The sequence below is a fragment of the Aquirufa sp. TARAVU-A1A genome, from assembly GCF_054558675.1.
This window is the reverse complement of sequence record NZ_JBPXKP010000001.1, coordinates 375,857-488,612: the sequence shown is the minus strand read 5'-3', so window position 1 is coordinate 488,612 and position 112,756 is coordinate 375,857. Positions and strand designations below refer to the sequence as shown.

The 112,756-nt window shown below is 43.5% G+C and carries 120 protein-coding genes (2 of these 120 cut by a window edge); 48 read left to right on the top strand and 72 right to left on the bottom strand.

Annotation, left to right across the window (positions count from 1 at the left end; translation table 11 throughout):
* Together V7S75_RS02335 and V7S75_RS02330 are read right to left on the bottom strand one after the other, a co-directional pair.
* Window positions 1-1,351, bottom strand: the 5' portion of a protein-coding gene (locus V7S75_RS02335; protein ID WP_459511081.1) for a carboxylesterase/lipase family protein. 278 nt of this gene lie to the left of the window's left edge; 1,351 of the gene's 1,629 nt are visible here — the first part of the coding sequence; its start codon is at window positions 1,349-1,351; its stop codon lies beyond the left edge, outside the window.
* Between the two features lie 45 nt (window positions 1,352-1,396).
* On the bottom strand, window positions 1,397-1,696 hold the full coding sequence (locus tag V7S75_RS02330; protein ID WP_459511080.1) for a helix-hairpin-helix domain-containing protein: 300 nt from the start codon (window positions 1,694-1,696) through the stop codon (window positions 1,397-1,399).
* On the opposite strand from V7S75_RS02330, the gene V7S75_RS02325 reads away from it, so the two are divergent.
* Window positions 1,695-2,822: a glycosyltransferase family 4 protein gene (locus tag V7S75_RS02325; RefSeq protein WP_459511079.1), complete on the top strand. Its 1,128-nt coding sequence runs from the start codon at window positions 1,695-1,697 to the stop codon at window positions 2,820-2,822. The genes V7S75_RS02330 and V7S75_RS02325 overlap by 2 nt on opposite strands.
* Window positions 2,823-2,827: 5 nt before the next feature.
* Here the strand turns inward: V7S75_RS02325 and V7S75_RS02320 are convergent, their stop codons facing one another.
* The gene (locus V7S75_RS02320; RefSeq protein WP_459511078.1) at window positions 2,828-4,006 is read right to left on the bottom strand and encodes a cytochrome-c peroxidase; all 1,179 of its coding nucleotides are present in this window, start codon (window positions 4,004-4,006) and stop codon (window positions 2,828-2,830) included.
* Between the two features lie 153 nt (window positions 4,007-4,159).
* On the opposite strand from V7S75_RS02320, the gene V7S75_RS02315 reads away from it, so the two are divergent.
* Complete coding sequence (locus V7S75_RS02315) at window positions 4,160-4,888, top strand: hypothetical protein (protein WP_459511077.1); 729 nt, start codon at window positions 4,160-4,162, stop codon at window positions 4,886-4,888.
* A 37-nt stretch (window positions 4,889-4,925) separates the two neighbouring features.
* Here V7S75_RS02315 and V7S75_RS02310 read toward each other — a convergent pair whose 3' ends face one another.
* Both V7S75_RS02310 and V7S75_RS02305 read right to left on the bottom strand, forming a co-directional pair.
* Window positions 4,926-5,201, bottom strand: coding sequence for a hypothetical protein (locus V7S75_RS02310; protein WP_459511076.1), 276 nt, complete (start codon window positions 5,199-5,201; stop codon window positions 4,926-4,928).
* 143 nt (window positions 5,202-5,344) lie between these two features.
* Complete coding sequence (locus tag V7S75_RS02305; RefSeq protein WP_459511075.1) at window positions 5,345-5,665, bottom strand: DUF6370 family protein; 321 nt, start codon at window positions 5,663-5,665, stop codon at window positions 5,345-5,347.
* 57 nt (window positions 5,666-5,722) lie between these two features.
* Between V7S75_RS02305 and mscL the strand changes: the two genes are divergently transcribed.
* Complete coding sequence (gene mscL, locus V7S75_RS02300; RefSeq protein WP_459511074.1) at window positions 5,723-6,094, top strand: large conductance mechanosensitive channel protein MscL; 372 nt, start codon at window positions 5,723-5,725, stop codon at window positions 6,092-6,094.
* Window positions 6,095-6,096: 2 nt separating this feature from the next.
* Here the strand turns inward: mscL and V7S75_RS02295 are convergent, their stop codons facing one another.
* Together V7S75_RS02295 and V7S75_RS02290 are read right to left on the bottom strand one after the other, a co-directional pair.
* A complete protein-coding gene (locus V7S75_RS02295; protein ID WP_459511073.1) occupies window positions 6,097-7,605 on the bottom strand; it encodes a carboxylesterase/lipase family protein in 1,509 nt (502 codons plus the stop codon).
* Window positions 7,602-8,336, bottom strand: a complete 735-nt coding sequence (locus V7S75_RS02290; protein WP_459511072.1) for an LOG family protein — start codon at window positions 8,334-8,336, stop codon at window positions 7,602-7,604. The genes V7S75_RS02295 and V7S75_RS02290 overlap by 4 nt, the downstream gene beginning before the upstream one ends.
* A 99-nt stretch (window positions 8,337-8,435) precedes the next feature.
* On the opposite strand from V7S75_RS02290, the gene V7S75_RS02285 reads away from it, so the two are divergent.
* The gene (locus V7S75_RS02285; protein WP_459511071.1) at window positions 8,436-9,155 is read left to right on the top strand and encodes a pirin family protein; all 720 of its coding nucleotides are present in this window, start codon (window positions 8,436-8,438) and stop codon (window positions 9,153-9,155) included.
* Window positions 9,156-9,160: 5 nt separating this feature from the next.
* Window positions 9,161-9,427, top strand: coding sequence for a hypothetical protein (locus tag V7S75_RS02280; protein ID WP_459511070.1), 267 nt, complete (start codon window positions 9,161-9,163; stop codon window positions 9,425-9,427).
* Here the strand turns inward: V7S75_RS02280 and V7S75_RS02275 are convergent.
* The 3 genes from V7S75_RS02275 to V7S75_RS02265 form a co-directional block, all read right to left on the bottom strand.
* Complete coding sequence (locus V7S75_RS02275) at window positions 9,424-10,278, bottom strand: ThuA domain-containing protein (RefSeq protein WP_459511069.1); 855 nt, start codon at window positions 10,276-10,278, stop codon at window positions 9,424-9,426. The genes V7S75_RS02280 and V7S75_RS02275 overlap by 4 nt on opposite strands.
* 89 nt (window positions 10,279-10,367) lie before the next feature.
* Window positions 10,368-10,811, bottom strand: a complete 444-nt coding sequence (locus V7S75_RS02270; protein ID WP_459511068.1) for a DinB family protein — start codon at window positions 10,809-10,811, stop codon at window positions 10,368-10,370.
* Window positions 10,812-10,901: 90 nt separating this feature from the next.
* The gene (locus V7S75_RS02265; protein WP_459511067.1) at window positions 10,902-12,155 is read right to left on the bottom strand and encodes a DUF2264 domain-containing protein; all 1,254 of its coding nucleotides are present in this window, start codon (window positions 12,153-12,155) and stop codon (window positions 10,902-10,904) included.
* Window positions 12,156-12,253: 98 nt separating this feature from the next.
* Here V7S75_RS02265 and V7S75_RS02260 point away from each other — a divergent pair, with 98 nt between their 5' ends.
* From V7S75_RS02260 to glf, 5 genes are read left to right on the top strand one after another with little or no spacing between them, the layout of a single operon-like run.
* Window positions 12,254-12,805, top strand: coding sequence for a methyltransferase family protein (locus V7S75_RS02260; RefSeq protein ID WP_459511066.1), 552 nt, complete (start codon window positions 12,254-12,256; stop codon window positions 12,803-12,805).
* A complete protein-coding gene (locus tag V7S75_RS02255) occupies window positions 12,795-13,256 on the top strand; it encodes a GNAT family N-acetyltransferase (protein WP_459511065.1) in 462 nt (153 codons plus the stop codon). The genes V7S75_RS02260 and V7S75_RS02255 overlap by 11 nt, the downstream gene beginning before the upstream one ends.
* Window positions 13,246-13,734, top strand: coding sequence for a DUF4442 domain-containing protein (locus V7S75_RS02250; RefSeq protein ID WP_459511064.1), 489 nt, complete (start codon window positions 13,246-13,248; stop codon window positions 13,732-13,734). Before V7S75_RS02255 ends, V7S75_RS02250 begins: the two co-directional genes overlap by 11 nt.
* Entirely contained in the window at window positions 13,731-14,573 is an 843-nt protein-coding gene (locus tag V7S75_RS02245) for a VOC family protein (protein ID WP_459511063.1), read from the top strand. Before V7S75_RS02250 ends, V7S75_RS02245 begins: the two co-directional genes overlap by 4 nt.
* Window positions 14,574-14,604: 31 nt before the next feature.
* Entirely contained in the window at window positions 14,605-15,711 is a 1,107-nt protein-coding gene (gene glf / locus V7S75_RS02240; protein ID WP_459511062.1) for a UDP-galactopyranose mutase, read from the top strand.
* 65 nt (window positions 15,712-15,776) lie between these two features.
* Here the strand turns inward: glf and V7S75_RS02235 are convergent, their stop codons facing one another.
* The 3 genes from V7S75_RS02235 to V7S75_RS02225 are packed head-to-tail and all read right to left on the bottom strand — an operon-like array spanning window position 15,777 to window position 20,268.
* A complete protein-coding gene (locus V7S75_RS02235) occupies window positions 15,777-16,577 on the bottom strand; it encodes an SDR family NAD(P)-dependent oxidoreductase (protein WP_459511061.1) in 801 nt (266 codons plus the stop codon).
* A gap of 2 nt (window positions 16,578-16,579) precedes the next feature.
* Window positions 16,580-19,876 (bottom strand): glycosyl hydrolase, encoded by a 3,297-nt coding sequence (locus tag V7S75_RS02230; RefSeq protein ID WP_459511060.1) that lies wholly within the window; start codon window positions 19,874-19,876, stop codon window positions 16,580-16,582.
* A gap of 11 nt (window positions 19,877-19,887) precedes the next feature.
* Complete coding sequence (locus V7S75_RS02225; RefSeq protein WP_459511059.1) at window positions 19,888-20,268, bottom strand: hypothetical protein; 381 nt, start codon at window positions 20,266-20,268, stop codon at window positions 19,888-19,890.
* 85 nt (window positions 20,269-20,353) lie between these two features.
* Between V7S75_RS02225 and V7S75_RS02220 the strand changes: the two genes are divergently transcribed.
* The 4 genes from V7S75_RS02220 (at window position 20,354) to V7S75_RS02205 (ending at window position 27,638) form a co-directional block, all read left to right on the top strand.
* On the top strand, window positions 20,354-21,118 hold the full coding sequence (locus tag V7S75_RS02220) for an NUDIX hydrolase (RefSeq protein WP_459511058.1): 765 nt from the start codon (window positions 20,354-20,356) through the stop codon (window positions 21,116-21,118).
* A complete protein-coding gene (locus V7S75_RS02215) occupies window positions 21,115-21,972 on the top strand; it encodes an alpha/beta hydrolase (protein ID WP_459511057.1) in 858 nt (285 codons plus the stop codon). Before V7S75_RS02220 ends, V7S75_RS02215 begins: the two co-directional genes overlap by 4 nt.
* A 191-nt stretch (window positions 21,973-22,163) precedes the next feature.
* Window positions 22,164-25,658, top strand: coding sequence for a family 78 glycoside hydrolase catalytic domain (locus V7S75_RS02210; protein ID WP_459511056.1), 3,495 nt, complete (start codon window positions 22,164-22,166; stop codon window positions 25,656-25,658).
* A gap of 123 nt (window positions 25,659-25,781) precedes the next feature.
* Complete coding sequence (locus V7S75_RS02205; RefSeq protein ID WP_459511055.1) at window positions 25,782-27,638, top strand: sialate O-acetylesterase; 1,857 nt, start codon at window positions 25,782-25,784, stop codon at window positions 27,636-27,638.
* Here the strand turns inward: V7S75_RS02205 and V7S75_RS02200 are convergent.
* Window positions 27,635-30,022, bottom strand: a complete 2,388-nt coding sequence (locus V7S75_RS02200; RefSeq protein ID WP_459511054.1) for a TonB-dependent receptor — start codon at window positions 30,020-30,022, stop codon at window positions 27,635-27,637. The two genes, V7S75_RS02205 and V7S75_RS02200, sit on opposite strands and share 4 nt — an antisense overlap.
* A gap of 129 nt (window positions 30,023-30,151) precedes the next feature.
* Window positions 30,152-31,009, bottom strand: coding sequence for an AraC family transcriptional regulator (locus V7S75_RS02195; protein ID WP_459511053.1), 858 nt, complete (start codon window positions 31,007-31,009; stop codon window positions 30,152-30,154).
* A 126-nt stretch (window positions 31,010-31,135) separates the two neighbouring features.
* On the opposite strand from V7S75_RS02195, the gene V7S75_RS02190 reads away from it, so the two are divergent.
* The 7 genes from V7S75_RS02190 (at window position 31,136) to V7S75_RS02160 (ending at window position 40,006) form a co-directional block, all read left to right on the top strand.
* Window positions 31,136-32,092, top strand: coding sequence for a phytanoyl-CoA dioxygenase family protein (locus V7S75_RS02190; RefSeq protein WP_459511052.1), 957 nt, complete (start codon window positions 31,136-31,138; stop codon window positions 32,090-32,092).
* 122 nt (window positions 32,093-32,214) lie between these two features.
* A complete protein-coding gene (locus V7S75_RS02185) occupies window positions 32,215-33,144 on the top strand; it encodes a helix-turn-helix domain-containing protein (RefSeq protein WP_459511051.1) in 930 nt (309 codons plus the stop codon).
* Window positions 33,119-34,117 carry an aldo/keto reductase gene (locus V7S75_RS02180; protein WP_459511050.1) on the top strand — a complete coding sequence of 333 codons (999 nt, stop codon included), beginning with the start codon at window positions 33,119-33,121 and terminating at the stop codon, window positions 34,115-34,117. Before V7S75_RS02185 ends, V7S75_RS02180 begins: the two co-directional genes overlap by 26 nt.
* 61 nt (window positions 34,118-34,178) lie before the next feature.
* A complete protein-coding gene (locus V7S75_RS02175; protein WP_459511049.1) occupies window positions 34,179-34,940 on the top strand; it encodes a hypothetical protein in 762 nt (253 codons plus the stop codon).
* A gap of 4 nt (window positions 34,941-34,944) precedes the next feature.
* A complete protein-coding gene (locus V7S75_RS02170; RefSeq protein WP_459511048.1) occupies window positions 34,945-36,150 on the top strand; it encodes a multidrug effflux MFS transporter in 1,206 nt (401 codons plus the stop codon).
* A gap of 200 nt (window positions 36,151-36,350) precedes the next feature.
* Entirely contained in the window at window positions 36,351-38,957 is a 2,607-nt protein-coding gene (locus tag V7S75_RS02165; protein ID WP_459511047.1) for a TonB-dependent receptor, read from the top strand.
* A gap of 119 nt (window positions 38,958-39,076) precedes the next feature.
* Window positions 39,077-40,006 carry an AraC family transcriptional regulator gene (locus V7S75_RS02160; RefSeq protein WP_459511046.1) on the top strand — a complete coding sequence of 310 codons (930 nt, stop codon included), beginning with the start codon at window positions 39,077-39,079 and terminating at the stop codon, window positions 40,004-40,006.
* Here V7S75_RS02160 and V7S75_RS02155 read toward each other — a convergent pair.
* The 3 genes from V7S75_RS02155 to V7S75_RS02145 all read right to left on the bottom strand — a co-directional run bounded on the left by V7S75_RS02155 (window position 39,994) and on the right by V7S75_RS02145 (window position 42,773).
* Complete coding sequence (locus V7S75_RS02155) at window positions 39,994-40,368, bottom strand: DUF779 domain-containing protein (RefSeq protein ID WP_459511045.1); 375 nt, start codon at window positions 40,366-40,368, stop codon at window positions 39,994-39,996. The two genes, V7S75_RS02160 and V7S75_RS02155, sit on opposite strands and share 13 nt — an antisense overlap.
* 54 nt (window positions 40,369-40,422) lie before the next feature.
* Window positions 40,423-41,922: an aldehyde dehydrogenase family protein gene (locus V7S75_RS02150; RefSeq protein WP_459511044.1), complete on the bottom strand. Its 1,500-nt coding sequence runs from the start codon at window positions 41,920-41,922 to the stop codon at window positions 40,423-40,425.
* A 176-nt stretch (window positions 41,923-42,098) separates the two neighbouring features.
* The gene (locus V7S75_RS02145; RefSeq protein ID WP_459511043.1) at window positions 42,099-42,773 is read right to left on the bottom strand and encodes a TetR/AcrR family transcriptional regulator; all 675 of its coding nucleotides are present in this window, start codon (window positions 42,771-42,773) and stop codon (window positions 42,099-42,101) included.
* A gap of 131 nt (window positions 42,774-42,904) precedes the next feature.
* On the opposite strand from V7S75_RS02145, the gene V7S75_RS02140 reads away from it, so the two are divergent.
* Genes V7S75_RS02140 through V7S75_RS02130 form a run of 3 tightly spaced genes read left to right on the top strand, consistent with a single transcriptional unit; the run spans window position 42,905 to window position 47,226 of the window.
* The gene (locus tag V7S75_RS02140; RefSeq protein WP_459511042.1) at window positions 42,905-44,548 is read left to right on the top strand and encodes a peptidase domain-containing ABC transporter; all 1,644 of its coding nucleotides are present in this window, start codon (window positions 42,905-42,907) and stop codon (window positions 44,546-44,548) included.
* Window positions 44,535-45,848, top strand: coding sequence for an HlyD family secretion protein (locus tag V7S75_RS02135; RefSeq protein ID WP_459511041.1), 1,314 nt, complete (start codon window positions 44,535-44,537; stop codon window positions 45,846-45,848). Before V7S75_RS02140 ends, V7S75_RS02135 begins: the two co-directional genes overlap by 14 nt.
* Entirely contained in the window at window positions 45,838-47,226 is a 1,389-nt protein-coding gene (locus tag V7S75_RS02130; protein ID WP_459511040.1) for a TolC family protein, read from the top strand. The genes V7S75_RS02135 and V7S75_RS02130 overlap by 11 nt, the downstream gene beginning before the upstream one ends.
* On the opposite strand, the gene V7S75_RS02125 is transcribed toward V7S75_RS02130, so the two are convergent.
* Both V7S75_RS02125 and V7S75_RS02120 read right to left on the bottom strand, forming a co-directional pair.
* The gene (locus V7S75_RS02125) at window positions 47,223-47,990 is read right to left on the bottom strand and encodes a sterol desaturase family protein (protein ID WP_459511039.1); all 768 of its coding nucleotides are present in this window, start codon (window positions 47,988-47,990) and stop codon (window positions 47,223-47,225) included. The genes V7S75_RS02130 and V7S75_RS02125 overlap by 4 nt on opposite strands.
* Before the next feature lie 25 nt (window positions 47,991-48,015).
* A complete protein-coding gene (locus tag V7S75_RS02120) occupies window positions 48,016-49,083 on the bottom strand; it encodes a bile acid:sodium symporter family protein (RefSeq protein ID WP_459511038.1) in 1,068 nt (355 codons plus the stop codon).
* A gap of 87 nt (window positions 49,084-49,170) precedes the next feature.
* Here V7S75_RS02120 and V7S75_RS02115 point away from each other — a divergent pair, with 87 nt between their 5' ends.
* Complete coding sequence (locus tag V7S75_RS02115) at window positions 49,171-49,941, top strand: SDR family NAD(P)-dependent oxidoreductase (RefSeq protein WP_459511037.1); 771 nt, start codon at window positions 49,171-49,173, stop codon at window positions 49,939-49,941.
* Complete coding sequence (locus tag V7S75_RS02110; protein ID WP_459511036.1) at window positions 49,938-51,008, top strand: carboxypeptidase-like regulatory domain-containing protein; 1,071 nt, start codon at window positions 49,938-49,940, stop codon at window positions 51,006-51,008. Before V7S75_RS02115 ends, V7S75_RS02110 begins: the two co-directional genes overlap by 4 nt.
* 45 nt (window positions 51,009-51,053) lie before the next feature.
* Here V7S75_RS02110 and V7S75_RS02105 read toward each other — a convergent pair whose 3' ends face one another.
* From V7S75_RS02105 to V7S75_RS02070, 8 genes are all read right to left on the bottom strand, one after another.
* Window positions 51,054-52,316, bottom strand: coding sequence for a fibrobacter succinogenes major paralogous domain-containing protein (locus tag V7S75_RS02105; RefSeq protein WP_459511035.1), 1,263 nt, complete (start codon window positions 52,314-52,316; stop codon window positions 51,054-51,056).
* 111 nt (window positions 52,317-52,427) lie between these two features.
* Window positions 52,428-53,540, bottom strand: coding sequence for a helix-turn-helix domain-containing protein (locus tag V7S75_RS02100; protein WP_459511034.1), 1,113 nt, complete (start codon window positions 53,538-53,540; stop codon window positions 52,428-52,430).
* A gap of 42 nt (window positions 53,541-53,582) precedes the next feature.
* Window positions 53,583-54,983 carry a Gfo/Idh/MocA family protein gene (locus tag V7S75_RS02095; protein WP_377974153.1) on the bottom strand — a complete coding sequence of 467 codons (1,401 nt, stop codon included), beginning with the start codon at window positions 54,981-54,983 and terminating at the stop codon, window positions 53,583-53,585.
* A 26-nt stretch (window positions 54,984-55,009) separates the two neighbouring features.
* Entirely contained in the window at window positions 55,010-55,924 is a 915-nt protein-coding gene (locus tag V7S75_RS02090) for a TolB family protein (protein WP_459511033.1), read from the bottom strand.
* A 183-nt stretch (window positions 55,925-56,107) separates the two neighbouring features.
* A complete protein-coding gene (locus V7S75_RS02085; protein ID WP_459511032.1) occupies window positions 56,108-57,352 on the bottom strand; it encodes a hypothetical protein in 1,245 nt (414 codons plus the stop codon).
* Between the two features lies 1 nt (window position 57,353).
* On the bottom strand, window positions 57,354-57,656 hold the full coding sequence (locus tag V7S75_RS02080; protein ID WP_459511031.1) for a winged helix-turn-helix domain-containing protein: 303 nt from the start codon (window positions 57,654-57,656) through the stop codon (window positions 57,354-57,356).
* A complete protein-coding gene (locus V7S75_RS02075; RefSeq protein WP_459511030.1) occupies window positions 57,649-58,272 on the bottom strand; it encodes a hypothetical protein in 624 nt (207 codons plus the stop codon). Before V7S75_RS02075 ends, V7S75_RS02080 begins: the two co-directional genes overlap by 8 nt.
* Before the next feature lie 55 nt (window positions 58,273-58,327).
* Window positions 58,328-59,224: a LysR substrate-binding domain-containing protein gene (locus V7S75_RS02070; protein WP_459511029.1), complete on the bottom strand. Its 897-nt coding sequence runs from the start codon at window positions 59,222-59,224 to the stop codon at window positions 58,328-58,330.
* Between the two features lie 261 nt (window positions 59,225-59,485).
* On the opposite strand from V7S75_RS02070, the gene katG reads away from it, so the two are divergent.
* Window positions 59,486-61,633, top strand: a complete 2,148-nt coding sequence (katG, locus tag V7S75_RS02065) for a catalase/peroxidase HPI (protein ID WP_459511148.1) — start codon at window positions 59,486-59,488, stop codon at window positions 61,631-61,633.
* A gap of 53 nt (window positions 61,634-61,686) precedes the next feature.
* Here the strand turns inward: katG and V7S75_RS02060 are convergent, their stop codons facing one another.
* From V7S75_RS02060 to V7S75_RS02050, 3 genes are read right to left on the bottom strand one after another with little or no spacing between them, the layout of a single operon-like run.
* On the bottom strand, window positions 61,687-63,336 hold the full coding sequence (locus V7S75_RS02060) for a sulfatase family protein (protein WP_459511028.1): 1,650 nt from the start codon (window positions 63,334-63,336) through the stop codon (window positions 61,687-61,689).
* A gap of 56 nt (window positions 63,337-63,392) precedes the next feature.
* Window positions 63,393-63,881 (bottom strand): 2TM domain-containing protein, encoded by a 489-nt coding sequence (locus V7S75_RS02055; protein WP_459511027.1) that lies wholly within the window; start codon window positions 63,879-63,881, stop codon window positions 63,393-63,395.
* 59 nt (window positions 63,882-63,940) lie between these two features.
* Window positions 63,941-64,588: a DUF1801 domain-containing protein gene (locus tag V7S75_RS02050; protein ID WP_459511026.1), complete on the bottom strand. Its 648-nt coding sequence runs from the start codon at window positions 64,586-64,588 to the stop codon at window positions 63,941-63,943.
* 54 nt (window positions 64,589-64,642) lie between these two features.
* Here V7S75_RS02050 and V7S75_RS02045 point away from each other — a divergent pair, with 54 nt between their 5' ends.
* On the top strand, window positions 64,643-66,646 hold the full coding sequence (locus V7S75_RS02045; protein WP_459511025.1) for a glycoside hydrolase family 3 protein: 2,004 nt from the start codon (window positions 64,643-64,645) through the stop codon (window positions 66,644-66,646).
* A 24-nt stretch (window positions 66,647-66,670) separates the two neighbouring features.
* On the opposite strand, the gene V7S75_RS02040 is transcribed toward V7S75_RS02045, so the two are convergent.
* Both V7S75_RS02040 and V7S75_RS02035 read right to left on the bottom strand, forming a co-directional pair.
* Window positions 66,671-67,030: a Dabb family protein gene (locus V7S75_RS02040; protein WP_459511024.1), complete on the bottom strand. Its 360-nt coding sequence runs from the start codon at window positions 67,028-67,030 to the stop codon at window positions 66,671-66,673.
* Between the two features lie 18 nt (window positions 67,031-67,048).
* On the bottom strand, window positions 67,049-67,678 hold the full coding sequence (locus V7S75_RS02035; protein ID WP_459511023.1) for a hypothetical protein: 630 nt from the start codon (window positions 67,676-67,678) through the stop codon (window positions 67,049-67,051).
* Window positions 67,679-67,763: 85 nt separating this feature from the next.
* Here V7S75_RS02035 and V7S75_RS02030 point away from each other — a divergent pair, with 85 nt between their 5' ends.
* On the top strand, window positions 67,764-69,227 hold the full coding sequence (locus V7S75_RS02030; RefSeq protein WP_459511022.1) for a cryptochrome/deoxyribodipyrimidine photo-lyase family protein: 1,464 nt from the start codon (window positions 67,764-67,766) through the stop codon (window positions 69,225-69,227).
* A complete protein-coding gene (locus V7S75_RS02025; RefSeq protein WP_459511021.1) occupies window positions 69,224-70,663 on the top strand; it encodes a cryptochrome/photolyase family protein in 1,440 nt (479 codons plus the stop codon). The genes V7S75_RS02030 and V7S75_RS02025 overlap by 4 nt, the downstream gene beginning before the upstream one ends.
* Here V7S75_RS02025 and V7S75_RS02020 read toward each other — a convergent pair.
* From V7S75_RS02020 to V7S75_RS01985, 8 genes are all read right to left on the bottom strand, one after another.
* On the bottom strand, window positions 70,643-71,719 hold the full coding sequence (locus V7S75_RS02020; RefSeq protein ID WP_459511020.1) for an FAD-binding domain-containing protein: 1,077 nt from the start codon (window positions 71,717-71,719) through the stop codon (window positions 70,643-70,645). The genes V7S75_RS02025 and V7S75_RS02020 overlap by 21 nt on opposite strands.
* The gene (locus tag V7S75_RS02015; RefSeq protein ID WP_459511019.1) at window positions 71,719-72,012 is read right to left on the bottom strand and encodes a TIGR03643 family protein; all 294 of its coding nucleotides are present in this window, start codon (window positions 72,010-72,012) and stop codon (window positions 71,719-71,721) included. Before V7S75_RS02015 ends, V7S75_RS02020 begins: the two co-directional genes overlap by 1 nt.
* Window positions 71,987-72,124: a DUF2256 domain-containing protein gene (locus V7S75_RS02010; protein WP_459511018.1), complete on the bottom strand. Its 138-nt coding sequence runs from the start codon at window positions 72,122-72,124 to the stop codon at window positions 71,987-71,989. The genes V7S75_RS02015 and V7S75_RS02010 overlap by 26 nt, the downstream gene beginning before the upstream one ends.
* A gap of 54 nt (window positions 72,125-72,178) precedes the next feature.
* Window positions 72,179-72,694 carry a DinB family protein gene (locus V7S75_RS02005; RefSeq protein ID WP_459511017.1) on the bottom strand — a complete coding sequence of 172 codons (516 nt, stop codon included), beginning with the start codon at window positions 72,692-72,694 and terminating at the stop codon, window positions 72,179-72,181.
* 212 nt (window positions 72,695-72,906) lie between these two features.
* Window positions 72,907-73,509, bottom strand: a complete 603-nt coding sequence (locus tag V7S75_RS02000; RefSeq protein WP_459511016.1) for a zeta toxin family protein — start codon at window positions 73,507-73,509, stop codon at window positions 72,907-72,909.
* Complete coding sequence (locus tag V7S75_RS01995; protein ID WP_459511015.1) at window positions 73,502-73,666, bottom strand: hypothetical protein; 165 nt, start codon at window positions 73,664-73,666, stop codon at window positions 73,502-73,504. Before V7S75_RS01995 ends, V7S75_RS02000 begins: the two co-directional genes overlap by 8 nt.
* Before the next feature lie 75 nt (window positions 73,667-73,741).
* Window positions 73,742-74,527: a PhzF family phenazine biosynthesis protein gene (locus V7S75_RS01990; RefSeq protein WP_459511014.1), complete on the bottom strand. Its 786-nt coding sequence runs from the start codon at window positions 74,525-74,527 to the stop codon at window positions 73,742-73,744.
* Complete coding sequence (locus tag V7S75_RS01985; RefSeq protein WP_459511013.1) at window positions 74,524-75,183, bottom strand: DUF4386 domain-containing protein; 660 nt, start codon at window positions 75,181-75,183, stop codon at window positions 74,524-74,526. The genes V7S75_RS01990 and V7S75_RS01985 overlap by 4 nt, the downstream gene beginning before the upstream one ends.
* A 76-nt stretch (window positions 75,184-75,259) precedes the next feature.
* Between V7S75_RS01985 and V7S75_RS01980 the strand changes: the two genes are divergently transcribed.
* From V7S75_RS01980 to V7S75_RS01965, 4 genes are all read left to right on the top strand, one after another.
* Window positions 75,260-75,787 (top strand): GNAT family N-acetyltransferase, encoded by a 528-nt coding sequence (locus V7S75_RS01980; protein ID WP_459511012.1) that lies wholly within the window; start codon window positions 75,260-75,262, stop codon window positions 75,785-75,787.
* 52 nt (window positions 75,788-75,839) lie between these two features.
* Complete coding sequence (locus V7S75_RS01975; protein ID WP_459511011.1) at window positions 75,840-76,412, top strand: zeta toxin family protein; 573 nt, start codon at window positions 75,840-75,842, stop codon at window positions 76,410-76,412.
* Window positions 76,413-76,441: 29 nt separating this feature from the next.
* A complete protein-coding gene (locus tag V7S75_RS01970) occupies window positions 76,442-76,564 on the top strand; it encodes a hypothetical protein (RefSeq protein ID WP_377974207.1) in 123 nt (40 codons plus the stop codon).
* Window positions 76,565-76,678: 114 nt separating this feature from the next.
* Window positions 76,679-78,904 (top strand): xanthine dehydrogenase family protein molybdopterin-binding subunit, encoded by a 2,226-nt coding sequence (locus tag V7S75_RS01965; protein ID WP_459511010.1) that lies wholly within the window; start codon window positions 76,679-76,681, stop codon window positions 78,902-78,904.
* Here V7S75_RS01965 and V7S75_RS01960 read toward each other — a convergent pair.
* The 4 genes from V7S75_RS01960 to V7S75_RS01945 form a co-directional block, all read right to left on the bottom strand.
* A complete protein-coding gene (locus V7S75_RS01960) occupies window positions 78,899-79,744 on the bottom strand; it encodes an aldo/keto reductase (protein WP_459511009.1) in 846 nt (281 codons plus the stop codon). The two genes, V7S75_RS01965 and V7S75_RS01960, sit on opposite strands and share 6 nt — an antisense overlap.
* Window positions 79,745-81,985, bottom strand: a complete 2,241-nt coding sequence (locus tag V7S75_RS01955; RefSeq protein ID WP_459511008.1) for a xanthine dehydrogenase family protein molybdopterin-binding subunit — start codon at window positions 81,983-81,985, stop codon at window positions 79,745-79,747.
* Window positions 81,982-82,440, bottom strand: coding sequence for a (2Fe-2S)-binding protein (locus V7S75_RS01950; protein WP_459511147.1), 459 nt, complete (start codon window positions 82,438-82,440; stop codon window positions 81,982-81,984). The genes V7S75_RS01955 and V7S75_RS01950 overlap by 4 nt, the downstream gene beginning before the upstream one ends.
* A gap of 78 nt (window positions 82,441-82,518) precedes the next feature.
* Window positions 82,519-82,968, bottom strand: a complete 450-nt coding sequence (locus V7S75_RS01945) for a nuclear transport factor 2 family protein (RefSeq protein WP_459511007.1) — start codon at window positions 82,966-82,968, stop codon at window positions 82,519-82,521.
* A gap of 150 nt (window positions 82,969-83,118) precedes the next feature.
* Here V7S75_RS01945 and V7S75_RS01940 point away from each other — a divergent pair, with 150 nt between their 5' ends.
* Complete coding sequence (locus V7S75_RS01940) at window positions 83,119-84,030, top strand: helix-turn-helix domain-containing protein (protein WP_459511006.1); 912 nt, start codon at window positions 83,119-83,121, stop codon at window positions 84,028-84,030.
* Here the strand turns inward: V7S75_RS01940 and V7S75_RS01935 are convergent.
* The 7 genes from V7S75_RS01935 to V7S75_RS01905 form a co-directional block, all read right to left on the bottom strand.
* Window positions 84,022-84,573, bottom strand: coding sequence for a sugar O-acetyltransferase (locus V7S75_RS01935; RefSeq protein ID WP_459511005.1), 552 nt, complete (start codon window positions 84,571-84,573; stop codon window positions 84,022-84,024). The two genes, V7S75_RS01940 and V7S75_RS01935, sit on opposite strands and share 9 nt — an antisense overlap.
* 3 nt (window positions 84,574-84,576) lie before the next feature.
* Window positions 84,577-84,993: a cyclophilin-like fold protein gene (locus V7S75_RS01930; RefSeq protein WP_459511004.1), complete on the bottom strand. Its 417-nt coding sequence runs from the start codon at window positions 84,991-84,993 to the stop codon at window positions 84,577-84,579.
* Window positions 84,994-85,046: 53 nt separating this feature from the next.
* On the bottom strand, window positions 85,047-86,249 hold the full coding sequence (fabV, locus tag V7S75_RS01925) for an enoyl-ACP reductase FabV (RefSeq protein ID WP_459511003.1): 1,203 nt from the start codon (window positions 86,247-86,249) through the stop codon (window positions 85,047-85,049).
* 64 nt (window positions 86,250-86,313) lie between these two features.
* Complete coding sequence (locus V7S75_RS01920; protein ID WP_459511002.1) at window positions 86,314-87,282, bottom strand: outer membrane beta-barrel protein; 969 nt, start codon at window positions 87,280-87,282, stop codon at window positions 86,314-86,316.
* Complete coding sequence (locus V7S75_RS01915; RefSeq protein WP_459511001.1) at window positions 87,279-89,228, bottom strand: KUP/HAK/KT family potassium transporter; 1,950 nt, start codon at window positions 89,226-89,228, stop codon at window positions 87,279-87,281. Before V7S75_RS01915 ends, V7S75_RS01920 begins: the two co-directional genes overlap by 4 nt.
* An 88-nt stretch (window positions 89,229-89,316) precedes the next feature.
* Window positions 89,317-89,997, bottom strand: coding sequence for a response regulator (locus V7S75_RS01910; protein ID WP_459511000.1), 681 nt, complete (start codon window positions 89,995-89,997; stop codon window positions 89,317-89,319).
* Window positions 89,990-91,054 (bottom strand): sensor histidine kinase, encoded by a 1,065-nt coding sequence (locus V7S75_RS01905; RefSeq protein ID WP_459510999.1) that lies wholly within the window; start codon window positions 91,052-91,054, stop codon window positions 89,990-89,992. Before V7S75_RS01905 ends, V7S75_RS01910 begins: the two co-directional genes overlap by 8 nt.
* A gap of 81 nt (window positions 91,055-91,135) precedes the next feature.
* Here V7S75_RS01905 and V7S75_RS01900 point away from each other — a divergent pair, with 81 nt between their 5' ends.
* Genes V7S75_RS01900 through V7S75_RS01885 form a run of 4 tightly spaced genes read left to right on the top strand, consistent with a single transcriptional unit; the run spans window position 91,136 to window position 94,428 of the window.
* A complete protein-coding gene (locus V7S75_RS01900; protein ID WP_459510998.1) occupies window positions 91,136-92,476 on the top strand; it encodes an alpha-L-fucosidase in 1,341 nt (446 codons plus the stop codon).
* Window positions 92,477-92,478: 2 nt separating this feature from the next.
* Window positions 92,479-93,606, top strand: a complete 1,128-nt coding sequence (locus V7S75_RS01895) for a glycoside hydrolase family 88/105 protein (RefSeq protein WP_459510997.1) — start codon at window positions 92,479-92,481, stop codon at window positions 93,604-93,606.
* Between the two features lie 2 nt (window positions 93,607-93,608).
* Complete coding sequence (locus tag V7S75_RS01890; protein WP_459510996.1) at window positions 93,609-94,019, top strand: SRPBCC domain-containing protein; 411 nt, start codon at window positions 93,609-93,611, stop codon at window positions 94,017-94,019.
* 1 nt (window position 94,020) lies between these two features.
* Window positions 94,021-94,428 (top strand): VOC family protein, encoded by a 408-nt coding sequence (locus tag V7S75_RS01885; RefSeq protein WP_459510995.1) that lies wholly within the window; start codon window positions 94,021-94,023, stop codon window positions 94,426-94,428.
* Here V7S75_RS01885 and V7S75_RS01880 read toward each other — a convergent pair.
* The 4 genes from V7S75_RS01880 to V7S75_RS01865 are packed head-to-tail and all read right to left on the bottom strand — an operon-like array spanning window position 94,425 to window position 97,482.
* Window positions 94,425-94,754 (bottom strand): hypothetical protein, encoded by a 330-nt coding sequence (locus tag V7S75_RS01880; protein ID WP_459510994.1) that lies wholly within the window; start codon window positions 94,752-94,754, stop codon window positions 94,425-94,427. The two genes, V7S75_RS01885 and V7S75_RS01880, sit on opposite strands and share 4 nt — an antisense overlap.
* On the bottom strand, window positions 94,754-95,029 hold the full coding sequence (locus V7S75_RS01875) for a hypothetical protein (protein ID WP_459510993.1): 276 nt from the start codon (window positions 95,027-95,029) through the stop codon (window positions 94,754-94,756). The genes V7S75_RS01880 and V7S75_RS01875 overlap by 1 nt, the downstream gene beginning before the upstream one ends.
* Before the next feature lie 2 nt (window positions 95,030-95,031).
* Window positions 95,032-95,859 carry an inositol oxygenase family protein gene (locus tag V7S75_RS01870; protein WP_459510992.1) on the bottom strand — a complete coding sequence of 276 codons (828 nt, stop codon included), beginning with the start codon at window positions 95,857-95,859 and terminating at the stop codon, window positions 95,032-95,034.
* Window positions 95,860-95,862: 3 nt separating this feature from the next.
* Window positions 95,863-97,482 carry a sodium:solute symporter family transporter gene (locus tag V7S75_RS01865; protein ID WP_459510991.1) on the bottom strand — a complete coding sequence of 540 codons (1,620 nt, stop codon included), beginning with the start codon at window positions 97,480-97,482 and terminating at the stop codon, window positions 95,863-95,865.
* 102 nt (window positions 97,483-97,584) lie between these two features.
* Here V7S75_RS01865 and V7S75_RS01860 point away from each other — a divergent pair, with 102 nt between their 5' ends.
* Window positions 97,585-98,118: a VanZ family protein gene (locus V7S75_RS01860; RefSeq protein ID WP_459510990.1), complete on the top strand. Its 534-nt coding sequence runs from the start codon at window positions 97,585-97,587 to the stop codon at window positions 98,116-98,118.
* The gene (locus V7S75_RS01855) at window positions 98,115-98,660 is read left to right on the top strand and encodes a dihydrofolate reductase family protein (protein WP_459510989.1); all 546 of its coding nucleotides are present in this window, start codon (window positions 98,115-98,117) and stop codon (window positions 98,658-98,660) included. The genes V7S75_RS01860 and V7S75_RS01855 overlap by 4 nt, the downstream gene beginning before the upstream one ends.
* Here V7S75_RS01855 and bioD read toward each other — a convergent pair.
* From bioD to V7S75_RS01830, 5 genes are read right to left on the bottom strand one after another with little or no spacing between them, the layout of a single operon-like run.
* A complete protein-coding gene (bioD, locus tag V7S75_RS01850) occupies window positions 98,657-99,271 on the bottom strand; it encodes a dethiobiotin synthase (RefSeq protein ID WP_459510988.1) in 615 nt (204 codons plus the stop codon). The genes V7S75_RS01855 and bioD overlap by 4 nt on opposite strands.
* 3 nt (window positions 99,272-99,274) lie before the next feature.
* Window positions 99,275-100,615 (bottom strand): dihydroorotase, encoded by a 1,341-nt coding sequence (locus V7S75_RS01845; RefSeq protein WP_459510987.1) that lies wholly within the window; start codon window positions 100,613-100,615, stop codon window positions 99,275-99,277.
* Entirely contained in the window at window positions 100,612-101,562 is a 951-nt protein-coding gene (locus V7S75_RS01840; RefSeq protein ID WP_459510986.1) for an L-threonylcarbamoyladenylate synthase, read from the bottom strand. Before V7S75_RS01840 ends, V7S75_RS01845 begins: the two co-directional genes overlap by 4 nt.
* A 3-nt stretch (window positions 101,563-101,565) precedes the next feature.
* Window positions 101,566-102,417 carry a DUF6671 family protein gene (locus tag V7S75_RS01835; protein ID WP_459510985.1) on the bottom strand — a complete coding sequence of 284 codons (852 nt, stop codon included), beginning with the start codon at window positions 102,415-102,417 and terminating at the stop codon, window positions 101,566-101,568.
* Window positions 102,410-103,381, bottom strand: coding sequence for a sodium-dependent bicarbonate transport family permease (locus V7S75_RS01830; RefSeq protein WP_459510984.1), 972 nt, complete (start codon window positions 103,379-103,381; stop codon window positions 102,410-102,412). The genes V7S75_RS01835 and V7S75_RS01830 overlap by 8 nt, the downstream gene beginning before the upstream one ends.
* 259 nt (window positions 103,382-103,640) lie before the next feature.
* Between V7S75_RS01830 and V7S75_RS01825 the strand changes: the two genes are divergently transcribed.
* Entirely contained in the window at window positions 103,641-104,552 is a 912-nt protein-coding gene (locus tag V7S75_RS01825) for a LysR family transcriptional regulator (protein ID WP_459510983.1), read from the top strand.
* A 151-nt stretch (window positions 104,553-104,703) separates the two neighbouring features.
* Here the strand turns inward: V7S75_RS01825 and V7S75_RS01820 are convergent, their stop codons facing one another.
* The gene (locus V7S75_RS01820) at window positions 104,704-105,186 is read right to left on the bottom strand and encodes a hypothetical protein (RefSeq protein ID WP_459510982.1); all 483 of its coding nucleotides are present in this window, start codon (window positions 105,184-105,186) and stop codon (window positions 104,704-104,706) included.
* Window positions 105,187-105,244: 58 nt separating this feature from the next.
* Between V7S75_RS01820 and V7S75_RS01815 the strand changes: the two genes are divergently transcribed.
* From V7S75_RS01815 to V7S75_RS01805, 3 genes are read left to right on the top strand one after another with little or no spacing between them, the layout of a single operon-like run.
* Complete coding sequence (locus tag V7S75_RS01815; protein ID WP_459510981.1) at window positions 105,245-105,457, top strand: DUF4287 domain-containing protein; 213 nt, start codon at window positions 105,245-105,247, stop codon at window positions 105,455-105,457.
* Window positions 105,458-105,472: 15 nt separating this feature from the next.
* Complete coding sequence (locus V7S75_RS01810; protein WP_459510980.1) at window positions 105,473-105,718, top strand: 4a-hydroxytetrahydrobiopterin dehydratase; 246 nt, start codon at window positions 105,473-105,475, stop codon at window positions 105,716-105,718.
* Window position 105,719: 1 nt separating this feature from the next.
* Window positions 105,720-106,082: a hypothetical protein gene (locus V7S75_RS01805; RefSeq protein WP_459510979.1), complete on the top strand. Its 363-nt coding sequence runs from the start codon at window positions 105,720-105,722 to the stop codon at window positions 106,080-106,082.
* Here the strand turns inward: V7S75_RS01805 and bla are convergent.
* Window positions 106,079-106,801, bottom strand: a complete 723-nt coding sequence (gene bla, locus V7S75_RS01800; RefSeq protein WP_459511146.1) for a subclass B1 metallo-beta-lactamase — start codon at window positions 106,799-106,801, stop codon at window positions 106,079-106,081. The genes V7S75_RS01805 and bla overlap by 4 nt on opposite strands.
* Before the next feature lie 91 nt (window positions 106,802-106,892).
* Between bla and V7S75_RS01795 the strand changes: the two genes are divergently transcribed.
* Window positions 106,893-107,828: an alpha/beta fold hydrolase gene (locus V7S75_RS01795; protein WP_459510978.1), complete on the top strand. Its 936-nt coding sequence runs from the start codon at window positions 106,893-106,895 to the stop codon at window positions 107,826-107,828.
* 60 nt (window positions 107,829-107,888) lie between these two features.
* On the opposite strand, the gene V7S75_RS01790 is transcribed toward V7S75_RS01795, so the two are convergent.
* The 4 genes from V7S75_RS01790 to V7S75_RS01775 all read right to left on the bottom strand — a co-directional run bounded on the left by V7S75_RS01790 (window position 107,889) and on the right by V7S75_RS01775 (window position 109,384).
* Window positions 107,889-108,128, bottom strand: a complete 240-nt coding sequence (locus tag V7S75_RS01790) for a helix-turn-helix transcriptional regulator (RefSeq protein WP_459510977.1) — start codon at window positions 108,126-108,128, stop codon at window positions 107,889-107,891.
* A 215-nt stretch (window positions 108,129-108,343) separates the two neighbouring features.
* Window positions 108,344-108,634 (bottom strand): hypothetical protein, encoded by a 291-nt coding sequence (locus tag V7S75_RS01785; RefSeq protein ID WP_459510976.1) that lies wholly within the window; start codon window positions 108,632-108,634, stop codon window positions 108,344-108,346.
* Entirely contained in the window at window positions 108,631-108,999 is a 369-nt protein-coding gene (locus V7S75_RS01780; protein WP_459510975.1) for a DUF2200 domain-containing protein, read from the bottom strand. The genes V7S75_RS01785 and V7S75_RS01780 overlap by 4 nt, the downstream gene beginning before the upstream one ends.
* Before the next feature lie 118 nt (window positions 109,000-109,117).
* Window positions 109,118-109,384, bottom strand: a complete 267-nt coding sequence (locus tag V7S75_RS01775; RefSeq protein ID WP_459510974.1) for a hypothetical protein — start codon at window positions 109,382-109,384, stop codon at window positions 109,118-109,120.
* 123 nt (window positions 109,385-109,507) lie between these two features.
* Here V7S75_RS01775 and V7S75_RS01770 point away from each other — a divergent pair, with 123 nt between their 5' ends.
* A complete protein-coding gene (locus V7S75_RS01770; RefSeq protein ID WP_459510973.1) occupies window positions 109,508-109,828 on the top strand; it encodes a winged helix-turn-helix transcriptional regulator in 321 nt (106 codons plus the stop codon).
* Window positions 109,829-109,831: 3 nt separating this feature from the next.
* Here the strand turns inward: V7S75_RS01770 and V7S75_RS01765 are convergent, their stop codons facing one another.
* Window positions 109,832-111,028, bottom strand: coding sequence for an FAD-dependent monooxygenase (locus tag V7S75_RS01765; RefSeq protein WP_459510972.1), 1,197 nt, complete (start codon window positions 111,026-111,028; stop codon window positions 109,832-109,834).
* A gap of 79 nt (window positions 111,029-111,107) precedes the next feature.
* Here V7S75_RS01765 and V7S75_RS01760 point away from each other — a divergent pair, with 79 nt between their 5' ends.
* A complete protein-coding gene (locus tag V7S75_RS01760; RefSeq protein ID WP_459510971.1) occupies window positions 111,108-111,533 on the top strand; it encodes a VOC family protein in 426 nt (141 codons plus the stop codon).
* Here V7S75_RS01760 and V7S75_RS01755 read toward each other — a convergent pair.
* The 4 genes in view from V7S75_RS01755 to V7S75_RS01740 are tightly spaced (at most 11 nt apart) and all read right to left on the bottom strand, a layout consistent with a single transcriptional unit that may run on beyond the window.
* Entirely contained in the window at window positions 111,530-111,880 is a 351-nt protein-coding gene (locus tag V7S75_RS01755; protein ID WP_459510970.1) for a hypothetical protein, read from the bottom strand. The two genes, V7S75_RS01760 and V7S75_RS01755, sit on opposite strands and share 4 nt — an antisense overlap.
* 11 nt (window positions 111,881-111,891) lie before the next feature.
* Entirely contained in the window at window positions 111,892-112,242 is a 351-nt protein-coding gene (locus V7S75_RS01750) for a bleomycin resistance protein (RefSeq protein WP_459510969.1), read from the bottom strand.
* A 9-nt stretch (window positions 112,243-112,251) separates the two neighbouring features.
* On the bottom strand, window positions 112,252-112,725 hold the full coding sequence (locus V7S75_RS01745) for a nuclear transport factor 2 family protein (RefSeq protein WP_459510968.1): 474 nt from the start codon (window positions 112,723-112,725) through the stop codon (window positions 112,252-112,254).
* Window positions 112,726-112,731: 6 nt separating this feature from the next.
* Window positions 112,732-112,756, bottom strand: the 3' portion of a protein-coding gene (locus V7S75_RS01740; protein WP_459510967.1) for a VOC family protein. 368 nt of this gene lie beyond the right edge of the window; 25 of the gene's 393 nt are visible here — the last part of the coding sequence; the start codon falls outside the window, past its right edge; its stop codon occupies window positions 112,732-112,734.

Sequence of the window (112,756 nt, the reverse complement as noted above, 5' to 3'; positions counted from 1 at the left end):
GCGCGCCTACCGCTGGCGGAGGCGTTTGTGCAGGCTCTTCACGTCTAACCGTACCCCCTGCTAATGCAGAAACGGTATTTTGGTCAACCAAAGGAGGACGCAATTTGCTATACAAGTAACGATAAACCGGTTGGCTACTGTTATTCCGGTGCAGATCAAACCATTTCCATGTTGAATAGGAAATGAAACGGTCTGCGGCTAAGGCAGTCGCCGACAACTCTACTTCTTTTTCCGAATGGGCAGGGTAAAGACTTAAGACTTTATCCACATCATTTGGGTATTCCTTCTTCACACGTTCGATGTAGTTTTCAACTGTGTAAGGTTTGCCTTGCATGAAAGCGCCACCTGGGATTTCAGCGGAGTTCCAGCCCAACAATAATGGAATTTGATGTTGCTCTTTTGCTGCAAAAATTTCAGGCAATTTCTTTGGCAAGAAGTTCCCGTCAACAACCACAGGGAAACCAAAACGCTTTGAATCTTGGTAAAGATCATAGATGTCTTTTGTCGACATAGAACGCAATTCCTTGATGGATTTCACGCCGGCTTTTTGCAAGAACTCTGCCCCATTTTTCTCGGCATCAGCTAACGAAACTGGCGCCATAGTAGGGTTAATTCCGCCACCACTTTCGCCAATCGCCGCATGAATTAAACCTTTCGAGAGCGGAGAAGACATTTGATAACTCACGGCAATCGAACCAGCTGATTCCCCTGCAATGGTTACGTGATTAGGATCCCCACCAAAAGCCGCAATGTTCTTTTGAACCCATTGCAAAGCCGCTAATTGGTCATAATATCCATAGTTTCCAGATCCTTTGTATGACGTTTCAGCACTCAATTCCGAATGCGCCAAGTTGCCAAAAATATTCAAGCGGTAGTTGCAAGTCACAACCACGACACCTTTTTTAGACATGCTTTCTCCGTCGTAACGTGGCTCAGAACCATCTCCTGCGACATTACCCCCACCGTAGAAATAAACTAATACAGGGAGATTTTTAGTATTTCGCTTTGCCGGCGTCCACACATTCAGGTACAAACAATCTTCGCTCAAACCTTCTGAACGCGACATCATATCACCGAAAACGATGCCCTGCATCGGACGAGGACCGAATTTCTTCGTTTCCTTCACACCTTTCCAAGGAGCTAAAAGCTGAGGAGCTTTCCAGCGCAATTCACCCACCGGTGGTTTCGCAAAAGGTATCCCAAAATACTTTTGAACACCTGTTTTCGTATCATAATTCCCTTCGATCACGCCATGTTGGATCGTCGTTTGAACCGGAAATAAATTGATTGATTGAGCAGAAGCCCAGGAACACAATAGGCCAAAGCCCACTGATAATAACATTTTTTTCATGTGTAATAGGTTTATATTGTCACAGTTTGATACAATAATACAAGATTAGCGGAGTGTTTCCAATTTTTTCATCGCATTTGGGCCTATGCCGTGGCCATTTCGCAAGGTTTGTTCGTCGACAACTTTCAAATCATTTAGCGAATAGATTGATAAATTGACCAACGCGCGAAGAGCCGGCTGGCTTAAGCCCAGCGCCAAGATCATAGGATCTAAACGAGCGATTTGTTCCTGATACCAGGTTTGCGATTGAACATCTGCATGCAAAGGACATGTCGCCATGATTTTTTGATTTTGTACGAATTTAGCCAAAAAGCCCGTAGCTTTGCAAACGACTCTTGCCAGCATGCGGATATTAATCTTACATAATTTATTGTGGTCACAATACAAGTCGGTGGTTTTCGAAAAAATCGCTCAGACCTGTTCTCCAGACGACGAAGTGTTGGTCGTTCAAACCGCCATTACCGAAAGGGGTCGGGAGGATCTAGTGGATTTCGATGTCGCAAGTTATGCCTATCAGTTTCCCGTTAAACTGCTGAACCGAATTCCATTACAGCAAGTATCTCCCTGGAAAACGATGTGGGATTGGATTCGCATCATCCGCGAATTTAAACCTGATGTCATCAATTTAACAGGTTACAGCGAACCCGGAACCTTGCCCATTTTACTCCTCGCCAAAATCCTCGGTATCCGAACAATCATGACTGTCGAGTCCATTGAAAATTTGTCGGCGCGCGGAAATTCACTACTCCATGCACTAAAAACCCGCTATAAGAGTATCTTAATTAACCTGTGCGATGGCTTTTTTTCCTATGGTCTCAACACGAATAAATTCCTTTTTCAAGCCGGTGTCAGCAAGCGAAAAATCCTAAGCTTTTTAAATGCATTCGATAAAACGGCATTTCTGAACACCTTATCGGAGGATTCGGTAAAACCACATCCAACACCTTATTTGCTTTTTGTGGGCCGACTATCCCCCGAAAAAAATCTACCTGCTTTATTGCAGCTCATGAAGCATGTACCTATCGACTTGCTTGTTGCAGGGAATGGACCACAATACCCCGATTTAGTCAATCAAAAAGAAGTTGAGGCACTAGATAATGTCCATTTATTGGGGACGGTAGCTTGGGGGAATTTGGCAAATCTATATCAGCATGCTACGGCATTGATGCTTGTTTCAACCGCTGAAACCTGGGGGATGGTTGCCAATGAAGCGCAGGAATTGCACAAGCCGGTGATTTGTACCGAGGCATGTGGTTGCGCCAATGATTTGGTGATTGATGGCAAAAATGGCTTAGTTCTTTCGGATATTACGAGCCTTGCGAACATCGCGAAGGTTCAACAATTTTTGCTTGATTTGCCCGCACAACAAAGCGCCATTGAAACATTCTCAGCACGAAATGCCCAAATTTTCAATGTAGAAAAATTAGCCTCTGAAATGCTAAGCGGGTTCCGTTTGCTAAGCAAAAGCTAAGCCCCTTATTTCACAAAAGGGTCTGACCACTTTTTATCTACATATACATTCTTTCCCGAAAGTGTTCGTAAAAATTGAACCACAGCTGTCATTTCCTCAGCCGTCATCAAAAGCTTTTGACCGATGTTATTCGGTCTTAATCGGGGATCCAAATTCGTATTCCGAGGCGGCGTGTTGATGGCATTATAATGGTTGAGCATATTGTTTAACCCCTTTACCCCGCCCGTGTGCATCAAAGGCGAATTCAAGATACCTTGGGCATTCGTCAGGTCTCGTAAAGAAGGGGCACGCGTCACATCTACATCAAAATCTGTACTTCCAATGACTGCGATAATTCCGTTGTTCCGACTATTCGGATCGATGTCAAACTCGGGTGATTGATGACATCCTTGGCAGCCAAAGCCCCCTGACACACGTTCGCTATTCGCATTAAAAACAGGCGGAGTTAGAAACAAGGCTTTCCCTTGGTTTTCCACGGCGGTAAAATTGGGAAAAGGAGCCTGGTCATTTCCCGTGATGGCTCTCCCCACATCGTATTTGGAATCAAAGGACTGAATGCTTCTAACGAATTGCGCCAATGCACTTTGCATGCGTGTTTCTGTGACGCGATTGTCACCGTAGGCCCAGGTAAACAATTCAGGATAATACGGAATGGCTTGTAATTTCGCTAACAAAGTCGTCAGATTCCCCCGACCCGATTGTCCGCTAAAACCCATTTCCAAATGGTCTTGGATCGGCATCGTCGTTTGAGCTTCTAGACTATTCGCCCGTTCATTCCAGAAAAATTTACTTTCATTGGCGAATCGAGCATTAATCAAGCGCATCGAATGCCGAATTGTTTTTCCATTCGAAACGCCTGCACTTTGAACGGCAGTATCTCCAAAAGCAAAAGTTTGTTTGTGACAGGAAGCACAAGAAATGCTGTTATCAATACTTAAATTTTTATCATAAAATAGGATTCGCCCTAGTGTAGCTTGTTTATCGATGATGCCGTTTCCCCCAATATTATCCTTCGTTATATAATTGGGTTTCGATTGATTCGCATAATTATCAGGCGAATTGAAATCAATGGAGGTACCAAAGATGGATTTAGCAGTAGGAAGTTGATCCAAAGCTTGTTCTGTTGCCGTTTGGTCTGTACAACTAAAAAGAAATAGGGAAAGAATAAAAAGGTATTTATGCATCGTTGTTGATTAAGGAAGGGAAGATAGAGATAATTGTTGATGCAAATCAAATGTGTCGACCCATGCCTAAACTAGAACGATTATTTAGAAAATAGTGAGGAGATAAAAAAAGCTTTGTAGATTTGCTATGAAACAAAACCGCTAAAAAATCACATGTACCATTCAATCAAATGGATCGGAGCATTCATGCTCATTTCATTGACAGCCATAGGCCAACAAAATTTCTTCAACGTTCCAAGCTCAGATATCACACCGCGTAAGAAAGTATTTTTCCAACAGCAACTAAACTTTATTCCCAATGGAGTCCAATCGGGAAGCACCTTTTGTTATGGTTTAGGTCATAACACCGAAATCGGTTTTAATGTATTGGGGGTTAATTATGACTACCAACAAAAATTTGTCGCCAATCATACCGAGCAGCCCTATAATCCTTTTTTTACCCTGAATGCACAGAAAAGTTTCCAATTACATGAAGACTTCAAAATTGGACTCGGAGCTCAAGCAGGCTTTACGCAAGTTGGCCAAGGTGGCACCTATCTTTACGGAAATGGGGTATATGTCAATGAACATACGCATACCAAATGGGTGAGTGGGCTTTACTATACGACCGATAATTATTTTGGCCCTGAGTCAAGAAATTTTACCGATGAGGGCGCCCTGAAATCGCTTGGAATCCAACTGGGTGTAGAGCAAAATATTTGGGAAGAGCGCCTGTTGTTTCAGGCTGACTTTATCAGCGGAAAACACAGCTTGGGCGAAGTAGTCATTGGAGGAGCCTACTATGTCAGTAAACACTGGGTGCTATCCGCGGGGATTCAGATTCCCACATTCAATAGCCAATCTCAGCCAGCTTCTGTATTTGAGTTAACCTTCGTGCCTTAAATATAAGCCTTGCTGGTCTCCCAACAAGGCTATAAAATTACTTTTTCTTTTGAACTGCCGCAGGAGTTGATGGTGCTACCGTACTATCCAAACGTGCATTTTTCGCCATGTCTTTTTGAAGGCTATCGATCGACGCAATGATGAATTTTACTTGTGCATGTGGCAAATTACTTTGATCAGCAATGGCCTTGATGTTATTCAAATTATTCCAGTGGTAGTTCACGGTAGGTTCTGGAATACGCATCGTGATGAATTTTTCAGCGGCGAAAGAAAACAATGCTACGGATGTAGCTACTAATAAAACCTTTTTCATAAAATGATATTAACTAGGATGAACTTTCAAATGTACTAAAATACTTGAGTAAAATAATGCTTTTTAAGCCTTTAAAACATGTTATTTAGTTTGTTGATGAAGTGTAATACTGAAACGCCACCCGATATTCGCGTGGTGTTTTTTTATTTCAATAATTCGAAATACGTAGCAACAAAAATGCCATTTTCCACCTTGCCCTGAACACGAGCTTTTCGGACTGCCATGCAAAAACCATCCTCAGCATGAGCATCTCCATGATCATCTAATCCAGTCCCCTTCACCTCATAGGCAATACCATCTTTTTTTACCGCCAAAAAACATCCCTTTTTCGCCATCTTGAAATTACAAGAACCGCAAGAAGCCGCTAAGGTATCAACAGGTAAACTCGGATTAATTTTTCCAAAAGGCTTTTGAGCCATGCTCGCAAACGAGAGTAGTAAAAATGCGACTAAATAGTTTTTCATGATGTGTATTTTTGTGCAAAATAAGCGATTATCTTTGAGCGATAAATGATTTCTCGCATGAATTGGATAAAAGAGTTTAGGGCCTTCGCCATCAAAGGTAATGTCATCGAATTGTCAGTTGCCGTAGTAATCGGAGCTGCATTCTCCAGCATCATTAATTCCCTCGTTTCCGACATCATTACGCCGTTAATCTTAACGCCAGCGATTGAAGCAGCGGGCGTTGCCGACATCGACAAACTGTCTTGGGGTGCCGTAAAATATGGCAAATCACTCGCAGCCATCATTCAATTTGTCTTAATTTCCTTTGTTCTTTTCGCCATCATCAAGGCCATCAACAAAGTCAATTTAGTTGATGTGCCCAAAGAGGAAAAGAAAAAGGACCCTCAAGTAGAATTACTCAAAGAGATTCGCGATTTGCTGAAAAAGTAAATCTATTGTGCAATTAATTCAAGTGCCTTGGCATTTTTCAACGTAGTAGCCTTTGTTTCCACATCCAATAGCATCATGGTATTCTCTGCTTGAAAACGTGGCCAAACCGGTAAACCTTGCCCATTCGGATTTCCTGTTTTAGCAAAATTGACCCAATAGTTTGACATGTAGCTAGCAAGTTGTCGATCAATCGCCTGATATGGCCTCCGCACTTTAGCTAAGTTATCATAGGCATAAGGTACCTCACCCGTATGGAATGCACCATTCTGGGTTTCAGGCGTATCGCCAGGAATCTGCCGATTGAAATTATAAAGGTAAACGGGAGATTTCCCATGTTTCAATTGTGTTTTTGCCCAGAAAAATACACCTGCTCCGAAAGTCTCATCCCGACTCAAATTTCGTTGTGATATCGCTGCTTCTGCGTCTGTGGATGCGGGGTAATAAGTCAGCATCTCTGTCGCTTGGGGGCCATATTTTTTCGTTAGGATTTGTTGGTATTCCTGTGCCGGCAACCAGCGATTACTTACGACATCTTCCGAATTCCAGCCAACAAGCAAATCGACATCATTTGCTTTATTTTCCGCATAAGCCGCAAGCATATTCAACGGTTCCACATAGCCGTCCAAATAAGGGGACGATAAACCACCTGGGGCTGCTAATATTTCGTTGGCCGATTTAGCTCGCAAGGCTTGGAGATTTTCTGCTCCTAACTTCGTTGCAAATGCTAGGCCTGTCGCCTCCGCTGCTGCTTGGTTTGTCGCAGGACGCAAAGGACTTGAAAGCATGGCACTTCCGCTCTCTGCAATGGCCCGTTTGAAAAGCCCCTTGGCCAACGGTGAAGCGCATAAATAATTCACGGCAAATGCTCCGGCAGATTGTCCCGCAATGGTCACTTGATTGGGATCCCCTCCGAATGCAGCAATATTCGCTTTGACCCATTTCAGCGCTGAAATCATATCCAATAAACCATAATTACCTGAAACACCTGCCGCAGATTCCTTGCTAAGCTCCGGATGCGCTAGGAAACCAAAAGTTCCCACGCGGTAATTAATACTTACAAAAACGACGCCTTTCGTGGCAGTTGCAGCACCATCATAAATAGGACATGCCGAGCCACCGCTTCGGAAACCTCCGCCATAAATATAAACCAGAACGGGCTTAGGGCCCTTTTCTTTAGAGTCATTCCAGACGTTCAAATACAAGCAATCTTCACTAATGGGTTCTTTCGGAATTAAATATTCTTCCGACCAGACCATAAAAGGTTTAGGCTCCGCTTGCATGGGACTTGGTCCATAAGCTTTCGCGGATTTCACTCCTTGCCAGGGCGCTAAATCCTGTGGGGCTTTCCAGCGCAAATCGCCCACCGGTGGCTGCGCAAATGGAATACCCAAAAAGCGATGGATAGATCCGAATTTTTCCCCTTCCACAATACCTTTTTGGGTCTTCACTTGAACCGACTGCGCCACACCGCTCACGGCGAAAAGGCAAACAAAAATCAGGCTTAGTTTCATTTTTTTCGTTTTATTTTTCTTTCTCCTAAAATCCACAAAGGGGTATCTAATTGTGCATGTTTTTCGGGTGCAAGCTCTGTAAAATTTCGAATATGTTCGGCCGCCTCCGCAAGATCATCCGTAAATAAGATATGTTGGAAATCCGTCGCACCCACTGTTTCTTGCTGGATCAGAGCCTCAAAATAACGCATCAATTGTTCGTGGTATTCCAGCCCCATGACAACGACCGGAAAGTTTTTCATCTTGCCCGTTTGAATTAGGGTAATCACTTCAAAAAACTCATCCAAAGTACCTAAGCCGCCCGGCATGATGACAAAGCCAGATGAGTATTTACGCAACAATTCCTTGCGGACAAAGAAATAGCGAATGTTGACCATGCGGTCTAAATAAGGATTGGGATGTTGTTCGAAGGGAAGTTCGATGTTACAGCCGAGCGACAAGGCCCCCGCATTTTTGGCACCTTTGTTGGCGGCTTCCATGATACCCGGCCCTCCTCCTGTCATAATGGCGAAGCCCATCTTGCCTAATTGAGTCGCGAGTGTTTCAGTCGTTTGGTAGTAAACGTCGTCTTTTGAAAAACGGGCTGACCCGAAAATCGTGATGCAGGGTCCCACAAAATGTAGGTTTCGAAAACCTTTGATAAATTGAAATAAAACTTCCAAAGAGAATAAAAATTCTTGCCATCGGGAACGCGGACCCGCTAAAAAAGCGTTTTCAGAATTGTTGTTCATTTGTTAAAATAAGTTTCCTTCAAAACTACGCCTAAATTCCACATTTTAAGCTTCCCAAATTAAATTAATACTAGCTTTGTTAAATATTAGAAATACGATATGAAATCCTACGAATTACATACAGCGGATTCCCGCGGAGCCGCGAACCACGGCTGGCTTCAAAGTTATCACACGTTTAGTTTTGCCAACTACCATAATCCATCTCGAATTCATTTTGGTGCATTGCGTGTCTTAAACGACGATACCGTTTCGGGCGGCATGGGTTTTGGCCAACATCCCCATGACAACATGGAGATTATCAGTATTCCTTTGGAAGGTGATTTGGAACATCAAGATAGTATGGGAAATAAGGCGGTGATTCGTCACGGGGATATCCAAGTGATGAGTGCTGGGACAGGAATTTACCACAGCGAATACAATCACAGCAAAGACGCAACTGTTAAATTTTTACAGATTTGGGTATTCCCAAACAAGAAAAATGTGACGCCGCGCTATGATCAGATTACGCTGAATGTCGCCGACCGCCACAATCAATTGCAACAAATTTTATCGCCGAATGCAGAAGATGCGGGCGTTTGGATTCACCAAGATGCTTGGTTTCACATGGGCAAATTTGACCAAGGTATTGAGACGAACTACGCGATCAAAAAAACAGGGAATGGGGTATATGCCTTTGTGCTTTCAGGAAGTTTTGAAATCGATGGCCAAACTTTATCGCCGCGCGATGGATTAAGTATTCGCGGGGCTGAATCATTTGAACTCAAAGCCTTGACAGCCGACGCAGAAATTTTGTTGATGGAAGTCCCCATGCAATTTTAATCGCTATGAAAACAGTCGCAGTCTTCGGGGGAAATGCAGATATTGTCGCCATATTGGTCCGATTGATTAATCAGTATGATGCGGCAGAAGCGGTGTCATTTCCGACAGTCGAAGAACTGCTGGTCGGCAGTTTTGATTTGCTCTTATTAAGCTCGAGCGTTTCGGAAACTGATGAGGCATTGATCCGCGCGCAAGTAAGCCAACCGATCATCCAACATTATGGAGGCGGAAGTGGATTGTTGCGCGCGGAGTTATTACCTTATTTGGACTAGTTTTTTTGGATGCTCCAGGCGATGCCTTGTTCGATAAGTTTGAGGTAATCTGGATTCTTCCAAACGGCTGCGGAATGTCCCATGGAAGTATAGAAAGTTTTTCCTTTACCCACTTCACGGTACCAAGCCACGGGGTGATTCGCCCCCATACCAAAATTCTTATCAGTCGTCCAAAGAATATTTCCATTCGGAATAATCTTGTCGCCATTGATGGAATATAGCACTTTCACATCTTTGGGTTGATTAAAAAACACATACCATTCATCCGTATTGCTCCATTGCTTCACGAGGTTTTTCGAAAACAAGGAATCGACATTTTCCGACATGCGCACATCGGCTTGTTGGAACTGTGGATTCAAGGGATGATGCGAGAACTTAGCCCCTAAGAGATTATTTTCATACCAATCCCAGCGGTGTGAATCATCGCCCGCACCGTGTATTCCCATCAGCGAACCACCTTCTTCCACATATTTTTCCAACGCGGTTTGTTGGTCGTCATTCAACACGCGTCCCGTGGAATTATCAAAAATCACCAAACTGAATTGCTTCAATTGTTCTGGATTAAAGACACCGCCATCGGCTGTTTCGTAGATAAAATAGTTGTGCGTTTTGCCCAGCTCTTTCAAGAGAGGAATAGAAGCATCGATAGATTCTGCATGACGGAAGCCGGTGGTTTTAGTGAAGACCAAAATGGCGGGCTGATTTGCAGGAAATTGAATCACGGGTTTTTCTGTTTCATAGCTGACCGGGAATCCGTACTTCACTTTGTACATAAAGGTTCCCATGGCAACGGAAAGCAAGAGGATGATGCTGAGAAAAGTCCAGCCGAAAATTTTAAAGAATTTTTTCATGTGTTTATCAGTTTTTTAAAATCATTTTTATTCGTGAAACGTTACCTTTGGCAATCCTCCAAGGTTTGCCAAAGGTACGGTGAGGGGGACTAGGAATCCAAGATCCTACGATGGTAATTTATTTGGCCTAAATGATAGGCTAAATGTGTCTCCAAATGGATAAAAATATAGCCATTCGATTTCTCTTCATCAAAGATTCGAATCGGGTAAATGTCCCCTAATTTATTCGCCGGGAAATTCCGCAACACCTGGAGCACAATGGGATGGATTTCATCCAACATCTTCAATAATGTCGTTCTAGGAATATCTCGCGCGGAGAACTCTAATGGGCGGTCGCGGACATAAGCCGTGTTTGCATAAACTGCGCCAAAAAACGTATTGAGATTCCCCATCAAGTGCAAGAATACATTTCCTCCCGGATTATTGATACCGTCTGCTAATTGCCAAATACGTGCATCTTCACTATATGATTCAATCTCTTTTCGAAGTGCTTTTAAATCCCGATCGTATAAGGCAATAAGTTCTTGTAGCATGTTTTTATCAGTTTATTTGAATGATTTTTATTCCCGCAGCACTACCTTTGGCAATCCTCCCAGGTTTGCCAAAGGTAAGGGGGGTGAAGCTTAATAGTCGACCGCGTAATCCTTCGGAAATACCTGACCCGTCCACGCCTTTTTCTGTGTCCAATCCGCATCAGGATCCGTCCAAAAAGCATGATTCGCGGGTAATCCCAAAGGCAAAAAGGCCGCAGAGGTCAAATACATACTGCCCGTATTGGAATAAGAATCTGCAAGATTGGCCTGATTCGCTCCCACCAAGCCCAAGGTCAACCATCCATCCCGGTCAAAGGTCGACGAAACAAAAACGCGCTTAAACACAGCCGTCAAGGCCGAGCGAACTTGGGCTAAACTCACGCCTTCTGGCAAAGCATTTTCTAGGGCCAGTTTTGAGAGCGGGTGGAAAAGCCCCACGCGATAGGTCGACGAGCGGCCAACAACCAAAAATGTTCCTTCGGGGGAAATATAACGTTCCTGAAAACTCGCATAGCGACGCATCCGCTTGTAGGCTAAATCAAAATCGGCTTGAGATAAACGCCCTTTGGCCAAATTAACCCGCATGACATCGATCAACATAGGATGAATCACGAAGCCATTGTAATGATCAAAATGAAATTTCTCACCATCCTTGTACCAGCCATCTCCTACATACCAAGATTGGATTTTGGCAATCGCCTGATCGATGCGCGCGGCATCAAAAGGCTTCCCGATATAAAGTAAAAAGCTCTCAATCGTGGCGGCAAACAGTACCCAATTATTATTAGGCGGCGTGATTTGTCGGATCGTTGTAAACTCCCGTATGTAATTCATTTTCGTCTCCGCAGACAGCGGTTCCCATAAGGCCTCAGGCGCTATCAGAAAGGCTTGTGCAATAAAGGCCGCATCCACCAGTGGTTGTTTGGAAGTAGGCGAACCCCAATACAGATAATCAGGGCTTAAAGGATCCGCGGCATGCTTGAGGGACGCTAAAGTTTGTTCCCTCATACGCTTGCGGATATTCGTTTCTTCGCGTGCCGTGGCCGAACTAACATCATCCGGCAAAGCTAAAAAAGGTCCGATCCCAATCAATAATCGGCCAAATGCCTCCATGTACGCCACATCTGAGGCGCGATGATCCCAAGTAGGACTGTAAGCAATGATCATGTTTTTGCGCAGTTCCCCTTTGGACATATTTTTCAAAATGGGTGCGGCGATTTTGTCGAGCAAGTTTACCCAATAGGCGCGGTCATTTTGCGGAATCGCATGGGTTTCCGCTTTGGCAGAAAAAAAAGATAGGGAACTAACCAAGGATGACCATTGGATAAATTTTCTTCGTTGCATAAATAGGTTTTACCTTAACATGTGAATTTAAAAGGTTCTTAGCAAACATGAGAATATTTTCTCAAAAAGGATTTAGCTTTGATAAAATTCGAACGAATATGCAGTGGCATCTGATTTCCGCTTGGCTCTTCTATTTCTTTGTCCATAGCTTTTTAGCAAGTACAGGAGTGAAGAATTATTTTTCCAAAACCTGGCCAAATCTTTTCACCTATTACCGAATCGCATATAATCTCATTGCAATTCTGGGCTTAGGCATATTACTCGTACTTAGCCTGCCAAAAGCTTCACAAGCCCTCAACATCCATCTGGGAATAATCCTTAGCGTCACGGGATTCATCTTGATTATACTCGCTTTTCGAGCGTTTAACCTGAGGGAATTTTTAGGACTTGTACCCGAAAAACAGACGAAATTAGTTGTCTCAGGGATGTATCGTTATGTCCGACATCCCCTGTATTTTGGAACAATTATTTTCATCGCAGGACTGTACCTGCTTTTCCCGTCTAGCCATATGTTGACCATCCTCATCATTAGCTATGCCTACATCTGGATAGGAAGCAGATTGGAGGAGCAAAAATTACGCGAACAATATGGTGAATCTTATCGGACGTATTCCCAACAAGTAAAATCCCTCATCCCCTATGTTTATTAGAGAAGCTGTCATTACGGATATTCCTGCCATGCACCGCATCCGCATGGCTGTAAAGGAAAACGTATTAAGCAATCCGCTCGCTGTACAAGAAGCGGATTACTTTCCCTATTTGACCAAAGAAGGAGCGGCTTGGGTATATGAAGAATCGGATCAGATAATGGGTTTTGCGATTTTGGATATAGAAGCAGGCGAAGTTTGGGCGCTTTTTGTTGACCCCGATTTCGAAGGAAATGGCATCGGTTCGCAATTACATGATACGATGGTTGGTGCCTATTTTGCAGCGGGACAAACCGAATTGATTTTAGGAACAGAACCCGGAACGCGCGCGGAGGCATTTTATCGTCACAAGGGTTGGGGCCAAATGGGTCAAAAATCGAACGGGGAAATCATTTTTAAAATGCAACGAAAAGCCCTACATTTATCGTCCCAAACACCAAGCTATGAATCCTAATTTCAGCGCGTTTAAACGCATCATTACCACGCCTGTATTATTCAAGTTTTTTATCTTCAAAAATCTTTCCGCTGCATTTTGGTCTGGCTTAAACATTCATCATTTTGATGAAGCATCCTGCACGGTTCGGGTTAAATTATCTTGGTTTAATCAAAACCCTTTTCGCTCGATGTATTTCGCGGTAGAAGCGATGGCGGCTGAAATGAGTAGCGGAATGCTCGCGTATGCCCAAGTTCACAATCGGAAACCGGCAGTGAGTATGTTGGTCGAAAAAGTAGAGGCCACCTTCGTCAAAAAAGCAACGGGAACTATCTTTTTCACTTGCGAAGATGGCAAGGCCATGGAAGCTGCCGTGGACGAAACCGTCCGAACGGGCGAAGGAGTCAAACTGACATCCAAGGCCATTGGCAAAAATTTAGAAGGCGTCATAGTCGCCGAATTTACATTTACCTGGAGTTTTAAAGCAAAAACGATATGAACCATCCCATCATGACTTGTTTGTGGTTTGATAAACAAGCCAAAGAAGCATTTACTTTTTATCAGTCTGTTTTTAATGACATAACGCTCCTATCTGAGAATCCCTTTACAGTGAACTATACGCTCGCCGGCAAACGCTTCATGCACCTGAATGGCGGACCTGAGTATAAAATTAATCCATCAATTTCCTTTTTCTATAATGCAGCCAATGAGGCAGGAATTGATCGAATTTGGGCAGGACTTACGGAAGAAGGTAAAATCAGAATGCCATTAAATACCTATCCTTGGAGTAGCAAATACGGCTGGGTTGAGGATAAATTTGGTGTGAACTGGCAATTAATGTTGGACCATGTCAGCGGAGATCGAATATATCCTAGCATGATGTTTACGGGAGAAAATAATGGGAAGGCGGCGGAAGCCATTGCCTATTACACGTCGATTTTCCCCGAATCCAAAACCGTACACCTAAGTCCTTATGGGGAAGGTGGGGCGGATGTCGCGAGCCATTTAAGTTATGCGCAATTTGAGTTGAACAAACAGACATTCGGTGCGATGGATAGTTCGCACATGCATGCGTTTTCGTTTTCGGAAGGAGTTTCGCAAGTCATTGTTGTGGATACACAGGAGGAAATTGATTATTACTGGGATCATCTGACCGAGGGTGGTGCTGCCGGAAAATGTGGGTGGTTGAAGGATAAATACGGTGTTTCGTGGCAGGTAGTTCCGAGTTGTTTGGGCAAATTCATGTCGAATCCGGAGACCGCACCCAAAGCAACCTATGCCTTTTTACAAATGTCAAAATTCATCATTGCCGATTTAGAAAAGGCTTGTGAAAAATAGCTAAATTTACAGCCCAAATAAACCCTTGCTCATGCAAAAACCTTATGATTTTCTGATTGTTGGCGCCGGATTTTTCGGCAGTATTTGTGCGAGAGAATTGACGAATCAGGGCTATTCGTGTTTAGTTATTGAGAAGCGCGATCATATTGGTGGAAATTGCTACACAGAAAAGCGCGATGATATCCATTTGCATGTATATGGGGCGCATATTTTCCATACTTCGAACGAAAAAGTTTGGACTTGGATTAATCAATATGCCAAATTCAACCATTACACGAATCGGCCGATTGCCAATTACAAAGGAGAATTATTCGCTTTGCCGTTTAATATGTGGACCTTCAACCAGTTGTGGAACGTAAACACACCGGCAGAGGCCCAACAAATTATTGCTGAACAGGGAAAAGACATCCAAGGTGAACCCAAAAATTTGGAGGAGCAGGCGATTAAGTTGGTCGGCAAAGACATCTACGAAAAACTCATCATGGGTTATACCGCAAAACAATGGATGAAGGACCCCAAGGAGCTTCCAAAGGAAATCATCAAGCGCTTGCCGGTACGTTTTACCTTTGATACGAATTATTTCAACGACCGGTATCAAGGCATTCCGGAAGGAGGCTATACGCAGATATTCGAAAAATTACTGGAGGGCATTGAGGTTCGTTTGGGGGTAGATTATTTGGCAGATAAATCGACCTACAATGCGATGGCGAATAAGGTCATTTACACCGGTCCGATCGACTCGTATTTCGACTATCAATTTGGTGAATTAGAATATAAAACAACGCGTTTCGATCATGTCAAACACGAATATCCGAATCACCAGGGTGTTGCCGTGATGAATTATACGGAGGCAGAAATTCCGTACACGCGGATTATAGAACATAAGCATTTTGAATTTAACGAGACCCCGAGCACCTGGATTAGTTACGAGTATCCGGAGCCTTACAAGGCGGATGTGACAGAGCCTTATTACCCGGTGAATGATCAGGTGAATAATGATTTGTTCCAAAAATACCGTTCGCTGGCGGATCAGGAAGCGCAGGTATTTTTCGGGGGGCGCTTGGGAGAATACAAGTATTATGACATGCACCAGATTATCGATCGGGCGTTAACGATGGTAGAGACTTTTAAACCCTAACTTACCTTTGCCAATCCTCCAAGGTTTGGCAAAGGTATATAGGAAAAAGTTCAAGAAATTGATAATTATCCTAAGAGCGCCTTCATCTTTTTTGCGATGAAGTTTGTCGCATATTCAGGAGCTAAACGGCATAAAAAATCCAGGAATTTGGAATCCGAGCCAACCAATATTCGGTATTGATTCGTCTCCATGCCATGTAAAATTATTCGCGCGGCTTCGTTGGCAGGCAAGGACGTCATACCTGAAGCTCCCGAAGACGCCTTTGGCATTTCGATGCCCGAATTCACCGTAATATTCGTCGCGATTGCCCCCGGAAATACGACCGAAACACGGACAGCCGTCTCCTTCAATTCCGCATACAAGCCTTCGGTAAATAATTTAACTGCGGCTTTCGCAGCGCCATAAATGCTTTGGCCCGGAACGGGTAAAAACCCACCCATGCTCGAAATATTCACAATGTGTGCTTCAGGACGTTCCAATAAATGTGGTAAAAAAGCCTTAGTGACATTCACGCATCCGTAAAAGTTTACGTTCATCACACGCTCCACTTGATCAAAACTCAAGTCCTTCACCTTCACAAACGGCTGAATGATTCCCGCATTATTGATGATGCCATCAATCTGCCCAAAATGCTTAATCACCTGCTCCGGCAAAGCAAGCACCTTGGCGCGGTCCGTAATGTCCACCTCCAAAGCTAAAAAATTCGCCGCCCCTCCCGAACAAATCTGTTGGGTTTCCAATAATTGAGGCAAATGAATATCCAAGGCCGCAACCTTTCCTCCTTTAGCAATCAGCTGATGTGTCATTTCACGGCCCATGCCACTTCCGGCACCCGTAACTAAGAATACATTTCCTGCGATTTTCATGGCTATTTCAGTTGGTGAATTTGAACAGGCCCCAATAATCCGGATGTCTCCAAAGGCATCGTCGGCTGAATCATCATGGGCATTGAAAGGTACGTAATTCGCTTCACATTTGGCTGAGCGTCACCGATCAAACGATTCACCCAAGAGTTCACCACCTTCACCTCAAGCTGATTCGTTCCTGCATGCAAATGCTTACTAATATCAGCCACAAATGGCTGCTTCCAGCACGTTGCAACCCATTGCCCATTCACATAAATTTCTGCCAAATTCTTCACATCACCTAAATCCAATTGCCACTTCGCTCCTTTTGAATTAGCAGGCATTTGCACCGTTTTCGCATACGTTGCCGTACCTGAAAAATACTTAATGCCTGCATCCGCATGCTGATTCCATGCCTGCAATTCCGGCATAGTAATCGCCTCTGGGGCACCCCGATTTTCCTGGAATTTAACCTGCCAAGGTCCTGAAATTGTCATAGAAGAAACCGTGATTGGCTTTTTTACGACAAGCGCCTTAATTTTAGCATTACCTTCAAACACAATAAATTTCGCATCCCAAGGACTGAATTCCATGTCTATCAGCGTTCTTCCTTCCTGCATCCGATACGATACCGCTGATATTTCTCCTGTCTCTGGATTGTACACCTGCGGAATCTTGCCGCTAACCCGGAATGATAACGAGGCTTTGTTGGCCTGATCCGTCCGACTGTTCAACCAGTAAATTTCCTTGCCTCCTACCTGCCGATGTTGGAACAATACTTCGGCGGTATTACCTGAAACACGTAAATCCGCTGTCAACGATTTCGACGCTAAAACAGCTTCCGCCGTTTGGCCAAAATGAACCGTAGGGAAGGAAACCAATTGATTTAAAACCCGCTGAAATTCTTGTTCTGAATCTGCTAAACTTGGGCTAGAAATAGGTTTTGTACCGGCTATCCAAGCCCCTTTTTGTGCTAAAAAGAATATCCGCTTCAAAGTCGCCAGCGTCATCTGTTTCGCCGTTTCATCTAAATATAATAGTTGATAGCGACTACCCCCCCGACTAACAAATTGACCTTTTTCTACATCAATGGCATCGCGCAAGGCGCTTGCATTCACATAATCAAACTCAAAACCTGCCGGAATGCTAGGCAAGGATTTCATCGCCAAGGAAGTGATATTTTGGTTCTCTCCATAGAAATAAAGAATGTCCGCCACATTGTGCCCTTGTTGCAACATATACGAGCTCCGGCCTAAATAATCCGCCCAAACCTTCGCTTGTTTCACCCAGGTTTCTTGACGCGTGAACCATTGTCCAAATGGTCCTAAGGTCAAACCTGGGAACAACGAATCCAAAGGCTGGTGCACTGAGGTATGTATCACAAAACGATTTAATCCGGAAGCTAATTCCATGTCGGCCGTTCGTTTCAATGTTCCCGGATGCGGACTGAAGGAATTCCCTGCTGTCGTCATTGACTCGCCCGCAACGATGTTTTGGCCATATATGTGTGCCACAGAAGCAGATTCACGTATGTCGGCCCGCGAACGCGGCTCTTCATCCTTCCCAGCTGCCAATGCCCCCGGCTGCCACATCGCCGCCATGGGAATATCAGCTTTACGCTTCACATCCATACCATCGGCTAAGTAAATTCGCCCATTTTCATGTGACTCCGTATAGCGCTTCATGCCTCGTTTGGCTAATAAATCACCAATCAACTCATAATGATTCTCTACGATCAACTCCCCAATCGTCTTGCGAAAATCCCATAAAAAACGCTCACTCGCCTCCGCATCTTGGACGATCCGACCTGTCAAAACAGGCATCCAAGGCTTCAAATCGTAGCCCCTTTTCGCCTGAAAATCGGCAGCAAATGTAGGCGACCAGTTCATGTGTCCCGCCTCATAACTATCCAAAACCATATGACTCAAAGCACCAGGGCCTAGTTGGCCACCCGTCGCCTGCGCATACTGATCGAGGTAATTTTCCATGTAGCGCGTAACCGCTCCTCGGTCTAATTTATCCACTTCCAGACCCGTTGCTTCTGGCGAAGCCGGGTGATTTTTCTTTCCCGTTAAGGAATAACCAAAGCGCAAAATTTCCCAATTTCCCACAGGGGCATCCCAGGACAAGGTACCATCAGCCTGTACAAATTTCGACACATCAATCACCTGATTAGTAGCAGGCCCATTGGAAACGGGCGTCCCTGAAACGGCTAATTCCTTATGCGCTTCGAAACCCGCTTTGGCCTCAAAAAGATGTACCCGCGGCGTAGTAAACACATCAAATTCCGAAATTTTCATCCCCTTGGGTTCAGTAGAGGGACGCATACCAAACATGGCAGCAATACCCACATCCCCCGGTTTCTCCGTTTGATAACATAAACGGATCGCTTTCACGCGCTGAGGAGCAAATGAGACTGTCGTTTGGGACGTGATGGTTGGTGGTACTTTAACCACTTCCTTAAAATTCACCCCATCCGCACTCACTTGAATACTTCGATTATTTCCTCCGCCATTAAATGCCGCTAATTCCCCATATGATTCATTGGAAAGCACGACACTCGAGATTTCCGTTGGCGCATCAAACGTATATTGAATCCAGGCTTTCTCCCCTATTTTCATCGGTGGCAAATAGCTCATGTGATGCAAATCGCCATCCGTTAAGTCGGCCAAATTAAATTGCCCTCCACTGGAACTGACTTGTGGTTTTAAGTCGCGCGCCGACTGGATTTGCGAAGCGATAGGATAGGCCAAAACGGCGATATCTTGATAATGCTTGACAACCTTTTCGGCAGAACCTGCGGCAAATCCTCCAGCCTCAAAAGGCACATTTTGCATGGGTCCTGTGATATCCGACGGATGCGGCAAAGCGACAGTAATTTTTTGCCCACCTTGAACGCGTAATTCAGACCAAACATATTTTTTCATGCCGTCTGAAGGCGCCACCCAGGGACCACCTGTCACACTCCAACCCGGTGAACCGGCAATGGCCATTTCTAAGCCTTTTTCTTTAGCATAATCCGTTGCAAAACGGAATGCATCCTTCCAGGCAGGAGTCATGTAGACGAGTTTTTCTTTGACCGCTAACGGTGTAAATAAACTCGCGTCAAAATTTTGAAACCCTCCGATACCCGATTGCTTCATCCAATCCAAGTCTTTTCGGATACCGTCTTTCGTAATATTTCCATTCATCCAATGCCACCAAACGCGCGGTTGCGCAGTGTGGGGCGGCTGAACAAAACCCTTTGATAAATCAGATACTTGCGCGTACGCAGTTAGATTCGCGACAACCAGTGCCGCGAATCCGAAATGCTTCTTCATGTGCTTGAAATTTATTCTTTAACGCGTGTTCCTTTTGCCTCAAACATCCCCATCAAGGTTCCTTTCAAATTGTCCGTGTCAACTTTCGTTAATTCTACATTAACATCATAACCTTGCGTAGAGAAATAGATAACTACTTTTTCGCTGTCATCTTCTACTTTCGAGATGTCAACTGCAGGAAGTGAGTCATCGCCAACAATCTTTAATTGGCCTGTCAAAACACCATCCTTACGAACCAAGTTCGTTGCGAAAGTAGCATCACCATTTGGCGTACCCAACACAACAATTTTCCACTTACCAGCGAAAAAATCAGTAGGATCTGGCTTAGCCGCGAATGCTGACGCGGAAAATAAAGTCGTCAAAACAAATACAAGTGCAAGAATCTTTTTCATAGCAAATAGATTTTAAGGGTTTATAATGAGGCAAATATAGAAACAAATTTTACATTGTCTATTTTTTAGACAATAATTTCTATCTTTGAAAATCACGGAATTAACAGCAGCTATGTCGGGAAGCTTTACCCATCCAAGTCACCAGAATTACATTGCACAATTATCCATTGATTGTGTCATTTTTGGCTATCAGGACGCGACATTAAAGGTGCTTATTCCCAAGCTTAATTTCAAGGGTGATTTTTACAGCTTGCCCAGCGGATTTATTCGCCAAGAAGAAGATTTAGATCAGGCCGCCCTACGTATTTTGGAAGAGCGAACGCAATTGGCCAACATCTATTTGCAACAATTCCATGTGTTTGGTAATGCCGACCGACACAATGAACGCTTTATGCTTGATTTATTAGCCCAAAACCCACAATTAACCGGTCCACAAGAAGAATATGATTGGTATGTGAGGCGCTTCGTTTCGGTGGGTTATTATGCGTTGGTTGACATCAATAAAGTAAAACCCCAATGCTCAGAATTGGATGAAAAAATGGAATGGATACCCGTGCAGGAGCTTCCCAAACTCATTTTGGATGGAGCAGAAATTATTGCCAAAGCACTAAAAGCCATGCGACTGCATTTTGACGATCATGTTGTAGGCTATAACCTCTTGCCAGAAACCTTCACCATGAAGGAATTGCAACAATTGTATGAAACGGTTTTCGACAAACCCTACCGAAGAAACAATTTTCAAAAAATGATCTTAGATTTGAATATTGTGGACAGATTGGAAAAACAATTTACGGGTGCCGCGAATAAAGCACCCTATTTATATACCTTTAAACCTACCTCAAACGAATGAAAATTGCCTTGTTTCTATTGATGAGTATTGCGGCCTTTGGCCAACAAGTCATTAAACTATATCCGGGCAAAGCTCCGGGATCCGAAAACTGGAATTGGGAAGTGAAGGAATTTACCCCCATGCCGAATAATCGGATGTTGTTCAACGTGACCGAACCGACGCTGACCATTTATCCTGCCGCTCCGGGTAAAGGAAATGGCACATCCATCATCGTAGCTCCAGGTGGCGCATTTCATATTTTGTCTATCGATTCAGAGGGACATGATGTCGCCAAATGGCTTAGCGCACGCGGAATTACGGCTTTTGTGCTCACCTACCGCGTCGTAAAATCCAATGGCCCTAATCCCTTCGCCGAGTTAATGCCACTGATGAATGACTTCAAAAAGCTTGACGAAATCAATGCCCCCGTCGTGGAAATGGCCACCCAAGATGGCATCGAAGCGATTAAATATGTCAAAGCGAATGCCAAAACACTCGGCATTGATCCGAACAAAATAGGCTTCATGGGCTTCTCGGCTGGCGGTACCTTAACCATGAATGTGTTACTAAGCGCTCCCCAAAACTTAAAACCTAATTTCATCGCACCCATCTACCATTATGCAGATGCGGTGACAGGTAAAGAAATGCCAAACGCGGTGACTCCGGCTTTCATCGCCGTGGCTGCCGATGATAATTTAGGCTTCGCGCCGCACAGCATCCGACTATTCGAACGCTGGACTGCCGCCAAACACCCGAGTGAATTGCATGTTTATGAAAATGGAAGTCACGGATTTGGGATGCGAAAAAACAATACGGCGAGTGATAACTGGACGGTGGATTTTGAGAATTGGTTAAAGGTTCGCAAGTTTTTGTAGTCCCTAGGCTGAAGCCTAGGGTTATTATTTTATAGCCTCGGGTTTTAACCTGAGGTTTTGGATACCCCACCTTTTTATAACCCCAGACTTTAGTCTGGGGATTTGGCATGCAACCCGCCAACTATCCTATCCCACCTAGGGATACTCCATCTATTTAATTTCCGTACATTCGATTTCTAAACCGATTGAACATGAAATTTGCCCAGATCATTTGCCTGACTTTGCTAAGTCTTTCCAGCTTCGCTCAGGTCAGCCTCACCAAACTCCAAGTGGAATACCAAGATAGTCCCTTGGGAATGGACGAAAGTAAACCGCGTTTCTCCTGGCAAATGCTACGCAATTCCGCTACTCGGGGAGACAAACAAAGCGCCTACCGCATTCAAGTCAAAGACGAAAAGCAAAACGTGGTTTGGGATAGCCAAAAAAACAAATCGGATATTTCCATCGGTATTTCTTATGCCGGAAAAGCGTTAACAGCGCGCCAAAAATATTCCTGGCAAGTGCAGGTTTGGGACCAAAAAAACCGACTCATATCCGCTAATTCATCCTTCGAAACTGGTCTATTAAACAGCGGCTGGAACGATGCACAATGGATCGGATCCAACGATTTGCCCCTCTACAGCAACTACCTTTCGGTCTATAAGTTTCAATACAAAGTTCAGTTGGACGAGGCTTCCCATTCGAAAAAAGCGTCCTTTGTTTTTGGTGCAAATGACCCTCGTTTGCAGAATAAAAATCTCAATATTCAAGGTGTGGCGAGTGCCAAAAACGAAGCCTACATTCGATTTGAGTTAGATATCTCAGATAGCACACAAGCCTTTTTCAATGTTTTTCGCGCAGGTTATGACCCCAAAGATCAAGCGAATAAGCCTTTATATCGCTTCCCAATTCCTACAAATCTGCTTTCAAAAACCAATCAATATCAGGCACATACCATTTTTGCGACATGTAATTTTGGCGTGTATGATGTGTACATCGATCAGGCCGATAAGGACCATAAAATCAACCCGAGTCCCAATAACGCAAGTCCTTTCGCCCCTTCAGGATTCAATTTAAATCCAGTTGGCGTGGGAAATAACTTCATCTCCTATCCGATGTTGGCCGAAATCGGCTTTCAAGTTCCCACAGGCGAAACAGCTTATTTCTCCGAGGTATTCATCAAGAATTTCCGCCAACCGAGTAATCCACTTTTTGCGGCAGCTGACAATCCAAAATTATGGCCCGGTTGGGATGGAAAACAGTTCCGTGTCAGTGGAACGATGGCAGTCGCGAATCCGAGCCAACACGCCGCGCCGATGTTGCGAACCGAATTTTCCACGCAAGGAAAAGCCGTCAAAAAGGCGCGTATTTACGCAACGGCCCGCGGGATTTATGAATTGTATTTGAATGGAAAACGCGTCGGTGAAGACTATTTTAATCCCGGTTTAACCCAGTACAACAAGACGCATCAGTACCAAAGTTTTGACGTGACCTCCCTTTTAAAATCCGGTGAAAATGCGTGGGGAGCTTGGTTGAGCGAAGGCTGGTGGTCAGGAAATATTACCTATAGCGGGGATAGTTGGAACTATTTTGGGGACCGACAATCCTTATTGGCCCAATTGATAATAGAATATGCCGACGGTACCGAACAAGTAATCCAGACGAATCCGGCGCAATGGAAAAGCTATAACGATGGTCCCATTCGTGTGGGAAGTTTCTTTCAAGGAGAAGTGTACGATGCGCAAAAAGATGCCGCGATTGCGGGTTGGGCAACAGCGGATTACAGCGACAAAAACTGGAAACCGGCAGCTGCAATTACGCTGGAAGGAACAGCCTTTTTGGACAAATCGATGGACTACAGCCACATGAAATTAAGCGGGCAGTTTGACGATCGCGTACAAGTTCGCAAAGTTTTGCAGGCGCAGTCGATTCAAGAACCCCGCAAAGGCGTTTTCGTTTATGACATGGGACAAAACATGGTGGGCTTTCCCAAGATTTTCATTCCAAACGGAAAGGCGGGACAGGTCATTACCTTGCGCTATGCGGAAATGTTATACCCAGATTTAGCCGAATATGCTTCGCAAAAAGGGATGATCATGTTGGAGAATATTCGCGCCGCTTTGGCACAAGATATTTATGTATTGAAAGGTGGCGATGAATACATTCAGCCCCGTTTTACCTTCCATGGCTATCGTTATTTAGAAATTACGGGAGTCGATCAGGCACCTGCGTTGCCACAAGTGGCGGGAATTGTGCTATCGTCGATCAGCGAAATTTCTTCGTCTTACGAGACCTCAGACCCGATGGTCAATAAATTATGGACCAATATTACGTGGTCTATGCGTGGAAATTTCTTGTCCATTCCTACAGATACTCCAGCTCGAAATGAGCGGATGGGCTGGTCGGGGGACATCAATGTCTTCTCCAAAACAGCCACTTATTTAGCACCGGTCAACAATTTCTTACGTCGGCATTTGCAAGGCATGCGTGACGTGCAGCGGGCGGATGGACGCTTCACGGATGTTGCGCCGATGGGCGGAGGATTTGGTGGGACGCTTTGGGGAAGTGCGGGTATTGTGATTCCGTGGGAGACCTATCAGCAATATGGCGACAAGATTTTATTGGCTGAACATTACGATGCGATGAAGCGTTATGTGGCTTTTTTGGAGACCAAACAGAACCCGGAAGGAATTTTGAATGAAGGTCCACTTGGAGATTGGTTGAGCCCGGAAGGAAATAAAAATGACAACACCGCATTTTGGATGAGCTACCAGGCCTACAATTACGAGATTATGGTGAAGGTTGCGGGGATATTGGGCATTGCGGAAGATGCAAAGAATTATGCCCAAAAAGCTGCTGCTCGGAAGGCCTTATTCAATGCCATTTACATGGATGCCGCAACGCACAAAACGGTGAAATCAGGCGTAAAAGCTGCCACGATGGGACCACCCAATGCCGCGGCTGTTACCGGAAAAACAGACAAAGGCCAGTTGGTCGATACGCAAGCTTCCTACGCCATTCCATTGGCATTAGGCATTTTCGATGCGACGAATAAACCATTCGCGGTCGCGGGATTGGTGGAAACGGTGAAGCGATCGAATACGGATGATGGTGGTGTGGCGCGTCCACCCTATTCCTTGATGACAGGATTTATTGGAACGGCATCCATCAGTGAGGCTTTAGCCGCGAATGGCCATCATGCCGAGGCATATCGCTTATTAACGCAAAAGACTTACCCATCTTGGTTGTATTCCGTTGCCAATGGGGCGACGACGATTTGGGAACGCTTGAATTCGTATACGGTGGAGAATGGATTTGGAGGAAATAACAGCATGAATTCGTTTAATCATTATTCGTTTGGCGCGGTGGCGGCCTGGATGTACAATCATTCGTTGGGCATTCAGCGCGATATCGATTCTCCAGGATTCAAACATTTCTATATACGCCCGATTCCTGATCCGACGGGCGTATTAACGCATGCTAAAGGGCATATTTCTAGTATGTATGGGAAGATTGCCAGCGGCTGGGAAGTAAAAAACGGTCGGGTGACTTATAGTTTTGAAGTGCCTGCGAATACTACGGCGCAATTGACCTTGCCGGTGAAAGTTGGCGCGCGCATCACGGAAGGAACACGTAAATGGAAAGCAAAAAGCGATTCGTTTGTGCAGGAATTAGCGAGCGGGAAATATGAGTTTGTTGTAGAATAACCACCCTCTTTGAGAGGCTTCTAACCTTTGTCCACCCCCTTACCTTTGGCAAACCTTGGAGGATTGCCAAAGGTACAGGCTGGGAATCATAATTTTGAACGGTAAACTGATAAAATAAATACCATGTACAGATTTATCATATTCATTTTCTTTTTCATTGCACTTAACGCTTCCGGCCAAATCAAACTCCCCGCTTTGGTTGGCGATAACATGGTCCTGCAACGCGACAAAGCCACGATGATCTGGGGCTGGGCCAGTCCAGGTGAAAAAATTCGTATAGAAACCCGTAATAAAATCATTAAAACACAAAGCAATCAAACGGGGAAATGGACAGCTCAATTACCCGCCTTTTCAGCAGGAGGGCCCTTCAATATTCGCATCAATGACGTCCTTATTCACCATGTACTTTGGGGCGATGTGTGGTTGTGTGCGGGACAGTCCAACATGGTTTTGCCGATGGAACGTGTGAAAGAATTGTATGCCGAAGAAATAAAAAAGGCCCAATATCCACAGATACGTAATTTTTTCATCCCAACGGTCTCCAGCAAGATTCAAGAAAAAACCGATTTGCCGAAAAGCGTTTGGCAAGAAACCAATCCCCAAAGCGTCCTCAGCATGGGTGCGGTCACTTATTTCTTTGCCCAAAAACTATTTGAAAAAACGCACATCCCCATCGGCATCATAAACGCCAGCGTGGGCGGCTCGCCCATCGAATCATGGCTAAGCCTAGACCAATTAAAACAATTCCCAGCCTACGCGCAGGATACCACACGCATCCAAGCCGTGGCGGTAACCAAATCATTGCCCGACAAAGGATTAACCGAACCCGTAAAATGGTTCGAAACAAATTACCTGCCGCAAGGCTGGAAAAACTACTTCATTCCAGGATTTTGGGAAGATCAAGGACTCAGCAATCTCAATGGCGTGGTGTGGTTCCGCAAAGAAATCGAACTGACGGCTGAGCAAGTCAATCAACCTGCCAAAATCTTCATGGGGCGGATTGTGGATGCCGATGAAATGTATGTCAATGGTACGCGAATCGGGAATATCACCTACCAATATCCACCTCGTCGATACGAAGTCAAACCCGGTATTTTACACCCAGGAAAAAACATACTCGTCATCCGCGTGAGCAACCAAGCAGGCAAAGGAGGTTTTGTGCCCGACAAACGCTATGAACTGCAATTAGGCAACGAATCCCTTACGCTGATGGGTCCATGGCAATACAAAGTGGGCGCCGTGTGGAATCCCAATCCCGAGGTTTCAACCGCACAGATGTATAGCCCAACGGCCTTGTATAATGGCATGATTGCGCCGCTTATTCCATATAGCCTACGTGGAACCTTGTGGTACCAAGGGGAATCCAATACGAGCAAATCTCAAGATTATAAAGAGTTCTTAAAGGCTTTGGCCGTGAACTGGCGAACGAAATTCCAACAGTCCGAATTGCCATTTATCTATGCACAATTACCAGGATTTGGCGACCGACAATTTCTTCCGGTTGAAAGCAATTGGGCACAATTGCGCGAAGCGCAACGAAAGGCAGAAGCGGAAATTCCCAACAGCAAAATGGTCGTAGCACTTGACCTGGGCGAATGGAATGACATACATCCTTTGCGCAAAAAGCCTTTGGGCGAACGCTTTGCTGATGCTGTGACCCAGGATCCCGCAGGGCCACAAATTGCAAAGGCGACAAGAAAGGAAAACAAAATTGAATTGGAATTTAAATCGGAAGGAGGTCTATTGAAAATCGACAAAAGCGCTGAAAACGAATTGCAATATTTCGCCATCGCAGGGAAAGATCGCAAATTTGTTTGGGCCAAAGCCTATATCGAAAATAACAAGGTCATCGTTTCTTCCGATGAAATAAGTGAACCCTATTTCGTGCGATATGCTTGGGCAGATAATCCCGAAGGAGCCAATTTAACAAATGAAACCTCATTGCCGGCTGGACCCTTCGAGATTGAAATCAAACCTTAATCATTCGAAAATTGATTCTCGAGCAAGGACTCTTTAAAGATGTTCGCGAAAGAATAGGCGAAGGTGATGAATACGGCACGCGTATCAACTTTCATCGTTCGCTCTAACTGGAAGTTAGAAGCCGAAGCAATATTCCCACTTTTCTGCATATTAAACACATCACTAATCACGATACCTAAACCACCTTTACCTTTCATAATTTTGGCTTGAAAACCTAAATCCACATTATAAACAGCCATCCGCGTCCCTTGTGGCATGGCAGTTGGTGAATTATACGCTCCAATCACTTGCAATTTTGTCGTCTTTGAAAGGGTGAAATTATGAATCATTTTTCCATACCAACTCACCACTTCATTCGCGACATCCATGCTACTAACGTTGCCGTCAATCTTTTGATCAAAAATGGAAACACTGGTATTCACCGACCAAAATTTGGTTGGGAAATAATTAAATATCTCCTCTAAGCCATAAGTACTTCCATTACCAAAGTTTTGCGGTGTAGTCAAGGCAACCCCGTTTGCTTTCATCTCAATGAACGGTCTTATGATGTTGCTAGACAAACGATAAAATGCGCTGCTCGAAAGGCTCCAACCTTCCCCTTCCTTATTGTAACCTAATTCCAATGCATGCACTAATTCAGGTTTCAAATAGGGATTACCGCCGTGCTGGTTTAATGAATCCGTTATATCAATCATCGGATTCAAAGCCCCCAAACCAGGGCGATTAATTCGTCGGCTATAGCTGAATTTCACGAAATCCGAAGGATTAATAAAATAGGCCAAATTGGCCGTAGGGAACAAATTAAAATAATTCCGCTGGAATGAAATACTTGAATTGGAAACCGAAGATCCCGAATTATTCACCTGTTCCGCACGCAAACCAATGTCATATTTCCAAGCTTTACTTGGCTCCGATTTGATTTGCACATAGGCCGCATGCACCTGCTCTTGAAAATCAAACACATTACTCAAGGCCGCATTTTTGACATAATTTCCCCCGACTAAAGTCTGATTTTGGTAATCAATATTCGTGGAACGAATAATACCTTTATACCCCGTTTCAAGCTTCACTTTTTCTGAAAGCGGCTTCACATAATCCACCTTAAGATTCGTCGTTTGTGGTTTTTGATAACTGTAAGTCCGCTGCATAAACGGCATTCCCAAAGAAGATCCCGATTCGTTTTGTGCATTCGTGATGATGTCTGTATCCTGATTTTCTTTCCCAATCGACGTGCTCGCATTCCAAACGATTTTCTCCCCCTTGCTTGCAAATTGATGCGCATAGGTAAAAGCAAATTCCCCAACAAGAGCCTTTTCTACCTCAAAAGATTCCCGGCGATTGCGCGACGTAAACGAGCCCCATTGTGAAGCGAAACGCGAAGTCAAAGTCTCATCATTATCTTGCCCTTCCAAATTTCCAATAAACTCCAAGTTAATCACATCGCGATCCGATGCCGCATAGTCAATGTTCAATTTAAGATTTTGCGTTTGCTCCGTCCGATTATCTTGACGGCCTTGCGTCAATAAATAATTCAAAGGCTGATTAAAACTCGTCCGCGTCGTATTCGCCGCACGGGTACGTTCTGAATATTTCATGTCGTAATTCAAACCGATGTTCCATTTCCCCGTCTGGTGATTAATGCTAAACGCAGAGCTACCCCTTGCCTTTGCACCCATACCACCCCCGATGGAAGCCATCGCATTCGTCCCGCCCGTAGTCACTTTCTTCAACTTAATATTGATAATTCCCCCCTCGGAATCCGCATCATATTGCGCAGAAGGATTGTTGATGATTTCGACACTTTCCACGCTACTCGCTGGAATTAAATCCGTAGACGAAATGCCGGATGTCCGACCATTAATTAAAATCAGTGGACCTTTGCCACGAACGGTAATTGCTCCATCTGCATCCACGACAACGGTGGGTACCGACTTCAATAAATCCGTCGCGGAACCGCCGGCTTGTGTCAAATTATCTTTGGCTTTGATGATAAACCCTTGCGTGGTTTTTTGAACGAGCTCTTTTTGGGAAACAACTTCTACGGAAGCGAGTAAGCGATTATCCTCGGTCAGCATCATCGTTCCCAAATCTGTATTTTCTTGAACGCGGAACGCTATACGTTTGGGTTCATAACCCATCATTTGAAATTTGATCAGGTAGTTACCGTTTGAAGTTGTCAATTTGAATTGACCTAAACTATCAGAAACGGCACTTTTAAGCAATTTAACTGTATCGGATTGTGCATACAAAAGCACATTTGCAAATTCTACGGGCGCCTGTTTATCGCGTAATTTCCCTTGGATGGAAAGGGGCGATTGGGCAAAAATCGAAAGGGAAGTAAGAAGGGAAAGCAGTAAACCGCTGAAGGTTTTTTTGATTATCATATCTTGGTGGTTAGTATAACGTCGTTCCAAATTTCAAAAGACAAATGAAATTGAAAACATGTAAGCGACAAAACTACGAATCTTCGAGACAAATTCGCCCTTAAATTTATTAATGGACGAATTCTTCCATCAATGGTCAAGCCTTCCTTGCTTTTTAAACTGGGATGGTGACATCCCCAACTGCTTTTTAAATACCCGATTGAAATAAGACAGATTCTCAAAACCCGATTCATAGCAACAAATGCTGATGGGTTTGTCTTGTAACAATAGCTGTTTCGAATAATTGATCCGGTATTGATTAACAAAATCCGTGTAGGTTAGCAAAGTCGTTTTCTTGATGTAGCGACAAAAAGCTGGAACCGTTAAACTCAATTCCTCGGCAATCAGTTCCGTATTAATCTTGTCCTGAAAATGTTTCTCCACATATTGATACACCCGCGCCATCCGTTCCTGTTGTTTCAAAACTTGTTGGCTCGCAATCGGCCTAGCGCGCAACGAAATCGCCGTTTCACTTTCCGCCAACAATTGAAAAATATGCAATAACTCGACAAATTGATCAAAACGACTCAGCGTTGGAATCATTTTCATGCGCTCCCCGACCAGACGTTTCGTTTCGCCATCAAAGGCTAAACCTGATTTCGCGCGCTCCATCAATGCGCGCACTTTTTGCATTTCGGGAACCTGTCCCATGCGGATTTGAAAATAATCAGGAGGAAATTGGATCACGACCGTCTCCACACGAGTTTTGGCGCCGTAATCGAAATTCAAATGCGGGATATTCGAACCAATTAATGCTAAATCCGACCCATAATAGGTCGAAACATGATCGCCAATGTGTCGAATTCCGCGCTCCGCTTCCACATAGACCAATTCGATTTCCGGGTGAAAATGCCAATAAAATACTTCGTTGAGCTGTGGCGTTAGCAACAATCGAAACGAACTCTCCGAATCGGGTTGAATCTGTTCTAATTTTAATTTCATTGACATAAATCTGTCTGATTTAAACCCAATATATCCAAAAATATCAATACAGTGCAAATAGTTGTCAATAAGGCATTAATTGGCAAGCAATAAAATGCAGAGATTTGTCAAAAGAATTTAACCTTACCCGCTATGCAAAACGAAACCATGATTCCGAACAATGCGCATTATGACATTCCCGGAAATCCGTCGACTGCGAAAAGCAGCCAACTATCTTTAAACAATCGACCAAATGGCGAGGCCTTGCGCGTATTGAGCGAGGAAGATTGGACATTTTGGAAACACAATGGCTATATCGTCATCAAACAAGCCGTTCCAAGAGAACAAGCACTTGAAACGGCAAAATTCCTTTGGGAATTCGAAGAAAAAGACCCCAATGATCCGAGTACCTGGTATACGGCTCCGCGGGCTGAAATGAAAATGAAGGAGCTAGGTGGAACGGGCATGGTGGAGTGCTACAACAATCAGCATCTTTGGAATAACCGACAAATGCAACGCGTATATGATGCCTTTGTGGACATCTGGGGAACGGAAAAACTATGGGTGACGATTGATCGTGCGAATCTAAATTTCCCGATTCGCCCGGGCCACGAATATAAAGCATTCATTCATTGGGACTACGATCCGGAAACCAAACCCGTTCAAGTGCAAGGTGTGTTAGCACTTGTGGACCAAACAGACGAAAACATGGGCGGATTCCAATGCATCCCGGAATTATTTAGAAACTACGATACGTGGAAATTGACACAGCCTGAAGACCGCGATCGTTTCAAACCGGACACGACTGGATTTACGCCAACCAAGGTTAAAATGGAGGCTGGCGACTTATTGATCTTCAACAGCCTTCAACCCCACGGTATTCGAGCGAATAACAGCGATCAAGTACGCTGTGCTCAATACATTTCCATGATGCCGGCTGAGGAGGATAATGCAGCTTTGCGCGAATGGCGCGTGAACTCCTGGAAAAACCGCATCGCTCCAGAAGGCTATGCCTTCCCGGGTGACCCACGCAACTGGGAACAAACCAAATATGATACTGCCAAACTCAATCCTTTGGGAGAAAAAATCCTCGGACTAAGCAAGTGGTAATGAAAAGGCTCAAGAAATCTTGAGCCTTTTTTGTTTGATTTATATAAACATCTATTTGAATATTGTATAGAATAACTGGCTTCTCGCTCATACCTTTGTTTGATTAATCCATAAATAAGCACATGGAAAAAATTGAAACCTTAAAGGATTTCTACCAAAACAAATTCAATTGGATTCCCGAAAACTTAAGCAAAGATTGGGGACATTTCAATGTATTTAAACTCGACCCATACATCGGAATTGGTGCGAAAACAGTGCCCTACCGTCGACGTGATTATTATAAAATCACCTTAGTCAAAGGCTCTGGAACGATTTATTACGCAAATAAAATCATTGAAGTCAAAGAGAATGCTATCGTGTTTTCAAATCCATTAGTTCCCTATAAATGGGACTCTACAGAGAATTTACGTACCGGTTATTTCTGCATATTCAACCATGATTTTTTCCAACAATACGGCAATTTTTCGGCTTATTCACTGTATCAACCTTCGGGCACACCTGTCATAGAATTGAGCGATGCTGGGTATGAATCTTTCCAGGTTATTTTTGAAAGAATGTTAGCCGAAATCGATTCCACTTATATCCACAAGTATGACATGTTGCGGAATTTGGCCTTAGAAATGATGCATACTGCCCTCAAATTGGAACCGGCAAATTCCAGTCGATATGCTCCAGGAAATGCAAATCAAAAGATTTCGATGCTATTTCTCGAATTATTGGAACGGCAATTCCCCATCGAAGGGCCACAAAACAAAATCAAATTAAAGACCCCATCTGATTTTGCAAACCAATTGGCCGTCCACGTAAATCACTTAAACCGCGCGGTAAAAGAAACAACAATCAAAACCACGTCGCAACTTATCGCTGATCGCATCAGTCAGGAAGCCAAATTAATTCTATCACATGGAGAATGGACCATTGCTGACATTGCTGAAGCATTAGGGTTTAATGAAATCAGCTATTTCAATCACTTTTTCAAAAAACAAGTGGGCATCAGCCCCGCAAAATTTAGAAATAATATACATCATGGAAAAACGAAAATTAGGGAATAGTGGCTTAGAAGTTTCAGCCATGGGCCTAGGTTGCATGGGCATGAGCTTTGGTTATGGACCCAAAGCTGATGAAAATGACATGATCAAAATCATTCGGGCAGCTGTGGAAAAAGGCATTACCTTTTTTGACACGGCCGAGGTATATGGCCCCTTTATCAACGAAGAATTAGTAGGAAAAGCATTAGCCCCATTTAAAGGCGAAGTGGTCATCGCGACCAAATTTGGCTTTCATTTAGACCCTAACCAAGGATATAAAATGAATGGCTTAGATAGTTCACCTTCCAATATTCGCAAAGTTGCTGAAGCCTCATTGAAGCGCCTAAAAGTAGATGCCATTGATTTATTTTACCAACATCGCGTGGATCTCAACATCCCTATCGAAGATGTGGCTGGCACAGTTAAAGATTTAATCAAAGAGGGAAAGGTCAAACATTTTGGCTTGTCGGAAGCGGGAGCAGCCAACATCCGTAAGGCCCATGCAGAAATGCCAGTAACCGCCTTGCAAAGTGAATATTCCTTGTGGACGCGGGAGCCTGAACAACAAATCATCCCGACCCTCGAAGAGTTAGGCATCGGTTTTGTTCCATTTAGCCCGCTCGGCAAAGGATTTTTAACGGGAAAAATAGATGCAAATACGGAGTTTCATGAAACAGATTTCCGCAGAACCGTACCTCGTTTTACCGAGGAAGCGCGTGAACATAATCAGAAATTGATCAACGTTCTAGCAGGCATTGCGCAAGAGAAAAATGCAAGCCCAGCACAAATTAGTTTGGCATGGTTATTAGCTCAAAAACCGTGGATTGTACCCATTCCGGGAACGACGAAAATGCATCGTATGCATGAAAATTTTGATGCCATTCAAATGCAATTAAGCGCTGATGACATCAAGCAAATTTCCAATGCGACCTCCCAAGTAGAGGTTCAAGGGACCCGGTATTCCGCAGCTGCCATGGAAGCTTTGGCCAAAAGTTAAAATTTTATCCTATTTCACGTACGAGAATCGTACCTTTGCATCTTCTTCTGAAAAACCAATCATGAAATTAATTATATCAATCTGTTTGATCTTACTCGTGCAATTCACGAGTTTGGCTGAAACAGCAACAGATTCCACCAAGAAAGAAATCCAATTCGCTACCTCTACCTTAATCACCAATAACGGAATTTCCATCATCCCTATTTTTACTTTGGGAAAACCCGCTGCGATTATCAACTTTACCGTAGGACGCAAATTGACTTTTGAACCGGAATTCCGCCTTTCTTTGGAAGGGAAACCATGGTCCTTCATCTATTGGTTTCGCTACAAATTAGCCAAAACGCCCAAATTCACTTGGAGTGTAGGGGCCCATCCAGCCATCATTTTCAAAACTATTCCCGTGACCATTAATGGAAACAACGAAGAGGTATTACGCGCTCAGCGCTTTTTGGCAGCTGAAATGTCTCAAAATTACCGCTTCAATAAACATGTTAATCTGGGATTCTACTACTTAGTGGGCGCTGGAAGTGTGGAGAATAAAACGAAGCCTACTAACCTGTTGACCTTGCGCGGAGGATACAATAACATTGACTTAGGCAAAGGGTTTTTAGCGGGTGTAAATTCCCAATTGATTTACTTATTTACCAACGGCGAAGAGGGCTCTTACGTAAACGCAACCTTTACACTGACGCATAAAACAAGCCCTGTCACGCTTTCTTACTTTTATAACCAACCGATTAATTCTGCCATTACGGGAGGAAAAGAACCGGTCTGGAATGTAGGCGCGACTTACGCCTTTAATAAATTATTTACGCTTAAATAAATTCATGACTCAAGCATCAAATCGAACCAAAATCATTTTGGTTCTTGGAATATTATCCGCGATTGGACCCTTGTCCATCGACATGTACCTCCCAGCTTTCAAAAATATTGCAGCGGCATTAAACTGCTCACAGGAAGAAATGGGATATACCTTATCGAGTTTCTTTTTTGGAATTTGTTTAGGCCAATTAATCAGCGGGCCCTTATTGGATCATTTTGGCCGGAAAAATGTGTTGTACATCGGGCTGTCCATTTATGTACTAAGCTCCATCGCATGTGCCTTTGCACCATCTGTGGAGGCATTAACCATCTTCCGCTTGTTTCAAGCACTCGGCGGGAGTGTGGGAATGGTTGCCCCAAACGCTGTGATTCGCGAAACTTTTGAAGAGAAAGAACGTCCAAAAATCATGTCATTAATGATTTTGATTCTCGGCGTCTCGCCCATTTTAGCACCTTCTTTAGGAAGTCTTTTATTGACATTAGCGAGTTGGAAAGCGATCTTCTTAGTCCTAGCCGGCATCTTGTTGGTTATCATCTTCTTGATAAAATCTTGGTTGCCTGAAAAGATCAATCACGAAAAACGAGGGCCGTTTAAGGTTGCGACGATTGCCAAAGCTTACCGCGCCTTGTTCAAGGAAAAGGAATATTTGATTTTTGCCTTTACCGGTGCGATTGGTGCCGGCAGTATTTTTACCTATGTGGGGGGAGCACCCTTAACTTTCTTGAATTATTACCAAGTAAGTGAATCGAAATTCGGCTTGTTGTTTGCCATTGTTGCATCCGGAATTATCTCCGCAAGCCAACTAAATCACATTGTTCTAAAGAAATACAGCAGTTTGCAGGTATTACGTGTGACGTTGCCAACGCAATTGGGACTTGCGCTAATTTTAGCCATCTTATCTAAGCTGAATTTGATGACGATGGAGCTGAATATCTTCTTGCTCTTTTTGATTATGGGTTGTCAAGGTTTCAACTTTCCCAATGTAGCCACATTAGCCTTGCGACCCTTTCATCAAGGAGCAGGTACGGCTTCAGCCATGTTAGGATCTATCCAAATGGCTTGGGGAGCCGTTTGTTCCGTGTTAGTAGGTTTACTTTTCGACGGAACTCCTTTCACCATGGCGATTATCATTTTCGGATGTGCGGCGCTGGCAAATACGATCTTGTTTGGTTTGGGAAGGGGGATTGTGACAAGTCCGGAGGGAAATTAGTCCGGAGGAAATTGATTTAAGTCATCCCTAATTTTAATCAAAAGAATAACGACTCCGGACTTCGGACTACGGACTTTAGACCAACGTCTAAACTCAACATTCCCCACTTTCATCTATACATTCGACCGCTGAGCAGAAAAATTAACAGACTAAAAATTCATCAATGTATCTTTGAGGTACAATATTATTCAATCCGCCTAATGAAAAAATTCATTCTAACTACCCTTGTTTCGATTAGCACATTATTTGCATTCGCGCAAGTTCCAGGAGCTCCAGCCGGAGCCAAAATGCCCGACATGAATCGCGGCCACGTCTATGGAAAAGTCGTTGACGATCAAGGAAAGCCCGTCGAATTCGCATCGGTTGTTTTGTTGAAAACGACGATCGACCCGGCAACAAAAAAACCGAAAGATATTTTGGTGAAGGCCCAACAAGCCGAATTGAATGGGGACTTTAATTTCAAAGAGATTCCAATCAACGTTAAGTTGAAAATCAAAATCAGCTTTGTAGGTTTCACAAATTATGAGGCTCCTATCGCTTTCGCAATGCCTCCCATGGGTGGCATGAAACCCGGACAAGCGCCCGATCCAGAAATGATGGCAAAAATGATGGCTGCCTTCGAAAAAGATTTGGGAAATATCAAATTAGCAACCGACTCCAAAGAACTTGACGCTGTCGTCGTAACAGGTACAAAAGCGCTTGTTGAAATGGATATCGATAAAAAATCCTTCAACGTAGGACAAAACATCGTGACTTCTGGAGGTACTGCGATCGACGTAATGCGTAATATTCCATCTGTTCAAGTGGATATCGATGGCAACGTAAAAGTGCGTAATGCAAACCCGATTTTATTCATCGACGGTCGGCCTACCACCCTTTCCATGGATCAAATCCCAGCCGATATTATCGAAAAAGTAGAGGTTATCACGAACCCATCAGCGAAATATGATGCGTCGGGTAGCATGGCGGGCATCATCAATATTGTATTAAAGAAAAACAAAAAGAATGGTTACAATGGGATGGTGAATGCGGGCGTTAACCGTAGAGGGGGAACCAATTTGATGGGTAATTTCAGCTACCAACAAAACAAATGGAACTTGACGGCAACAATCATGAACATGATGGAGCGAAATGTTTCCAATGGATATAGCGATCGTCAGGCGAACATTGGCGGTATTCAATCTTCCATTTATCAAAACCTTGACAACTCAACGAAAGGCTTCATGCTTTTCCCACGTTTCTCAGCGGATTACGCAGTAACAAATCGGTCAACGATAACTTTAGGTGCATTCTTCGGTGGAGGTGGTCAATTTAGACCCAATGAAACCTTGGACATCACAAGTACTGTGAACGGCGTGAAATCATTCAGCAATCGTTACACGGAAAGTTTACGTGAATTTAAACCACAAGGTTTTCAGTTTGGCTTCAAACACACCTTCCCGAAAGCTGGCGAAGAATTAACAATGGACATGAACTTCTTTGGCGGAACGAATAAAGGGGAGTCGGTGATTACGACCAACTACCTAAACAATAACGCCATTACAGGTTCTCAAATCCAAAAGAACGTAGGAGATGGCAAGAACAAGTTCATCACGATTCAAACGGATTATGTAAAACCCATCAAAAACGAGGGTACGATTGAAATGGGTTTAAGAGCTCAAATTAATGAGTTGGCCAATACAAACACTAACACCTTAAAGCCCGTTGGATCAGAAATCTACAAAGAAATCACATCAGCATCCATCAATTATTCCAGTACAAATGATGTCTATGCGGCTTATGTATCCGTTTCAGGCAAAACAACGGCCTTCTCGTATAAATTAGGTTTGCGTGGCGAGAGTTCGAACTATTCAGGGGAATTGTTAAATACCAAACAACAATTCAGTAACAAGTATCCATTGAGCTTATTCCCTTCCATCTTCTTGAAGAAGGATTTATCGAAAACGGATCAATTACAATTAAGCATTACGCGCCGGGTAAATCGGCCTAATTTCTTCCAAATCATCCCATTTGTTGATTATAGCGATAGCTTAAATATCACCCGTGGAAATGCAAATTTGGTGCCTGAATTCACAACATCTGGCGAACTTTCTTATAGCAAGACAAAAGGGTCAGCAACATTCTTGTTCTCGGGTTATTACAAATACACGGACAATTTGATTACGCGTTATTACAGCAAAGAAATCAACCCGATCAGCGGCAAGATGGATTTGATAAATACATTTATCAATGCGAATTCGAGTATTAATTATGGGGCTGAGTTAACGTATACCAACAAGTTTCAAAACTGGTGGGATTTTACGGCTAACGTGAACGTGTATAATTCGAAGATCAACACAAGCAACATTGAAGGTTCAGGCGCAGTAGCCGATGGAATGTGGACAGCCTTTGGTAAGATCAACAACAATTTCATTTTGCCGAATAAATGGGTGATTCAATTATCAGGTGATTACCAAGGCAAAACGAATATGCCAGTAAGTCAAAATCAAGGCCAAATGGGCCCTCCAGGCATGCAAGCTCAAAGTTCTTCTCAAGGTTATGTTGAGCCGTATTTTGGAATTGACTTAGCGATTAAAAAGTCCTTCTTGAAAAACGATATGGCATCATTGACATTAGCATTCAATGACATCACGAAATCACGAGGAAATACACGCGTTTCCTTAGGAGATGGATTTACGCAGACATCGTATCGGATTTCAAATCCACAGCAAGTGCGTTTAACTTTATCCGTACGTTTCGGGAAGTTTGACATGAGTCAAATGAAACGAAATAATAACAGCGGGGCTGATATGCAACAAATGCAATAAGGAACAACTAAATAAGATTTAAAAAACGGCCCAATTGGGTCGTTTTTTTTTGAATATTTTAGAATTTAATTACCTTAGTAATCAATCTGTTAACCTATTTAAACGCCTCGGCTTTTCACATGCTAAAAGCTCAGAAAGTTGTCTTAGATGCGCCAGCTTTGACGCACGAAAAATCATTAAAAACATTGGTCGAGAATCGGACCATATACAACTTGGATCATTGTGAGCTCAACCTCTTTGAGACCTATCAACAGGCACATAGGGTTCCTTTGGCTTTTAATGATTTAGTCGTAACAAGCATGTTACGCGGCAAAAAGGTTATGCATTTATTCGAAGACCCAGCCTTCGATTACCTACCAGGTGAATCCGTTATTATTCCTGCAAATGTGGAAATGAAAATTGACTTTCCGGAAGCTGAGCTTGACAATCCGACCCAGTGTTTGGCATTAGCGATTGATAACAAAAAGATTGTGGATACACTCGATTTTTTGAATGAACGCTATCCAAAAGAAGGGAAAGCGAATTTTTGGCAATTAGACGATCGAAATTATTTCTTCTACAACAATGAGGACTTAGCACTGACAATTAATAAACTCATTCAAGTTTGTCAAAGTACCTCGATCACGAAAGATGTATTAGCCGATTTAGCCATTCAGGAATTATTGATTCACATTATTCAAACGCAATCGGTCACAGCAATCGAAAAAGGCTTCGATTTGACACCAAACCCTATTTTGAACAATATTTTACTGATCGTTCGTCAGAACATCGGGCAAAAAATAAATCTAAAATTAATTGCCAAACAATGCGGCATGAGTCCGGCGACCTTGTATCGGATGATTAAACGAGAATTAGGCATCAGCCCAATTGAATTAATTATTCTTGAGCGGATCAAGCTCGCAAAATCATTGTTGAAGGATCAGACGATGTACATCAAAAATGTCTGTTACGAAGCAGGCTTTGAAGATGCCAATTATTTTATTCGGGCGTTTAAAATGCACGAGGGAATCACACCCAAACAATACCAACAATTAAATCAATCTAAGTAGCGCAAAGGCGTTAAGTTCTCGCGTTCTTCCTCGGTAAACAAGCGCGATTGCGTGATAAAGCGTAAACCCATCGGGATTTCGAGTGAAAAGGATGAACCGCGACCTGGGACAACATCAATGGTCAATTGGGTGTACTGCCAATATTCCTGTTGGTCTTTACTCATCCAAAATTCACAATCGGCAATTTCACCTAAACAAACATCCGAATTGCCTATGATAAAATCGCCCTTTTCAAAGCACATGGGTTGTGAACCATCACAACAGCCCCCACTTTGGTGAAACATAAGCGCACCAAACCGAGCTTGCAATTGCTCGACAACGAGTTGGGCCTGATCAGAAATAATGACGCGAGGTGTTTTCATAAAAATAGTCGCAGGATAAGATACCCTGCGACAAATGAAATATAAGAAATCAAATTAAAAGAAACCTAGCTTTTTCTTATCGTAAGAAACAAGCATATTTTTTGTTTGACGGTAATGGCCCAACATCATTTTATGCGTTTCTCGACCGAATCCAGACTTTTTATATCCTCCAAAAGGAGCATGCGCTGGATAGGCATGGTAGCAATTCACCCAAACGCGACCCGCTTGAATCGCACGAGGTACTTGATACAATTCATGAGCATCGCGTGTCCAAACACCCGCGCCTAAGCCATATAAGGTATCATTTGCAATTTCAATTGCCTCCTCCGTCGTCTTAAACGTCGTTACACAAACCACAGGTCCAAAGATCTCCTCTTGGAAAATCCGCATCTTGTTATGTCCTTTAAAAAGTGTCGGCTGAATATAATAGCCATTAGCTAAGTCCCCTGGCAACTTTTGAACATCTCCCCCACAAAGAACTTCGGCTCCTTCCTCCACACCCAACTTCAAATAGGATTGGATTTTTTCGTATTGGTCATTCGAAGCCTGCGCACCCATCATCGTATTAGAATCCAATGGATCACCCATTTTGATTGCCTTTGTTCGTGCGATAACCCGACTCATGAATTTTTCATAGATACTTTCATGTACCAAAATACGCGACGGACATGTACATACTTCTCCTTGATTCACGGCAAATAAAACAGCCCCTTCGACGGCCTTGTCAAAGAAATCATCGTCGGCATCTGCAACGGATGGGAAGAAAATATTTGGCGACTTTCCTCCTAATTCCATCGTTACAGGAATCAAGTTTTCAGAGGCATATTGCATAATTAAACGCCCAGTCGTTGTTTCTCCTGTAAAGGAAACTTTCGAAATACGCGGCGATTGTGCCAAAGGTTTTCCAGCCTCAGGACCAAAACCTGTCACTACATTCAATACACCTGCAGGAACAATATCTTTGATGATTTCCAATAAACACATAATCGAAGTAGGTGTTTGCTCAGCAGGCTTAACAACTGTACAACATCCTGCGGCCAAGGCTGGCGCAATTTTCCATGTAGCCATTAATAAAGGGAAGTTCCATGGGATAATTTGACCCACAACGCCAATCGGCTCATGCAAGCAAATACTTACCGTATTTTCGTCGTGTTCTGAAATCGTACCTTCCTCAGCACGTAAACACCCCGCAAAATAACGGAAATGATCGATAACAAGCGGCAGGTCAACATTCACCGTCTCGCGGATGGGTTTGCCATTATCAATCGTTTCAACCGTTGCCAAATAGCTTAGGTTTGCTTCGATGGCATCTGCAATTTTCAATAAAATTGTCGAGCGGTGATTGACTGAAGATTTGCCCCACGTTTCAAAAGCTTTGTGAGCGGCATCCAAAGCTAACTCAATATCTTCCGCACTAGATCTCGCGGCTTTGGCTATTAACTTCCCATCGACAGGGCTATAATTTTCAAAATATTCTCCTTTAACGGGTGGGACGAATTTGCCCCCAATGAAATTGTCGTAGTGCGACTTAAATGTTGGTCTTGCGTTTGACATAATTAAGGTATTTATAGGTTAACAGATTTTCGCGTTTGCTTGAACAAAACTACCCTAACCTATATACACCCAATAGTATTATTTCGTCAAATAATAGCACTTTGCAATCAGCGCCAGCAATGAACCACAATCAAAATATTAAAATTTTAAATTTTTTTGAAATCGGAAGGAATAATCTAATTTGACAATACCTTAAACAATAAGTCTTTTAAATATTGCTCCACAAATGATTCCTTAGGCAAGTCCTGTACATCCGTAAGCTTAGGCAAAAAGGTACTGAAAAATAGCTGCGAATGAGCTGTCTCAATTAACGTTGTACTCAAGGAATGTGGAAATGGATATGCAGGCTGGTAGGCCTTAATTAAATCTGAAATCCGCGCGCACAAATCTTTATAAGGCTTAAATACCTCATTTTCATTGATTTCTTTGACCTCTTTCACCAGGTAAACCTTGCTACTTTCTGAAATGACAATTTGATGCAAGAAATTTTTATTGTAATCTGATTGCCCAAAACGTTCTGGCAATTCCCTGGTAAACAACTCCACCACACGTTCAAGTTTGGCTCGTAAATCTTGGATCGGTTCAAGCTGTACAACCACCAAATATTCCATATACGACCAATACCAATTTAGGATGTATAGCAATAAACGATGCTTATTTGTAAAATAGCGATAGATCGAAGCTTCTGTCGTATTCATTTCTAAGGCCAACTTTTTAAACGTAAAATGTTCAAATCCAACCTTGTAAATTAATTCAATCGCATGTTTGACAATCTGCTTCCCTAATTCAGTTCCATCCGGATCCCGTAAATAAATATGCTCGTTGACCTTAAAACTTAATGAATAATCCATGGTTATATACATTTAACCCGACAAAAATAGGCGATAATAATACTATCACAAAATATATTTTAATTTTATTTGCAATAGTATTACTATTATTTAAAAAAGTATTTTTAGTTTTGTGCCACAACCGTTATAACATGACACATTCAAATCCATTATCGCGCATCGCTTCATTGGTAAATCTGCATAAAAAGGAGGTTACATCCATTTACCTCTTCTCCATGCTCAGTGGTTTGATCAACTTAAGTCTTCCGCTAGGCGTACAAACCATCATCGGTTTGGTCATGGGCGCGACGATGGTCAGCTCCATTTATGTCCTTATTTTCTTAGTTGTGTTGGGCGTGTTTTTAGTTGGCCTCCTGCAAATCAATCAAATGAAAATTATTGAAACGATACAGCAGCGGATATTTGCCAACTACGCCTATGCCTTTGCGGATACGATTCCTCGTTTAGATTTAAAGCAAATGGATCACTACTTCATTCCAGAAAAAGTGAACCGCTTTTTTGATACCGTAAACATTCAGAAAGGCTTTGCCAAATTATTGCTCGACATTCCGATCGCAAGTGTTCAAATCCTCTTTGGTATTGTATTGCTAGCATTATATCATCCCTTGTTTATTCTTTTAGGTGTCATTCTGTTCATCCTGCTTGTGCTTATTTTAAACTATACGAGCAAAAAGGGGATTAGTACAAGCATCGAAGAATCGAATTATAAATATGAAGTGGTCGGCTTCTTCAATGAAATGGCGCGGACACTAAAATCATTTAAATTCAGCCAAGGGTCGGATCTAAATTTTGAAAAAACGAATTCACACACGCGAGGTTACCTACAGGCACGCACCCAACATTTCGAAGTACTGTTGTTCCAATACAAGTCGCTTATCTTTTTTAAAGTGAGTTTAACGATTTTAATGCTCACATTGGGTACCTATTTATTAGTCGAACAACAACTAAACATCGGTGAATTTATCGCTGCCGAGATTGTCATTTTGATGGTCATCGGGGCAGTCGAAAAATTAATCACAAGCCTAGATAGCGCATATGATGTAATCACGGGCCTTGAAAAAATCGCGAGTGTCACTGAGAGTCCAACCGAACAATCTGGGAAGCTTGATTTGGATGTCCAAAAAGGACTAGACATTCAGATGACCGGTTTTAGCTTTTCATTTGATGCTGATCACAAGGTGCTTGATTCGATTTCCTTACGCATTAAACCTGGCCAAAAGGTGAGTATCTCTGGTCCTGAAGGCTCCGGAAAATCAATTTTGCTTCGGATGTTGACAGGCAATTACCAAGACTTTCTAGGCAGTTTCCAAATCAACCATTTTCCAATTCAAAACTATAAATTACAGAGCCTACGCAAGTACACAGGCGTATTGTTGCATGGCCAAGAAATATTTGGCGGTAGCCTTTGGGAAAATATTAGCCTAGGCCAAAAAGAAATCACCCCAGCGTCCATTCTTCAAAAGGCAAATGAACTCGGCTTTGACGACCTATTACACCATTTTCCGGAAGGATTTGACACAATCATCGAACCGATCGGGAAGAAAACGCCACAAACAATCATTCGCAAAATCCTGATTCTTCGCGCGCTTTGTGGGGATAAAAAACTCCTATTACTTGAAGAACCTTGGGAAGGTCTTGATGCTCAAACGGCCGAAAAAATCAAAAAATACCTAATCAATCGCCCCGCGGATACGAGTGTGATTGTCGTATCGAACGACACAGATTTTAACAAATTGACAGACCAACAAATCAACATGCACCATGGAAAAATTTAATGCATTTGACCACATCTACCAAGAAGGCAAAAGCACGGCAATTAAACCTTGGCTGATTGCTTTGCTGCTCATTACTTTGGGACTCATCTTCTTGCCTTGGACGCAAAATATCCGAAGCAAAGGACATGTGACCAGCCTCTATCAAGAGCAAAAACCACAAAAAATATACAGCCCGATTGCGGGTAAAATTAGCCAATGGTGGGTGAAAGAGGGAGATACCGTACAAGCGGGAGATACATTGGCCAAAATCACCGAAATCAAAGGCGAGTACCTCGACCCGAATTTAATTTCCCGGACTCAAGAGCAACTCCAAGCGAAAAAGGAATCCATGCGTTACTATGAACAAAAAGTAACCGCCACAGACGCGCAAATGGACAATTTGCGTAACGCAAAAACCTATAAGCAAGAGCAATTGCGCAATAAGGTCAAGCAGCTCCAACAAAAATTAGTGGGCGAAAATGCCGAATTAGTCGCAAGCCAAAACGACTATAATTTAGCCAAAGACCAATTCGAACGGAATCAAAAAATGTTCCGGGAAGGGCTGATTTCGCAGACGCAATTCCAACAACGAAATGTATCCATGCAGAACGCATTGGCGAAAAAAACTGTTGCTGAAAATAAAGTCAATCAAACCCAACAAGAAATCACGAATACGCAGATTGAGCTGAAAGGCGTAGACCAAGAATACAGCGAAAAAATCAATAAAGCGGAGAGTGATCGTTTTCAAAGTTTGAGCCAAGTGGAAAGCAACCGTGGTGACGTCGCAAAACTTGAAAACCAAGTAACGAATTACACGATTCGTAATGGGATGTACTACATCATCGCCCCGCAAGCAGGTCAAATTATCCAAGCACAAAAATCGGGTATCGGGGAAATTATCAAAGAGGGTGAAGATTTGTTGACCATCGTTCCCGACAATAATCATGTAGCCGTGGAGATTTTTGTTCGACCGGTGGACTTGCCTTTGGTGGCCTCGGGACAGGCGGTCCGACTGATATTTGATGGATACCCTGCGATCATCTTCGCAGGCGGATGGCCTGATCAGTCTTACGGAACCTTTGCCGGAAAAGTATTAACGGTCGAAAATACGATTAATGATTCAGGACTATTTCGCGTTATTGTTGTCGAAGATCCTAAGGTTAAAAAATGGCCCAAAAGACTTCGTATTGGAGCAGGTGCTCAAGGAATTGCGCTATTAAATGACGTACCGCTTTGGTATGAATTATGGCGAAACATCAACGGATTTCCGGCGGATTATTACAGCGGAAAACCAGCTAAAAAGCAAAAGAATGAAAAGTAAATTGTTCTTATTACTTATCGTCTGCTCAAGTAGTTTCGGGCAACAAAAGAGCCTGAGCTCCTCGGAATTTTGGCAAATTGTGCAGAACTATCACCCCGTTGTGAAGCAGACTCTGATTGACATTAAACAATCAAATGCGTCATTAACCATGGCTAGAGGCGCATTTGATCCTGTTTTACAGCACTACAGTACGCAAAAAACCTTGGATGGAAAAAACTACGTCGACTACCATGCCCCGGCATTGTCGATCCCAACTTGGTATGGAATTGAACTGAGCGCTGGAATCGAAAACATTCAAGGTACACGTTTGGACCCAAGCCAAACCATGGGTCAAACTAGCTACCTGGGTATTCAAATTCCATTGGCGAAAAACCTCGTGATGGATAAGCGAAGAGCCGCACTCCAACAAGCCAAAATCATGCAGAAAATGGCCATTCAGGACCAGCGTGCTGAGCTCAACAAGCTACTGCTAGATGCGATGGAAAGCTATATTGCTTGGGTTAGAAGTTACCAGGTTTTACAACTGGTCGAGGCAAATTATCAGAACGCTTCTAAGCGACTAGACTTTGTACGGAAGAGTGTCGAATTTGGCGACAGGCCCGCTGTAGATACTCTAGAGGCGCTGACACAAAAGCAGACATTTGAAAATATTCTGAGTGCGAAGGCGCTTGATTTCGCAAACGCCCGACTGAGCCTTTCTGCCTTTTTATGGACAGGAGACAATCGCACCGTTGACTTAAGCGAAGAGGTAATTCCCGCGGCAAACGAAGAAATTCGCCTACTTGCAAATGCGGATCTTAACCTAGCAAGTCTGCTGGAAAAAGCAATGCAAAATCACCCAGAGATCAATAATTACCGAAACAAATTGGATGTCCTAGGCATCGAAAAGAAACTAAAATTTCAAAGCCTACTTCCTAAAATCGATGTAAGTTATAATCATTTATCAAAAGGCGGTCCCTCACTTTACGGCGCTACATTTTTGGAAAACAATTATAAATATGGCATCAAGTTTGAACTGCCCCTTAGGCTGTCAGAAGGTCGGGGCGCATACCAAGCAGCCAAACTGAAGTTGGAAAACGAACAATTAAACTTAAATCAAAAGCAGGTACAGGTCACAATCAAAGTGCGTAATTATTACAATCAATTTGAGGCCTTACAAAAACAAATTCGAACGCAAGAAGCTGCCGTGGCAAATTACCAATCACTTGTCAGAGCCGAAGAATCCCGGTTTGAATTGGGAGAATCTTCCTTATTTTTGATTAACAGTCGGGAAATGAAATCACTGGAAGCAGCGGAGAAACTAGCCGACCTGAAAGCCTACTTACAAAAAACTACTTTTGCTTTGCAGGCAAGTGCGGGAGTTCTGTATGAAAATTAAGATGTTCGACTTTTGACCTGTTCAAAAGCCTCCTCATAATCTGATCGCATCGTGCCCATGATCCGGTCCCAGAACAATAAGTATAGCCCGTAATTTCCAGTGAAATATTTGTGATGCTGGTTATGTGCAACGGCCGTATTCACCCAGCGTCCCACGCGTGTCGTGCTAAAGCCTTTGGGATACAATTCCCAGCCCAAATGTCCATATATGTTGTAAATAATGGAAAACAAGAAGAAAATGGGCACATGTGTTACGTGCATCGGAATGCTGAAATAGAACAAAATGATAATTCCATTTTCCAAAATCGCCTCCAGGGGATGAAAAGCATAGGCCGCCCACGGTGAAGGATTCGTTGATTTATGATGCACTAAATGAAACCATTTGAATAAAACAGGATGGTGCATCACGCGATGTATCCAATAAAAATAGGTGTCGTGCAGGACAAACATGATCGGGTAAGCAAGCAAGTAATAAGTCCATCCGTAGGTGGCAATGTCCTTGTAAATCGTCGTATAGGGCCGAATGGAAGGGTTAAAAACCACAACTGTCACGATGCCAGCGAAAATGCACATGCTAGAAAAAGAGAAAAGAATTTCCCTGACATAGTCTTTCGTCGCAGGAAAACGAACTTGGATTTTCTGTGCTGCAATTCGATTCCGAAGGATAAAATAACAGAGTAAAAATGCCGCGCCTGCCAACAAAAAATAGCGACTACCTACTTTGTTAAGAATTTCAAGAAATTTGTCGAGGAAAAAATTCATCATATTTAAGTATTGAATGGGGGGCTCCCTATTTTTTTCTACCCCACCAATTCGCTAAAATTGATGCGGTAATATTTTGCATCGAACCAAAAATTCCGGGTACCAATCCCATCGTGGCAATGTAACCCATTTTAGCTGCAATGCCTGAGGCTAAGCCCGCATTTTGTAAACCAACTTCAAATGCAATTGTTCGAGAGTCCTGTTCATTAATTCCCATCCATTTACTGATCCGGTAACCGAAAAAATAACCTAAGAGATTATGAATCAATACGATTAAAATCAATAACCATCCAATGGACATAAGTGTACTGTGACCCGCTGAGACAGTCAATGCCACGATAAAAATAATGGATGCCATCGATAAAATAGGCAATAATTCATCCAGCCATTTCTGCTTGCCATAGGCATATTGATTATAGACTAAGCCAGCAATAACCGGGAAAATGACTATTTCCATAATGTGCCAAAACATATCCCAAAAGTTAATGGGCACTAATTGGTTGGCAAGTAATTTCATCAATAAAGGGGTTAAAAGGGGTGCAAGCAGGGTGGAAATCGCGGTGACAGTCACCGAAAGCGCTAAGTTTCCCCCGGAAATAAATGCCATGACATTCGAAGCAACTCCGCTGGGCGAACAACCTACTAAGATAATTCCGGCGGCAATTTCAGGAGGAAGATCTGTCGTCATCGCTAGGGCCAAACCGATTCCCGGCATGATTAAATAATGACAAAATATACCAGCAAAGATGGGTTTGGGCGATTTGACAATCTCCACAAAGCGGGATAAATTCATGTGAATCCCCATGCCAAACATCGTTACTACCAACAAAGGGGTAACCAATTTCTTCAACGGAAATCCCTGATAACTAACCATGTTTTCAGGAAAAGTGAAGGCGTAGGTAGAAGCCGCAAAAATGAAAAATGTATACGAAAATCCTTTCAATAAGGGATAGGCTTGAAATCCTAAAGCCAACAAGGCAAAAAATAAAATCAGTAAAATGGGAGCAACAGAAACGCCAAGCAAAAAGCAGGTAGCAGCGCCGATACCCGCAAATAATCCCAAAGCAAGACTAGCTTGACAAAAAAGGTGTTTCATGTTTGATAGGTTTATTTTGATAAAAATAACAAAAATATAGTTGGGGCTCCACATCCTTCCCTAACTTTAAGGGAATAAGACCTATTTATGTTACAAACACCCAAAGTAGCCATCGTCACTGGTTCTGCGCGCGGCATCGGTTTAGCCACCGCACAATTATTTCAAAGCCACGGCTATCGCGTTGCGCTCGTTGACCGAGATGAATCCGAGGTACGAAAAGCGGCAGCAGGAATCGAAAATTCGATTGCGATTGCTTGTGATATTTCATCACCTGCCGACGTATCTCACATGATTGAAACCGTCATGAATTCCTTTGGTCGGATTGATGCATTGGTTAATAATGCCGGTGTGGCGGAATTTAAACCGCTCGAAGAAACCGATTTTGACTGTTGGCGTAAAATCATGTCCACCAACCTGGATGGCGTATTTCTATGCACGCAAGCAGCTATCCCAGCCTTGAAAGTGAGTCGGGGAGCAGTTGTGAACATCGGCTCCATTTCAGCAGTTCGGGCAAGTACCTTGCGCGTTGCTTATGGCACATCCAAAGCTGCTGTTGTTCACCTGACGAAGCAATTAGCTGTTGAGCTGGGTGATTATGGCATTCGTGTGAATTGTGTCTCGCCGGGTCCGGTAAAAACGCAACTGGCAGCTGCCGTTCATTCCCCTGAAATCATCACGGCCTATTACAATGGCATACCCTTAAATCGATCGGCAACGGTTGACGATATTGCCGAAACCGTCTACTTTTTATGTTCTGAAAAAGCGGGTTATGTGACGGGCCAAATGATAGCTGTCGATGGGGGATTTGATGCCGCTGGCGTGGGACTTCCAGCATTAAGAGCCAAGCGCGGACAATGAAACTCATTTGCTTTTTACTCCTTTCCTTCACTGTTTTTTCGCAAGAAAAATACCGCATTTCAGGCAGCGTCAAAGACGCTAAAACCGGTGTGGGGATTCCAGGCGCAAGTATTTACCTAGAGGGCACCACTTTAGGGACTCAGGCAGATTCCGCCGGGAATTACCACGTGAATCGGATTGCCACGGGACGATATCGTTTGGTGGCATCCTTTGTGGGCTATAAACCTAGCATTCAATTTATTGAGGTCCGAGGGCAATCCAAGGTCCTGAATCTTACACTGGAAGAAGACAACCAAACACTCGACGAAGTGCGCGTCAGCTCCACCCGAGACAAGACCTGGGAAAAGCAAATACGAATCTTTGAAAAAGCCTTTTTAGGAGATAGCTATAACCGCAAGGAGGTGCAAATTCTTAATAAAGAAGTGGTGAATTTTGAGGAAGATGACGACGGACTCATCGCCACGGCGATCGCACCTTTGACAATCGAAAACCAAAGCTTGGGATATAAAATTACCTACACCTTAGACCGACTGGAAAAGACGAGGGATTTGACCTCTTTCCGGGGTTTGGCGCGTTATGAAATAATCCGGCCTACTTCGTCCAAACAAGAAAAACGCTGGGAAGAAAATCGGAAAGAAGCCTATTTGGGTTCACTCTCGCATTTCTTAAAAGCCTTGTTTGATAATCAATTGGAAGCCGAAGGCTTTAATGCCTACTTACTTAAACCTGGGATTCAAAATACCTCGGCTGGCAAGCGGGGATTCTTTTTTGACATTTCAACGAATCGACATTTTCCCTTTCAGGCCATTGATTTGGTCAAGCCCTATCGAGATACCGATTTATATTTTTTAGATACCCAAAATGCCATTGAACTTGTCTTTAATCAACGGCGCGTCCTCCGACCGGTCTTCCCAGATGCACCTTATCCCTATACGATTTTGATTCCTAAAGGTTTGGTATTGCTCAGCGCATCTGGAAATTTAATGGATCCATTTTCGCTTGAAATGCGGGGGGATATGGGCCGTATAGGCATGGCGGAATTGTTGCCCTTGGATTACATACCATAAAAAAGGGTGCCTTTTCAGGCACCCCAAAACAGAGAACTAGCATCACTAATCTTTGCGGCAACGAACAGAGAAACCATGCAAGCCTCCCTCCAAGGCATCTGGGTACTTATTGATATCATTGTTTTCGGCCTGCAAGTAAATATAATAACGCATGTCATTATTACCTGGGTTCTTAATCCAGAAATAAGATTCTGTACTAACATTTTTAATATCAAACTGCCCTCTAATAATCCCTCCTGCAGGATAAGCGCTAAATCCCGTACGATTCGTTGCCACAAAAGGGGTCTTCCAGCCCGTAGTCGCTTTGATATTAGGTGCACCTGGCATACCAGCTGCGGTAATTAATTCCATCCAATCCATATCGGTCGGAATATGATAGCCAACGGGTGCTAAACCTCGTGGATCATCGACTGCATATTTATTATACAATTTACCCCAAACGGTTGTACCTGCATTTGATTCAAAATTGTAATAACACCAAGCTCCTGTCGTTGCCTTATTCCAATCTGCCAAATTTTTAATTTCGGGAATCACATCCCCATTTCGATATGTTGTCACGTCCAAATTCTTTAACATCCAAGTATGGCCGCTGATAGTCACCTCTTCGTATGTAGCCATTTTGAGCGTTCGTGCTTTTTGGGAAACCACCGGACTATCCCCGTAATTATTAAACCGAACAACTTGATATGTATATTCTGTATCGAGAAGAAGACCTTTATCGGTATAAGAATTGTCCGTGGCGCCCAAGGTAGCAATCAGGGTGAAGTTTGCATCTGCGGCAGACTTACGATATACTTTTGTTCCCACTACCGGAACTGTTGCTGTACTTGCATCATGATTTGACCATGTTACCAATATTGTATTGAGTGAGGTAACCTCCAATAGTACAGCCCCTGGTGAACTAGGCAATGGAAGACTTGGTGTTACTACAGTCAAGTATTTGGGATTCCCATTGGCATCTCCATTCCAACGATAAATGCGATATTCATAGGTAGTATTGGGTTTTACCGTTGTATCAACATAAGCCTCTGTAGGATATTTAACATTCTCCAAGTTCGTGTAATCTGTTTCATTCGGCCCTTTACGACCCACGAATGTACCACTAAAACTAACCGTACATTCCTTATTAAAACTATTGGTATTGGATTCTCCCCATTTTAGGGAAATTTGTTTAGGAAATTTGGGATCCGTAGAGTACGAGAACGTACCTATATCACAGGGTTGATCAGCAACCGGATCTTCTACCTTACAGCCTGAAATTAAATATGCGAACACGAGCGTGCCAAAAATAAATTTTAAACGAAACATTTGTTAGATGGGTTTGATTATCGATGACAAAGGTATTCCCAAGGTGATGCTCTAATCAACCAAAGCTTGTCGAAGCCCAACAAATGATGTCACAAAAATATAGACAGCTCACTATCTGCGATTTACAGCTGTAATTAAATCAATTGGCGTTCCCCCATGAAACTTTTTAAACGGTTTATAAAGCGCCGTTCGAGAATTAAAACCCGATTCTTTTGCTAATGCCTCAATGGAATAATGGGAATAAGACGGATTTTTGGCTAAAGCAACAAAATATTCCACGCGTTTTTTATTCACCAGCTGACTAAAACTCATCTTGTAGCGCTGTATGATTTGCTCGTTAAATTGATCTGATTCCAAAATCTTGTTTTGCTTGCAATAATGCTCAATCGTCGCCTGCGTATTCAAATAATACATCTCCTGAAAAAAGGGAACAAAAAAATTTTGATCATTAAGGCTAAGTTGATCCGCTAAAATATAGCGCCTAAAATCAAATTTATTGACCTCGTGATTGTTTAAAAATTCAGGACGATAGATGACATTCAAAAATAAACCCGCGCAGAAAAAAGCATAGATACTATGGCTAAATTCAAAATAATAGGGCGTATCTACGACCCACCAAGCCACCACATTGTTACAAAAAACAACAAATATCACCAGAAACATGCTAATTCGCAGCCAACGCTTTAGTTTCATGCCATATAAATTGCGATCTGATTGTATTTTTTTCACCACTTGATACAGGCGAAAAACAGCAATTAACAAGATGATTCGTTGAGCGAATCGAATCAGTTGAACAAAGGGAAAGTCCTCAACAATTCGCAATAAAAATACAGCTCTGCGATCTAGGTGAAGGTTCATGTAGCCTCTCAACATATAATAATTGTAACAATTCAACAAAAAAATCATCACAACGGTCCAAGCAATCCATTTGGAAACACGTCCTTCCGTTATAATGGATAAGGTGAGTAAGCCTGTCACCCAAATCCCAAAATTGATTAATGGAGACCATGCAACTAAATCATGAAAAGATACTTCCACCCAAAGCAGCACATCCAATCCCCACAATGTCACTAAAAAAAGAGCAAAAGTAATTTTAAAGTGACGCGGACGTTTAAAAAGAAGCAGAAAATCGAACAAAGCTAGCGCTCCTAAAACAATGGATGCAAAATATCCATAATCAAGCACTTGTTTGATTATGGAAAAGTCGGCCAAGAACATATTCATGATACAAATATCGAAAAAGGCGCTCATTCGAGCGCCCTTCTTCTATTTTAATTTCATATTCACAGGATCCCACTGGATAATCTTCTTGCTGAAATAACTTTCATTACAAGCCAATGCTGGCGCAGCCGCCCTAAATCCGAAAGTCGCATCTTCCACGACTTGTTTCCCCGTGCGAATGGCATCAAAGAAATTCGTAAAGTGATCTACGTGCTCATCGTATCCTGGAGGCGCTTTGAAAATCACATCCTCCTTGATAGGACGCTTGCGTTGTGCCTCCGTCCATTTGGCATTGTATTCCTTCGTCATCTCATCTTGCATGCTTTTCGAGAAAGTAAATACGGAATCGTATCCACCAAAACCTGGTGCCTCTGGCATAATGCTATGCTTCACGGAAATCGTATTTCCCTTCACATCCATCACTCCTTCCGAGCCGATCAGTCGAATCACTTCCTGTCCACCCGTTCCGCTGACAAAGTTTACTTGCAAGGTTAATTGGAATGCTGGATGTTCTGGCGTGTCGGCATATTGCATGACGCCCGACATCACATCTGGCAGGTTCCGACCGTCTTTCCAATGGCTGAATTGGCCCGTAGAGAAAATCGTTTCGGGACCATTTGAGTTGGTCATAAAGTGTGTACCACTCAATAGGTGAATGAATAAATCACCCGCAACTCCCGTTCCCACTTCTTTGAAAGCACGCCACCAAAAGAATTTTTTCGCATCAAATTCCATTTTGGCGGTAGCCTCAATGAAACGATTCCAATCACATGTTGACGCATCCGCATCCTTCGGAATAGTATACTCCCATGCCCCGATTGAGCTTTGACGATCATACACGGCATTCACCATGTTCAGTTTCCCGATTTCACCGTTGGCCAACATCTCCTTAGCCTTCGCCAAACCAATGCTACTCACGCGTTGAGAACCTACTTGTAATACTTTATTGTATTTTTTTTGCGCTTGAATCACGCGATGTCCTTCGTCGATTTTATAAACCATCGGTTTTTCGCAATACACGTGCTTGCCTTTTGCGAGCGCGTCGATCGTGATGCGTGCATGCCAAACGTCATGCGTGGCGATGATGACCGCATCAATATCAGGACGATCTAAAAGTTCTTTGTAATTACGTGTTGTGTACAAATCTTTGCCATAAAGTTCTTTGGCATTTTCAATGCGCCCCGTATATAAATCACAAATTCCAGCTAATTCTACGCCGGGAACTTTTAAGGCAGAAGCTAAATCGAAGTGTCCTTGCACACCAAAACCAATCACGCCCAAGCGGATTTTATCGCCAACGGAAATCGGTTTTTCGTAAAGCAAAATACGCTCTTCGGCTTTTTGCTGAGCAGCGAATGATTGAAGTGGCGCCGCTGCTGCGACCATACTCGTTGCACCTATTTGCTGCAGAAAACGTCTGCGCGATGCGGAACTGTTATTTTTCATAATAGGTTATTTTTTCAAGCACTAATTTACAAATCTTCTAATGCGTATCGCACATACGCGAACTTTTTCCCGTCCGGGCTCCAAGAAGGCACATTAATCGTTCCCTGGCCGCCATAAAACGCCTCTGTCAAATCCCGAATTTGCTTCGTTTTTAAATCCAATAAACGCAATTTGATTTGTCGGCCAAAAGGGTGCGCCTGCACCTGATCTTCCATGTAGGTAATTATTGTAGCCACTTGGTTGTTCGGCGCAATGTGCGCAAACCAGTTGGAATAATGATCAAATGTCATTTGCTCAGGCTCAGAGCCATCTGGTTTCATCCGCCAAATTTGCATCATCCCAGTTCGATAGGAATTGATGTAAATGTATTTTCCATCGGGCGAATATTCTGGCCCATCGTCTAGTCCATCTGTGCTCGTAAGGCGAATTTCTTCTCCGCCGTTTGTCGACATCGAATACACGTCATAATTCCCATTTCGCGCGGCGCAATACACCATCGTTTTCCCGTCGGGAGACACGCCATGCCAATACGATGGAGTCAAAGGCGTTAACTGAATCGGTGTTCCTCCTTCCGAAGCAACCTTGTAAATGAACGAAGTATGCTCTATGATTTCAGCTTTTGCACTAGAAATAAATAAGGTCTTTCCGTCAAAACTATAGCCATGATCATTGTTGGCCTTCTGCACCTCACCCGAATTCAGCACCCCTAATTTTTCACCATTGGGGCTTATTTTTTCGAGTTTTCCGTAAGCATTGATCAACAGGTATTTCCCATCGCGAGACCAATTGGGCGCCTCAAAATGCCTTTTTTCTTCCAAAATTTTCTCGGATTTTCCACTAGCCAAGTCATAGATGTACAAGGAACTGATGGCTTTTTTGCCTGCTGGCACTTGTGCCGAAAGCGAGCTGGCGATGAGCGCCAGAGCGAGTATTTTTTTCATGATAGGTTTAGATTCCTGTAAGTTTACATAGAATCAAAGAAGATTCCTATCCTGATGAATCCCGATTAGCTTTCTCTCTCACCTTTGGGAATCCCCAATCACCTTTGGCAAACCTTGGAGGATTGCCAAAGGTAAGGGAGTGCGAGAGCGATTAAATCAGTCAAACTGATAATCAATATCAACTTATTGGAAAGAAAAAATCAAAGGAAAAACAAAAATGACTATCGCCGCCCAGAATGCATAATATGGTAAAAAACGCGTCATACTCTTCTCTACATCCTTAAGCGATTTTTGTCCATTCAATAATCCAAGCAGTTGGATTGTCACAAAAATCAAATTCAATAATACCATCACATTACTGCCCAAAACCGCCAGTCGGTTAGGTGTTATCCCCATCTCCATCAAACGAAAGGTGATGGCCGACAATGCAACGCAATTATTAATAATCGCTAAGAACGCTAAAATGACGAGTGTTACTCGGTGAAATTGTGAGGCATTTTCTTGGGTCGCTTCACTGACAGAAAACAACAATAGGGCCATGACTCCTAATAAAATGCCATTGAAAATCACTAAAAATTCCCGGTCATTATAGGGATCTTTGCCATTAAACGTAAATACGCCCAAAAATATAAGCAACATCAAGGAGACTAAAGGTGTAAAAATCCGTGCAATAACTGGGGATATTTTGCTAACGAGCGTGGGGTTTTGTTGGACTAATACAGTCGCCAACAAAGGCACGGTTGGAAAGACAGAGAGAATCAAATAACGGAAATAAAAATCTTCGATTTTAATCCCAATCAAATTAAATAAATTAATCGTTAAGGCGGTAAAAAGGCCACCGGCCAACATGATTACGGCACACATCACCAACAAGTCTCCATGAAATCGCAAAAAATCGATTTGTTTAGCAGGCGTTGATTGCTTGCCCCCACTGTACAAATAACCCGCCATCAACCAAACTAAAATAGGCAAATGAAGGCATGTTAATAGCAATGTGTCGCTCGAGGGATTATTCGGTAGGAGGTTGACAAATACAATTGAAACCACAAGTACACCAAACGGTACAATGGCATTTTGCCAGGTTAAACCTTGCTTAAATGCGAAATAACCAGCTAATCCAGGCATGACAATAAAAGCAATATTGCGAGGAAAATAGAAATCATGTGAGATGGAAAGCAGGTCGGGTAGCTGCATAAATAATGCGGCAAAAACGGCAACAAATCCTACATAAGTCCAGTCTTTCCGAGTTCCCCAGGAAATTTCATCTGATTGAGACCGCAAACGCTCAGACCAAATTTGGGCACTGAGCTCCGACTGGATTTCAGGATAAATTTCATGAAAAGCACGCTTGAATGCAGACGGATTTGAGCGGTATAATTGCTCCAAAGATGCTGCATGATGGATGTTTTCTTTGATTTGATTTTTCATGCTACGATTGCATTTGTTTAATGAGTTTTTCCAACGAAAGTAAATGAGCAGAAAAGGCATTACGACCTAATTCTGTGACCGCATATTGCGTGTTTGGTTTGCGCCCAATAAATTGCTTGTGGACTTCTATATAGCCCAACTTTTCTAACGCCTGCATGTGGCTCGCCAGGTTACCATCGCTCAGTTGTAATGCTTCTTTTAACCGAGCAAAATCCATTTCATCTTGCACGACGAGTAAGGACATCAATCCCAAACGTACACGACTCTCAAAGGCCTTGTTCAGTTCGTCTATAAAATTATGCACGTTCAAATTTGATATAAATAATGAAACCGTAAATGACATGTACTAATCCGAAACCTAAAGCCCAAATCACTAAGCCATAATTCCAATAATAAGTAGCCACCAGACCTAATACCAAAAAGAGAATTCCTACCGTACGAACAGCCTCCAAGGTAAATTTGCTTGCTCCCCAAAGCCCCAAACCATAAAATAAAAGGGTAACAGGCGCCACAAATATGACAAATCCGATGCGAATCAAAAGGATCGAAAAGATACCACCCACTAGTACCGGAATCGCCAAACTAAGTGTTAATTGCCGCGCTGCGGGATCCCAAATCTGCTTGCCCTTTTGCCGCGCATTACGCCAAGCCATCAAAATTCCAAGCCCCAGACAAGTAAGAAGTAAACAGATAAAACCGTAAACAACCAGCAACTGATTAGGAGACTGCCACATCTGCACCAACGCTTCCGACTGGAATGGAGAAATCCCAGTAACAAGATAAAGCACATAAAGACAAAGGAACGTTAATAATCCAGCAACCATACCAGATATCCCACTTATCGACTTAAATCGAGTAGCCTGATCCATCATATTCCGCATCTCTTGGATGGCGGCCAACTGTTCTTCGTGATTTTTCATAATAAAAAGTACTTTGTGTTACAAAGCTAATTAGAAAAACCAAAAAATCAAGTGACTAGCCCAAGTGATATTGGACAATTTCCGTAATTTCCCTTTGTAGGCGGCGAATAATATTCCATTTGGCATACGGCCTGTAATAGCAGATACTCACTTCGCGACTTAATGTGCCATCCTCGAGAGCCAATAAATGTTGCCTTCTCTCATCATTCAATTGACGAACATACAAGGCAGGCACCAAGGTCATCCCTTGAAAAGTGTCCACGAGATTTAGTAACGTATCAAAAGTGTTTGATTCAACCGACAAATTAATCGGTAATGATTTATTCTTTTTCAGGTCACAGAGTTGTATAATTTGATCCCGCAAACAGTGTCCTTCCTGCAATAAAAAAATCCGTTGTTGGCTCAAAGCCGACTTACTCAGTTTTTTTTCCCCCGCAGCCAAGTGTCCATACAAACGCAGATCTTCCACATACAACAGCTCCGTCTCCAAATCTGTTGCCGCAATGGGTGTACTTAAAATTCCAACATCCAATTTCCCATCTCGCAAATCTTTCACTAATTGATTCGTGGTAACCTCATGTATCTCCAAATATAAAAGCGGATATTTTTCCACCAAGTATTTCATTATTAGAGGCAAAATCGAACTCGCAATCGTGGGAATAATGCCCATTTTAACACGCCCCTCAATTTTCTGATTTATAGCTTTAGACGAAGCGAGCAACGCATTTGCGTGTGCAACAACTTGTTGGGCCTGATCTAATATCGCACGTCCATTCTCCGTAGTCGCTATCGGATTAGCCTTGCGATCAAAAATTACGATATCCAGCTGCTCCTCCAACTTCTTCACCATCGCACTCAATGTGGCTTGAGTCACATGGCAATAATCAGCTGCCTTACTGAAACTTTTTAATTGGTCAACAGCCAATATGTACTCCAATTGGTGGATATTCATCTGTATAGATTTTGTCTATGTCAAATATAGAAAATTTCAGTTTTCTCTATTCAAATGCTTCACCTAATTTCGAGACCAAATCGGAATAAAATCAACACGATCATGAAAAAACTACTTATCCTTTGCGGCTTGTTAGCATCTACAGCTTCCATCGCTCAAGATTATTCGAATCCACATGGTGGAGGGACAAACCCACATTCAGCCAACCCACACGCGGCGGGCGGCGCAAATCCACATGCAGGAATCAACCCACATACGGGTATGAAGCCTTCAGCAACGACCAACAAAGACTGGTGGCCAAATCAATTGAACGTAGGAATACTTCGCCAAAATTCAGAAAAGTCGAACCCGATGGGTCCCGACTTCAACTACATCAAAGCATTTAAAAGTCTTGACTACTTTGCCTTGAAAAAAGACATCGCAGCGGTCTTGACTAAATCACAAGATTGGTGGCCTGCCGACTTTGGTAATTATGGCCCCCTATTTATTCGCATGGCTTGGCACAGCGCAGGTACCTATCGGACAGGTGACGGACGTGGGGGTTCGCGCGCGGGCCAACAGCGTTTTTCACCATTAAATTCATGGCCAGACAATACCAACTTAGATAAGGCACGTCGTTTACTTTGGCCAATTAAACAAAAATATGGCGATAAGATTTCTTGGGCCGACTTGATGGTCTTAACAGGAAACGTTTCTTTAGAACAAATGGGCTTTAAAACATTTGGTTTTGCGGGTGGACGTACCGACGTATGGGAGCCAGAAGCAAACGTATATTGGGGCTCTGAGAAGAAATGGTTAGATGATAAAAACCGTTATTCAGAGGGTCGCAAATTAGAGAATCCACTAGCCGCTGTGCAAATGGGCTTGATCTACGTGAACCCAGAAGGACCGAATGGCGTACCAGATCCTGTGGCATCGGCAAAAGATATCCGCGAGACCTTTGGTCGGATGGGTATGAATGATGAGGAAACTGTAGCCCTAATCGCAGGTGGTCACACGTTTGGTAAAACTCACGGTGCCGGTCCCGCAACCAATGTGGGTCCAGATCCGGAAGCAGCAGGCATCGAAGAGCAAGGTTTGGGATGGAAGAGTACCTACAAATCAGGAAAAGGAAAGGATGCGATTACTTCGGGTTTAGAAGTTACTTGGACGTCGACTCCGACGCAATGGGGCATTGGTTATTTACATTTATTGTTCAACAATGAGTGGTCGCTGGAGAAAAGCCCAGCAGGTGCAAACCAATGGGTTGCGAAAAGCAGTGCAAACATCATTCCAGATGCTTTCGACAAAAATACCTTCCACAAACCAACGATGTTGACAACGGATATCGCCTTGCGCATGGATCCAGCATACGAGAAAATCTCGCGTAACTTCTTAGAAAATCCAGAAGTATATGCAAAAGCATTTGCCAAAGCTTGGTTCAAATTAACGCACCGCGACATGGGTCCTAGCTCAACGTATGTAGGACCTGAGGTACCCAAGGAGCAATTGATTTGGCAAGATCCTATTCCTGCCTTGAACCATGAGGTAATCAACGCAACGGATATTGCGGCCTTGAAAATAAAATTGTTGAACTCCGGTTTATCAATCAGCGAATTAGTGAGCACGGCGTGGGCATCAGCTTCAACTTACCGTCATTCAGATCGCCGTGGTGGTGCAAACGGAGCACGCATTCGCTTATTGCCACAACGTAATTGGGAGGTTAATAATCCCAAGCAATTGGAAAAAGTCTTGACGGTATTGGAAAAAATCCAGCAAGAATTCAATGCAAAATCTGGCAAGAAAAAAGTATCCATCGCGGATTTAATCGTGTTGGGTGGTTCTGCCGCAGTTGAAAAAGCCGCTGCAAATGCCGGTGTTAATACAACGGTTCCATTTATTCCAGGCCGCATGGACGCCTCACAAGCGCAAACTGATATCGCGTCAATCGGCTTATTAGAACCGATGGCTGATGGTTTCCGCAACTACTTGAAAACACAATACACAATATCGACAGAAGAATTGTTCGTAGACAAGGCACAATTGTTAACACTTACAGCGCCAGAAATGACCGTATTAACAGGCGGTATGCGTGCGTTGAACACGAATTACAATGGCTCGAAACACGGAATTTTTACGGCCAAAAAAGATGCCTTGACCAATGATTTCTTCGTGAACTTATTAGAAATGGGTACAACTTGGAAGCCAGCAAACGCAACGAAAGAAGAGTTCGTAGGAACAGATGAGAAAACAGGTGACGTGCGCGCAACAGCGACACGTGCCGACCTAATCTTCGGTTCAAATTCTGAGCTTCGTGCCTTAGCTGAAGTCTATGCAACAAAAGACGCACAAACAAAATTTGTCAATGATTTCGTAAAAGCATGGACAAAGGTGATGAACCTAGACCGCTTTGACGTGACTTTTAAATAAGTTGATTAGTTAGGTTTGAGTTAAAAGCCGGTTCCTATTGGGAGTCGGCTTTTTTATTTCCGCTTCGCCTTCATCTCTGCCGCCTTCGCTTTGGGAACCCCAAACACTTTTCCATCAGCAGCGTCTTTCAAAAACCGATCAATGTAGCCATTGCTAATCGTGCTATTGTCTTTGTATTTCAATCGCAAAGCCTGCAATTGTCGATGCAAGGTTTTGCGAATGGAAGCATAAGCTGGATCATTATAAACATTTTTCAATTCCAACGGATCCTTTTCGCGGTCGATAAGCTCCCAGGTATCCGCTGAAAAATAATAATGAATCAATTTATATTTCTTCGTCACAATGGCATAATGCCGGTTCACCATGTGTTCCGCCGGATATTCGTAATAATGGTAATAAACCGCATCGCGAGACCAAGCTTTGCCCGTCATCAACGGAATCAAACTTTGACCTTGCATGTCCTTAGGTGCCGGAATGCCCGCTGCATCTAAAAAGGTTTGCGCAAAATCAAGATTTTGAACCAAGGCATCTGATTTTTGCCCAGGCTTAATGTGCTTTGGCCAAGACACCATCAGTGGCGTTTTGAATGACTCATCGTAAATAAAACGTTTGTCAAACCAACCGTGCTCACCCAGGTAAAAACCCTGATCAGACGTATAAACAATAATCGTGTTTTCCATTAATTTGTTGGCTTCCAAATAGTCCAACAAGCGACCCACATTTTCATCCACGGCGCGAATCGTTCCCAAATAATCTTGCATGTAGCGCTGAAACTTCCAGCGCATTTTATCTTGTTCCGTCATGCTCGGATAGGCCTTTTTAAACTCTGCATTGATGCGATCATAAACCCGCTCAAAATTCGCTTTTTGACTTGGATTCAAACGTCCCATTTCCGCAGCAAACCGACGCTTATCAAAACCGATTTCCGGAATCTTCAAGGAGTCCATGGTCGCGGGATATACTTTGTTGTCGCCGGCCCAACTCATGCTCGTCAGGATATTCATTTCCGCTTCTTTGGCAGGTGCCGTCCGACCGGAATAATCGTCAAAAAGTGTCTTCGGTTCTGGGTAATTTTTCTGCGTCATTTCATCCAAATGCCGCTCGGCCATCAGCCACGAACGATGCGGCGCCTTGTGCAAATACATGAGCATAAAAGGCTTGTCGGCCGAACGCTCTTGCTTCAACCAATCCAAAGTCATATCTGTAATGATATCCGTCACATAGCCGTTGACCTTAATATTTCCCTCCTTTTTCGTGATGAAATCCGGGTTATAATAATTGCCTTGGTCCGGCAAGATTTTAAACTGATCAAACCCCTTGGGACTATTCCCAAAATGCAGTTTCCCAAACATGGCCGTTTGATAGCCATTCGCCTGTAAAATCTGAGGAAAGGTGATGTTGGTCGTATCAAACGGGAAATGATTATCCACCTTCCCATTCAGATGTGAATGTTTGCCGGTTAGAATTGTCGCTCGGCTCGGTGCACAGATGGAATTGGTGACACTCGCATTGGTAAACAAAATCCCATTTTTGGCGATCCGATCGATATTCGGGGTGGAAATGAGTCTTTGGTCATATGCCGAAATCGCCTGGTAGGCATGGTCGTCCGACATGATGAAAATGATGTTCGGGCGCTTATTCGATTGCGCAAACGCGGGTGAAAGGCTCGCGCAAACAAGCAGAATAAGCAAAAGAGATTTCATGGCAATAGGTTTAATTCACTCAAATTAGGCAATAAAATCTGGCAGACCAAAAGCTATTACTTCGCTTTCAGCTTATCATATTCCCGCTGCTCCAAGGACCCCACTTCGATGACATAGGCATTTACATACTGAATTCCCAATCCCAATCCCCAGCCTAACATCGGCCAAATAGGCCATGGAATGTGATCAAAACGGATATCTTCCGGCATTGTCAAGTACCATACCATCCACAAAAATGGGATGACAAGGGAATAAGCACTTAAGCTTCGTTTAAATTTGGCGCGGCGTTTAGCAAGCTGCCAGAGTTGTTGGTCTGTACTTTCCATGATATTTCGTTTTTCAGTTTCGTCATCTGGAGCATACAATAAAGTCAAATTCACACCCAGTACTTCCCCAATCGCATTCATCGAATACAAGCTGGGCTTCCCTTCATTGCGTTCCAAACGTTGCACGGTTCGCAGGGCAATCCCGCTTTTTTCGGATAGCTCGTTTTGCGTTAAGCCCTTCGAGGTACGGATTTCCTTTAATTGTTCTCCAAAATTCATGGGCCAAAATTGGGTTTTAAAATGGTGTAAACAAACGCCTTTTCTATGACTTCTTTACGTCATCGCTTGAAATTTTCAATGGCACGATGCGAACCATCGCAGCCCGGTTTTTTCTTCGTCAAACCGCAAACACAATCTGTCAAGCCTTTTCCTCTTAGGATGTATTTCTCGTTTTTCTCGATGCGCGCGATGCGGGTCGCCGACTGCTTTCCATCGGAAAAATGCATCACATAGGCACGCTGTCGGCCAGGGCTAAGTTTTTCAAAAGCTGATTTTAGTGCCGGTTTTTCAACAAAAATCGATGTTAATTCTTCTGGGATCGGAAGCTCTTCTGCCTTTTCTACTTTTAATCCCAGTTTCTCCACTTCGATCGCCTCCAACACATAGGCACGGATGCTGGCTTCTTTGGCCTGAATTTCTTCCACAGAACAGAACTTCATCCAGCGACCAGATTGCGTGTTTTCTCCCGGTTTAATGAGCAAGCCCTCGGCGTCTTGCAAGAGCCCTCCTTTGAAAAAATTCAATGCGCAATGATCCTTGAGCGAGGCGATGCCAATGATGTTTTTGGAACCCCACATATAGACAGGCGTGGCCCATTTATAGGTTTCAATCAAAAGGCAGTCCAATAAAATTCGGCGCAAATAAGCCATTTCTTGTGGCCATTTTTTCGCATGTAAAATAAGTTCGTCTACCTGTGGATTTTTCATATTCATTAGAAATAGCAAGAAATTTGCTTTAGTCTACAAAGAAAGAAAAAAGCCATGAAATCTCGTATCCTTTTTGCCGCGCTTCTCATTTCGGGAAGTTTGTTTGCTCAAAACCAGCCCATCGTAAAATCGCAGAGCGCCGCTTTATTGCAATTGGGGAAATTGACATTCAAGGATTTGAATAAAAATCAAAAACTAGACAAATACGAAGATTGGCGATTGCCGGTTGCAGAACGCGTAAAGGATTTGGTTTCCCAAATGACGCTCGAGGAAAAATTGGGATTCATGTTAATCAGCACGACACGTATGGGAGGAGATAATGTCTTCGCCAATGGCGTTCAAGGAGGCGGACCCAAACCTGTCATTACTGATGGATTCAATGAAGAAGATCTAGTCCAAAATACAAATATGTTTACCCGCAAGCCGTTAGGAGCACCTAATATGTCGGCGGCAGGAACAACCAAAGGGGTAACGCAATTCCACCTTCGCCACTTCATTTTACGTGCGAGTGCCTCACCCGAAATTATGGCCAAATGGTCAAATAACTTTCAGGCTTTATGTGAATCGACACGCTTGGGTATTCCAGCCATCGTCGCATCCAATCCGCGTAACCACGTGACAACGGATGCATCCGTAGGTTTGAGTGTAGGACTTACGGCATTCTCGAAATGGCCTGGCGAATTGGGATTAGCGGCCATGCGTGATTTTCCATTAACGCGAAAATTTGCGGAAACCGCTGCTGCCGAATGGCGCGCGGTGGGATTGCGAAAGGGCTATATGTACATGGCGGATTTGGCCACGGAACCTCGTTGGGGTCGGGTGGAAGGAACTTTCGGAGAAGATGCGGATTTAACATCAAACATGATTACCCAAATTGTATTAGGTTTTCAAGGAAACAAATTGTCGAACACGTCGGTGGCAATGACCACCAAACATTTCCCAGGAGGCGGTCCTCAATTAGATGGACAAGACTCGCACTTTGATTGGGGAAAATTTGCACACTATCCGGGTGGCATGTTCGACTACCATGTGAAACCATTCAAAGCTGCCATCGCGGCGGGGACTTCGGCGATTATGCCTTATTACTCTGCGCCAAAAGGCAAGGAATTTGAAGAGGTAGGCTTCTCGTTTAACAAAGCGATGATTGGCGATTTATTGCAAGGCAAATTAGGCTTCCACGGAATCATCAATTCCGATACAGGTCCGATAGAAATGATGCCTTGGGGCGTGGAAAACTTGAGTATTCCTGAGCGCTACCAAAAGGCGTTGAATGCGGGCGTGGATATTTTCTCGGGGGCAGCGGACCCAACAACCTTAATTGAAGTTGTCAAAAATGGCTTAGTCAAAGAGGAACGAATCAACCAATCCGTTGCCAAATTATTGACCGAAAAATTCGAATTAGGACTCTTTGAAAACCCCTATGTGGATGTGGAAGCGGCGACGAAAATCGTAGGAAATAAAGAGGCAGTGACCGCAGCGGAATTAGCTTTGCGCAAATCGATTGTGCTATTACGCAACGATGAAAAACGATTGCCATTGGCGAAGAAAACCAAGGTATATTTTGAGACCTATTTCCAGCAGGGACGCAATACGGGGGAAGCGATTAAAGTTTCCAAACCTTCCTATCCCGGCTTAGAGTTCGTATCAACCAAAGAAGAAGCCGATGTGGTATTGCTCTGGTTGGTCCCTACGAGCGGCGGATTATTCAGCTCTCAAGGCGCTAAAATCGATTTGAATTTATCAGCCAATCGCATTGATGTGAATCACGTGAATGAAATCTTAAACGCGAAACCGACGATCGTAGCGATCAATTACACAAATCCTTGGGTGATTGAGGAGATTGATAAAGGAGCGGCAAAATCGATTATCGCAACCTTTGGAACGACACAAGATGCTTTATTGGATATCGTGACGGGCGCTTTCAAACCGACGGGCAAAATGCCGTTTACGACGCCAGTGAGTCAAGCAGCTGTGGAAGCGAATAAATCCGATGTTCCGGGTTATATGGAAGGTCCGAATTATGGATTATTTGCCTTTGGGCATGGATTGACGTATTAATGTAAAGGGGCTTAGGCCCCTTTTTTATTGGACAAAATAATCAAGCGCACTGACGCCTATGGTGATGTCGGCGCCAACTTTGATATGCGCCAAATGTTCTTTCGATTGGCCATAAATGGGCAAGTCGGATTCACGATCAAATGTAAAAATGTACACGTGTTGTTTCTTCGAGGGATCTTTCAGATCGATCACTTTTCCCCATTCGTAACCTTTCACAACAGCCAATTTTGTCAAAGACTGAAATGAATTATCTACTTCTTGGATTTGGGCATCCGTAGCATGGGCCGCGAATGTAATGGTAACAGCGTGTTTAAAAGGTTTCGCTGTTTGACCATAAGCGGTAAGGCTCAATAGAATTAGGCTCGCAAATAAAATGGCTTTCATAATAAAAATAAAATTTAATTATAAGTTATACTTCAAACCCACCGTTGCAATCACTTGCCCATCTGTGAGCGTATAATTGCCAAAGGCTTTGGCCTGAAAATGTTTATTGATATCATAGGAAATTGTCTCGGCAACACCCGTCAAATCTCCCACGGTCAAATAATAGCCCTGTGTTAAAAAATTCCATTTCTTATGATGGTAATTGGTATTTCCTGACACCAACGTCACCTTAAAATCAGAATTCCGCGCATTGCCATTCAAGATAAATGAACCCACAGTCAATTTCTCGTTGACCGGATAAGACATCGTCAATTCCCGACCAAAGAAACTCGTTACTTCATAATCTTCCGTCATTTGAAAGGCAGGAATGTGAATACCTAAAGTTGCTTTAAACTTCTTGTCAATAAAACGGTAACGCGTGAACAAAGCCACTGTCGTAGGTGTCATGCTTTTCATGCGCATCATGTACATCAAAGAACCCGTCAATCTTTTCTTCGGATTCGTGCTCGCATTAATAATGATATTCGGTTCTTTCGAGGTAAAAGCAGGAATAAAAGAGAATCCTCCTGAACTCATTTCAATGCTACCTGTTTGGGCATTGAGCGAAAAAGCGGCGAGAATAAGGCAGATGGCCAACAATTGTTTCATTTTGATACATTAGGGAATTTGAAGGGGCAAAAGTAGGGATTTCCCTTTCCGAAAACAACCAAGTGCTTTTTGCAGTTACCAATATATGCCCAAATCTCCCATCCATATTGTCTGGTTTAAACGTGATCTCCGCTTTACGGACCACGAACCTTTGTACCGGGCATTGGAGTCGGACATCCCCGTTTTATTGGTCTATTTTTTTGAACCTTCGATGATGGCATTCCCCGACAGCGATCTACGTCACTGGCGGTTTGTGCATGAATCTTTGATGGAAATGCAAGGGCGTTTGGAAGATCGGAACGGGATCCTGCATATTTTCCACAACGAAGTGCTGCCTGTGTTTCAGGCTTTGGCAGAACAATTTGACATACGCCAAATTTCCTCCCATGAAGAAATTGGGAATGATTTGAGTTTTCAACGGGATAAAGCGGTGGCTGCATTTTGTCAACAGGCCAACATTACCTGGAAAGAAACGCCAACGGGCGGGGTCATTCGCCGCTTGAAATCCCGCAAAACGTGGCAAGAGCGCTGGGAAAAAACGATGCGCCATGAGCCCTTTTTCGTTCGAGAGGATAATTGGAATTTAGCACGATTAGACTCGGCTTTTTATGAGACCTTAAAAGGTCCCGAACTTCCCATATCTTTTAAAACGCGGAATCCTATTTTCCAAGAAGGAGGCGAATACTGGGGATGGAAGTACATGAAAAGTTTCATCGAAACGCGGCACACGGCATACAGTTCTTCCATCAGCAAACCGGAGGCCAGTCGGCGAGGATGCAGCCGCATCTCCCCCTATTTAGCATACGGAAATATCAGTATGCGGATGGCCTATACCTACACGATGCAGCATTACAAAAGCGCTGCGAACAAACGCGCGCTGCAAAATTTCATTTCCCGTTTGCACTGGCAGGGGCATTTCATCCAAAAATTCGAGGATGAATCGCGGATGGAATTTGAACCGGTCAACAAGGCGTATCAAGCACTGGAAAAAGACCGCGATGAGCGATTAATTCAGGCTTGGCAAACAGGCCAAACGGGCGTTCCACTGATCGATGCTTGCATGCGATGCGTGGTCGCAACGGGTTATTTGAATTTCCGGATGCGGGCGATGGTCGTTTCGTTTTTCGTCTTTAATCTCTGGCAAGATTGGCGGGATTTGGCGCATTTTTTAGCCCGCCAATTTCTCGACTACGAACCCGGGATTCACTACCCGCAAATCCAAATGCAAGCAGGAGTAACGGGCATCAATACCATCCGAATTTATAACCCAGTCAAGAATTCCTACGCACACGATCCCGATGGCGTTTTCATCAAAAAATGGGTGCCGGAATTAGCAGCGGTTCCAGCGACGCTGATTCATGAACCCTGGAAATTAAGCGAGATGGAGCAGACTTTGTATGGGGTGAAAATCGGGGTGGATTATCCCGCTCCTGTCGTTGATTTAAGCGCGACGAGAAAGACGGCATCGGATCAAGTTTGGGCGATGCGAAAAACGAAAAAGGCCCGACAAGAGGGGGCTCGAATCCTCGAAAAACACGTCAACAAATGAGCGCATTCCTAATCTTTCCGCACCAATTATTTGAAGAAACACTCGCTCAAGAAGCGGCTATTTTTTATGTCGTGGAATCGGATTTGTTCTTCAAACAATACGCCTTCCACAAACAAAAACTAATCTTCCATCGGGCCAGCATGCGGGCCTTCGCGGATCGCCTCCGCGCTGCAGGGAAAACAGTGGAATACATCGATGCGCAGGATTCTCGTTCTGCGGAAGTAGCACTAGCCGCGTCGATAATAGGCCCCATTACGCTTTTCGATCCCAATGATTATCTGCTCGAACGCCGACTGCGTCGCGCCGGTGACATTCATTTATTGGCAAGCCCGAATTTCCTAAATACGGACACTTCACTCCTCGGCACCCGTAAACCCTATTTCCAAACAGCCTTCTATACCCAGCAGCGAAAAGATCGCGGGATTCTGCTCGAGGCCGACGGAAAACCGATGGGTGGCCAATGGACCTTTGATGCGGAGAACCGGAAGAAAATTCCGAAAAACACTTTCATCCCGGCACCCTTTCCAGAGACCGTTCCGAATGATTATATCCTTGAGGCCATCGACTATGTCGCTGCCCACTTCACAAATAATCCGGGTTCTTCCGAGCGACCTTTTTCAGGGGCCTATTATCCCGTGACGCACGAAGAAGCACAGGCTGCTTTAGACCAATTCATCAAGGAACGCATACCGCTTTTCGGTGATTACGAGGATGCCATCAGGGCAAATGAAAAGACCTTGTTTCACAGCATCTTGAGTCCGCTGATAAATGTGGGTTTATTAAATCCAGCACAAGTCGTCGAACGTGTGGCTGCCTCCGCTGCACCATTAAATAGTGTGGAGGGATTTATCCGACAGGTCGTTGGATGGCGTGAATTTGTCCAATTATTGTATCGGAAAATCGGGGTCCAACAGCGTACCACAAATTATTGGGGATTTACGAATGAGATGCCCGCGGCATTTTACACGGCCACGACCGGTGTGGAACCCATCGACCAAACGATTCGCAAGCTCCTAAAAACGGGCTATAATCATCACATTGAACGCCTCATGGTGCTGGGTAATTTTATGTTATTGTGCGAAATCAAACCGGATTCGGTCTATCGCTGGTTCATGGAAATGTACATAGATGCCTACGATTGGGTGATGGTGCCCAACATCTACGGCATGTCGCAATTCAGCGATGGCGGATTAATGACCACCAAACCATACATCTGCGGGTCCAATTACATCCTGAAAATGAGTGATTACCCGAAGGGCGAATGGCAAGAAATTTGGGATGGATTATTTTGGCGCTTCTTGGATAAACAACGCGAAACCTTCCGCAAAAATCCCCGTTGGGCCATGCTCATCAGCACCTGGGACAAAATGCCTGTGGAAAAAAGAGACGCCCACCTCAAGCGAGCGGAAACCTTTTTAACGCAATTGTTTGCTTAGTTTATTCCAAAACGAAAAGAAGCTATTGAATTCCCCTTGGAGACCTGGAGCTAAACTCGGATGCACCTCACGGATACCTTGAAAATGAGCATTAATAGGATGATCCCGGAAAATAGCTTTTACGTTTAGATCAGAAAATTCCCCATAATAAACTTGAATCCCCGGAATGTTTTCGGCGAGTGAAAGGATAAACTCAATCGTCTTGGGAGCCATCGGATGTTTCGCAAAATGACTCGGTTCTAAGACCAGAATCCGATTGCCGGCTTCCCCCTCATGGAAGCTAGGATCCAGCGTATAATGGGTATAAATGAAGGTGGGAATACCATCGATTAATTCCAGTGGCTTCGTCGTAGGCGGAGTAAATGGAAGCGCCGCTTCAACTGAGCTCCGTAAATGTTCGGGAGGAGATTGCAAAGGCAATTCCTCGTATTCGAAATCCAGAAATGTTCCTTGCTGCTTGCTACCCGTATAGCGATTGATATTTTCCTGATTCGCGTAATACAGTTTATTGCTGAAGGTGCCGGCGCACCATTGCCAACTCAGCGCATTGCTGGCCAAATCGCCGTCCAACAAATGGTAATACATCCACTGGGCAGGTTCTAGCCAATGGTATTTCGCCACATTACAAATCGTCGCGGCAAGGTACATGCGCAGGTGATTGTGTAGATATCCAGTTTCTGCAAATGTGGCTAAATGCGTATCCAAGGCCTGGATTCCCGTGTTTGATTGTAATACGGCACGAGGAATCCCAAAGCGTTCAATTCCTTCCTGCGGATGGCGGATATCTTCAAAAATTGCATCGCCTTTTTGAAACCAAGTCCGTGTATAAAACTCCCGCCAAGCTAATTCTTGGATGAATTTTTCCGCCTGTTCCAAACCAATTCCACGATCCTTTAATCGCTTCACGACCTGGGGAACTGTGATAAAACCGCGGGATAAATAAGGGGATAAATAGGACACGCCACCTGTGATAAAATTACGTAAACGTGCATAATGCTCAACGTCAAATCGATCGATCTGCGCATATACTTCTTCGCGTTTCGTCGAAAAATTCATTAGCGCTTGCTGATTTTGTTCATACTAATGCTGCGTTGCAGGGTGCATTTGAATCGAGGATCTAGGGCAACGCGTTTTTGCAGGTGTTTGGTATTCCGACCGGCCATCCGTTTCCGCCACATGCGAAAACTAGAGTCTTTGCTATTCAGGCGCATGAATTCGATGACCTCTTTTTCCTTCAGGCCAAACTGAAATTCAATCGCCTCAAAAGGTGTGCGATCTTCCCAGGCCATTTGAATGATTCGGTCGATGTCCTCGTCGGTAAATTTATTTGCTACGTCTGCACTTTTCACCACAGTAGATGATTTGATCCCAATTCTTTTCCCACTTCTTGCGCCAGGCGAAAGGGCGGTGGCAAACGGGGCAGATTTTGGAGGGTAAATGTTGTTTTTTAACGCCTTGCATAAAAAAAGGGCTTGCCTATAAAAGACAAACCCTTTTCTACGGAAAATGTTTAGACTAGAACAATTTCTCTTGTGGAGGCGTCGCGCCAGCCAAACGGATATACACCGTTGCTTGTCCGCGGTGGTGTGTTTGGTGTTCAAAGGCTTTGTCGATCGCTTGGCCTTTTGTCATATCGAAACGTCCAAACAATTTTACCGACTCCGCTAATTTCGCATCTGGTGCATTTTTGATCGCATTGATAGCAAAATCATAGGCAGCTAACACTTTCTCCGTTACGCTTGCTTTCGCCACGTCATTCGATTTTTCTAAATCCTTTGCTGTAGGAGCAACATCCGTTGCCGTTCCCACAAACATGTAAATCGCATCAGAAAGGTGAAGCATTTGGCCAGCAAAAGAGCGCATTTCTTTCGTTGGCTTTAAGGCATAACCCGTTTCAGGCATTGCGTCCAAATATTCTTTCGTGTAAGCACGCGCGCGCTCCCAGTCTTTCAATAGGTTCGCTTTCGGAGTTTGAGCAGTCAGGTTGCTGGCCATGGCAAGGATTGCCAAAAAGGTGAATAGTTTTTTCATGGTTATAATTTATAAGGGTTGTTAATTCGTTTATTTGCTGTTTTTACCAAATTACTTTTAAAAGGACTTTTGGTAATTATATTTGCCTTGTTGGACAAATCTGACACACGTTTTGTTTTTGTTCCCAGCATTCCGCCCGACTTAGCTTGTTTACTATTTTTCATCTTTACGTGTTATTTCCTCCTAGCAAAAAAGCCAATTAAATGAGCTACTTAGCGGGAGATTAACTCAGGAATTAGGTTTTTTAGATATAGATAACGATCCAAAGTAGAAAAGACCACTTTGCCATTTTCAACTGTTGCCATGTGCTCAGGGATTCTTGCATGAGCAGAACCTTCAAATATATCGATAAAATCAAACTGAGCATAATACTTATTCAAGTTTTCAAATCCTGCATAATATCTCCGCTCAACTTCATGAGTAGGCACAAAATGTCCTCCATTTTCCACCCTGATTAAAACACGTTTATTCGCCAACTCAATCGAATCCAAGCAAAGAAATATCAGAAAAAGGTCATATCCTTTAGCTTTAAATTGATTAGGCCAATACATGGGTTCGCTATCAAAATTCGTTTCAAAAGCGAAATCTTTCCCAGTTCTCCACGCTTCTTCAATCTCATCCTTTAAATCCGATGACGCCAAATTATGTGCCATTTGCTCCTTAATATCAATATCTATTAAGGCCCTATAATGGCTTAAGAAGTGGGAATCATAATCGAAGGGGGTTGTATTTGAAGATGGTACTAAGAACTTTGAAAACGAAGATTTACCAGAGCCATTACATCCCGCAATTACCAGCAAACGTGGATTATGCATTATTGAATTGAGGTGCTACTTTAGGGGATTTATTTGTACTACCCGATTTAACATGTGACTCGTAGACCTTAATTTGTTGTCTAACCGCAGGCATGGCTTTCTCCAATTGCTTTTGAAAAAACACAACTCGTTTTTCAGTATTTGAAAAGTTTTCCATAATTGAAGAATTATTGAAAGACAAAATTACAATTTAATTTCTGTATTAAAATCCAATATGCTTATAATTAACATATTACACTTCAATCTCGCCTCGCAAATACAACACGGCCTCCCCGGCAATCTCTACTCGATCTCCTAGCAGCTTACAAGTTAAGTCGCCCGTTCTTTGGGAGAGTTGGCGGGCCGTAAATTCAGTCTTCCCAAGAACCGAAGCCCAATAAGGTGTCAAGGTCGTGTGCGCAGAACCTGTTACGGGATCTTCATTCACACCACAAGCGGGACCGAAAAAGCGTGAAACAAAATCCGTTGTTTCGCCAGGTGCCGTCACGATGATGCCGCGAACTTGATGGATTTTCAAGGCCTCAAAATCCGGTTGGAGGGCGCGGATTTCCGCTTCCGAATCGTAGACAAAAAGATAGTCCGTCTTGCCTTTGAAAACCTGGCGAGGCGCACGGGATAATCCGATGCCATGCTCAGCTTGAACAGGAAATTCCGTTAAGGAGTCTGCGGGAAAATTCAAAGCTAAAACAGAACCGTTTTTTGATACGGTTAAGGGGCCACTGCGCGGAGAAAGGAAATTGATTTGGTCACCCGCAAATCCCAATTCATGAAACAAAACATAGGCACTCGCTAAGGTTGCGTGTCCGCACAAATCCACTTCGACCGTGGGGGTGAACCAACGAATTTCATAACGATCACCCGCAGGGACAATAAAAGCCGTTTCGGCTAAATTATTCTCCGCGGCGATGTGCTGCATGACAGCTTCTGGAAGCCAGGCCGCTAAGGGACAAACGGCGGCAGGATTGCCTTTGAAGCGTTCTTTCGTGAAGGCGTCAACTTGGTAGATAGCAATTTTCATGAAGCCAAAATTAGGTCATTTTCTTTAAAACCTTTGAAGGTCAAATAAAGCCCCAACGAAAACTCCCACAGGGCAATCGGTACAGCGGATAAACCCGCGATGGGCGCGCGCTGATCAAATACTCCATACAAAACGGCGACATCCCCAGCCACCAAGGTAAAGGCGCCGATGATCCCGATGATAGGCAAAATGCGGGGAACCAAACGTGTTTGATATAACAAGGTACCCAAGAGTAAACCATTTACAGCGGGAATAAAACTTTGGCTAATTAAAAACAAACGGTCGTAGAGCATCACTAATCCACGGGACACAACCTGTGCTTCTGCACCTAAAGCGCGCAAATTCAAGACGGTCAACAAACTCGCTACTCCGGCAAAAATCAATGTTGCCTCTAAAATTCGAGCGGCCACAAAACCCAAAGCCAAGCTTTCATTTTGCTTCTTCAACACGGGATAAAAAGCGAGTGCCGTCCCAATGCAGGCCAATGCCATCAACAATTCCAAGATTCCACCGAGCACCACATCGCTGGCTGGCGCTGAACTTGAGATAAAATTCGGTTGGTGAATTTCGTGATAAAGCGACAAGGTCGGTATCGAAATAAAGGTCAATAGGTATAATATACCCGCGGTCAAAGATGTTTTGCGTGATGCTGTCATGTATGCAATTTGGAAAATTATTTGAAATCAAAAACGGATTATTATTTAAACGGCAAGCTCGCTATCTTTGAAATCAATGAATGTCATAATCCGACCAGCCTCCCGTTTAGACCTCGCCGCCTTACAAGCCATCGGCCGAAAAACCTTTGTAGAAACTTTTGCGGAAGGCAATTCAGCGGAAAATTTAGCGGCATATCTAGAAGAGGGCTTTTCAGAGGACAAACTCGGGGCAGAACTCCGAAACGATAATTCCCAGTTTTACTTTGCCCTTCAAAAAGAAGACGTGATAGGTTATTTAAAAGTGAATTGGGGGGATGCGCAAAGCGAAAATCAGGACCCCAATGCCCTGGAAATCGAACGCATTTATGTGCTTCAGCAATACCACGGAACGCAAGTGGGCGCATTACTTTACCAACAAGCTTTAAGCATCGCGCAGACACGCAAGGCCCCATATATCTGGCTAGGTGTTTGGGAAGAAAATCCGCGGGCGATTCGATTTTATCAGAAGCAGGGATTTGTGAAATTTGGGGAACATATCTTTCAATTAGGTGATGATGCACAGCGGGATGTGTTAATGAAATTCGATATTTTATCAACTACTTGATAATCCACAAAATCGAATAACAACGAAGCTCATTCAGGCGTAGATTTATGCCATGAGCAAGCGATTGTATATTTTGGCGGGGTGTAATGGGGCAGGAAAGTCTACAGCATCTGTAACAGTGCTACCCGAATTGATTTCATGCAAAGAATTCGTCAATGCAGATGACATCGCTAAATTAATTTCCCCTTTCAATCCTGATTCCGTAGCTATCTTAGCAGGAAGAGTAATGCTTTCTGAAATTCAGAACTTAATTGAGGCTGGTAAAACCTTCTGTTTTGAAACCACACTTGCTGCAAAGTCCTACCAACACATCATAAAACAAGCTCAAAAAAAACATTACGAAGTGACTTTGTTATACTTTTGGCTGAATTCCATTGAATTAGCTCAAGAACGTGTAATATATCGTGTAAAAAGTGGCGGACACCATATACCTGCTGATATTATTGAAAGACGATATTCTGCTGGAATTAAGAATTTATTCCAAATCTACTTGCCCATCGTAGACAATTTCATGATATTTGATTCATCAAATGCCGTACTTAGTCTTATTGCCAGTAAACGATTGAATCATCCAATCAACATAAACGACAACCCAACATGGCTGCTCCTAAAAAGAAACTTGTAAGCTCATCAAATGATGATTTTGACCGTATCATGAAAGGAATATCAAAAATTCCCGCCTATTTAGTTGCTTTGAAAAAGAAAACAGGCACCCCACTCGTCGTTTTCCGTGACGGCAAAATCCAGCACATCAAGCCGGAGGACATTCAGATTTAGGGATTAGCAAAATTGCCTTGTTTACATCCGTAATTTTGGTAGAAATACCCGTAAAATATATTTCTTTTTCTCGCCTAGGTTCCTTTACTTTATCCCCTTGATAAACCTCTTGCCATGAAAAAGCCATCGAACCTAAACCGGAGAGACTTCTTAAAGGCCTCAGCCCTCAGCGGCGGAGGATTTTTACTTAGCTTCTCCTTTTTATCGCAAGCCCATGCACAAGCAGCACCGGGCTCGCAGCCCATCGAGCTCAATGGTTTTGTCAAGATTTTAGCCGATAATCGAATCCAAATCATGTCCCCCAACCCCGAAGGCGGACAAGGCGTAAAGACTTCCATGCCCATGATCGTGGCGGAGGAATTGGATGTGGATTGGAAACAAGTAGAGGTTATTCAGGCAGATTTAGATACCAAACATTTTACCCGTCAGTTCATCGGCGGAAGTCAAGCGATTCATCAAGGTTGGAAACCCTTACGGATGGCGGGGGCTACGGCCCGACAAATGCTCAAGGAGGCTGCGGCCCAACAATGGCAAGTTCCTGTGGCAGAAATTAGCACAAAAGCCGGTGTATTAAGTCACTCAGCTTCCGGAAAAACCGCTACGTATGGTCAAATGGCTGCTTTGGCTGCGACGATTCCCGTACCTGCGAATATTACATTGAAGTCGGTGAAAGACTTCCAGATCATCGGCCATTCCAAACAACAGGTTGATATACGAAAAATTGTAACAGGCCAACCGCTTTACGGCATCGATACCCGCGTCCCTGGCATGCTGTTCGCGATGGTGGCACACCCACCCGCTTTTGGCATGAAATTAGCCTCTTTTGATGCGTCAAAAGCCTTAAAAATGCCTGGCATCAAAGCAGTTTTCCCCATCAAACTATACAACGAAGGTTACGAAAAAACCTTCTTCGATACGACCACTTTCCCGGAAATAGTCGCAATTGTAGGACGGAGCACTTGGGAAGTGATGCAAGCTAAAAAAGTCTTACAAGTTGAATGGACACCTTTTGCATCCTATACCCAAAAACGCGACATGCTCGGTCGGAAAATAACCGAAAATGTCCCCGCTGGCCTCGAAAGCACCTCCGTACATGAGGCACAAATGGCCGCGAAAAAAGACGTTCCTGGAACAGTTAGACGCAAGGATGGCGACATCGAATCCGCCTTTAAAAATGCAACGAAAGTCTTAGAAAAGACCTATTATGGCCCTTATTTGGCACATAATTGCATGGAGCCGATGAATTTTTTCGCCCATGTGACGAAGGATAAAGCGAGTTTAGCTGGACCCTTACAAAAACCGGAATTCAGTGAACAAACGCTTTCCGCACGCATCGGCATTCCACTCGAAAATATCGACATTAAAATGACGCGCTTAGGCGGCGGATTCGGTCGGCGATCGTATTCCCACTGGTTGGTCGAGGCAGCCTTGATTTCCCAACAAGTTCAAGCGCCCATCAAGCTCATCTACTCCCGCGAGGACGACATGACTGCGGGCATTTACCGATCTACCTATACAGCAACCTACCGCGCGGCGTTAGATGCGAATAATCAAATGATTGGTTTTCACGTCAAAGCGGGAGGTATCCCGGAATCACCTTTATATCCAAATAGATTCCCAGCTGGGGCGGTCGACAATTATTTAGCCGAAGACTGGACCATCGACAGCAACATTACCGTAGGCTCATTCCGCGCACCACGTTCCAATTTCATGGCCGCGGCAGAACAATCCTTCCTGGATGAATTAGCTGAATTTGCGGGCAAAGATCCCATTGATTTCCGCTTGGAATTATTGCAGCGGGCAAAGGATAAACCCGTGGGCAAAAACAACGAATACGAACCGGAACGCTATGCGGAAGTATTGCGATTAGTTCGCGATAAATCCGGTTGGGGCAAACCTGAAAACGCAGGTAAAAAACGTGGGGTTTCGGCCTATTTCTGCCATGATTCCTATGCGGCTCATGTGCTCGATTTGGAGATGAAAGATGGAGCTCCCGTCGTTCAAAATGTGGTTTGTGCGGTCGATTGTGGCATTGTCATCAACCCCGATGGAACTAAAAACCTATCAGAAGGAGGAATTGTAGATGGGATTGGTGCGGCGATGTTTGGCAAAATGACGATTGAGAAAGGGGTGCCACAGAGTTCTAACTTTGATACGTATCGGATGATTCGACACCATGAAGCGCCGAAGAAAATTGAGGTACATTTTGTGAAGAACGAAATCGATCCCACCGGTATGGGCGAACCAGCCTATCCACCGGTTTTTGGCGCATTGGCGAATGCCCTGTATCAGGCCACCGGCAAAAGACATTACCGGCAGCCCTTTTCAGATAATTTATAGTTTACGCTCCCCTAGCCATTTCACCATCACCGGATCCCGGTGATCGAAAAAGCTAGATGTCTGCGTATCGAGTGTTTGGATTTGCGCCATTTCGGCCTCGCTTAATTGAAAGTCGAAGATGTTAAAATTCTCCGCCATTCGTTCCCGACTCACCGTTTTAGGTATCGTCACGACGCCCCGTTGAACCAACCAGCGCAAGATGACCTGTGCAATGGATTTGTTATGTTTTGCCGCGATAGCACCTAACAGTTCATTGGTAAACATCCCATTCTTCCCTTCCGCAAAAGGGGCCCAGCATTCGATCTGAATGTTGTTCTCTTGCATAAAGGCTTGATTCGCGATTTGCTGTTGGAAAGGATGCGTCTCCAGCTGATTCACCGCCGGCACAATCTCCGTATGAACCATCAAATCCATGACGCGATCCGGCTGGAAATTACTAATTCCAATGGCCCGAATGCGACCTTCTTTGTACAATTTTTCCATCGCGCGCCACGCGCCAAACACATCGCCATACGGCTGATGAATCAAATAAAGGTCCAAGTAATCCAGGCCTAATTTCTGCATCGATTGCTCAAATGCCTGCAAAGTTCCCTCGTAGCCTTGGCTCTGAATCCACAATTTGGTGGTAATAAACAGCTCCTTGCGATCCACGCCAGAAGCGGCAATCGCCCGACCCACCGACTCCTCATTTCCATAAGAAGCGGCGGTATCAATGGACCGATATCCGACCGAAATCGCATCTAAAACAGCCTGCTCGCACGCGGCAGGATCTGGAATTTGAAACACACCAAAGCCCAAGATGGGCATCTTCACTCCATTATTTAACGTAACAAATTCCATTTAAGCTTTTAATTGAGGTTGAAAAGGTTGTTGGTAAAAACGTTTTCCCGTCGCCTTGTACAACGCATTCGCCACCGCAGCAAAAACCGGAGGGAATGGCGGCTCGCCAAGACCCGTAGGGTCAATCTCATTCTTCACAAAATGCACGTCGATTTTCTTCGGTGCCTCATTGTGGCGAATCATGCGGTAGGTATCGAAATTCTTTTGATCCGTTTTACCATCTGTTAAAGTCAACTGACCAAATAAGGCATTGCCAATTCCGTCGATAGCTGCACCTTCGGCCATGTTTTTCGCTCCCTCAGGATTCACGACAACACCGCAATCTAGTGCCGTAGTTACTTGGTCGACCGTCACTTGATCGCCCTTCACCTGCAAATCAATGACCTGCGCTGCATAAGAATTGTGGCAGAAATACGCCGAAACCCCGCGTTTTTTACCCGCGTTTTCCGGTTTTCCCCAGCCCGATTTATCGCGAACTAATTCCAATACGCCCATGTAACGGCTCGCGTCGTAATCGTTGGTTTTTCCAACCGGATTGTCTTTCGCACGTTGCAATAATTCCAAACGGAAGGCAATTGGGTCTTTGCCCATGTATTCCGAAATCTCATCCAAGAACGATTGTTCCGCCGCTGCATTAAAATTAGAACGCGGTGCGCGGAAAGCAGCAATCGTAATATTCGATGGAATCAACCAGCTCTCCGCCAAATAATTATCAATGGCTCCTGCTGGAAAACGATTTGCATGTAATGGGGATTCCGGAACGCCTCCTCCTTTCGCATGAAATGCAATCAATTTCTTGTTCTCATCAAAGGCTGCTCGATAGGTCAATTGATATAATGGACGATAATTACCCCCACTTACATCATCTTCTCGCATGTAAATTAATTTCACCGGAGCGTTTACTTGCTTTGAGATTAGGGCTGCTTCGATCATGTAATGACCGTAAGCTCGCCGACCGAAACCGCCACCCATACGAGCTAATTCAATCGAGATATTTTCTTTAGGGATTCCTAGTCGAGCCACCATGGAAGGCACCATCATCTCAGGAATTTGAATCGGAGCAACAAAACGTACCTTATCACCCACGAAATGTGCAAAAGCATTCGTTGGCTCCATAATGTTATGGGCTAAAAACGGCGCGGTATAAGTTCGCTCGATGATGTGTTTGGCCTCTGCAAAGGCTTTTTCTGGGTCCCCATCTCGACGCTCAATTTTGCCTGGTTTTTTGTCCATTTCAAGCATTTGCGCGTATTGCGTTTTTGTACTTTCTAAGCCTGAAGGGACAATTCTTGCTTGGTTATTTTGTCCCATCTCTTTTCTCTCTGGTGCCACCTCCCAAACCGCTTTTATTTTCTTGCGCGCATTCATGACATCCCAGGTAGATTTACCCACGACGGCAATAACCTCATTGAAGGAACGTGTATCAAAACCCGCAAATTTGTGATCGTCATTGTAGACCTTGATTGGGAAAATATCCACGATGCCCGGCATCTTTTTCGCCGCGGTCGCATCGAAGGATTTCAATTGCATCCCGAAAGCCGGTGGACGTTCCGTCATGGCATATAACATGCCCGCCTCGCGGTAATCCAAACCAAACAAAGGTTTTCCTTGCACGATTTTAGGCCCCACCACATTCTTTTGTGGCGTTCCTAATAACCGGAAAGATTGATTTCCTTTTAAGACAATATCCTTAGGCACGGGTAATTTCGAAGCTGCCTCCGCAAAGGTTCCGTAGCTCTCTGACTTACCACTAAACGCATGTGTCACCAAACCGTTCGAGGTCGTTAACTCCGACACAGGCAAATTCCATGCCTGGCTCGCTGCATTCAATATCATTTGTCGGGCTGCAGCCCCCACTGTCCGCAACGGTTTCCATGCCATGCGAACGCCTTGACTACCGCCTGTGAACTGACGCGGGAAAGCTTTCGGGTCATAATTACCCTGTTCCACCTCCACTTGCTTCCAATCCACATCCAATTCCTCGGCGATCAACATCGGTAAAGAAGTCATCACGTTTTGGCCAAATTCTGGATTGGGAGAGAATATTTTAATCGAATTATCCGACGCAATTTTGATGAAACTAGTCACCTCTTGCCATACGGGTTCGATGTTCAATTCACCGAGCGATTCCACGGGTTTTGCACTCGCGAACCAAGAAATACCGAGCATCATGCCTCCTCCGGAAAGCGATGATACTTTTAAGAACGAACGTCTGCTGTAATTAGTTTCTGTCTTTTTCATGATTTCGCTGCGGCTTGTTGGATGGCTTTTTTGATACGGGTATAGGTTCCGCACCGACAAATATTGCCGGTCATGAAGTTCTCAATATCTTCTTCCGTAGGGTTGGGTGTGCTTTTCAAGAGCGCTGCGGCACTCATGATTTGGCCTGATTGACAGTAGCCGCATTGCGCGACGTCAACGTCCAACCACGCTTTCTGAACAGGGTGATCCCCCTTTAAAGATAAACCTTCGATGGTCGTGATTTCCATCCCTGCCAAAGCTGAAATCGGTAGTTGGCAAGAGCGAACCGCACTTCCATTTAAATGCACCGTGCATGCCCCACAGGAGCCCACGCCACACCCATATTTAGTGCCTTCCATGCCGAGAATATCTCGGAGCACCCACAAAAGGGGCATGTTTTCGTCCGCCTCTACCTGGTGGACTTTCTTGTTAATGCGAACGGAATATTTCTTGATCATAGTCTAGGTGATTTAAAAGAATCGAAGCAAATATAGATAATCAATCCAATCAATAATTATACTTTTCAAACAAGATTAATGCTTGATTTGGTGGGTATCGCGCACGCTGCTAAACGTCAGTGCAAGCATTTTCCAATCCTTGCCTTGTTTTTGATATACCTCCGTCACAGTGAATTCCGTAACTGCTACTTGTTCCCGAACGACCGCGTCCAAGGTAATACGATTCCACACAATCGCGGTATTACCCGAAATCTCCACGGCTGTATCCTTCACTGTCGCTTTCTTGTACCAAATACGACCCGTTTTGATGATGTCTAATTCCTCGTCCTTCTTCCAGGTTCCGCTCATATGAACGAATTTGGCTTTGGCATCGAATAATTTGTCAAGCTTGTCCACGTCTTTGTCGGACATCCATTGCCATTTGTCCATCGACAATTGGATTAAAGTTTGTTCTTCAGCACTTTGAGCGAATGTGGAAGAAAGCGTTACGAGCGAAAGGCTCACGAATAAAAGAATAGATTTCATAGGTATTTTTGATATGCCGCAAAATTGCATCGAATGCAGAGAATGCAACGTAGATAAATTCCGGGGATTTCTACCATTTTTACGGATTCGATATTGTTGAAGTACATGCGTATCAGATAATTGGTAAATTCGTTCGTTCAAGCTAATCCCATGGAAAAAACGATTCAGGTTAATAACATCGACGAATACAATCAAAATAACAATCACAAGACGCTACATCCGCTCGTGTCTGTGTTGGATTATTCCAAAGCCAACGTACGTGATTGGGGCGATGCAGATACCATCCGATTTCAATATGGCTTGTATAGCATCATTTTAAAGGATGTGAAATGTGGGGACATTCGCTATGGAAAGCATACCTACGATTATCAGGCGGGAACTTTGGTTTTCTTTGCTCCGGGACAAGTGGCAGAAGTGCCGAATCTCAAAATTCCTTACCAGCCGCAAGGACATGGACTTGTTTTTCATCCGGATTTACTCATCGGAACAAACCTAGGGAGAAGCATTTCGCACTATAAATTCTTTCATTACGAATCGCACGAGGCGCTGCACCTATCCGAAGATGAGCGTCAAATGATGTTGGACTGTTTTGCCAAAATCGAATTCGAACTTAAACAGCCTATTGACAAGCACAGCAAGAAATTAATTGTCTCGAATATCGAATTGTTTTTAGGTTATTGCCAACGGTTCTACGATCGTCAATTCATCACGCGGGAGCATGTGAACAAAGGCATTTTGGAGCGTTTTGAAACCCTCATGAATCAGTATTTTGAATCCGATCAAGCCCAAGTAAGCGGCATTCCATCCGTGAGTTATTTTGCGAATGAGCTACATTTATCCGCGAATTATTTTGGCGATTTGATCAAAAAAGAAACGGGATTAACGGCCAAAGATTACATCCAAAACAAGACCATCGACGTGGCGAAAAACCGCGTTTTTGATACGGATAAAACCATCAATGAAATTGCCTTTGAGATGGGCTTTAAATACCCGCAACATTTCACGCGCTTGTTCAAGCAACGCGTGGGACAAACGCCGAATGAGTATCGGTCGTTAAATTGATTTAATGAACTTAGCCGGAACGCCACCTACAATCGTGTTCGCAGGAACGTCTTTCGTCACCACAGCGCCTGCCGCTACGATGGAATTTTCACCTATCGTAACACCCGGCAATACAATGGCTCCAGCACCTAGCCATACATTTTTTCCAATGTGAACGGCCTTCACATCCAAGCTTTTGCGCTGCAACGGATCCACAGGATGATTCTCTGTGACGATTTTCACTTGCGGCCCAATCAACACATCGTCCTCAATCGTAATACCTCCTAAGTCTAAAAACGAACAACCGTGGTTGATGAACACGTTTTTCCCGATTGTGGTATGCTTGCCAAAATTGGTAGAAAAAGGAGCTAATACCGTTGTCGAGGGATCAATGCTTTGGCCTAAGATTTCAGATAAAATAGCTCGAATATCGTCGACATTGCCCGAGGAATTCAACTTTGCTGAAAGTGCGATGGTTTGATTGACAATTTTCCAAACCTCCGCCCATTGTGGATCTGTGTGCGGAATAATTCCGCCGGCACGCATGCGCTCGAAAATTGTCATCACTCAGGGATTAGCTTCAAATAATACTTGACAATTACCCGCGCCCAAGGCTTTCGACAGTCCTAAGGTATCATGCACGTGACCCAAACGGGTATAACGATAGGGCGTAGCAAACGATTCATAAAAAAGAACCAGGACATTATTCCCATATAACAATAAATCACCGGTCTGAATTTTACCTATGGATTCTGCCTGAGTAGGTAAGGGATACTTTAATTCTGCGTATTTTTCATTTCCATTCAACTCCTCCATGGATAAGGTCAAAGGCAACTGCTTGATAAAAGCGTTAACACTTTCACTTTCTTTCAATGTGGCATAGAAAGCTTTTGCTCCAATAGAAATTTTGATGGTTGAAGGCTTAGACATCACGCTAAAACACAAGAGTAATAAAATGATTGAGAGATAAAATCGCTGATTCATTTGTTGGAATATGAAAAAAAAGCCAACCGTCTGTTGACGATTGGCTTTCCTATTTATTTTTCTACGGTAATCAACCCCGGAATCTCCACCATTTCGTTGGCCTCCGCGGCATAATCCACGCCATCAAAACCAAATCCAAATAAGTTTAAGAAATCCGATTTATAACCATTCAAGTCACCAATCGAAGGTAAGTTTTCCGTCGTAGCTCCTTTCCACAATTCAGCCACTTCTTTTTGAACCGCTTCGTCCATTTCCCAATCGTCGATGCGAATACGACCTTTCTCATCCACAGGAATCGAACCGTTCGTATATAGACGCGCGCTGAAAAGGCGTTGGATTTGCTCGATGCAGCCTTCGTGCGTTCCTTTGGCTTTCATGATTTTGTAAAGCAATGAGATGTACAATGGAATCACTGGAATCGCTGAACTTGCTTGGGTAACCAAAGCTTTATTTACGGATACAAATGCTTTCCCGCCAATTTTGGCTAAATCTTCTGTAATCTTGAACGCTGTTGATTCTAAATGGTCTTTCGCCATTCCGATTGTTCCTTTGCGGTAAACTGGCTCAGTTACTTTTGGACCAATGTACGAATAGGCAACCGTCATCGCACCTTCTGATAAAACACCTGCGCTCAATAATGCGTCCATCCACATCTGCCAATCTTCCCCGCCCATCACGGCAACCGTGTTTGCAATATCTTCATCGTTACAAGGCGTAATCGTCACCTCGGAAACATTCCCTGTGTGGAAATCAACCGTCTTATCGGAAAATGTATCGCCGATAGGTTTTAACACCGAACGATGCAACACGCCCGTAACAGGGTGTTGACGCACAGGAGAAGCTAAGCTGTAGATCACTAAATCCACTTGGCCTAAATCCGCCTTGATTAAGTCGATCGTTTGTGCTTTTACTTCGTTTGAGAATGCGTCGCCATTAATGCTTTTGGCATAAAGACCCGCATTTTTTGCTGCTGCTTCGAAAGCAAGGCTATTGTAATATCCTGGAGAAGCTGTTTTGCCTTCTGCAGGTGCTTTTTCAAAGAAAACGCCAATCGTCGCGGCATCCGATCCGAATGCACTTGTTATCCGAGAGGCTAAACCAAAACCTGTAGAGGCTCCAATCACGAGCACTTTTTTCGCCCCAGCAATTTTGCCTTTGGACTTCACATAGTCAATTTGATTTAAAACGTTTTTCTCACAGCCTTTTGGATGCGATGTCAAACAGATAAACCCTCTCATTCTAGGTTCAATAATCATAGTGCTCGAATTTTGTTTGTGCAAATATAGTTAAAGCACCTAATTATCCCATAAAACGCGGTTTTCAATTGCTAGAAACGTTGAATAACAGCCCCAATAGCACTTCATTCCCCCATTTCTCCGAATGTTTCCATTCCGTCCGTAGCATTCCCCAGGATGTTAGTTGGTAATCCGCCGACAAAGATTGAGACAAGTCTGAAAATGATTCAGCCAAAATAATCGCCTTGGTGTCAGTATAATATTCCAAACGACCTGCCAACTTCAACGCGGGTCTGACTTGCCAAGTAAGAAATGTGGATCCGCCATGCCAAAAATTTCCTGACTCAAAACCCACATCCTCGCACAACGTCCAACTTACAGAAGAAGAAAGCGGTATTTGAACATAGTTATCGTAAAAAACACGCAGGCCTTTGCCTTCATCTCCGATAAAGCCACTGGAATTAAATCGAATGCCTTTGGCATTTTCAATTGTTAACTGTGTCCCTAAGGCCGGCCGGAATTTGTGCATCGTTTGCCAACCGGTTAAGGCAAATAGCTTCAGGTTCACACGTTGGCTCGGACTGTAAACCCACGCTAATCCCGATTCATAATACGGCGAATTTTCGGCGATATAGCTTCGCGTAAAACTTGGATTTTCCCAGTTTTTGGCTGATTCCAAGCCAATGTGGGATGGCATAATGCCCAGCATCAATTGATGCTTTGGTGATAACGCTAATGTGGCATTGAGTTGGTATATATTTTTCAACATGCCCGGTTCCGCGGCCAAGTTTTTCTGCGAATAGGTGCCCAGCATGAAATCGCCACGAATAGTCCACTTCGAATTAGACGCCGAAAATTCGATTAAACCTAAGTTGACAGCCGGTTGATTTAACGTTGTATGGTTATAAAACAAGGCCGACTTTTCATCAGCCTGAGGATTCGTAAGTGAATGACCATAATAGGTTTCAGCATAGGCGCCAAACGAATAATGTAAGGTATCAGCCTGGCCAAAAGCTGATGCAACCATTAAACTTAAGAGCAATCCTTTAATCATTGTATTCGTCTCAAACGAATATCACCAATCGGTTGATAAACCAACGGAACGAATTCAAGTTCCACGTCGGATTTATCTAAACCAAAAGCCTTTTCGTCTCTTTGGCCCATGCGTTTCAACCAAAAATACGAATTTAGCAACAAGCCTTCACGCAAACTAAATTCATTTTCTACGGACAAGAATTTCTCAATGACAACAAACTTAAAATCAGGCTCCGCATTGTATTTCGTCGATCCATCAGGTCGGATGTGCAAATTGAGTTCTTTGTTTTTGACCAAATCTTGAACAATTTTTTTAAAGTAAAATTCAGTTTTGGGTTGAATTCGGAAACCTACTTTTAAATTGATCTTGATGACCTTATCATCGATTAATTCGTTGACAGAATAAGCTAGCGTATAGGGTTCTTCTGTTCGATTGATGTGCAAAAACCAATAAACATCGGCGCGTTTGGGTTTTTTGGCAAAGATTGATTTAACAATTTTCTCTTCAATATCCTGCCGGTGATTTGCTTTGGTCATATAAACCAAGTGCGTCGAAAACTTTGGAATTTCAACATCGCCACTTAATTCATTAATTTGTTGGACATAGCGTCCTAGGTCAACAAACTTTGTAAAGCGATTATTGATTTTGCGCGCGTAAAACCAAATGTACATGGTCATGAAAATGAATAGCTCAAAGAATAAAAACATCCAGCGCTCTTTGATTTTTGCCACATTTGCAATGAAAAACGAACATTCAATCGCGGCAAAAAGCAGCATCAAACTAAAGACATAAATCCGGTTCCATTTAAGTTTATAGCTTAAAAAATACCCCAATAAATAGGTTGTCATCATCATGGCTACCGTGATTGAAAATCCATACGCCGCTTCCATATGCGAAGACGATTGGAAATAAAGAATCATGAGCACACAACCAAACCACAAAATATTATTGACACTTGGAATAAATATTTGACCCTTTAGTTCCGTGGGTTGACGTACAGTAACTCGAGGCCAAAAATTCAGATTGACCGCTTCATTTATCATCGTAAAACTCCCACTAATTAATGCCTGGGATGCTATGATTGTTGCCATCGTGGCAATTATCACCCCAAAAATTAAGAACCAAGAAGGCATCAGTTCATAAAATGGGTTTCGGCCATTTAATACCTGTTGGCCTTGATGCAAAATCCATGCTGCTTGACCCAAATAATTAGTGACTAAACAGGTCTTTACGAAAGCCCAAGTAATTCGAATATTTTTTACACCGCAATGACCAAGGTCAGAATACAAGGCTTCAGCACCCGTAGTCGCCAAAAAGACCGCCCCTAACAACCAAAACCCTTGTGGATATTGCGTTAATAATTGATAAGCAAAATAGGGATTTAATGCTTGTAATACTTCTGGGTGTTTAAGCACTTGGTTAATTCCCATTACAAATAGCATCGTAAACCAAATCACCATAATGGGCCCAAAAGCCCCTCCTACTTTTTGGGTACCAAATCGTTGCACAAAAAACAAGACCGACAGAATCGCAATAACAATTGGAACGGTAGGTATGTGCTTAAATCCGGGAACCATCGCTAATCCTTCTACAGCTGATGCTACCGAAATAGGAGGTGTAATAATTCCATCCGCAAGCAAAGTAGTCGCTCCTAAAATAGTCGGTATGACAAGATTTTTCCCGTGTCTTCGAACAAGTGCATACAGGGAAAAAATCCCTCCCTCCCCTTGATTATCCGCCTGCAAGGTGAGCCAAATATATTTGATAGTTGTTTGGAAAACGAGGGTCCAAAAAATACAGGAGATTCCTCCAAAGACTAACACCTCTTCGATAGGTCTTTCCCCCATCACGGCTTTGAATACGTAGAGCGGGCTTGTCCCAATGTCTCCATAAATAATCCCTAAGGCAACTAAAAGAGAGGCTGCTGTAATTTTCTTTGAGGTACTTGAATGTGTCTGTTCCATGTCGTTAAATTCTATGGAACAAAATTGCATCGATTAAGATGAGGCAACCATAAAGATGTATGGCAAAGCTATAAAGAAAAAATAAAGACTAGGCCTGAAAACGGTAACCTACGCCATTTTCCGTGATGAGGTGTTCTGGCTGATTAGGATTGTCTTCTATTTTCTTTCGAAGCGTTCCTACAAATACCCGTAAATATTGGGTTTCCATTTGCGAACCCACCCCCCAAATTTCTTTTAACAGCTGTTGGTGCGTAAGCACACGCCCCTCGTTTTTAGCAAAAAATACAAGTAAGTTAAACTCCGTTTGGGTCAATTTGACAACTTGGTCATTTTTCCAAACTACTCGAGCAACTAAATCAATACGCAATTGATGAAAAGTCCATTGCGCCGTTTTTTGATCCGTTGCATTCCGTCTAATAGCCGCACGAATCCGTGCAATTAACTCTCCTGTTCGAAATGGCTTTGTTAAATAATCTGTCGCCCCGTTGTCCAAAGCTTGAACAATATCGTTTTCGGAGTTTTGCACAGATAGCATAATCACAGATTTAGAAAACCAATCCTTTAATTGTAGTAAAACTTCATGCCCAGAAATATCCGGCAAACCAAGGTCCAACAAAATAACATCCGGAAGGTGACTAGCAGCTAATTTTAAACCCTCCAAACCACTTGTCGCTTGAATGACTTTAAAATCATGACTCTCCAAAATAATTTGCAATAGCTTCTGAATAGAGCTCTCGTCATCGATAATAAGTACGGTCGATTTATTCATGCTTCAACAAGTTTATGTAGGAAGTGGGCGCAGGAATTAACACTGAAAATTGACAGCCACCTTTAGGTAAATTGTTTAATTCAATGCTTCCCTGGTGTGCCGCGATAAAACCTTTGACGATCGATAAACCAAGGCCTGTACCTCCAGCTTTTGAAGCGGGTAGCCGGTAAAATTTATCAAAAACGAATGGAATATGTTCTTCAGGAAATCCGGGTCCATTGTCTGAAAGTAGTATTTCCAATTGCTCTTTTTTTATTCCCACCTCAATTCGAATAACTGGATGACTCGTACCGTATTGCACGGAATTGGTTAACAAATTATCCATCAATTGATCCATTAATCCGACATCCAATTGAAACAAGGGCAGGCCTTCCTCCAAATGTATCTGAATTTCAACCGTGGCACATTTGCCCAAAAACTTATTTTTAACTGAAAAAATCCAGGATTCAATGTCTACCCAATCCAAGGATAACTTCAATTCTCCAGATTCCAGCCGACTCATATTCAACAAATTTTCTACCTGCTGATTAAGTCGTAAACTAGCTGACTCAATTCCCTGGAATAAGGAGACCTTTTGGTCCTCATTTAATGACATTTCTGCATCTTTCAAGGTGTCAACGGCCCCAATAATCGTTGCAATGGGAGTCCTTAATTCATGTGAAAGGGAATTCAAAAGTGTGTTATATAGGGAGATTGTCACCTCTTTTTCTTCCTTATCCCGTGCTTTGGCTTCAGCCTCTCGAATCTTAACAGTCAATAATCCATTCACTAATGCGATGAAGAAATACAAAAGAAAAAGTAATAAGTCCTCAGAATAAGAAATATGAAAGGTAAATCGAGGCGGAATAAAAAAGAAGTTCCAAGTTAAGGCACTTAAAGTTGCTGCCAAGACAACGGGTACTATATCAAAAGAAGTCGCTATCAGGGAAGTAAGCACTAACAAAATTAGCGCCACAGCATGATAGCCTAAATAAGATTCAAACAAGTAACAAATGCCTGAACAAAGCCCCACAGACGCCAAGACTAATGAAATTTGATGAGATAACTTTAATTTCATGAAACAAATCTAAACTAAATGATATAAAGAATTTATAAAAATTAGAACGGTAGATTTATCCTTGAACCAACTTTTATTCATATGAAAAAGATTTTCCTCCTTATCCTCCTCAGTTTCACGGCCTTTGCCCAACAAACGACGAATAAAACAGACCGCGTCAATTGGTTTCAAGACCTGGGTTTCGGGATGTTTATTCACTGGAATGTGGATGTCAGTTTAGGAGCTGTGATAAGCCACTCGCTTGCGGGGGCTTCCGACGAATACGTCAATAAATACATTCAAGAGCTTCCGGGCTATTTTAATCCGGAACAGTTTAATCCTAAAAACTGGGCGAAGCTTGCCAAACTCGCCGGCATGAAATACGTCGTTTTTACGGCCAAACACCATGCGGGTTTTGCGATGTTCCAGACCAAAACGACCCCATTTAATGTGATGAATACGCCTTTCAAACGAGACATCACAAAAGAAATCGTAGAGGCTTTCCGCGCCGAAGGTATCGCCGTGGGAATCTATTTTTCACCCGATGATTTTTACTATTTACATACGCACAAACAGCCCATCGGCAGAGCACAAGACCCAGCCCATTATCCGAAGACCAATCCCGGTTTGATGGAATATGATAAAGCCCAACTCAAAGAATTATTAACCCAATACGGGAAAATCGACATCCTGTTCATCGACGGCCCCGGCGATGGTCTACGCGAATTTGCCTGGTCGATCAATCCGGATTTAGTCATCACCCGCGACGCGATGAAAACGCCGGAACAAACAACCCCCAATGCTTCGCTGCCGAGACCCTGGGAGGCATGTTATACGATGGGGACAGATTGGCAATACAAACCCACCAACGATCCGCAGAAATCCGGGACAACGGTTATCAATATGTTGGCGGAAATCCGGGCGAAAGGCGGAAACTTCTTGTTAAATGTAGGCCCTAAACCCAACGGCGAAATTCAGATCGAGCAGGAAGCCATTCTACGCGAAATCGCGCTGTGGAACTTCGCTTATTCCGAGGCAATTTATGCCGTGAAACCCATGCCAATAATCAAAGAAGAAGGCGTTTGGTATACGCAATCCAACGATGAGAAATATATTTATGCTTTCGTTTTGCGCACTTCACCGGACGATTGGAAATACGGGGAACGGAAGAATTTCGTGCTTTCCAATGTGCTTGGAAACGAGAAAACGCAGGTGGAAATTTTGGGTTACAAAAGCGACCTCGTAGAATACAAGCAGGATTTTGATGCCAAAACCTATGTCAGTGCCAGCCCGCTCGGATTGACCATCAGCGCGGTGAATGGCCAACGATTCTACACGAATAACAAATGGCCAAACGCGGTGGTATTAAAAATTTCGAATGCAAAAGGGCGTTTGCCTCAAGCGGATAAAACTAAACAAAGCTCCATGGATGGGGCAAAATAACGATGAAGAAACTAACCTTATTTTTACTGATTTCGAGCTCGATTTTCGCACAAAAAGAACTGACGAATTGGCCCGCAAAAGCAAATCCTTTGACCGTAGGAAAACGCACCGCCGAACGCTTCATGGCCGTTCCTCATTCTCGGTATGGAGTTACATTCCCGAATCCTCCAGCGACTCAAATCACCTATCCCGACGTGTGCACTTGGTTAGGCGCCTTGGGCTTCGCGCAGAAAACGAATGATGCGGATTTGCTGAAACGATTAAATGAAAAAACTGATTTATTGCTCACGACTGAGGCACATTTACAGCCCAAGAAAAACCATGTGGACAACTTCGTTTTTGGCGCCATTCCCTTAGCTTTTCACATGCAAAACGGAAATCAGGACTTGAAAAAAATGGGTCTTGCCTATGCAGATGAAGAATTCAAAACGCTTAGTCCAGAAGAATATACGAGTTTAAAACCCGAAGTTCGAAATTGGTATGCCGCCGGACTTAGTTGGGTTACGCGCTTCTGGATGGATGACATGTACATGATTACGGCGGTTCAGGCAAAGGCCTATGAGGCAACGAAAAACCGTAAATACATCGACCGCGCAGGCTATGAAATGGTGGCCTATTTGGACACACTTCAAAATCCAGATGGTTTATTTTACCACGCGCCGGATGTGCCTTATTATTGGGGACGAGGCGATGGCTGGTTGGCCGCCGGCATGGCCGATTTATTGAAAATCTTACCTAAGGATAACCCACACCGACCACGCATCATGAAAGGGTATCAGGACATGATGCGCGTTTTGTTGAAACACCAAGACACGAATGGAATGTGGCATCAATTAATCAATGACCCAAATTCCTGGCCGGAAACTTCCTGCACAGGCATGTTTACGTATGCCTTCATTGTGGGCGTGAAAAATGGTTGGCTGCCATCCGCAACCTATGGTAAAGCGGCACGAAAAGCCTGGATTAAACTGCAAGATTACGTGAACGAGAACGGCGATTTAACCGAAATCTGCGAAGGGACAAACAAGAAAAATGATCACCAATACTATTTGGAACGTAAAAGAATTGTTGGAGATTTGCATGGCCAAGGCCCCTTGCTTTGGTGTGTTAACGCTTTATTAGAAAAATAGGCATGGCTTACATTACAATTGAAACTACGATTAACTCGCCCATCGCGCAAGTTTGGGAGAAATGGACTTCTCCAGAACACATCCAACATTGGAACTTTGCATCACCCGATTGGCATTGCCCAAAAGCAACATCTGACCTGACAGTAGGCGGTGAATTTCATTATGAAATGGCAGCCAAAGACGGTTCCTTTAGCTTTGATTTTTGGGGCACATTCCAGCAAATTGAAGACGGGAAAATGATCGCAAGTGTTTTAGGCGATGGCCGAAACATGCAGGTAACTTTTGAAGCTACGGAAGCAGAAACGATAGTCGTGGAGCAATTTGAGCCGGAAAGTCAAAATCCGGAAGAAATGCAAAAGGCTGGCTGGCAAATGATTTTGGATAACTTCAAAAGCTACGCGGAAAAGGCCTAACATGAAACAGCTCTTTCTGAACCTTCCCTCGGAAAACTTAAAAAAATCACAGGATTTTTACGAGGCTTTGGGGTTTACAGTCAATCCCATTTTTACTGATGCGGACCAAAAATGCATGGTTTGGAGCGAGCAAATATATGTGATGCTCCAATCTTTCTCATTCACTGATCAGCATGTAAAAAAGCCGCGTGCGAATTTTCATGAATTTTCAGGACCTTCTTTTACACTTCCGCTGGAAAACCAAATGCAGGTTCACGAACTTTTCCAACAGGGAATCGACGCGGGAGGAAAGGCTTCTGGGCCCATTTTGGATGAAAGCTTTATGACACTGCGCAGCATCGAAGATCCGGACGGGCACATGTGGGGGTTGATGTATTTGAATCGGGAAAAATTCGAACTCCGCAACTAATGCATTTTACCCTTTTCCGTGAGTAGGGTATAGGCCTCCTCCCAACTGGGGATTGTCTCCGACTCATACCCAAAAGTAGGTCCTGTGGCAATCTGGTGAAAAGCCTTCATGGCTTTCAGGTGTGCTCCACTTCGCAAATATTTCAGCATAAGTTCACGGCTTTCCCAAGCCGATATAGTACACTGATATTCATGAACTTTCTTGACGTCACAATGCAAATTTCCTTCGGCCTTTTGGGCTTGTCGGAAGGCAGGAATGGCTAAAAACCAAAACCGAATGTAAGCTAGAAATCCTTTTGGCTTTAAGCCTGTGAGTGAGATGTACATTATTTTCCGTTCCAGCCGTCTTTGAAACCTTGAACTAAGTCCGTTGTCCCTACTTCATAGCCAAATAAGCCAGCCACAAAAGCAAGGTGTATAAGCAAAACGGCCTTTTGCCAAGATGGACGTTCTTTCCATGCTTGCGTCGTATCAAATGGATCAAAAACCAAGGCAATACCTAATTGAGTAGCGGCCTCAACAGCCGAATGTCTAATCAGTAATTCATATAGCGCAAAAAGCACAAATCCGATGTAGAGATATTTGTTAAAGGATGTCTTCATTATTACCAATTTATCGGCCCTTTGCCTAAATATTTCTCGGCAATCGGCATGTAGTAAGATTTTAATTCTTCGTAAACAGGAACCACGGGCGATTTGGTATATAAATCATATTTATTGAAATCGTGAATCCAGTCCAAATATTGCTCATCTTTCGCAGTCATGAATTGGCGATAACTTCCGCCGGAATGCCAAGGATAAAATGAATGGTAACGAATCATCGCCATGCCCGCTTCAGGGATTTTATTATCCGCGTGATTTTTTAATACTTGGTATAAATACTCATCGTGTCCCCAGGCTAAATGCAAATTATCTAAGCCACAGCCTGCCTCGTAAACCCCTAATTCGGTATTGTAACGGCTGTCTTGCATATCGGGATTTAATGCGTTGAACTCCGGATAGACACATGAATCGGGAAGTTTACAACCCACCACAAACACGTCACCCACCAAGCCCCATTGCTCCGCTTGGGAAGTTCCATCTTCGTCTGATCCGAACAAGTACATAGCTTTGCCTAAATCATGAATTAAACCTACCAATTGCATCCAATCCGGTCGGCCATCCGCGCGTAAGCCTTCCGCGGACTGCAACAAGTGAATGATGTTTGGAAGATTCAAATCGGGATCTGACACATCGACCAAAACATTCAAACGCTCCATCATTTCCCATAAATCCATAGGATGATCGAAGGTCAAATACTTTTTCTTCATGCGCAACACGTATTCATAAGTTTGACGCGAACGCATCTTGCGGTAATGCTCTTTGACAGCCGCCGTGATGTCCCCTTGTTCGTAGTTACGAAATTCCGATTTGTCTTTTGAAATGGTTTCCATGATTTAATAAAATACGGTATAAAGCGCCGAAACGATGCCCATAATTAAAATTGAAATAATCGCAAATTGGCCGCTGACGGTGAAGTCGCTACGTTCCACGGCTAAGCCTTTCGGATTATCGATGCTAGAACGATCAGCCAAAGAAATCAAGACCATGATGGCAACCAGAATCAAATAGACCCACATGGTTACATTCAAAAATGGAATTGGATTTCCGCCGATAAAAGTATGCAAATTCTTGAATAAAACCACGAGTGGGATCGAAGCAACCGCAGCAACAATCGCAGCTGCAGAGGTTGTCCTTTTCCAAAACAATCCCAAAGAGAATAGCGCAAAGGCACCAGGCGTCAGGTAGTTGGAATATTCTTGAATGAATTGATACGCTTGTTCTAGTTGGCGTAATTGCGGCGCAATCAACAATGCGATGGCAAAAGACACCCAGATCGCGATGCGACCCACCCAAACGGTTTGAGCTTCTGAGGCATTGGGGTTCAAGGATTTTTTGTAAATATCCAAGCTGAAAATCGTGGAAATACTATTGCTTTTCCCGGCCAAAGAGGCCACAATTGCAGCAGTTAAAGCGGCAAAAGATAGCCCTTTTAGACCTGCCGGCAACAGGTTCATTAAGGTCGGATACGAGTGATCCGGTTTAATGATTCCATCAATCGCCATCTCGCTTTGGAAGGCCCCATTTTGGTAAAGCACATACATCGCAATCCCCGGAATCACACAGATCAAGGGCATCAACAATTTCAAAAAGGCCGCAAACAAAATCCCAGAACGTGCTGTGGGCAAGTCGGCCCCCAAGGTCCGCTGAACAATGTACTGATTACATCCCCAGTAATTCAGGTTATTTATCCACATCCCGCCAAACAAAATCGCGAAGCCCGGAAGCGCATCGTAGTACTTATCTCCCTCGGAAAAAATCATGTGAAAATGGTCGTCGGCCTGCGAACGCAATTCCAACAATCCCCCAAAAACGCCTCCGCTATTAAAGCGATCGGAAACCATATCCAAGGCCAAATAGGTCACCACCAATCCCCCGATGATTAACACAATTACTTGAATGAAATCGGTATAACCGATGACCTTCATCCCACCCAAGGTGATGAAGATCGCGAAAATCGCGAGCCCAATCATCGCATATAAAAAGGGAATCGAAGTGATGCTTTCAATCGCTAAAGCGCCCAAGTAGAGAATGGAGGTCAGGTTCACAAACACATAGAGCAACAACCAGAAAACCGCCATAATCGTCGCAACCGTATTGTTGTAGCGTTGCGACAAGAATTGTGGCATCGTGTAAATCTTGTTCTTTAGGAAAATAGGGACGAAGAAAACGGCGACGATGACGAGGGCGGCGGCCGACATCCATTCGTAGGATGAGATGGCTAAACCAATCGCGAAGCCGGAGCCCGACATCCCGATGAAGTGTTCGGCAGAAATGTTGGAAGCCAATAATGATGCGCCGATTGCCCACCAGGTTAAGGAACCTTCCGCAAGAAAAAAGTCTTTGGTACTGATTTCGACCTTCTTTTTTCGCTGATACACCCAGTAACCATAGCAGGTCACAGAAACAAAATAGAGAAGAAATACGACGTAGTCGAGGCTTTGTAATTGTTTCATGAAAGTTTAATAGGTTCGAAGCAATTGCTTTGCTTTGTCAAACTTAAGAAATTCAATTTAATATTGCTTTAATACTAATTTTAAATGTGCTTATTTTATGGCATGAAGTCTCTTTCACGCGTCCTAATCGCTTTCTATTTATTGCTATTAATCAAATTTGTGGTCTTCAAAGATATGGACATGATCCTTATTGGCCACATGCGATTCTATTTTGGCGGGACCCAAACAGGGGACGCGAATTGGATTCCGTTCAAAACCCTTTTGGCCTATATCATGGGCAATAAAGGCTTACTGATTGCCGGCTTAAATCTTTTAGGAAATTTGCTATTACTCGCACCCATCGGATTTTTAATACCTGCAGGATTCCCAGAAATTCGTCGGAACGCGATTTTCATGCTCGCCTTGTGTACGAGTTTAAGTATCGAGATTATTCAGCATCTATTCCAAATTGGAATTTTTGATGTAGACGATGTCTTATTGAATGGCCTTGGATTTATTTTAGGATATTATTTTAGCGCGCTATTACCCGGTAACTGGCGAAAGACATTTACGCTTATGTTCGCCACTATTTTGCTCGGGCTTTTACTTTATTACCTTAGCCATTCTGTTCCCATGAACCCAATGCCTCCCCGATGAAACAACACCACGTTTTTATTGCCACAAGCCTCGATGGCTACATTGCTGATGCCGAAGGTGGCGTTGGTTTTCTCGACACATTTCCGATGCCGGAGGGGGACGACATGGGCTATTATGCTTTCATGGACCAAGTGGATGCGCTGTTGATGGGTCGCAAAAGTTTTGAAACAGTTTTAGGTTTTGGGGTGGAATGGCCTTATACCAAACCCGTTTTTGTTTGGAGCCAAACGCTTGACCAGATACCTGCGGAACTGGCTGGCAAAGCAGAACTCGTGCGAGGAACTTTAGCCGAAGTGGAGGCTCAAATTCAAGCCAAAGGCTATCAGCGTTTTTACCTTGATGGCGGACAAGTCATTCAATCTTTTTTACGAGCAGATAAAGTGGGAACATTGACCATCACCACCATTCCCGTTTTAATAGGCGATGGGGTCCGACTCTTTGGCGCTTTGACAAATCCCATCAGCTTTCGTTGTGTCCGTTCCAAAACCTATGCGAATGGATTGGTGCAACAAGTGTTTGAGCGGGCAACGGCTGAACATTAATCAAAGCATTTCAATGATTGAGTAAAGCGCTGAATTTCTTCCTTCGAAATTTCAGAGAACTGCCCCACGCGAAAGAGAATAGGCAAAGCACTCATGGATTCAATAATTGATTCCGTCGCGGGATTGGGTTCTCCATTAATCACAATTCCGGCAATGGGGATTTCCCGACGCTGCAAAGCCTCGATGGACAAAACCGTATGATTGATGCTTCCTAGGTAATTACGCGAGACAAGTATGACAGGAATTCCCAACTGCTTAATAAGGTCAATCATGAGATCTTGATCATTCAATGGAACCATGAGTCCACCGGCACCCTCAACAATTAAATGATTAGACGTTTGGGGTAAGGTAAAATCCGAAAGCTGGATTTGCACCCCATCCAATGCCGCAGCGGCATGCGGGGAAAGCGGCGCGTTTAGTCGGTGCCGCTCCGGATGGAAGTATGATTTCGTATTTGAAACAAGCGCTTGTACCTTCATGGTGTCGGTCAGGTGCAAATCTCCCGACTGGACCGGCTTCCAGTAATCCGCTTGTAAATATTCGGTAAGTATAGAAGATACGACAGTCTTCCCGATTTCAGTTCCTATTCCTGTGACAAAAAATTGCAACATTGTTTATCTGATTTTGTGAAATTGTAATCTATTTCCTGTATGCCCATTTGTGAATTTCCCGCCTTGAAAACACAGGTTCCCACTGACAAAGGTGCGTTTGATTTCATGGCGAAATATTCGTCCCACGACAGGTGACCACCCACATTTATAAAGAAGCGATTGAGTTTTTACATCCCAAGGAGCTGATGGAGCAACTTCCACCAAGTCCGCAAAATACCCTTCCCGGATGTAACCCCGATCGACCATTTTATAGCAGTCGGCAACGCGGTGACTCGTTTTATCAACCAAAGTCGTCAGTGCTAGTTCCCCACGATCCACGAGTTCAAAAAGCATCAACAAAGCATGTTGGACCATGGGTGCACCGGATTTGATTTGCAGGTAATTTCCCGACTTTTCCTCGAGACTATGCGGTGCATGATCTGTGGCAATAATATCCAATCGCCCATCCTGCAAAGCTTTCAATAATTCGAGGCGGTCCACTTCCGACTTAACTGAAGGATTCCACATGATTTTACTACCTAAGTTTTCGTATTCCGCATCATTAAAACACAGATGATGAATGCAAGCTTCTGCGGTGACGCGCTTTTTTTCGATAGGTCCCGAGCTAAATAATTTCGCCTCCGCGGCTGTCGAAATATGAAAAAAATGAAGGCGGTTGTTGTATTTTTTTTGAATGTCCAAAACCCGTCGGGTAGCCATTTCACAAGCTTCGGAGCTACGAATCGCTGGATGAAGGTCAACAGGAATTTGATCGCCGTAGCGTTGTTGGTATTGCTGTAAATTTCTACGTATTACGGAATCATCTTCACTGTGCAAGGCCACCAAAGTTTCCGCTCGGGAAAATAATTTTTCAAGGTATTCAGGATTATTGGCTAGAATCTCCTGCTTTTCTAGGTAGAGCCCATCGTCGGTAATCCCACAAACTGATTCATTATCTACGCGAAGTGCTTCCTCCAGATTCGCGGCGGTAATCCCCATGAAAAAAGAATAATTAGCTAGCGATTTTTGGGCAGCCAATTGGTATTTTTCTTCCAACAAGGCGCGCGTCAAAGTATTGGGAATCGTGTTCGGCATGTCCATAAATGAAGTAATTCCTCCGGCCACAGCGGCTTGGGATTCCGTATGGATATCCGCTTTATAGGCTAATCCCGGATCTCGAAAATGGACTTGATCGTCGATCATTCCGGGAATTAAGTAATTCCCTTGAAGATCGATTACTTGCGCATGCGGTTCAGAGATCACATTTGCGATACGTTCGATTCGTTCGCCAGCAATGAGCACATCGCTGGGTTTCACTTGCCCTTCATTGACGAGCAGAGCGTTTGTGATTAGGTATTTTTTCATTGGCTAGCGGCGCGGTCTAAACGATCGTTGATGGTGTTTCCAAGTCCATGCGCGGGGAGTCTTTCCACAATAATTAAATCAAGCCCCAACTTATCTAAGGTATGAAGCGCGGAAAATAAGTTTTGGGCGGCTTCTGCCAGGTCGCCTGTTGGGGCTAACACGAGATTAATCTCCACATGAATGCTTTCAATTTGAACGGATTGATACCAAAGAATTCCCACCTTCTTATGCTTGACGGTGCTGAGCATGAACAGGGGTTCATAGCTAACAATTAATTGACAGTTAGGCGAATAATGTTTTTTATGTTGGCCCGGGAGCGACGCATGTTCAGAGGCCGCCGTCCGATTTAACAGGCGCCCTACGTGGGCTTCAAGTGTCTCCATGGAAATCGCGCCATGCCGCAGTAAAACGACGTCATCATGCTCAAAGCCCACGATGGTGGATTCAACTCCTGAAGTGCAAGGCCCTCCGTCCAATGTATAGATGGATGGGAAATAAGCATCTACATGTTCAGCAGTCGTAGGGCTAATTCGATTAAAGGGGTTTGCACTCGGTGCAACGAGTGGGAAGTCCAACTGATTCAGCAGACTAAGGGCTGCTGGGTGATTTGGAATTCGAATGGCCACATTTTCTTGCTCGGCGGTAACGAGCCCGCTCACCGTTTGATTTTTGGGAAGTATCATCGTTAAAGGTCCGGGCCAAAAATGCTTCGCTAAAAGGGAGGCCTTTTCAGGAAAGCGTTTCACTAAGGCCCGCGCTTGATTAATTGAAGCGACGTGGACAATGAGTGGATTTGTGGTGGGTCTATTTTTCGTCGTAAAGATGGATGAAACGGCTTTCGAGTTAAACACATTTGCGGCTAGGCCATAAACGGTTTCTGTGGGAAGGCCTATGAGCTCCCCATGCTTGAGCTTTTCACGAATAATGGATAGGTCTTTGGTAATCATAAATTAAGGGTTACAAAAATCACAGTACATGGGGTCTTCCATTTTTAGGCCGTGGCAAGGAGCACGATGCTCCGAAAATTGACAGCAATGACATGCATAAATTTCAAATTTTACGCTACGGGTTGGTTGACCGCAAAGCGCGCAAGGAAGTCCCCGTTCGATATCGCTGATGCGAAATCCGGGCGCTTGACACGTGGGACAAGCTGTTTGAATTTGCTGAATGAGTTCTTTCGTCAAATCGTGTATCACCGCCATGCGCGTGGGATTATGCATGGCGCGCATATCCGTTTCCAAGCTACATTGCCCGAAGCACTGCATGAAAAATTGGATCGTTTCGCGTAAGGTCTTTTCGTCATGTACTCCTTTCACACAATCGGTCGTATCTGCCGAACTTTTCTTGATGATGAAGGCATGCGATGGGAATAGGGCTTTTGCCAAAAATCCCTCCAACTCATCGTATGACTGAAGCAGAATTTGGCTGTAATTGGTTTTTGTCTCCAGCCTCTTGACGACAAATTCCCACGCATTTATTTTATCGATAAGAACCAAAATCTCTTCATGAGCTGGAATAAAAGGAAAATTAGGATGTGGGCCAAAGGATCCTTCGGAGGCAATCGCCAGGTCTGTCGAGGTAATATCCATCGCCATGTGGCATTTTTGTCTTGCCGTATCTAGCGGGGATTTTGAACGCTCCACTTCGCCAGCAAATGTGCCTAACAAATCCGTATCAAGAAGATCTGTGACGACACATGTCAAGCCTAGTGCTTCTGATAAAAGCGGAGCAATAACTTGTTCTTTCCCGTGCTTGGTGGCTACAAGGATTTGACGACCCGAAAATAAATCGAAACTACCCATGTATTATATGCAGAAAAAGCGGGAGGCCAATGGTAATGTTGATCGGGAATGTAACTCCAAGAGCCATGGGAATAAATATCCCGGGGTCAGCTTTGGGGGCGACAAGGCGCATCGCGGCGGGCACAGCAATATAAGATGCGCTTGCCGCAAGGATGGCAAAAATGAGTCGGCTAGCTTCGTTTTCCGTTACAAACTGGCTCAAATAGGACGTTAGAACTCCATTAACAAGCGGCATGAGGATGGCAAAACAAATTAGAAAAGCTCCCTGCTTTTTGAATGCGGAAAATCGACTTGCCGCAACCATCCCCATGTCTAATAAATAGATTGCGAGGAATCCTTTAAAAATATCAGAGGTAAAATGTTTAATCCCTTCCGATTGGTTGGAGTCAGCGATAAAACCAATAACCAAACTACCAAAAATCATTAACACACTCCCATTCGTTAAAGAATGCTTCCAAGCAGAACGCCAAGACGTATTGCGCGTGTTTGATTGCGTGGTACCTGGAAACAAGTTCATTAAAATTACTCCCATGATAATCGCTGGAAATTCCATGGAAGCCATCACGGCTACCATTTCTCCCCCCACTTTCATGTTATTCATTTCAAGAAAAGCCATGCCGGTAACAAAAGTAACCGCACTGACTGAACCATAACAAGAGGCAATGGCTCCGGCATTTACTGCATCTAATTTGATTTTTAAGATAAAGAAGGAGTAGATTGGAATAATTGTCGCCAACAAAAGGCCAAAAACTAAATGCAAGACCACTTCATGCGTAATGCCTGTCACCGCAAGCTCAGCTCCCCCATTAAACCCAATAGCAAATAAAAGATACAAGGCAATAAAACCCTTGGAGGCTGCAGGAATCTCTAAATCACTCTTAACTATTTTGGCTATTACCCCCAAGATAAAAAAGAGCAAGGTTGGATTTTTCAAATTAAAAATGAGTAACTCAAAATTCGACATGCATAGGTTCAATTAGGGCCTTGTAAAAGTCTTAGCAGATTTAAGGACACGATGATTAGCAGGCTAATTGCTAGTTTGTCAATAAAAATGTCCGTGTTATAAAAGCTTAACAGCAATCCAATGATGATAAATAACAGATGAATAACAACAAGCAGACTTTTGGGCGCAGATTTCATAAAAATTTAAATTATCACAAAGTAAACAGGACACTTTAAATAATTTTTATTTAAGTTTATAATGCAATGTATTAGCCCTATTTATGAATTATACACTAAATCAATTACAGATCTATTTGAAGGTTGTTCAAACCATGAGCATAACGAAGGCGGCCGAGGAACTAAACTTAACGCAGCCAGCCGTTTCCATTCAGATAAAAAACTTCCAAGCTCAATTTGAAATTCCACTCATTGAGATCATCGGAAAAAAGATTTACGTAACCGATTTTGGTCAGGAAATCGCCAAGTCGGCCGAGGGAATCATTGATCAAGTATATGCCATTAATTACAAAACCATGGCGTTTAAAGACCAGCTGCTTGGCCGACTAAAAGTTTCGGTCGTTTCTACAGGCAAGTATGTCTTGCCCTATTTTTTAACAGAATTTTTAAAAGATAATCCCGGGGTGGAAATCAGTATTGATGTGACGAATCGGGAAAAAGTATTCCAAAGTTTAGAAAACAATGAGGTTGATTTCAGCTTGATTTCCACGGATGTCAATAGTCCCACGTATGACTATATTGATATCTTAGAAAATGAACTTTATCTCGTAGGAAATCCCTTGACAGCGGCATTGAATCCCAAATTTGCATTCCAAGAGTTCAACAAGGAGCTTCCATTAATTTTTAGAGAAAATGGATCGGGGACGCGAAAAATTATGGAATCCTATTTAAAGAAACAAGGGATTCATTCCATGAAAAAGATTGAATTGATGTCGAATGAGGCCGTAAAACAAGCCGTAATCGCTGGACTTGGCTATTCAATCATGCCCCTAATTGGTATTAAAAATGAGATAAAAAATGGACAGCTGGCTATAATTCCTCGAAGTGGGTTGCCTATTGCTACAACTTGGAAATTAATTTGGCACAAAGAAAAAAGCCCATCCCCTGTAGCGAAGGCCTTTATGGCCCACATTATCGAAAAGAAAGAGGAAATCAAAAGCAAGCATTTTGAATAAATAAAGCCGGGCAAATGTGCCCGGCTTTATCATGTCAACCCTTTTCATTAATTAATTACTCAAACGAAATCAAAAACTCATCGTTTTCGAAGCAAACTTAAAATCAGAAAAGAATAAATAAAAATTAAATTCATTATGTGTTTTATTAAAATTATTTATCAAACACATATTCATGTCGCTTAATCCATGTCGCCGTACCGATGAATTGAACCTCCTTGACAATACGGAAACGCGTAGAACTCATGAGATAGCTTAGTCTGATGATTGCCTTTTGATGATCATTCCCATCTTCGCCCATTTTCTCTGTTACCCAGGAAAGCTCCGATGATGAACCCTTTGTGAATTGAACAATTTTCGCACCGTCAAAATGATGATTGTCGACAAATACCGTATCGGATCGATTCGCTTGAGGTTCTTTCGGATATTCAAATCTGCGGATGTATCCCAGTTGGTCCTCCGTTAAACTTACCTTTAAATTAGCCGCCATCGAATAGGGTTTGCCACTGGTGTAATCCAAATAAGTTAGTTGACCATACCAAATACCCGTTGAAAACGCGAGATCTTTTACTTGAAATTGCGCATTTGATTCAAACCCAATACACAAAATGGCCATCAGCCCGAATAGTTTTTTCATCTGAGAAATTTTTCTCAAATATATCTTTAATTTTAAGGATTAAACCTTTTTTACGAACATGTCATTTCAAGCTTACATCGATAACATACAAGCCAAAACAGGCAAAGGCCCCGAAGAATTTGTTCGCCTAGCTGAGGAAAAAGGATTCTTAGAAAATGGAGTTCCCGCCGTGAAAGCAACCGAGATTGTGAATTGGTTAAAAGCGGATTTTGAATTAGGCCATGGACACGCCAATGCAATTTACGCTTATTTCAAGGGGAAGAGAGACTAAGACCAAAAACAGACCATGAGCAACTGGATAGAGTCCGAAAGCCGATTGGAAAAAACGTTCACGTTTGACTCCTTTGAGTCAGCCATGCTGTTCATGCAAAAGGCCGCAGTGAAAATCGCGGAATTAGATCATCATCCTACGTGGGCTAATACCTATAATCGAATCGACATCGTCCTCAGTACGCATGATGCAGGGAACAAAGTCACGGAAAAAGATTGGGAATTGGCGCATGAATTGGATTCCATTTATCAACAAAATTAATATGATTAAATACCTCACTTTTGCAGCTTGTTTATTGTTAACAGCATGCCAATATTTACCATTTTCCCAACTAACTTCCACAACAACAATCGGCGGGAATGATGCTTTTTTACTTGGGAATAATCCCCATGGTTCTTTCACTGTCAGCCTAAAGAATTTAGCTGAAACCGACATCAAGATTTGGAGATGCCCGATTGACGGCGGCCAGCACTCTCCTGTTCAGGTTAAACCGAATGAACTAATTTCGATACGTGTAGAGAAAAACACAGCTTTGCGTATTGAAAATGCTTCCACTAAATCCGTAGATGTTTTGCTGAAAGTGAAAGGGGACACCGGTTTGTCAATGGGCTATCAAAATCATTAAGGTTTTAGAAATAGCTGCCGAGTATATTCCAATAATTTTGTATCTCCTACGGCTCCATGACCGGGAACAACATGTTTCACATCCGGATAAGCCGATTGAATTTTTTCCACCGTTGCCGACCAGGCACCTACATTCGCATCGCCTAAAAAGCCTTTGGACGCACCGATTTCTTTGATCAAACAACCTCCAAACAAAATCTGTTCGCTAGGGAAATACGCCACAACATTATCACGGGTATGGCCTTCGCCAAAGAAACGCAATTGAACTTCATTGCCCCCCACAAGCAAACTCGACTTGCCTGAAAAGCCCTTTTGGGGCACGGTCATTTGATGCTGAGTCGCTAATTCAATCGTTTTTTCATTCGCCATCGATGAGATTCCTGCCACATGAAATGCCGAAAGCCCCCCGAGGCAATCACTATGAAAATGGGTAGGTACAATGGCCACGATCCTGCATTTCAACATATCCTGCACCCAGCGAATCAATTCTTGCGAACTGGGGTCATCCGTGGGCGTATCGAAAACCGCGACCTCGTGACCAGAACGAACAATTAAGCCATTGCAAGCGACCTTGCCAAAATCATCGGTCTGCAAAAAGGATGTATGTACGAATGTGTTTTCAGAAAGGCTTGTAATATTCAATCGATCCGAGGTGTATATTTTTTGTTGGCCTACCGCCCCAAAACTCAAACATAAAAGCACAAACAGCAAACGCTTCATCATCATTTCTAAAAGGTGGAAACAAAAATATACATTTTCGACAACGATGTGCTTTCAATGCCTTATTTTTAGGACTTCAAAACGACTCCACATGAAACTAGCCACCAAAATCGTCGGCGGAATATTCGCCCTTATATTCATTCTACTATTCATCGTTTGCGAACGTGACCGTCCAGTATCAGAATTGATTCCGTTGTATGCCAACCAAGATTCGAAGTTTATGCCCATCTTAGGCATGAAGGTACATTATCGCGATGAAGGCGTTCAAGCCGATTCGGTACCCTTGATTTTATTGCATGGGATGTCATCGTCCTTGAATACCTGGGATAGTGTAGCGATGGGATTGAAGTTGGAGCGAAGAGTGATCAGCTTGGATTTACCGGGTTTTGGCTTGACGGGTCCTTCGCCGGAAAACACCTACAATTTTGATTACTATTCCAAGTTCATTGATTCCTTTACGACGCGCCTCCACATCAAACGCTTCATCCTTGTGGGTAATTCCATGGGCGGTGCGATCTCTTGGAATTATGCCTTGCATAACCCCAAAGGTCTTGCCAAAATGATTTTAATTGATGCAGCGGGATATCCGAAAAAAGGTGAGAGTGGTTCGTTGGGTTTCAAAATTGCTTCGACTCCGGTGATTAATAATCTGTTACTATATGCAACGCCTAAATCCTTAGTTCGTAAGAGTTTAGAAACCATTTATTACGATCAAAACCGGGTAACCGATGCGCAGGTGGAACGTTTTCACGACGTTGCTATCCGAGAAGGAAACCGCGCCGTGGCTTTGGAAATTTTCAAAGGCTCTTTTGGAACAACGAAAAATAAAGGCCAAATCAATCAAGTGAAAACCCCCACGCTCATCTTATGGGGAGATAAAGACAACGTCATCAGCGTGGACAATGTGGCGCTTTTCAAACGAGATATTCAAGGTAGCAAGGCTGAAATCTACCAAAACGTAGGCCACGTTCCCATGGAGGAGGTGCCGGGGAAGGTGGTGGAATCAATCTTGAATTTTGTTCGTTAACGATAAATTCAAACTGAAAATCTTCCCTGGATTTGGATGCCAAAGGTAATGTGGGGGTATTTAGTTATCCATGCCTTGCACATTGGAGAAAATGTCTTGCATGGGGACATTCAGTGAATAGGAAAGGTTATAAACCTGATAAATGCTCGTATTAATTTGACCCAATTCGATGCGCCGCAATTGCTTGCTTTCTATTTCAGCCTCATGCGCTAACTTCTCGATAGTTAGGCCTTTTTCTTTGCGTATTTCCCGAATGTTAGAGCCGACTAGAACGATCAACTCTTCCTTCTTTAGTTTCATGGCCCAATATGGAAAAAGGTCAAATCTGACACAAGGTCACATTTGACCCCAATTCCGTTAAAGCAAATGTACATTTAGTTAACGGAGAAAAAGTAAAAACATTGCTTTGGGCTAAAGGAAGAAAAAAGACCTATGCATATAGACCCACACAGTAGGATCCATCCATTTTAAAAAACGTAATAGATTGTTACGACTCTCTGAATAAGAACCGTTTATTAAATGGTGAAATAAGCTACCAAATTCGACCATTCCTCCTCCAGCGAATAGCTCGGCCGTGTTTTCTTCGCCCGCGCATACCAGTAATCCGCGTTCAAAGTGTCCCCTTCCTTTCGGTGTAAATAGGCATGCACCCAGGCAGAATCACGATCGCCCAACTGATCAATCAGCGCATGGGCTTGATCCCAATCCCCTTTGGCATCGTACCAAAGACTTTTTAAAATCGTCGAAAGCTGTGCGTCTGGCTTGTCTACAACAAGAGATTCTTTGAAAGATTGAAGATTGTTCATCTCGATGTTCGTAAGATTTTATCCATAGCTTTTCCTTTGGCTAATTCGTCGACCAATTTATCCAAATAGCGAACTTGCTTCGTCAGCGGATTTTCAATTTCTTCAATGCGGTATCCGCAAATTACCCCTGTGATTAAATGAGCATTCGGATGTAATGTGGCCTTATCAAAAAAGGTACTAAACAAGGCCTTTTCGTCAATCAGCGCCTGCACTTCTGCCGCATCAAAACCTGTCAACCAATGAATCACTTGAAGCAGTTCTTCCTCAGTCCTTCCTTTCTTAGTGACTTTGGATACATAGTGCGGATAGACGGAAGAAAAAGTCATTTTCGCAATCTTATCGGTATGAGCGGGAGTTTCTTTCATGCTAAATTGCCTAAAAACGGACGCGCGCAAACACGTCATTTAGGTTTGTAGCACAAAAATACAGGATAATATTTAACCCCAATTAGCCCAAGTGGCTATTTACGCTGTTTAACAAAATTTAAAACTGCTGAATCAGGTTATAATATTCCACGCTTTTCTTAATTAAATAGAAAGGAAGGGTTTTCATGCGTGCCTCCACTTCTGCTTCCGAAAGGTTTTTGAAAATCAGCACGGCCCCATTTTTCGTATCTCTCAAAAACAAATGTTCGAGAATGCCTTCTTCCTTCCAGGCCGCCACAACGGCTTGTTCTTGTTGTAAAATCTCTTGAAAATTTGCTGGCAAATTTTCCATATCAATCGTCAAAATAACTTGAATTCTTTGCATCGTGTTGTTGATTTAGCTGGAAATCTACCACCAATACTTTACTTTTGAAAGTAGTTACACATTTGTACCATAGTAACCCCTAGTAAAACATTGGCTAAATAGCCGCAAGGCCGACAAATTATTATGATTGTAAACGGGAAAAAATGCTCCATTAAAGATGTATTGGAGATTATTGGTGGTAAATGGGCGATGCCCATCATTTATGTCCTTTCCAAAGGAAAGCTTCGCTTTAAAGAATTAGAACGTTCGATTCAAGGCATTAATACCCGCATGCTGGTGAAAGAATTAAAAAACATGGAGGTCAATGGCATTATTACTCGTACCGCCTTCGCGACGGTTCCTCCTACGGTTGAATATACCCTGACAGAAAAAGGGGAGAAACTCCTTCCGAGCATCCATGCTTTGTACGCTTGGGGGCAAGAGCATATTATGCAAAAGGAGTAAAGTCTATTTCCCGTACTCCTCCAACTCAATCGTATCATCCGTAGAGGACTTGTTTTTATCCGAAAACAGCTCCCCGATTTTCATCACGAACTTACTCGAAATCACGTTGAGGATCGTATTCAAGAAGAATATCCCCAATTTCGTTTTGGGATGTGCCAACCAAGGCACCCCCGGAGGAAGCTTCTGAACCTTTGTCACATACGGGCGAAAGGCTTTTTCATATGCCGCGAATGCGTCTGCATAATTCGAATGGCGCGACAATTCCCCTGCCAAAATATAGGCTCCTACCACGGACAGACTAACTCCCATGCCTGTCAAGGGCGATGGGCAAAATGCCGCATCACCCGTCATGGCACAGCGGCCTTTCGACCAACGAGGCGCAATGACTTGGCTGATCGCATCAAAATACAAATCGGAATTCTCCCCCATGGCGGCTAAGACGCGTTTGGCCTCCCAACCGGCATCCGAAAATTTATCTCGCAAAAGTTGCTTTTGCTCGTCTAGAGATAATCTTTCATAGCCCATGGGCTCCGACATGAACGAAAAGGACGCACGCGTTGTGCCCTCGTTATCCGGTCGCATGACAATCACGCGTGCATTCGTTGCGTTATACCAGCGGGCCCAGCGACTATCCGAGGGTCCACGTGGAATCGTAAAATAGGAGACATAAAGCCCGACAGGCTTCACAAAAGGTTCATCGCCAAAAATCAATTGCCTCGTTCGCGAACGAATGCCATCTGCACAAATGACCAAAGCAAAATCACGTACTTCGCCGTTTTGAAAACTTACTTTTACACCATCTGCATGCTCATCCAAGGCGATTATTTGATTGCCAAACAGATACTCAACCTTATCCTCCGTGTGCTTGTATAATATCTTGACCAAGTCGCCGCGCAATATCTCGAGTTCGGAGGTTCCTAAATTAGATTCGCCTTTCGGCAGCGCGGCCTTGATCCCATCATTTTCATCCACAAATCGGACGCCCAATTCGCCCGTATCAGCTGCCCGAATTTCCTCCTCAATTCCCATCCATTGCGCAATTTTCTGTGCGGCACCTTTGATGTCGACATTTTGGCCACCTAAACGTAAGGACTCCGCCCGTTCCACAATCGTAACCTCAAAACCAAAACGGTTCAACCAATAGGCTAGGGTAGGGCCAGCGATACTCGCGCCAGAGATGAGGATTTTTTTGTGGGACATGAAAGCAAAGAAAGAAGATCCGCTTTTAAAAACTCAAAAGGACGCCATAAGTTTTAAAATCATTTCATAAATTGGCATTATGCCCAATATCATCCCACACATCCACTTCAACGGAAATACTGAAGAAGCATTTGAATTTTATCGTTCCGTTTTTGGTGGAGCGTTCTCGCGATTGATGCGCTTTAAGGATTTGAACAATCCGGATTTCGCATTTCCCGAAGACGAGCAAAACAAGATCATGTTGATCCGTTTACCAATCGGGGAATCCTGCGTTTTATCCGGCAGCGATGTGCCTAATTTTTTAGGCGTGGTGAACGAAGAGGAAAACCGAAGCAAGATTACCATTTCCGCAGCAAGTCAAGCAGAGGCCGAGGCGCTTTTCAATGGCTTGTCGGCCGGCGGAACGGTTGAAATGCCTTTGGATGAAGGCCCTTGGGGCACCTATTTAGGGGCGTTTCGCGATAAATTCGGGATCGAGTGGATGGTGGAATATACCGCCGCCTAAATCATTCTTTCTGCCGCTGCAATTTTCCAAACACTCACGGCATGAAATGCAGCAATGAACAGGTTGCTAATGATAACCGGATTCGTTATAGTACCCGCCATGATCGGACTTAAAAGTTTGTAAACAATTTGTACGACAAGGAGTGCCATGACCATTTTGGCGTCAAATTTGAATAAAAGTACAATCGAGATAATCAGAATCGCCAAATAAATCGATAGCAAAATTCCTCGTGCAGGCGTTTCGATGCCATAGGAATCAACGGCCCAATTAGCGTTCAAGAGAATTCCCGAACAAACGGGAATGAGCACTAGGATATTAAGAATGAGTGATATTTTAGGTAAAATCATCGAGTTTTGTTTTAAATGGATTCGCCAAATGTAAGCAAATTATGATCCGGATCTAACAAGCTAAACTCTTGCTGACCCCAGGGTTTTTTCGCCAAAGCACCGTTGGGATGAATGGGAAAATTATTTACGACCAATTCCTGGTAAAGCGCTTCGATGTCATGTACCCGAATATAAACCTGCCCGTAATTTTCTAAGGGATTTAAATCGGGAAATTCAAAAAAATGGATTTCGATTTCGTCCTTCTTAAGCAATAGGTAATCTCCGTAGTCGGCGATTTCTGCAAAACCCAAACCTTCCAAATAGAACGTTTTGGTTTGATTTTTATCGCGCATGGGAAGTTTGGGGATGATTGTCTGTAGCATAATCAAAAATTAATGGTCATAACTAACGACTCTCGAGATTTTCCATGTCCCATTTTCGTTCTTCCAAATCATCAAAAATTTAAACGTCCCCACTTCGAGTTTCCCATTTTCAATATGCTTAAACTGGTGCTTCCCTATTTCAATTGCACCAAATCCCTGAATCGGGTGGACCTCCAAACTCCCTTCCACCAGATTCCGTTTCAGGTCATAATCTCGATTGAAAATCTGTTGGAAATTGCTAAAAACCTGATCAAAAGCAATCAGTCCTCCATTGTCCTGGTACCACTCTAAATCTGTCGTGAAATAGGTTTTTAACAAGGGCAAATTTTTAGCATTATAGGCAGCAAACAAGGCGCTATCCAATTGCGCAATCTTGTTGAACAATGCTTGTTCAGTACTTGCGACCTTTTTTTCATTGGGGTTTTGCGATTGCGCATTTGAAAAAATGCACAGGCAAAACAGGAGTAAAAAGGATGTTTTCATTTGTTGTTAGGACATCGGTGTACAAATCTCA

Excerpts from the sequence above, each read along its gene's own strand:
- V7S75_RS01795 (WP_459510978.1), top strand. The coding sequence starts at position 106,893 with ATGAAACTAGCCACCAAAATCGTCGGCGGAATATTCGCCCTTATATTC.
- V7S75_RS01985 (WP_459511013.1), bottom strand. The coding sequence starts at position 75,183 with ATGACAGCATCACGCAAAACATCTTTGACCGCGGGTATATTATACCTA.
- V7S75_RS02045 (WP_459511025.1), top strand. The coding sequence starts at position 64,643 with ATGAAATCTCGTATCCTTTTTGCCGCGCTTCTCATTTCGGGAAGTTTG.
- V7S75_RS02130 (WP_459511040.1), top strand. The coding sequence starts at position 45,838 with ATGAAAAGTAAATTGTTCTTATTACTTATCGTCTGCTCAAGTAGTTTC.
- V7S75_RS02270 (WP_459511068.1), bottom strand. The coding sequence starts at position 10,811 with ATGCTACAAGAACTTATTGCCTTATACGATCGGGATTTAAAAGCACTT.
- V7S75_RS02055 (WP_459511027.1), bottom strand. The coding sequence starts at position 63,881 with ATGAATTTTGGAGAACAATTAAAGGAAATCCGTACCTCGAAGGGCTTA.
- V7S75_RS01805 (WP_459510979.1), top strand. The coding sequence starts at position 105,720 with ATGATTAAATACCTCACTTTTGCAGCTTGTTTATTGTTAACAGCATGC.
- V7S75_RS01970 (WP_377974207.1), top strand. The coding sequence starts at position 76,442 with ATGAAAGGAATATCAAAAATTCCCGCCTATTTAGTTGCTTTGAAAAAG.
- V7S75_RS01995 (WP_459511015.1), bottom strand. The coding sequence starts at position 73,666 with ATGGAAAACTTTTCAAATACTGAAAAACGAGTTGTGTTTTTTCAAAAG.
- V7S75_RS02040 (WP_459511024.1), bottom strand. The coding sequence starts at position 67,030 with ATGAAAGCCATTTTATTTGCGAGCCTAATTCTATTGAGCCTTACCGCT.
- V7S75_RS01825 (WP_459510983.1), top strand. The coding sequence starts at position 103,641 with ATGAATTATACACTAAATCAATTACAGATCTATTTGAAGGTTGTTCAA.
- V7S75_RS02200 (WP_459511054.1), bottom strand. The coding sequence starts at position 30,022 with ATGATAATCAAAAAAACCTTCAGCGGTTTACTGCTTTCCCTTCTTACT.
- V7S75_RS02185 (WP_459511051.1), top strand. The coding sequence starts at position 32,215 with ATGGAAAAAATTGAAACCTTAAAGGATTTCTACCAAAACAAATTCAAT.
- V7S75_RS02225 (WP_459511059.1), bottom strand. The coding sequence starts at position 20,268 with ATGAAAAAGATTCTTGCACTTGTATTTGTTTTGACGACTTTATTTTCC.
- V7S75_RS02245 (WP_459511063.1), top strand. The coding sequence starts at position 13,731 with ATGAACCATCCCATCATGACTTGTTTGTGGTTTGATAAACAAGCCAAA.
- V7S75_RS01765 (WP_459510972.1), bottom strand. The coding sequence starts at position 111,028 with ATGTCCCACAAAAAAATCCTCATCTCTGGCGCGAGTATCGCTGGCCCT.
- V7S75_RS02205 (WP_459511055.1), top strand. The coding sequence starts at position 25,782 with ATGTACAGATTTATCATATTCATTTTCTTTTTCATTGCACTTAACGCT.
- V7S75_RS01785 (WP_459510976.1), bottom strand. The coding sequence starts at position 108,634 with ATGAACAATCTTCAATCTTTCAAAGAATCTCTTGTTGTAGACAAGCCA.
- V7S75_RS02085 (WP_459511032.1), bottom strand. The coding sequence starts at position 57,352 with ATGAAAAATCAAATCAAAGAAAACATCCATCATGCAGCATCTTTGGAG.
- V7S75_RS01870 (WP_459510992.1), bottom strand. The coding sequence starts at position 95,859 with ATGGAAACCATTTCAAAAGACAAATCGGAATTTCGTAACTACGAACAA.
- V7S75_RS02010 (WP_459511018.1), bottom strand. The coding sequence starts at position 72,124 with ATGCAAGGCGTTAAAAAACAACATTTACCCTCCAAAATCTGCCCCGTT.
- glf (WP_459511062.1), top strand. The coding sequence starts at position 14,605 with ATGCAAAAACCTTATGATTTTCTGATTGTTGGCGCCGGATTTTTCGGC.
- V7S75_RS01940 (WP_459511006.1), top strand. The coding sequence starts at position 83,119 with ATGGAAAAAACGATTCAGGTTAATAACATCGACGAATACAATCAAAAT.
- V7S75_RS01980 (WP_459511012.1), top strand. The coding sequence starts at position 75,260 with ATGAATGTCATAATCCGACCAGCCTCCCGTTTAGACCTCGCCGCCTTA.
- V7S75_RS02320 (WP_459511078.1), bottom strand. The coding sequence starts at position 4,006 with ATGCATAAATACCTTTTTATTCTTTCCCTATTTCTTTTTAGTTGTACA.
- V7S75_RS01990 (WP_459511014.1), bottom strand. The coding sequence starts at position 74,527 with ATGAAAATTGCTATCTACCAAGTTGACGCCTTCACGAAAGAACGCTTC.
- V7S75_RS01750 (WP_459510969.1), bottom strand. The coding sequence starts at position 112,242 with ATGCTACAGACAATCATCCCCAAACTTCCCATGCGCGATAAAAATCAA.
- V7S75_RS02290 (WP_459511072.1), bottom strand. The coding sequence starts at position 8,336 with ATGAACAACAATTCTGAAAACGCTTTTTTAGCGGGTCCGCGTTCCCGA.
- V7S75_RS01875 (WP_459510993.1), bottom strand. The coding sequence starts at position 95,029 with ATGAAGACATCCTTTAACAAATATCTCTACATCGGATTTGTGCTTTTT.
- V7S75_RS01865 (WP_459510991.1), bottom strand. The coding sequence starts at position 97,482 with ATGAAACAATTACAAAGCCTCGACTACGTCGTATTTCTTCTCTATTTT.
- V7S75_RS01840 (WP_459510986.1), bottom strand. The coding sequence starts at position 101,562 with ATGATTACCAAAGACCTATCCATTATTCGTGAAAAGCTCAAGCATGGG.
- V7S75_RS01905 (WP_459510999.1), bottom strand. The coding sequence starts at position 91,054 with ATGAAATTAAAGTTATCTCATCAAATTTCATTAGTCTTGGCGTCTGTG.
- V7S75_RS02325 (WP_459511079.1), top strand. The coding sequence starts at position 1,695 with ATGCGGATATTAATCTTACATAATTTATTGTGGTCACAATACAAGTCG.
- fabV (WP_459511003.1), bottom strand. The coding sequence starts at position 86,249 with ATGATTATTGAACCTAGAATGAGAGGGTTTATCTGTTTGACATCGCAT.
- V7S75_RS02250 (WP_459511064.1), top strand. The coding sequence starts at position 13,246 with ATGAATCCTAATTTCAGCGCGTTTAAACGCATCATTACCACGCCTGTA.
- V7S75_RS01855 (WP_459510989.1), top strand. The coding sequence starts at position 98,115 with ATGAAACAACACCACGTTTTTATTGCCACAAGCCTCGATGGCTACATT.
- V7S75_RS01780 (WP_459510975.1), bottom strand. The coding sequence starts at position 108,999 with ATGAAAGAAACTCCCGCTCATACCGATAAGATTGCGAAAATGACTTTT.
- V7S75_RS02050 (WP_459511026.1), bottom strand. The coding sequence starts at position 64,588 with ATGAAAAATCCACAGGTAGACGAACTTATTTTACATGCGAAAAAATGG.
- mscL (WP_459511074.1), top strand. The coding sequence starts at position 5,723 with ATGAATTGGATAAAAGAGTTTAGGGCCTTCGCCATCAAAGGTAATGTC.
- V7S75_RS02075 (WP_459511030.1), bottom strand. The coding sequence starts at position 58,272 with ATGAAAAATCACGAAGAACAGTTGGCCGCCATCCAAGAGATGCGGAAT.
- V7S75_RS02125 (WP_459511039.1), bottom strand. The coding sequence starts at position 47,990 with ATGATGAATTTTTTCCTCGACAAATTTCTTGAAATTCTTAACAAAGTA.
- V7S75_RS01915 (WP_459511001.1), bottom strand. The coding sequence starts at position 89,228 with ATGGAACAGACACATTCAAGTACCTCAAAGAAAATTACAGCAGCCTCT.
- V7S75_RS02095 (WP_377974153.1), bottom strand. The coding sequence starts at position 54,983 with ATGAAAAATAACAGTTCCGCATCGCGCAGACGTTTTCTGCAGCAAATA.
- V7S75_RS01955 (WP_459511008.1), bottom strand. The coding sequence starts at position 81,985 with ATGAAAAAGACAGAAACTAATTACAGCAGACGTTCGTTCTTAAAAGTA.
- V7S75_RS01810 (WP_459510980.1), top strand. The coding sequence starts at position 105,473 with ATGAGCAACTGGATAGAGTCCGAAAGCCGATTGGAAAAAACGTTCACG.
- V7S75_RS02175 (WP_459511049.1), top strand. The coding sequence starts at position 34,179 with ATGAAATTAATTATATCAATCTGTTTGATCTTACTCGTGCAATTCACG.
- V7S75_RS02035 (WP_459511023.1), bottom strand. The coding sequence starts at position 67,678 with ATGAAACAATTGTTGGCCATCTGCCTTATTCTCGCCGCTTTTTCGCTC.
- V7S75_RS02145 (WP_459511043.1), bottom strand. The coding sequence starts at position 42,773 with ATGGATTATTCATTAAGTTTTAAGGTCAACGAGCATATTTATTTACGG.
- V7S75_RS02190 (WP_459511052.1), top strand. The coding sequence starts at position 31,136 with ATGCAAAACGAAACCATGATTCCGAACAATGCGCATTATGACATTCCC.
- V7S75_RS02275 (WP_459511069.1), bottom strand. The coding sequence starts at position 10,278 with ATGAAAAAATTCTTTAAAATTTTCGGCTGGACTTTTCTCAGCATCATC.
- V7S75_RS02135 (WP_459511041.1), top strand. The coding sequence starts at position 44,535 with ATGGAAAAATTTAATGCATTTGACCACATCTACCAAGAAGGCAAAAGC.
- V7S75_RS02030 (WP_459511022.1), top strand. The coding sequence starts at position 67,764 with ATGCCCAAATCTCCCATCCATATTGTCTGGTTTAAACGTGATCTCCGC.
- V7S75_RS01960 (WP_459511009.1), bottom strand. The coding sequence starts at position 79,744 with ATGGAATTTGTTACGTTAAATAATGGAGTGAAGATGCCCATCTTGGGC.
- V7S75_RS02210 (WP_459511056.1), top strand. The coding sequence starts at position 22,164 with ATGAAATTTGCCCAGATCATTTGCCTGACTTTGCTAAGTCTTTCCAGC.
- V7S75_RS02230 (WP_459511060.1), bottom strand. The coding sequence starts at position 19,876 with ATGAAGAAGCATTTCGGATTCGCGGCACTGGTTGTCGCGAATCTAACT.
- V7S75_RS02170 (WP_459511048.1), top strand. The coding sequence starts at position 34,945 with ATGACTCAAGCATCAAATCGAACCAAAATCATTTTGGTTCTTGGAATA.
- bla (WP_459511146.1), bottom strand. The coding sequence starts at position 106,801 with ATGAAGCGTTTGCTGTTTGTGCTTTTATGTTTGAGTTTTGGGGCGGTA.
- V7S75_RS02100 (WP_459511034.1), bottom strand. The coding sequence starts at position 53,540 with ATGAATATGTTCTTGGCCGACTTTTCCATAATCAAACAAGTGCTTGAT.
- V7S75_RS01885 (WP_459510995.1), top strand. The coding sequence starts at position 94,021 with ATGAAACAGCTCTTTCTGAACCTTCCCTCGGAAAACTTAAAAAAATCA.
- V7S75_RS02315 (WP_459511077.1), top strand. The coding sequence starts at position 4,160 with ATGTACCATTCAATCAAATGGATCGGAGCATTCATGCTCATTTCATTG.
- V7S75_RS02025 (WP_459511021.1), top strand. The coding sequence starts at position 69,224 with ATGAGCGCATTCCTAATCTTTCCGCACCAATTATTTGAAGAAACACTC.
- V7S75_RS02165 (WP_459511047.1), top strand. The coding sequence starts at position 36,351 with ATGAAAAAATTCATTCTAACTACCCTTGTTTCGATTAGCACATTATTT.
- V7S75_RS02150 (WP_459511044.1), bottom strand. The coding sequence starts at position 41,922 with ATGTCAAACGCAAGACCAACATTTAAGTCGCACTACGACAATTTCATT.
- V7S75_RS02215 (WP_459511057.1), top strand. The coding sequence starts at position 21,115 with ATGAAAATTGCCTTGTTTCTATTGATGAGTATTGCGGCCTTTGGCCAA.
- V7S75_RS01920 (WP_459511002.1), bottom strand. The coding sequence starts at position 87,282 with ATGATTAAAGGATTGCTCTTAAGTTTAATGGTTGCATCAGCTTTTGGC.
- V7S75_RS02195 (WP_459511053.1), bottom strand. The coding sequence starts at position 31,009 with ATGTCAATGAAATTAAAATTAGAACAGATTCAACCCGATTCGGAGAGT.
- V7S75_RS01935 (WP_459511005.1), bottom strand. The coding sequence starts at position 84,573 with ATGACAATTTTCGAGCGCATGCGTGCCGGCGGAATTATTCCGCACACA.
- katG (WP_459511148.1), top strand. The coding sequence starts at position 59,486 with ATGAAGCCTTCAGCAACGACCAACAAAGACTGGTGGCCAAATCAATTG.
- V7S75_RS02115 (WP_459511037.1), top strand. The coding sequence starts at position 49,171 with ATGTTACAAACACCCAAAGTAGCCATCGTCACTGGTTCTGCGCGCGGC.
- V7S75_RS01975 (WP_459511011.1), top strand. The coding sequence starts at position 75,840 with ATGAGCAAGCGATTGTATATTTTGGCGGGGTGTAATGGGGCAGGAAAG.
- V7S75_RS01890 (WP_459510996.1), top strand. The coding sequence starts at position 93,609 with ATGGCTTACATTACAATTGAAACTACGATTAACTCGCCCATCGCGCAA.
- V7S75_RS02105 (WP_459511035.1), bottom strand. The coding sequence starts at position 52,316 with ATGTTTCGTTTAAAATTTATTTTTGGCACGCTCGTGTTCGCATATTTA.
- V7S75_RS02235 (WP_459511061.1), bottom strand. The coding sequence starts at position 16,577 with ATGAAAATCGCAGGAAATGTATTCTTAGTTACGGGTGCCGGAAGTGGC.
- V7S75_RS01930 (WP_459511004.1), bottom strand. The coding sequence starts at position 84,993 with ATGAATCAGCGATTTTATCTCTCAATCATTTTATTACTCTTGTGTTTT.
- V7S75_RS01790 (WP_459510977.1), bottom strand. The coding sequence starts at position 108,128 with ATGAAACTAAAGAAGGAAGAGTTGATCGTTCTAGTCGGCTCTAACATT.
- V7S75_RS02070 (WP_459511029.1), bottom strand. The coding sequence starts at position 59,224 with ATGAATATCCACCAATTGGAGTACATATTGGCTGTTGACCAATTAAAA.
- V7S75_RS02310 (WP_459511076.1), bottom strand. The coding sequence starts at position 5,201 with ATGAAAAAGGTTTTATTAGTAGCTACATCCGTAGCATTGTTTTCTTTC.
- V7S75_RS02110 (WP_459511036.1), top strand. The coding sequence starts at position 49,938 with ATGAAACTCATTTGCTTTTTACTCCTTTCCTTCACTGTTTTTTCGCAA.
- V7S75_RS02180 (WP_459511050.1), top strand. The coding sequence starts at position 33,119 with ATGGAAAAACGAAAATTAGGGAATAGTGGCTTAGAAGTTTCAGCCATG.
- V7S75_RS01775 (WP_459510974.1), bottom strand. The coding sequence starts at position 109,384 with ATGCAAAGAATTCAAGTTATTTTGACGATTGATATGGAAAATTTGCCA.
- V7S75_RS01755 (WP_459510970.1), bottom strand. The coding sequence starts at position 111,880 with ATGATTTTACCTAAAATATCACTCATTCTTAATATCCTAGTGCTCATT.
- V7S75_RS02140 (WP_459511042.1), top strand. The coding sequence starts at position 42,905 with ATGACACATTCAAATCCATTATCGCGCATCGCTTCATTGGTAAATCTG.
- V7S75_RS01895 (WP_459510997.1), top strand. The coding sequence starts at position 92,479 with ATGAAGAAACTAACCTTATTTTTACTGATTTCGAGCTCGATTTTCGCA.
- V7S75_RS02090 (WP_459511033.1), bottom strand. The coding sequence starts at position 55,924 with ATGAAAAAAATACTCGCTCTGGCGCTCATCGCCAGCTCGCTTTCGGCA.
- V7S75_RS01900 (WP_459510998.1), top strand. The coding sequence starts at position 91,136 with ATGAAAAAGATTTTCCTCCTTATCCTCCTCAGTTTCACGGCCTTTGCC.
- V7S75_RS01820 (WP_459510982.1), bottom strand. The coding sequence starts at position 105,186 with ATGAAAAAACTATTCGGGCTGATGGCCATTTTGTGTATTGGGTTTGAA.
- V7S75_RS02000 (WP_459511016.1), bottom strand. The coding sequence starts at position 73,509 with ATGCATAATCCACGTTTGCTGGTAATTGCGGGATGTAATGGCTCTGGT.
- V7S75_RS01880 (WP_459510994.1), bottom strand. The coding sequence starts at position 94,754 with ATGTACATCTCACTCACAGGCTTAAAGCCAAAAGGATTTCTAGCTTAC.
- V7S75_RS02160 (WP_459511046.1), top strand. The coding sequence starts at position 39,077 with ATGCTAAAAGCTCAGAAAGTTGTCTTAGATGCGCCAGCTTTGACGCAC.
- V7S75_RS01830 (WP_459510984.1), bottom strand. The coding sequence starts at position 103,381 with ATGTCGAATTTTGAGTTACTCATTTTTAATTTGAAAAATCCAACCTTG.
- V7S75_RS01860 (WP_459510990.1), top strand. The coding sequence starts at position 97,585 with ATGAAGTCTCTTTCACGCGTCCTAATCGCTTTCTATTTATTGCTATTA.
- V7S75_RS01760 (WP_459510971.1), top strand. The coding sequence starts at position 111,108 with ATGCCCAATATCATCCCACACATCCACTTCAACGGAAATACTGAAGAA.
- V7S75_RS01845 (WP_459510987.1), bottom strand. The coding sequence starts at position 100,615 with ATGAAAAAATACCTAATCACAAACGCTCTGCTCGTCAATGAAGGGCAA.
- V7S75_RS01815 (WP_459510981.1), top strand. The coding sequence starts at position 105,245 with ATGTCATTTCAAGCTTACATCGATAACATACAAGCCAAAACAGGCAAA.
- V7S75_RS02280 (WP_459511070.1), top strand. The coding sequence starts at position 9,161 with ATGAAAACAGTCGCAGTCTTCGGGGGAAATGCAGATATTGTCGCCATA.
- V7S75_RS02005 (WP_459511017.1), bottom strand. The coding sequence starts at position 72,694 with ATGAAAAAACTATTCACCTTTTTGGCAATCCTTGCCATGGCCAGCAAC.
- V7S75_RS02265 (WP_459511067.1), bottom strand. The coding sequence starts at position 12,155 with ATGCAACGAAGAAAATTTATCCAATGGTCATCCTTGGTTAGTTCCCTA.
- V7S75_RS01745 (WP_459510968.1), bottom strand. The coding sequence starts at position 112,725 with ATGAAAACATCCTTTTTACTCCTGTTTTGCCTGTGCATTTTTTCAAAT.
- V7S75_RS02285 (WP_459511071.1), top strand. The coding sequence starts at position 8,436 with ATGAAATCCTACGAATTACATACAGCGGATTCCCGCGGAGCCGCGAAC.
- V7S75_RS01965 (WP_459511010.1), top strand. The coding sequence starts at position 76,679 with ATGAAAAAGCCATCGAACCTAAACCGGAGAGACTTCTTAAAGGCCTCA.
- V7S75_RS02260 (WP_459511066.1), top strand. The coding sequence starts at position 12,254 with ATGCAGTGGCATCTGATTTCCGCTTGGCTCTTCTATTTCTTTGTCCAT.
- V7S75_RS02305 (WP_459511075.1), bottom strand. The coding sequence starts at position 5,665 with ATGAAAAACTATTTAGTCGCATTTTTACTACTCTCGTTTGCGAGCATG.
- V7S75_RS02120 (WP_459511038.1), bottom strand. The coding sequence starts at position 49,083 with ATGAAACACCTTTTTTGTCAAGCTAGTCTTGCTTTGGGATTATTTGCG.
- V7S75_RS02330 (WP_459511080.1), bottom strand. The coding sequence starts at position 1,696 with ATGCTGGCAAGAGTCGTTTGCAAAGCTACGGGCTTTTTGGCTAAATTC.
- V7S75_RS01770 (WP_459510973.1), top strand. The coding sequence starts at position 109,508 with ATGATTGTAAACGGGAAAAAATGCTCCATTAAAGATGTATTGGAGATT.
- V7S75_RS02020 (WP_459511020.1), bottom strand. The coding sequence starts at position 71,719 with ATGAATTTTTCGACGAAACGCGAAGAAGTATATGCGCAGATCGATCGA.
- V7S75_RS02255 (WP_459511065.1), top strand. The coding sequence starts at position 12,795 with ATGTTTATTAGAGAAGCTGTCATTACGGATATTCCTGCCATGCACCGC.
- V7S75_RS01835 (WP_459510985.1), bottom strand. The coding sequence starts at position 102,417 with ATGGGTAGTTTCGATTTATTTTCGGGTCGTCAAATCCTTGTAGCCACC.
- V7S75_RS02295 (WP_459511073.1), bottom strand. The coding sequence starts at position 7,605 with ATGAAACTAAGCCTGATTTTTGTTTGCCTTTTCGCCGTGAGCGGTGTG.
- bioD (WP_459510988.1), bottom strand. The coding sequence starts at position 99,271 with ATGTTGCAATTTTTTGTCACAGGAATAGGAACTGAAATCGGGAAGACT.
- V7S75_RS02060 (WP_459511028.1), bottom strand. The coding sequence starts at position 63,336 with ATGAAATCTCTTTTGCTTATTCTGCTTGTTTGCGCGAGCCTTTCACCC.
- V7S75_RS01945 (WP_459511007.1), bottom strand. The coding sequence starts at position 82,968 with ATGAAATCTATTCTTTTATTCGTGAGCCTTTCGCTCGTAACGCTTTCT.
- V7S75_RS01910 (WP_459511000.1), bottom strand. The coding sequence starts at position 89,997 with ATGAATAAATCGACCGTACTTATTATCGATGACGAGAGCTCTATTCAG.
- V7S75_RS02155 (WP_459511045.1), bottom strand. The coding sequence starts at position 40,368 with ATGAAAACACCTCGCGTCATTATTTCTGATCAGGCCCAACTCGTTGTC.